The 112,407-nt window shown below is 66.7% G+C and carries 112 protein-coding genes, 3 tRNA genes, 1 other RNA gene and 1 pseudogene (2 of these 117 running past the window's edge); 42 read left to right on the plus strand and 75 right to left on the minus strand.

Annotated elements, in window-relative coordinates; all coding sequences use genetic code 11:
• Both E3O28_RS11000 and E3O28_RS11005 read left to right on the plus strand, forming a co-directional pair.
• Nucleotides 1-22, plus strand: the final stretch of a protein-coding gene (locus tag E3O28_RS11000) for a glycoside hydrolase family 38 C-terminal domain-containing protein (protein ID WP_134416002.1). 2,573 nt of this gene lie to the left of the window's left edge; 22 of the gene's 2,595 nt are visible here — the last part of the coding sequence; its start codon lies beyond the left edge, outside the window; it ends in the stop codon at nt 20-22.
• Nucleotides 23-185: 163 nt separating this feature from the next.
• Nucleotides 186-1,376, plus strand: a complete 1,191-nt coding sequence (locus E3O28_RS11005; RefSeq protein WP_134416004.1) for a glycerate kinase — start codon at nt 186-188, stop codon at nt 1,374-1,376.
• Here the strand turns inward: E3O28_RS11005 and E3O28_RS11010 are convergent.
• The 7 genes from E3O28_RS11010 to E3O28_RS11035 form a co-directional block, all read right to left on the minus strand.
• Nucleotides 1,371-2,384 (minus strand): sugar diacid recognition domain-containing protein, encoded by a 1,014-nt coding sequence (locus E3O28_RS11010; RefSeq protein WP_166784801.1) that lies wholly within the window; start codon nt 2,382-2,384, stop codon nt 1,371-1,373. The two genes, E3O28_RS11005 and E3O28_RS11010, sit on opposite strands and share 6 nt — an antisense overlap.
• Nucleotides 2,385-3,023: 639 nt before the next feature.
• Nucleotides 3,024-3,824, minus strand: coding sequence for a tyrosine-type recombinase/integrase (locus E3O28_RS11015; protein ID WP_241973106.1), 801 nt, complete (start codon nt 3,822-3,824; stop codon nt 3,024-3,026).
• A gap of 114 nt (nt 3,825-3,938) precedes the next feature.
• Nucleotides 3,939-4,229, minus strand: coding sequence for a hypothetical protein (locus tag E3O28_RS17030; protein ID WP_241973107.1), 291 nt, complete (start codon nt 4,227-4,229; stop codon nt 3,939-3,941).
• Complete coding sequence (locus E3O28_RS11020) at nt 4,222-4,491, minus strand: helix-turn-helix domain-containing protein (protein WP_347232382.1); 270 nt, start codon at nt 4,489-4,491, stop codon at nt 4,222-4,224. Before E3O28_RS11020 ends, E3O28_RS17030 begins: the two co-directional genes overlap by 8 nt.
• Nucleotides 4,492-4,612: 121 nt before the next feature.
• Nucleotides 4,613-4,684: transfer RNA gene (locus tag E3O28_RS11025), tRNA-Gln, on the minus strand.
• A gap of 136 nt (nt 4,685-4,820) precedes the next feature.
• Nucleotides 4,821-6,341 (minus strand): glutamate--tRNA ligase, encoded by a 1,521-nt coding sequence (gene gltX, locus E3O28_RS11030; RefSeq protein ID WP_104102905.1) that lies wholly within the window; start codon nt 6,339-6,341, stop codon nt 4,821-4,823.
• Nucleotides 6,342-6,352: 11 nt separating this feature from the next.
• On the minus strand, nt 6,353-7,339 hold the full coding sequence (locus tag E3O28_RS11035; RefSeq protein WP_233191521.1) for a LysR family transcriptional regulator: 987 nt from the start codon (nt 7,337-7,339) through the stop codon (nt 6,353-6,355).
• A gap of 81 nt (nt 7,340-7,420) precedes the next feature.
• On the opposite strand from E3O28_RS11035, the gene E3O28_RS11040 reads away from it, so the two are divergent.
• Complete coding sequence (locus E3O28_RS11040; protein WP_134416008.1) at nt 7,421-8,512, plus strand: aminotransferase class V-fold PLP-dependent enzyme; 1,092 nt, start codon at nt 7,421-7,423, stop codon at nt 8,510-8,512.
• Nucleotides 8,513-8,573: 61 nt separating this feature from the next.
• Here the strand turns inward: E3O28_RS11040 and E3O28_RS11045 are convergent, their stop codons facing one another.
• Nucleotides 8,574-9,281: a type 1 glutamine amidotransferase domain-containing protein gene (locus E3O28_RS11045; RefSeq protein ID WP_134416010.1), complete on the minus strand. Its 708-nt coding sequence runs from the start codon at nt 9,279-9,281 to the stop codon at nt 8,574-8,576.
• Between the two features lie 48 nt (nt 9,282-9,329).
• On the minus strand, nt 9,330-10,355 hold the full coding sequence (locus E3O28_RS11050) for an NADP-dependent oxidoreductase (RefSeq protein WP_134416012.1): 1,026 nt from the start codon (nt 10,353-10,355) through the stop codon (nt 9,330-9,332).
• Nucleotides 10,356-10,448: 93 nt separating this feature from the next.
• Between E3O28_RS11050 and E3O28_RS11055 the strand changes: the two genes are divergently transcribed.
• Nucleotides 10,449-11,066 carry a TetR/AcrR family transcriptional regulator gene (locus tag E3O28_RS11055; RefSeq protein WP_104102896.1) on the plus strand — a complete coding sequence of 206 codons (618 nt, stop codon included), beginning with the start codon at nt 10,449-10,451 and terminating at the stop codon, nt 11,064-11,066.
• 3 nt (nt 11,067-11,069) lie between these two features.
• Here E3O28_RS11055 and E3O28_RS11060 read toward each other — a convergent pair whose 3' ends face one another.
• The 3 genes from E3O28_RS11060 to E3O28_RS11070 are packed head-to-tail and all read right to left on the minus strand — an operon-like array spanning nt 11,070 to nt 14,052.
• A complete protein-coding gene (locus tag E3O28_RS11060) occupies nt 11,070-11,840 on the minus strand; it encodes a fumarylacetoacetate hydrolase family protein (protein ID WP_104102895.1) in 771 nt (256 codons plus the stop codon).
• The gene (locus E3O28_RS11065) at nt 11,837-12,982 is read right to left on the minus strand and encodes a branched-chain amino acid aminotransferase (protein ID WP_104102894.1); all 1,146 of its coding nucleotides are present in this window, start codon (nt 12,980-12,982) and stop codon (nt 11,837-11,839) included. The genes E3O28_RS11060 and E3O28_RS11065 overlap by 4 nt, the downstream gene beginning before the upstream one ends.
• Complete coding sequence (locus E3O28_RS11070; protein ID WP_134371684.1) at nt 12,979-14,052, minus strand: 3-isopropylmalate dehydrogenase; 1,074 nt, start codon at nt 14,050-14,052, stop codon at nt 12,979-12,981. The genes E3O28_RS11065 and E3O28_RS11070 overlap by 4 nt, the downstream gene beginning before the upstream one ends.
• 102 nt (nt 14,053-14,154) lie before the next feature.
• Between E3O28_RS11070 and E3O28_RS11075 the strand changes: the two genes are divergently transcribed.
• Nucleotides 14,155-14,406: a DUF6458 family protein gene (locus tag E3O28_RS11075; protein WP_104102889.1), complete on the plus strand. Its 252-nt coding sequence runs from the start codon at nt 14,155-14,157 to the stop codon at nt 14,404-14,406.
• Nucleotides 14,407-14,493: 87 nt separating this feature from the next.
• Here E3O28_RS11075 and E3O28_RS11080 read toward each other — a convergent pair whose 3' ends face one another.
• On the minus strand, nt 14,494-15,981 hold the full coding sequence (locus tag E3O28_RS11080) for an MFS transporter (RefSeq protein ID WP_241973113.1): 1,488 nt from the start codon (nt 15,979-15,981) through the stop codon (nt 14,494-14,496).
• Nucleotides 15,982-16,112: 131 nt separating this feature from the next.
• Between E3O28_RS11080 and E3O28_RS11085 the strand changes: the two genes are divergently transcribed.
• Nucleotides 16,113-16,706 carry a TetR/AcrR family transcriptional regulator gene (locus tag E3O28_RS11085; RefSeq protein WP_134416014.1) on the plus strand — a complete coding sequence of 198 codons (594 nt, stop codon included), beginning with the start codon at nt 16,113-16,115 and terminating at the stop codon, nt 16,704-16,706.
• Here the strand turns inward: E3O28_RS11085 and serA are convergent.
• Nucleotides 16,696-18,288 (minus strand): phosphoglycerate dehydrogenase, encoded by a 1,593-nt coding sequence (serA, locus tag E3O28_RS11090; RefSeq protein ID WP_104102883.1) that lies wholly within the window; start codon nt 18,286-18,288, stop codon nt 16,696-16,698. The two genes, E3O28_RS11085 and serA, sit on opposite strands and share 11 nt — an antisense overlap.
• A 97-nt stretch (nt 18,289-18,385) precedes the next feature.
• Here serA and E3O28_RS11095 point away from each other — a divergent pair, with 97 nt between their 5' ends.
• The gene (locus tag E3O28_RS11095; protein ID WP_104102881.1) at nt 18,386-18,781 is read left to right on the plus strand and encodes a DoxX family membrane protein; all 396 of its coding nucleotides are present in this window, start codon (nt 18,386-18,388) and stop codon (nt 18,779-18,781) included.
• Between the two features lie 208 nt (nt 18,782-18,989).
• Here E3O28_RS11095 and E3O28_RS11100 read toward each other — a convergent pair whose 3' ends face one another.
• The 7 genes from E3O28_RS11100 to E3O28_RS11130 form a co-directional block, all read right to left on the minus strand.
• Nucleotides 18,990-19,358, minus strand: a complete 369-nt coding sequence (locus E3O28_RS11100) for a hypothetical protein (RefSeq protein WP_104171617.1) — start codon at nt 19,356-19,358, stop codon at nt 18,990-18,992.
• Nucleotides 19,355-19,951, minus strand: a complete 597-nt coding sequence (locus E3O28_RS11105) for a DNA polymerase III subunit gamma/tau (protein WP_134371691.1) — start codon at nt 19,949-19,951, stop codon at nt 19,355-19,357. Before E3O28_RS11105 ends, E3O28_RS11100 begins: the two co-directional genes overlap by 4 nt.
• 444 nt (nt 19,952-20,395) lie before the next feature.
• Nucleotides 20,396-21,424 (minus strand): ketol-acid reductoisomerase, encoded by a 1,029-nt coding sequence (gene ilvC / locus E3O28_RS11110; protein WP_104102870.1) that lies wholly within the window; start codon nt 21,422-21,424, stop codon nt 20,396-20,398.
• Nucleotides 21,425-21,465: 41 nt separating this feature from the next.
• Nucleotides 21,466-21,975 (minus strand): acetolactate synthase small subunit, encoded by a 510-nt coding sequence (ilvN, locus tag E3O28_RS11115; RefSeq protein WP_104102867.1) that lies wholly within the window; start codon nt 21,973-21,975, stop codon nt 21,466-21,468.
• Nucleotides 21,976-21,978: 3 nt separating this feature from the next.
• Entirely contained in the window at nt 21,979-23,799 is a 1,821-nt protein-coding gene (locus E3O28_RS11120) for an acetolactate synthase large subunit (RefSeq protein ID WP_104102864.1), read from the minus strand.
• A 37-nt stretch (nt 23,800-23,836) separates the two neighbouring features.
• The gene (gene ilvD, locus E3O28_RS11125) at nt 23,837-25,531 is read right to left on the minus strand and encodes a dihydroxy-acid dehydratase (protein WP_104171612.1); all 1,695 of its coding nucleotides are present in this window, start codon (nt 25,529-25,531) and stop codon (nt 23,837-23,839) included.
• A 45-nt stretch (nt 25,532-25,576) separates the two neighbouring features.
• A complete protein-coding gene (locus E3O28_RS11130; protein ID WP_241973108.1) occupies nt 25,577-27,769 on the minus strand; it encodes a bifunctional alpha,alpha-trehalose-phosphate synthase (UDP-forming)/trehalose-phosphatase in 2,193 nt (730 codons plus the stop codon).
• Nucleotides 27,770-28,032: 263 nt separating this feature from the next.
• Here E3O28_RS11130 and E3O28_RS11135 point away from each other — a divergent pair, with 263 nt between their 5' ends.
• Together E3O28_RS11135 and E3O28_RS11140 are read left to right on the plus strand one after the other, a co-directional pair.
• Nucleotides 28,033-28,701 (plus strand): hypothetical protein, encoded by a 669-nt coding sequence (locus E3O28_RS11135; protein ID WP_134416016.1) that lies wholly within the window; start codon nt 28,033-28,035, stop codon nt 28,699-28,701.
• Nucleotides 28,698-29,474, plus strand: a complete 777-nt coding sequence (locus E3O28_RS11140) for a PspA/IM30 family protein (RefSeq protein WP_104102852.1) — start codon at nt 28,698-28,700, stop codon at nt 29,472-29,474. Before E3O28_RS11135 ends, E3O28_RS11140 begins: the two co-directional genes overlap by 4 nt.
• 446 nt (nt 29,475-29,920) lie before the next feature.
• Here the strand turns inward: E3O28_RS11140 and E3O28_RS11145 are convergent, their stop codons facing one another.
• From E3O28_RS11145 to E3O28_RS11155, 3 genes are read right to left on the minus strand one after another with little or no spacing between them, the layout of a single operon-like run.
• Nucleotides 29,921-31,837 (minus strand): YhgE/Pip family protein, encoded by a 1,917-nt coding sequence (locus E3O28_RS11145; protein ID WP_104102849.1) that lies wholly within the window; start codon nt 31,835-31,837, stop codon nt 29,921-29,923.
• Nucleotides 31,834-34,734: an MMPL family transporter gene (locus tag E3O28_RS11150; RefSeq protein WP_104102846.1), complete on the minus strand. Its 2,901-nt coding sequence runs from the start codon at nt 34,732-34,734 to the stop codon at nt 31,834-31,836. The genes E3O28_RS11145 and E3O28_RS11150 overlap by 4 nt, the downstream gene beginning before the upstream one ends.
• Nucleotides 34,735-34,739: 5 nt before the next feature.
• On the minus strand, nt 34,740-35,357 hold the full coding sequence (locus E3O28_RS11155) for a TetR/AcrR family transcriptional regulator (protein ID WP_233191519.1): 618 nt from the start codon (nt 35,355-35,357) through the stop codon (nt 34,740-34,742).
• Nucleotides 35,358-35,463: 106 nt separating this feature from the next.
• Between E3O28_RS11155 and E3O28_RS11160 the strand changes: the two genes are divergently transcribed.
• From E3O28_RS11160 to E3O28_RS17265, 8 genes are all read left to right on the plus strand, one after another.
• The gene (locus E3O28_RS11160) at nt 35,464-35,652 is read left to right on the plus strand and encodes a hypothetical protein (protein WP_104102840.1); all 189 of its coding nucleotides are present in this window, start codon (nt 35,464-35,466) and stop codon (nt 35,650-35,652) included.
• Between the two features lie 91 nt (nt 35,653-35,743).
• Nucleotides 35,744-36,136: a hypothetical protein gene (locus tag E3O28_RS11165; protein WP_104102838.1), complete on the plus strand. Its 393-nt coding sequence runs from the start codon at nt 35,744-35,746 to the stop codon at nt 36,134-36,136.
• A 140-nt stretch (nt 36,137-36,276) separates the two neighbouring features.
• Nucleotides 36,277-36,741, plus strand: coding sequence for a YdeI/OmpD-associated family protein (locus E3O28_RS11170; protein WP_104103500.1), 465 nt, complete (start codon nt 36,277-36,279; stop codon nt 36,739-36,741).
• A 45-nt stretch (nt 36,742-36,786) separates the two neighbouring features.
• The gene (locus E3O28_RS11175; protein ID WP_134416020.1) at nt 36,787-37,446 is read left to right on the plus strand and encodes a biotin transporter BioY; all 660 of its coding nucleotides are present in this window, start codon (nt 36,787-36,789) and stop codon (nt 37,444-37,446) included.
• A complete protein-coding gene (locus tag E3O28_RS11180) occupies nt 37,443-38,123 on the plus strand; it encodes an ABC transporter ATP-binding protein (protein ID WP_104102835.1) in 681 nt (226 codons plus the stop codon). Before E3O28_RS11175 ends, E3O28_RS11180 begins: the two co-directional genes overlap by 4 nt.
• Before the next feature lie 10 nt (nt 38,124-38,133).
• A complete protein-coding gene (locus E3O28_RS11185) occupies nt 38,134-38,727 on the plus strand; it encodes an energy-coupling factor transporter transmembrane protein EcfT (protein WP_104102832.1) in 594 nt (197 codons plus the stop codon).
• Nucleotides 38,728-38,827: 100 nt separating this feature from the next.
• Entirely contained in the window at nt 38,828-39,610 is a 783-nt protein-coding gene (locus E3O28_RS11190; RefSeq protein WP_233191518.1) for an alpha/beta hydrolase, read from the plus strand.
• A gap of 78 nt (nt 39,611-39,688) precedes the next feature.
• Nucleotides 39,689-39,820: a hypothetical protein gene (locus tag E3O28_RS17265; protein ID WP_255409045.1), complete on the plus strand. Its 132-nt coding sequence runs from the start codon at nt 39,689-39,691 to the stop codon at nt 39,818-39,820.
• A 65-nt stretch (nt 39,821-39,885) separates the two neighbouring features.
• Here the strand turns inward: E3O28_RS17265 and E3O28_RS11195 are convergent, their stop codons facing one another.
• The 4 genes from E3O28_RS11195 to E3O28_RS11210 all read right to left on the minus strand — a co-directional run bounded on the left by E3O28_RS11195 (nt 39,886) and on the right by E3O28_RS11210 (nt 44,776).
• Entirely contained in the window at nt 39,886-40,782 is an 897-nt protein-coding gene (locus tag E3O28_RS11195; RefSeq protein ID WP_104102829.1) for a glycine betaine ABC transporter substrate-binding protein, read from the minus strand.
• Nucleotides 40,783-40,860: 78 nt separating this feature from the next.
• On the minus strand, nt 40,861-41,748 hold the full coding sequence (locus tag E3O28_RS11200; RefSeq protein WP_134416022.1) for a proline/glycine betaine ABC transporter permease: 888 nt from the start codon (nt 41,746-41,748) through the stop codon (nt 40,861-40,863).
• Entirely contained in the window at nt 41,745-43,013 is a 1,269-nt protein-coding gene (locus tag E3O28_RS11205; protein ID WP_233191517.1) for a glycine betaine/L-proline ABC transporter ATP-binding protein, read from the minus strand. The genes E3O28_RS11200 and E3O28_RS11205 overlap by 4 nt, the downstream gene beginning before the upstream one ends.
• Before the next feature lie 383 nt (nt 43,014-43,396).
• Entirely contained in the window at nt 43,397-44,776 is a 1,380-nt protein-coding gene (locus E3O28_RS11210; protein WP_134416024.1) for a cation:dicarboxylase symporter family transporter, read from the minus strand.
• Between the two features lie 148 nt (nt 44,777-44,924).
• Here E3O28_RS11210 and E3O28_RS11215 point away from each other — a divergent pair, with 148 nt between their 5' ends.
• Both E3O28_RS11215 and E3O28_RS11220 read left to right on the plus strand, forming a co-directional pair.
• Nucleotides 44,925-46,601 carry a sensor histidine kinase gene (locus tag E3O28_RS11215; protein ID WP_134416026.1) on the plus strand — a complete coding sequence of 559 codons (1,677 nt, stop codon included), beginning with the start codon at nt 44,925-44,927 and terminating at the stop codon, nt 46,599-46,601.
• Complete coding sequence (locus E3O28_RS11220) at nt 46,594-47,298, plus strand: response regulator (RefSeq protein WP_134416028.1); 705 nt, start codon at nt 46,594-46,596, stop codon at nt 47,296-47,298. The genes E3O28_RS11215 and E3O28_RS11220 overlap by 8 nt, the downstream gene beginning before the upstream one ends.
• Nucleotides 47,299-47,348: 50 nt before the next feature.
• Here E3O28_RS11220 and E3O28_RS11225 read toward each other — a convergent pair whose 3' ends face one another.
• From E3O28_RS11225 to E3O28_RS11250, 6 genes are all read right to left on the minus strand, one after another.
• Nucleotides 47,349-47,861, minus strand: a complete 513-nt coding sequence (locus tag E3O28_RS11225) for a DinB family protein (protein ID WP_134341816.1) — start codon at nt 47,859-47,861, stop codon at nt 47,349-47,351.
• Between the two features lie 136 nt (nt 47,862-47,997).
• Nucleotides 47,998-48,465 carry a hypothetical protein gene (locus E3O28_RS11230; RefSeq protein WP_134341817.1) on the minus strand — a complete coding sequence of 156 codons (468 nt, stop codon included), beginning with the start codon at nt 48,463-48,465 and terminating at the stop codon, nt 47,998-48,000.
• A 6-nt stretch (nt 48,466-48,471) separates the two neighbouring features.
• Nucleotides 48,472-49,011, minus strand: coding sequence for a DUF222 domain-containing protein (locus E3O28_RS11235; RefSeq protein WP_134400706.1), 540 nt, complete (start codon nt 49,009-49,011; stop codon nt 48,472-48,474).
• A 57-nt stretch (nt 49,012-49,068) separates the two neighbouring features.
• Entirely contained in the window at nt 49,069-49,416 is a 348-nt protein-coding gene (locus E3O28_RS11240) for a hypothetical protein (protein ID WP_134400705.1), read from the minus strand.
• Nucleotides 49,417-49,529: 113 nt separating this feature from the next.
• Nucleotides 49,530-49,898 (minus strand): DapH/DapD/GlmU-related protein, encoded by a 369-nt coding sequence (locus E3O28_RS16365; protein ID WP_166784802.1) that lies wholly within the window; start codon nt 49,896-49,898, stop codon nt 49,530-49,532.
• A gap of 255 nt (nt 49,899-50,153) precedes the next feature.
• A tRNA-Lys gene (locus E3O28_RS11250) sits at nt 50,154-50,229 on the minus strand.
• Nucleotides 50,230-50,352: 123 nt separating this feature from the next.
• On the opposite strand from E3O28_RS11250, the gene E3O28_RS11255 reads away from it, so the two are divergent.
• The 4 genes from E3O28_RS11255 (at nt 50,353) to E3O28_RS11270 (ending at nt 53,484) form a co-directional block, all read left to right on the plus strand.
• Nucleotides 50,353-51,207, plus strand: a complete 855-nt coding sequence (locus E3O28_RS11255) for an inositol monophosphatase family protein (protein ID WP_134400704.1) — start codon at nt 50,353-50,355, stop codon at nt 51,205-51,207.
• A gap of 3 nt (nt 51,208-51,210) precedes the next feature.
• Nucleotides 51,211-51,762, plus strand: coding sequence for a septum formation family protein (locus E3O28_RS11260; RefSeq protein ID WP_104102793.1), 552 nt, complete (start codon nt 51,211-51,213; stop codon nt 51,760-51,762).
• Nucleotides 51,763-51,784: 22 nt separating this feature from the next.
• Nucleotides 51,785-52,249 (plus strand): Rrf2 family transcriptional regulator, encoded by a 465-nt coding sequence (locus tag E3O28_RS11265; RefSeq protein ID WP_104171597.1) that lies wholly within the window; start codon nt 51,785-51,787, stop codon nt 52,247-52,249.
• Between the two features lie 71 nt (nt 52,250-52,320).
• On the plus strand, nt 52,321-53,484 hold the full coding sequence (locus E3O28_RS11270) for a globin domain-containing protein (RefSeq protein ID WP_104102787.1): 1,164 nt from the start codon (nt 52,321-52,323) through the stop codon (nt 53,482-53,484).
• Between the two features lie 24 nt (nt 53,485-53,508).
• On the opposite strand, the gene E3O28_RS11275 is transcribed toward E3O28_RS11270, so the two are convergent.
• The 6 genes from E3O28_RS11275 to E3O28_RS11300 all read right to left on the minus strand — a co-directional run bounded on the left by E3O28_RS11275 (nt 53,509) and on the right by E3O28_RS11300 (nt 62,688).
• On the minus strand, nt 53,509-55,233 hold the full coding sequence (locus tag E3O28_RS11275) for a SulP family inorganic anion transporter (RefSeq protein WP_104102784.1): 1,725 nt from the start codon (nt 55,231-55,233) through the stop codon (nt 53,509-53,511).
• A 53-nt stretch (nt 55,234-55,286) separates the two neighbouring features.
• On the minus strand, nt 55,287-57,104 hold the full coding sequence (locus E3O28_RS11280) for a glycoside hydrolase family 35 protein (protein WP_174720164.1): 1,818 nt from the start codon (nt 57,102-57,104) through the stop codon (nt 55,287-55,289).
• The gene (locus E3O28_RS11285; protein ID WP_134416032.1) at nt 57,101-59,290 is read right to left on the minus strand and encodes a beta-galactosidase; all 2,190 of its coding nucleotides are present in this window, start codon (nt 59,288-59,290) and stop codon (nt 57,101-57,103) included. Before E3O28_RS11285 ends, E3O28_RS11280 begins: the two co-directional genes overlap by 4 nt.
• A 108-nt stretch (nt 59,291-59,398) precedes the next feature.
• A complete protein-coding gene (locus E3O28_RS11290) occupies nt 59,399-60,757 on the minus strand; it encodes an extracellular solute-binding protein (protein ID WP_134416034.1) in 1,359 nt (452 codons plus the stop codon).
• Nucleotides 60,758-60,800: 43 nt separating this feature from the next.
• On the minus strand, nt 60,801-61,610 hold the full coding sequence (locus E3O28_RS11295; protein ID WP_233191546.1) for a carbohydrate ABC transporter permease: 810 nt from the start codon (nt 61,608-61,610) through the stop codon (nt 60,801-60,803).
• 157 nt (nt 61,611-61,767) lie between these two features.
• Complete coding sequence (locus E3O28_RS11300; protein WP_134416038.1) at nt 61,768-62,688, minus strand: sugar ABC transporter permease; 921 nt, start codon at nt 62,686-62,688, stop codon at nt 61,768-61,770.
• A 103-nt stretch (nt 62,689-62,791) separates the two neighbouring features.
• On the opposite strand from E3O28_RS11300, the gene E3O28_RS11305 reads away from it, so the two are divergent.
• Complete coding sequence (locus E3O28_RS11305; RefSeq protein WP_241973109.1) at nt 62,792-63,841, plus strand: LacI family DNA-binding transcriptional regulator; 1,050 nt, start codon at nt 62,792-62,794, stop codon at nt 63,839-63,841.
• A 117-nt stretch (nt 63,842-63,958) separates the two neighbouring features.
• Here E3O28_RS11305 and ssrA read toward each other — a convergent pair.
• The 5 genes from ssrA to prfB all read right to left on the minus strand — a co-directional run bounded on the left by ssrA (nt 63,959) and on the right by prfB (nt 68,341).
• Nucleotides 63,959-64,333: a transfer-messenger RNA gene (gene ssrA, locus E3O28_RS11310) on the minus strand.
• Nucleotides 64,334-64,473: 140 nt separating this feature from the next.
• Nucleotides 64,474-64,950, minus strand: coding sequence for an SsrA-binding protein SmpB (gene smpB / locus E3O28_RS11315; RefSeq protein WP_104193627.1), 477 nt, complete (start codon nt 64,948-64,950; stop codon nt 64,474-64,476).
• Nucleotides 64,951-65,040: 90 nt separating this feature from the next.
• Nucleotides 65,041-65,955 carry a permease-like cell division protein FtsX gene (ftsX, locus tag E3O28_RS11320; protein WP_134341825.1) on the minus strand — a complete coding sequence of 305 codons (915 nt, stop codon included), beginning with the start codon at nt 65,953-65,955 and terminating at the stop codon, nt 65,041-65,043.
• The gene (gene ftsE / locus E3O28_RS11325) at nt 65,952-67,151 is read right to left on the minus strand and encodes a cell division ATP-binding protein FtsE (RefSeq protein ID WP_134416040.1); all 1,200 of its coding nucleotides are present in this window, start codon (nt 67,149-67,151) and stop codon (nt 65,952-65,954) included. Before ftsE ends, ftsX begins: the two co-directional genes overlap by 4 nt.
• An 80-nt stretch (nt 67,152-67,231) precedes the next feature.
• Nucleotides 67,232-68,341 (minus strand): peptide chain release factor 2, encoded by a 1,110-nt coding sequence (gene prfB / locus E3O28_RS11330; protein WP_134416042.1) that lies wholly within the window; start codon nt 68,339-68,341, stop codon nt 67,232-67,234.
• Between the two features lie 310 nt (nt 68,342-68,651).
• Here prfB and E3O28_RS11335 point away from each other — a divergent pair, with 310 nt between their 5' ends.
• The 3 genes from E3O28_RS11335 to E3O28_RS11345 all read left to right on the plus strand — a co-directional run bounded on the left by E3O28_RS11335 (nt 68,652) and on the right by E3O28_RS11345 (nt 71,151).
• Nucleotides 68,652-69,923, plus strand: coding sequence for an MFS transporter (locus E3O28_RS11335; RefSeq protein ID WP_104100202.1), 1,272 nt, complete (start codon nt 68,652-68,654; stop codon nt 69,921-69,923).
• 68 nt (nt 69,924-69,991) lie between these two features.
• The gene (locus E3O28_RS11340; protein ID WP_134342960.1) at nt 69,992-70,492 is read left to right on the plus strand and encodes a nitroreductase family deazaflavin-dependent oxidoreductase; all 501 of its coding nucleotides are present in this window, start codon (nt 69,992-69,994) and stop codon (nt 70,490-70,492) included.
• Nucleotides 70,493-70,494: 2 nt separating this feature from the next.
• Entirely contained in the window at nt 70,495-71,151 is a 657-nt protein-coding gene (locus E3O28_RS11345) for a pentapeptide repeat-containing protein (RefSeq protein ID WP_166784803.1), read from the plus strand.
• Between the two features lie 191 nt (nt 71,152-71,342).
• Here E3O28_RS11345 and E3O28_RS11350 read toward each other — a convergent pair whose 3' ends face one another.
• The 5 genes from E3O28_RS11350 to E3O28_RS11370 are packed head-to-tail and all read right to left on the minus strand — an operon-like array spanning nt 71,343 to nt 73,880.
• Nucleotides 71,343-72,227, minus strand: coding sequence for an EamA family transporter (locus E3O28_RS11350; protein ID WP_104193868.1), 885 nt, complete (start codon nt 72,225-72,227; stop codon nt 71,343-71,345).
• Between the two features lie 42 nt (nt 72,228-72,269).
• Nucleotides 72,270-72,809, minus strand: coding sequence for a pilus assembly protein TadG-related protein (locus E3O28_RS11355; protein ID WP_104171588.1), 540 nt, complete (start codon nt 72,807-72,809; stop codon nt 72,270-72,272).
• Nucleotides 72,806-73,249, minus strand: coding sequence for a hypothetical protein (locus E3O28_RS11360; RefSeq protein ID WP_104171587.1), 444 nt, complete (start codon nt 73,247-73,249; stop codon nt 72,806-72,808). Before E3O28_RS11360 ends, E3O28_RS11355 begins: the two co-directional genes overlap by 4 nt.
• Nucleotides 73,250-73,274: 25 nt before the next feature.
• The gene (locus E3O28_RS11365; protein WP_233191293.1) at nt 73,275-73,685 is read right to left on the minus strand and encodes a TadE family protein; all 411 of its coding nucleotides are present in this window, start codon (nt 73,683-73,685) and stop codon (nt 73,275-73,277) included.
• Between the two features lie 6 nt (nt 73,686-73,691).
• Nucleotides 73,692-73,880 (minus strand): hypothetical protein, encoded by a 189-nt coding sequence (locus E3O28_RS11370; RefSeq protein WP_104100207.1) that lies wholly within the window; start codon nt 73,878-73,880, stop codon nt 73,692-73,694.
• 175 nt (nt 73,881-74,055) lie between these two features.
• Here E3O28_RS11370 and E3O28_RS11375 point away from each other — a divergent pair, with 175 nt between their 5' ends.
• Nucleotides 74,056-75,432 (plus strand): recombinase family protein, encoded by a 1,377-nt coding sequence (locus tag E3O28_RS11375; protein ID WP_134416046.1) that lies wholly within the window; start codon nt 74,056-74,058, stop codon nt 75,430-75,432.
• Between the two features lie 23 nt (nt 75,433-75,455).
• Here E3O28_RS11375 and E3O28_RS11380 read toward each other — a convergent pair whose 3' ends face one another.
• Nucleotides 75,456-75,674, minus strand: a complete 219-nt coding sequence (locus tag E3O28_RS11380) for a hypothetical protein (protein WP_134416048.1) — start codon at nt 75,672-75,674, stop codon at nt 75,456-75,458.
• A 271-nt stretch (nt 75,675-75,945) separates the two neighbouring features.
• A complete protein-coding gene (locus E3O28_RS11385) occupies nt 75,946-77,328 on the minus strand; it encodes a hypothetical protein (protein ID WP_134416050.1) in 1,383 nt (460 codons plus the stop codon).
• A gap of 123 nt (nt 77,329-77,451) precedes the next feature.
• Here E3O28_RS11385 and E3O28_RS11390 point away from each other — a divergent pair, with 123 nt between their 5' ends.
• A complete protein-coding gene (locus E3O28_RS11390; RefSeq protein WP_241973110.1) occupies nt 77,452-77,778 on the plus strand; it encodes a recombinase family protein in 327 nt (108 codons plus the stop codon).
• A gap of 29 nt (nt 77,779-77,807) precedes the next feature.
• Here the strand turns inward: E3O28_RS11390 and E3O28_RS11395 are convergent, their stop codons facing one another.
• The 6 genes from E3O28_RS11395 to E3O28_RS11420 all read right to left on the minus strand — a co-directional run bounded on the left by E3O28_RS11395 (nt 77,808) and on the right by E3O28_RS11420 (nt 83,298).
• Entirely contained in the window at nt 77,808-79,274 is a 1,467-nt protein-coding gene (locus tag E3O28_RS11395; RefSeq protein WP_134416052.1) for a hypothetical protein, read from the minus strand.
• Nucleotides 79,274-79,879, minus strand: a complete 606-nt coding sequence (locus E3O28_RS11400; RefSeq protein ID WP_134416054.1) for a hypothetical protein — start codon at nt 79,877-79,879, stop codon at nt 79,274-79,276. The genes E3O28_RS11395 and E3O28_RS11400 overlap by 1 nt, the downstream gene beginning before the upstream one ends.
• A gap of 75 nt (nt 79,880-79,954) precedes the next feature.
• Nucleotides 79,955-80,956: a DUF3883 domain-containing protein gene (locus E3O28_RS11405; RefSeq protein ID WP_134416056.1), complete on the minus strand. Its 1,002-nt coding sequence runs from the start codon at nt 80,954-80,956 to the stop codon at nt 79,955-79,957.
• A 132-nt stretch (nt 80,957-81,088) separates the two neighbouring features.
• Nucleotides 81,089-81,889, minus strand: coding sequence for a hypothetical protein (locus E3O28_RS11410; protein ID WP_134416058.1), 801 nt, complete (start codon nt 81,887-81,889; stop codon nt 81,089-81,091).
• A 54-nt stretch (nt 81,890-81,943) separates the two neighbouring features.
• Nucleotides 81,944-82,333, minus strand: coding sequence for an SHOCT domain-containing protein (locus E3O28_RS16700; protein ID WP_134416060.1), 390 nt, complete (start codon nt 82,331-82,333; stop codon nt 81,944-81,946).
• A gap of 359 nt (nt 82,334-82,692) precedes the next feature.
• The gene (locus E3O28_RS11420; protein ID WP_134416062.1) at nt 82,693-83,298 is read right to left on the minus strand and encodes an HIRAN domain-containing protein; all 606 of its coding nucleotides are present in this window, start codon (nt 83,296-83,298) and stop codon (nt 82,693-82,695) included.
• 189 nt (nt 83,299-83,487) lie between these two features.
• On the opposite strand from E3O28_RS11420, the gene E3O28_RS11425 reads away from it, so the two are divergent.
• Nucleotides 83,488-84,570, plus strand: coding sequence for a TIR domain-containing protein (locus E3O28_RS11425; protein ID WP_134416064.1), 1,083 nt, complete (start codon nt 83,488-83,490; stop codon nt 84,568-84,570).
• 55 nt (nt 84,571-84,625) lie between these two features.
• Here the strand turns inward: E3O28_RS11425 and E3O28_RS11430 are convergent.
• Nucleotides 84,626-85,513, minus strand: a pseudogene (locus tag E3O28_RS11430) (ATPase, T2SS/T4P/T4SS family); the annotation flags it as partial.
• A 186-nt stretch (nt 85,514-85,699) separates the two neighbouring features.
• On the opposite strand from E3O28_RS11430, the gene E3O28_RS11435 reads away from it, so the two are divergent.
• From E3O28_RS11435 to E3O28_RS11445, 3 genes are all read left to right on the plus strand, one after another.
• Nucleotides 85,700-85,781 (plus strand) — tRNA-Leu (locus E3O28_RS11435).
• Between the two features lies 1 nt (nt 85,782).
• Entirely contained in the window at nt 85,783-86,466 is a 684-nt protein-coding gene (locus E3O28_RS11440) for a DedA family protein (protein WP_104100211.1), read from the plus strand.
• Between the two features lie 124 nt (nt 86,467-86,590).
• Nucleotides 86,591-87,355, plus strand: a complete 765-nt coding sequence (locus E3O28_RS11445) for a VTT domain-containing protein (protein WP_104100285.1) — start codon at nt 86,591-86,593, stop codon at nt 87,353-87,355.
• A gap of 51 nt (nt 87,356-87,406) precedes the next feature.
• On the opposite strand, the gene E3O28_RS11450 is transcribed toward E3O28_RS11445, so the two are convergent.
• The 4 genes from E3O28_RS11450 to murI all read right to left on the minus strand — a co-directional run bounded on the left by E3O28_RS11450 (nt 87,407) and on the right by murI (nt 90,600).
• The gene (locus E3O28_RS11450; protein ID WP_134416068.1) at nt 87,407-88,318 is read right to left on the minus strand and encodes a cation diffusion facilitator family transporter; all 912 of its coding nucleotides are present in this window, start codon (nt 88,316-88,318) and stop codon (nt 87,407-87,409) included.
• 92 nt (nt 88,319-88,410) lie between these two features.
• On the minus strand, nt 88,411-89,001 hold the full coding sequence (gene rdgB / locus E3O28_RS11455; protein ID WP_104100213.1) for an RdgB/HAM1 family non-canonical purine NTP pyrophosphatase: 591 nt from the start codon (nt 88,999-89,001) through the stop codon (nt 88,411-88,413).
• Between the two features lie 4 nt (nt 89,002-89,005).
• On the minus strand, nt 89,006-89,740 hold the full coding sequence (gene rph / locus E3O28_RS11460; protein WP_104100214.1) for a ribonuclease PH: 735 nt from the start codon (nt 89,738-89,740) through the stop codon (nt 89,006-89,008).
• Nucleotides 89,737-90,600 carry a glutamate racemase gene (gene murI / locus E3O28_RS11465; protein WP_104100215.1) on the minus strand — a complete coding sequence of 288 codons (864 nt, stop codon included), beginning with the start codon at nt 90,598-90,600 and terminating at the stop codon, nt 89,737-89,739. The genes rph and murI overlap by 4 nt, the downstream gene beginning before the upstream one ends.
• A gap of 243 nt (nt 90,601-90,843) precedes the next feature.
• On the opposite strand from murI, the gene E3O28_RS11470 reads away from it, so the two are divergent.
• Entirely contained in the window at nt 90,844-92,076 is a 1,233-nt protein-coding gene (locus E3O28_RS11470) for a beta-ketoacyl-[acyl-carrier-protein] synthase family protein (RefSeq protein WP_198411567.1), read from the plus strand.
• A 52-nt stretch (nt 92,077-92,128) separates the two neighbouring features.
• Nucleotides 92,129-93,451: a nicotinate phosphoribosyltransferase gene (locus E3O28_RS11475; RefSeq protein ID WP_104100217.1), complete on the plus strand. Its 1,323-nt coding sequence runs from the start codon at nt 92,129-92,131 to the stop codon at nt 93,449-93,451.
• A gap of 15 nt (nt 93,452-93,466) precedes the next feature.
• Here the strand turns inward: E3O28_RS11475 and E3O28_RS11480 are convergent, their stop codons facing one another.
• The 3 genes from E3O28_RS11480 to E3O28_RS11490 form a co-directional block, all read right to left on the minus strand.
• Nucleotides 93,467-93,757, minus strand: a complete 291-nt coding sequence (locus E3O28_RS11480; RefSeq protein ID WP_104100218.1) for a DUF3039 domain-containing protein — start codon at nt 93,755-93,757, stop codon at nt 93,467-93,469.
• A 177-nt stretch (nt 93,758-93,934) separates the two neighbouring features.
• Complete coding sequence (locus E3O28_RS11485; RefSeq protein WP_233191295.1) at nt 93,935-95,509, minus strand: PAM68 family protein; 1,575 nt, start codon at nt 95,507-95,509, stop codon at nt 93,935-93,937.
• A complete protein-coding gene (locus E3O28_RS11490) occupies nt 95,485-96,669 on the minus strand; it encodes an ABC transporter ATP-binding protein (RefSeq protein WP_347232383.1) in 1,185 nt (394 codons plus the stop codon). Before E3O28_RS11490 ends, E3O28_RS11485 begins: the two co-directional genes overlap by 25 nt.
• Nucleotides 96,670-97,473: 804 nt before the next feature.
• Here E3O28_RS11490 and E3O28_RS11495 point away from each other — a divergent pair.
• The 3 genes from E3O28_RS11495 to E3O28_RS11505 are packed head-to-tail and all read left to right on the plus strand — an operon-like array spanning nt 97,474 to nt 99,759.
• A complete protein-coding gene (locus E3O28_RS11495; RefSeq protein ID WP_104100219.1) occupies nt 97,474-98,166 on the plus strand; it encodes a phosphocholine cytidylyltransferase family protein in 693 nt (230 codons plus the stop codon).
• A gap of 46 nt (nt 98,167-98,212) precedes the next feature.
• The gene (locus E3O28_RS11500; protein ID WP_233191298.1) at nt 98,213-99,013 is read left to right on the plus strand and encodes an ABC transporter permease; all 801 of its coding nucleotides are present in this window, start codon (nt 98,213-98,215) and stop codon (nt 99,011-99,013) included.
• Nucleotides 99,013-99,759, plus strand: coding sequence for an ABC transporter ATP-binding protein (locus tag E3O28_RS11505; protein WP_104100221.1), 747 nt, complete (start codon nt 99,013-99,015; stop codon nt 99,757-99,759). Before E3O28_RS11500 ends, E3O28_RS11505 begins: the two co-directional genes overlap by 1 nt.
• Here E3O28_RS11505 and E3O28_RS11510 read toward each other — a convergent pair.
• Complete coding sequence (locus E3O28_RS11510) at nt 99,756-100,049, minus strand: helix-turn-helix transcriptional regulator (RefSeq protein ID WP_104100222.1); 294 nt, start codon at nt 100,047-100,049, stop codon at nt 99,756-99,758. The genes E3O28_RS11505 and E3O28_RS11510 overlap by 4 nt on opposite strands.
• Before the next feature lie 90 nt (nt 100,050-100,139).
• Between E3O28_RS11510 and E3O28_RS11515 the strand changes: the two genes are divergently transcribed.
• Nucleotides 100,140-101,027 carry a hypothetical protein gene (locus tag E3O28_RS11515; RefSeq protein WP_241973111.1) on the plus strand — a complete coding sequence of 296 codons (888 nt, stop codon included), beginning with the start codon at nt 100,140-100,142 and terminating at the stop codon, nt 101,025-101,027.
• Here E3O28_RS11515 and E3O28_RS11520 read toward each other — a convergent pair.
• From E3O28_RS11520 to E3O28_RS11550, 7 genes are all read right to left on the minus strand, one after another.
• Entirely contained in the window at nt 101,024-102,325 is a 1,302-nt protein-coding gene (locus E3O28_RS11520) for a hypothetical protein (RefSeq protein ID WP_134416070.1), read from the minus strand. The two genes, E3O28_RS11515 and E3O28_RS11520, sit on opposite strands and share 4 nt — an antisense overlap.
• Nucleotides 102,326-102,398: 73 nt before the next feature.
• The gene (locus E3O28_RS11525; protein WP_104100224.1) at nt 102,399-103,298 is read right to left on the minus strand and encodes a glycosyltransferase; all 900 of its coding nucleotides are present in this window, start codon (nt 103,296-103,298) and stop codon (nt 102,399-102,401) included.
• On the minus strand, nt 103,285-104,097 hold the full coding sequence (locus E3O28_RS11530) for a CDP-alcohol phosphatidyltransferase family protein (RefSeq protein ID WP_134371737.1): 813 nt from the start codon (nt 104,095-104,097) through the stop codon (nt 103,285-103,287). Before E3O28_RS11530 ends, E3O28_RS11525 begins: the two co-directional genes overlap by 14 nt.
• A complete protein-coding gene (locus E3O28_RS11535; RefSeq protein ID WP_233193942.1) occupies nt 104,094-105,155 on the minus strand; it encodes a glycosyltransferase family 2 protein in 1,062 nt (353 codons plus the stop codon). The genes E3O28_RS11530 and E3O28_RS11535 overlap by 4 nt, the downstream gene beginning before the upstream one ends.
• A 134-nt stretch (nt 105,156-105,289) precedes the next feature.
• Nucleotides 105,290-106,870, minus strand: coding sequence for a trypsin-like peptidase domain-containing protein (locus E3O28_RS11540; RefSeq protein WP_241973112.1), 1,581 nt, complete (start codon nt 106,868-106,870; stop codon nt 105,290-105,292).
• A 119-nt stretch (nt 106,871-106,989) separates the two neighbouring features.
• Complete coding sequence (locus tag E3O28_RS11545; protein ID WP_134416074.1) at nt 106,990-107,529, minus strand: hypothetical protein; 540 nt, start codon at nt 107,527-107,529, stop codon at nt 106,990-106,992.
• A gap of 311 nt (nt 107,530-107,840) precedes the next feature.
• On the minus strand, nt 107,841-108,422 hold the full coding sequence (locus tag E3O28_RS11550) for a hypothetical protein (RefSeq protein ID WP_134416076.1): 582 nt from the start codon (nt 108,420-108,422) through the stop codon (nt 107,841-107,843).
• A gap of 78 nt (nt 108,423-108,500) precedes the next feature.
• On the opposite strand from E3O28_RS11550, the gene E3O28_RS11555 reads away from it, so the two are divergent.
• Entirely contained in the window at nt 108,501-109,700 is a 1,200-nt protein-coding gene (locus E3O28_RS11555) for an aminotransferase class I/II-fold pyridoxal phosphate-dependent enzyme (RefSeq protein ID WP_134342951.1), read from the plus strand.
• 40 nt (nt 109,701-109,740) lie between these two features.
• On the opposite strand, the gene E3O28_RS11560 is transcribed toward E3O28_RS11555, so the two are convergent.
• Complete coding sequence (locus tag E3O28_RS11560; RefSeq protein WP_134416078.1) at nt 109,741-110,814, minus strand: alkene reductase; 1,074 nt, start codon at nt 110,812-110,814, stop codon at nt 109,741-109,743.
• Nucleotides 110,815-110,977: 163 nt separating this feature from the next.
• Between E3O28_RS11560 and E3O28_RS11565 the strand changes: the two genes are divergently transcribed.
• Complete coding sequence (locus E3O28_RS11565) at nt 110,978-112,009, plus strand: alpha/beta hydrolase (RefSeq protein WP_166784805.1); 1,032 nt, start codon at nt 110,978-110,980, stop codon at nt 112,007-112,009.
• 147 nt (nt 112,010-112,156) lie between these two features.
• Nucleotides 112,157-112,407, plus strand: the 5' portion of a protein-coding gene (locus E3O28_RS11570; RefSeq protein WP_233191304.1) for an ATP-dependent DNA ligase. 154 nt of this gene lie beyond the right edge of the window; 251 of the gene's 405 nt are visible here — the first part of the coding sequence; it begins with the start codon at nt 112,157-112,159; the stop codon falls past the right edge of the window.

The following is a 112,407-nucleotide window of genomic DNA, read 5'->3' on the forward strand; positions in this document are numbered from 1 at the left end:
CCTGGTCTACCTGCCGGAGTGAATCCCCTGGCCCCGAGCCCCACGCTCGGGGCCATACCGCTGCGGCACCGCCCGTCAGCACCATCGTCACCGGACCAGGTGAAGACGCCCATTCCTACGAGAAGAAGAGGTTCCATGTATTCCATCGTCGGCAGGCTGTCCACCGCGGCGAACGGTTCACGCACATGAGGATCGTGTGTGCGCCGGACTCGTTCAAGGAATCCATGACTTCCGTCGAGGCCGCCGAGGCGATGGCCCGGGGCATCCACCGGGTCGACCCCACCATCTCCTGCGAGCTGGTGCCGATGGCCGACGGCGGCGAGGGAACCACGGAAGCCCTCATCTCAGCGCTGCACGGCGAGTGGGTCGAAGCGCCGTGTCATGATGCCCTAGACCGGCCGACGATAGGGCGATTCGGGTTCGTGACCGGTCGTCGCCTGGCGATCATCGAGGTCGCCGAAGCCGTCGGGCTCGCCCAAATCGACCCGACAGAACGCGACATCTGGGCGGCAACGTCACGCGGCGTCGGCGAACTGATCCTCTCCGCACTTGATCGCGGTGCGACCGAGTTCATCATGGGTCTGGGAGGTTCGGCGACGAACGATGCCGGCACCGGCATGCTGGCCGCACTGGGTGCCCGGTTCCTTGACCGTGATCGCAGGCCGGTTCCGGTCGGAGCCAGAGGGTTGACCTCGCTCGTGTCCGTGGATCTGACGTCCTTGGACCCAAGATTGCGCACCGTCAAATTCCGCATCGCCTCTGACGTCTCCAACCCCCTGCTCGGTGACCGTGGCGCATCGGCGGTCTACGGCCCGCAGAAGGGCGCCGAGCCCAGTGACGTCCCCGAGCTTGACGCGGCTTTGGCCCGCTGGGCGGATGTCGTGGAGTTGGCGTTCGACCGTAGTGTCCGGAAGATCCCCGGAGCTGGCGCCGCGGGGGGCCTCGGGGCGGCCTTCGCCGCTGCTACCGAAGCGACCATGGAGAGTGGTGTCGAGGTGGTCACGGATGCGGTGGGGCTTCGAGACCGAATCGCCGGAGCCGATTGGGTCTTCACTGGCGAAGGTGGCGTCGACCGGCAAACCGCGTCGGGTAAGACGCCATGGGGTGTTGCCCAGGCGGCTCGTGCGGAAGGTGTCCCTGCGATCATCTTCGGCGGTCGGATCAGTGACGATGCCTACGAACTCATCGGTGACGCCGTGGTCGCCGTGGTTCCGATCCTGCGTCAGATGACCGACCTTCCGACCGCGCTTCTGGAGGGCAGCGCCAACCTGGAACGCGCAGCAGCGACGGTCACCCGACTGCTTGCGGCCCGGACGCGCTCAGACCGCGTCGCCGGGCAATGGACATCCGAGCTACCTGCTCGCTCGCGCCTATAGCGGGGTGGGGGCGCTGGGCGGGTGGAGGATGTACCCGACGAGAGTGATGAGCTCGAGGAGCTGGCGAGGATCGAACCCAGTAAGCTTTCGAATCCGGTTCAGCCGGTAGAGCAGCGTGTTCCGATGGATGTGTAAGCCCGCCGCAGTTGCGCTCATACTCATGTTCGCCGCTATGAAGTCGCGAAGCGTGTCTACCAGCTCTGGGTGGCTGTCTAACACTGCGAGGGCTTCCCTCCGCGGTACGTTCATCAACGCCATAAGTTCCGTCAGGTCTGCGGCGTAGTGGATCAAACCGGGGATCATGAGGCCGCGCTGGGTGACTCTGGCACAGGTGACCTCGGCGATGCAGTCCTTGGCTAGATCATGCGCCTCGCTCACGAAGAACAGCGCCAATGGAGCATGACGGATCCACCTCGCCAGAGCCTTCTCGATGTCATGAGGGTTGAGTAGGAATATCCCTCCCGGTAGCGGAAACGCCGTCGGACATATCTTCTGCAGGCCTTCGGTCTCTCCGTCGACAAGGATCGCCGTCTGTGGATGTCTGAGGTCCAGTCCCTGCATTAGAGCCAATTCAACAAGGTCGGCCGGATACGCATGGGCCTCAGTAGCCAGGGCCGCAGCCAGTACCTGGTTGCGCTGTCGAGTGAACGCAAGGTTCTGCTGCACCAGCAGCGAGACCGTCGTGCGCACCAGCCGCGCCAACGGGCGAACTTCGGTGAGAGGCCCGGTGATGCCGACCACTCCGATGAGCTCTCCATCCACGGCGAAAGGGAGGTTAATTCCGGTTTTGGTGTCGCCATCGTCCACGGCGATCTCGACTGACTCTCGGGTCTTGAGAGCGAGAAGTGCACCCTGATGGACCTGGCCCAGTCGGGCCGGGTCCCCGGACGCAATGATCACCCCATCTGCGTCAAAGATGTTGACGTTATACGCGACGTCCGTCATCGCAGCGTCAGTGACTCCCTGAGCGAGGTCCTTTGGAATACGAATCCCCAATGTGCCGAGCATGGTACTGACTGTACGTTGCCGTAGCGGTGACCGTCCCGTCCACGTGCATCTTTCATGGTGATCACTCCGAGAGCTGATCCAGCCGTTTGGGCGAGCGAAGGACCTCTTGCATCCGGCTTGCATCGGTAGGGAATGGAGGGTGAAGGCGCTCGCGGGCACACTCGACTAGTGAGGTGCGGGGGCCGTCAGACGTTTGCGGAAGACCACGAGGTCATCGGCATCCGACCAGCAGTCCCGAACTCGTGCTTCTTCGTCGTAGCCCTGTTTCGCGTAAATATTCCCGACCAGCACCGCCTCAGCGGATTCAGCGTAAGACGATCTCACGTCCGCGGAGGGTCCTGCACTCTGAACACCAGAGCAACCGGCTTGCGGCGACGTCGTGAGCGGATCGGCTCTTCGACGCGCGCGGTCATCTGTGTGGCGCAACCGACAAATCTGGGAGTCCGGGTTCGGGCGCTGTCGGCGGCTCTGACTAAGTTGGGATCTGACCAGTAAATTTGATCGACTTCGGCGGCTGGAGAGTCAAGTCGGTCCGCAACCCTTAGGGACAGATTCCGATGACCGCGCGGACTGAGTCTGCGACGGCGTTCCTGATGACGGTTCCTCCTACGAACTCATTCTTGAATCGTCTGACCTTGTTCAACCACCGAGCACAGCGTCGAGGATCTCCGCCGTCACGGGGTCGACCAGGTCGGCCGTGACAACGTAGCTGTTTCGAGTGGTCTGCTCGTTCGCATGGCCGAGCAGTCGAGATGCCAGCGTGATACCGGCGGCCCGCTCGATGAGCGTTGCCGCGGTGCGTCGGTAGATGTGCGTGGTGTACTCGTCGACATCGACTCCCAGTTTGACCAGGTTTGCGCGCTCGTCGGCAATGAACGAACGGAGCAATCGCTCGTAGTTGCTGACGCTCAGAGAACGGCCGGACTTGGTGGCGAACAGTGACGCCTCGGGGTCGGGTTCGGCGAGGGCCAGTCGGCGGCGAACGGCCGCTGCGGCCATCGATGGGAGAGCGATGCTGCGCCGTTGTCGCGAGCGCTTCGGAGAGTCTTTGCGATGGATCCCTTCTGCCTTCGTGCTGACAATGGTTCCGTTGACGACGAGGGTCGGAGGCAGGGTCGTCATGTCCACGTCACAGCGACGCAGGCCGAGGCATTCTCCGATCCGTATTGAGGTGCCCAACATGATTTCCATGCCGTCGATCAAAAGGCGATAGTTGGGTCTGGGGCCGTCCCCCTGCGTGAGTCGCCATTGCTGCATGAGTTCGCGGATGTTGTTGAGTTGCTCCGTGGTGAGCGTGGACTCCTTTTTCGGTGTTGTAGGCAACCGCTGAACGTCGCGCACTGGGTTGCTAACCATCGCGTCGTCGCGCACGGCGTAGCCACAGACCAGGCTCAACACGGCGCGGGCGTGACGTGCCTTCGAGATGGATTCCTCGTCCAAGATTTTTTGGAGGATGCGATCGCAGCGACCGACGGTGAGCCGGTCAAGCCGTACTCCGCCACACCGCGGCAAGATGACCAGGCGTGCGGTCGTCTCATACGATTCGTAAGTCGATTAGGTGAGGCTGCCGGTCTTCGCACGGGTGAGGATCTGAGGCAACCACAGCTCGACTGCATCGGCAACCGTGTTCGACGGCGCAAGGCCCCCAAACCCGCCGGTCGACAAGGCCATTGCCTGGCGGCGGACCTCGGTGCAAGCCCGTTCCTCGGTCTCCGCGGTCGCGCCGAGACGATGCAGAGCGCCGCTGTCGTCACGGGTAGAGGCACGGGCCCGGTACCGGCCACTGGGGAGGCGCCTGACGTCGATCTTGCCCAACTCACCGGCGGGGATCTGCGGCTTACCCATGCCGATGCTCCTGGACCCAGACGAGCACGTCCTGGACGTCGTAGCGTACGTGCCGACCGAGCTTCAGGTATGGCGGACCCGCATGGGTCAGACGCCAATCTTCCAGCGTGCGCTCGGGGAGTCGAAGCAACTCGGACAGTTCGTGCTGGGTGAGGAACGTCGGAGTAACCTGCGTTGTCGCGTCCATACCCAGAAGGAGTGCGGGCACGACCGTGAGCCGTCCGCGTGGATCGTGACAGACCCGTACTTGTCCGGGCCGCATGATGACCCAGTTCCCCTGACTGGGGTATCTGGTGTCGTATCTGGTAATTCGGCCCGTTTCGGGCCTCAAGGGAAGGATGGGCGATGGGTGATATCGCCGCGAAATCCTGCACCTTTTACTGCTGGGGTACCTGGACTCGAACCAAGAACAACTGAACCAGAATCAGTCGTGTTGCCAATTACACCATACCCCACTGCCTGTTCCTCAGAACGGACCGACTCGTAACTCTAACCCACTCAGAGTGCCGGGACAAACCCAGAGCCGAAATCATCGCCGGCTCGAGCCGATTGCCGGGGCAGACGCCGAGGGGCCCGACACCGCGCGGCCAGTCACTCGAGAGTGGTGGCAGCCAGACGTGCAAGACGCAGCACGGACTCCGCCTTGCCCAGGATCTCCATCGACTCGAACAGCGGCGGCGAGATGCGCCGGCCGGAGACCGCGACCCGCAGGGGGCCGAAGGCCACGCGCGGCTTGAGCGCGAGCCCGTCGATCAGCGTCTCGGTCAGGGTGGTGTGCACGCGGTCGTGCGTCCATTCCGCTTCGGGAATGTCGAGCAGCGCTGCCGTGGACGTGGCGAGGATCTCGCGCGTGTTCTGCGGGAGCGAGGCGAGGGCATCCGGCTGGTAGGCCAGCGAGTCGCCGCCGATGAACAGGAAACCGAGCATGCCGGGTGCCTCGCCGAGCAGGGCGATGCGTTCCTGCACTAGCGGTGCGGCGGCCTCGAGAATAGCCTGCTGCACCTCGCTGAGTGGTTCGGTCACGTCGCCGGCGGCCACCAGGTACGGGATGACCCGGGCGGCAAAATCGGCCGGGTCGAGCAGCCGGATGTGGTCGCCGTTGAGCGACTCGGCCTTCTTGAGGTCGAAGCGGGCCGGGTTCGGCAGCACGTCGACGACGTCGAACGCGGCGATCATCTCATCGATCGTGAACACGTCGCGGTCGCTGGAGAGGGACCAGCCGAGCAGCGACAGGTAGTTGACCAGTCCCTCGGGAACGAAGCCGCGGGCGCGGTGGTGGAACAGGTTGGACTCAGGGTCGCGCTTGGAGAGCTTTTTGTTGCCCTCGCCCATGACGTAGGGCATGTGCCCGAAACGCGGCACGAACGTGGCCAGTCCGATGTCGATCAGCGCGTGGTACAGGGCGATCTGGCGCGGCGTGGAGGAGAGCAGGTCTTCGCCGCGCAGCACGTGGGTGACGCCCATCATGGCGTCGTCGACCGGGTTCACGAACGGGTACAACGGATGCCCGTTGGGCCGCACGACGACGAAGTCGCTGAACGAGCCGGCCGGGAAGGTGATCTCGCCGCGAACCAGGTCGTCGAAGGAGATGTCCGTGTCGGGCACCTTGAGGCGGAGCGCCGGCGAGCGGCCCTCTGCACGGAAGGCCGCCTTCTTCTCATCGCTGAGGTCGCGCTCGAAGTTGTCGTATCCGGCCTTCGGGTCGCGGCCGAGGGCGACGTTTCGCACCTCGATCTCCTCGCCGGTGGCGAAGCTCTCGTAAATGTGACCGGACGCCTTGAGCTGCTCGATCACGTCACGGTAGATGTCGTAGCGCTCGGACTGGCGGTAGGGAGCGTGCGGTCCGCCGACCTCGACGCCCTCGTCCCAGTCCAGGCGCAGCCAGTGCAGCGCGTCGAGGAGCTGCACGAAGCTCTCCTCGGTATCGCGGGCCGGATCGGTGTCTTCGATCCGGAAGATGAACGTGCCGCCGGTGTGCCGGGCGTAAGCCCAGTTGAAGAGCGCCGTGCGGATCAGACCGACGTGCGGCGTTCCGGTCGGCGAGGGGCAGAACCGAACGCGAACGTCGGTGCCGGTGGCAGTGGAAAACGGGTGCGCAATTGTCTCAGACATCACCCCCGATTCTAGTTGCCTCCGGGTGAGGGCGCGGGTGGGGATACGGGTGGCGCCGCGGGTGGCGCGTCCGGTCCGGCCAGCGCGGCGAGCCGGCGCAGGGTGACGGCAATGGCCGCCACGCCCGCGGACCCAGTGACCGTGACCGTGTGCAGGGTGCGGTGGTCGCGGCCGCGGGTGGGCCGGATGGCGACGAGAGGCTGCGCGCCGACGGAGTCGAGGGCAAGCGCGGGCAGCATCGCCACCCCGATGCCGGCCGCCACGAGGCCGAGCACGGCGGCCGCGTTGTCGGTCTCGTAAGAGATGCGGGGCGTGAAACCGTTGTGACCGCAAAGCTCCAGCAGGTGGCCGCGGCACCGAGGACATCCGCCGATCCAATTCTCCTCGGCCAGGTCGCCGAGGTCGACTGCGCTGTTTTTGGCCAGGGCGTGTCCGGCCGGCAGCACGAGCATCATCTCGTCCCGGCGGAGCCGGGTCACGACGAGGCCCTCGGCGCTGTCCCGGTGAGGGTCGACCCGGTCGCCGGGGTAGCTGAACGTGATCGCCAGATCGGCCTGATTCTGGCGCACCAGAGCCACGGCTTCGGGCGGCTCGGCCTCAAGGTAGGTGACGCTGACTCCCGGATGGCGGCGCTGCAGGTCAGCGAGCAGGCGCGGCACAATGGTCGCCGAGGCGGAGGGGAACGCCGCCAGACGCACCCGGCCCGCGCGCAGGCCGCGCAGCTCGGACAATTCCCCCGCGGCGGCGTCCAGGGCCCCGCTCACGATGGCGGCGTGCCGGGCGAGCAGCCGGCCGGTCTCGGTGAGCCGCACGCCGCGGCCGATGCGTTCGATCACGGCCATCCCGATGCGCTGCTCGAGCCGTCTAAGCTGCTGGCTCACGGCGGGCTGGCTGTAGCCGAGCGCCGCCGCGGCCGCCGTGATCGAGCCGCAGTCGGCGAGCGCACCCACGACGCGCAGCATGGTGGAGTCGAGTTCGGGCTGGACGATGGCGGGCACGAAGTGATCATAACTGATGCTTATGGATTGCCTCAGCTACTGGTTATTGTCAAATGAATAGGCCGGTCGCATGCTGGAGAAATGATCCAGAGCGACTCTTCCGCGTCCCGTTCGACGCTGCCGGCCCGCATCGGCGTGCGCGAGGCGCGCGAGCGGTTCCGGGGCGGCCGCGGCTATCTGGCGGCCTGCACGCTCGGGCTGCCGACCCGGGAAACGGAAGCGGCCCTGCGCCTGGACGCCGACGCCTGGGCGCTGGGCACCGCGTCGGCGGCGGGGTACGCCGCCGTGGTCGAACGGGTCCGGCACGCGTATGCCAGACTCGTCGCTGTTCCGGTGAGCCGGGTCGCGATCGGGTCTCAGGCGTCCGTGCTGGCCGGCCTGCTCGCCGCGAGCGTTCCCGACGGCGCCGAGGTGCTCTGCGTCGATGGCGATTTCAGCTCGATGGTGTTCCCGTTCCTCAGCCAGGCGCACCGCGGGGTCACCGTGCGGCACCTGCCTCTGGCCGAGCTGGCCGTCGGGATCACCGCCGACACCTGGCTTGTGGCGTTCTCGCTCGTGCAGTCCGCCACCGGTGCCGTCGCCGACACCGCGGGGATCGTGGCCGCCGCCCGTGCTCACGGGTGCTTCACCCTCTGCGACACGACGCAGGCCGCCGGGTGGATGCCGGTGGACGCATCCGTCTTCGACGCCTCTATCTGCCACAGTTACAAGTGGCTCTGCGCCCCGCGCGGCGTGGCCTTCCTGACCGTGGCCGAGCGGCTGGCCGTACTGCTGCACCCGGTGCAGGCGGGCTGGTATGCCGGCCGGGACCCGTGGGCCTCCTGTTACGGACCGGACATGAACCTTGCGGCTGATGCGCGCCGATTCGACGTCTCCCCGGCCTGGAACTCCTGGGTGGGCGCCGAACCCGCACTGGAGCTGTTCGGGCGGCTCGACCTGTCGACGGTGCGCGACCACGCGGTGGCGCTGGGCGACGCGCTCTGCGCCGGGCTCGGGCTCGCCCCGGCCGGGCAGTCGATCGTGACCTGGCCGGATGCCGACGGCACCGACCTTGAACGCCTCACCCGGGCCGGTCTCACCGCGTCGCGCAGGGCCGGGCGGGCCCGCGTCGCCTTCCACCTGTGGAATGACGAGGACGACGTCGCCGACGCCCTGCGCGCCCTGCGTCCGTAGCCGGGTCACGACGGGCGCGACCGCAGGGCCTGCTCGGCCAGAGGGCCTCGCGGCGACTCGACTACTTCTGTGCGGTGACGGCGGTGATGATCGCGCCGGCGAGAGCAGCGGAGGAAGCCGGGTTCTGGCCGGTGTACAGGTTGCGGTCGATCTCCATGTGCTCGGCCCAGGCTGCGCCGGCGACGAAGTCGGCGCCCAGCGCGACCAGGCGGCTCTGCACGAGCCACGGCGCCTTGGGGGCGAGGCCGCCGAGAGTCTCCTCCTCATCGGTGAAGCCGGTCATGCGGTAGCCGGTGAAGGGCCAGCTGCCGTCGGCTCGCTGGGCGGCGAGCATGGCGGCCGGGGCGTGGCAGAGCACGCCGAGAATCGTTCCGGAGTCGAGGGCTTCGGTCATGATACGTCCGGAGTCGGCGTCGACGGCCAGGTCCTCCATCGGGGCGTGGCCGCCGGGGTAGAAGACGACGTCGTAGTCGGCGACCGTGATGTCACTGATCGAGCGGGGCTCATCGAGTTCACTGCCGATGGTGTCGAGGTAGGCGACGATGGCCGCGGCCCGGTCTTCCCCGCCGGCCGCATGGGGTGCCAGGCTTCCCGCGTCGATGGTGGGGGCGATGCCGCCGGGCGTCGCGATGGTGATCCGCCAGCCGGCCTCGGTGAACAGGCGGTGCGGTTCGGCGAGCTCTTCGGCCCAGTAGCCGGTGGGGTGCAGGCTGCCGTCGTTGAGGGTCCAGTGATCGGCGGCGCTGACGACAAAAAGTACGGAATTCATGGGTTCTCCAGAGTGTGTGATCGTGTGAAATGGATGCTGTCGGGAAAGTCAGACGTTCGTGCGGACGACCATCTTGCCGGTGTTCTCGCCACGCATGAGGCCGAGGAAGGCGTCGACCGCGTGGTCGATCCCGTCGATCACGGTCTCGTCGAAGACGACGTCGCCCGCGGCAAGCCAACCGGCCATGTCGGCCGAGAACGCGGGGAAATGCTGCACGTAGTTGCCCACGATGAAGCCCTTGAGGGTCAGCCCGCGACCGATCATGTTCGCCAGGTTGCGCGGGCCGCCGGTCGCCTCGGTGTTGTTGTAGACGGAGATCGCACCACAGAGGGCGGCGCGTCCGCCGTCGTTGAAGTTGGCCAGTGCCGCCTCGAGGTGCTCGCCGCCGACGTTGTCGAAGTAGACGTCGATGCCGTCCGGAGCCGCGGCGGCGAGCTGCTTGGCGATGTCGCCGTCCTTGTAGTTGAAGGCGGCGTCGAAGCCGTACTTCTCGGTCAGCAGGGCAACCTTCTCGGCCGACCCGGCGGAACCGATCACGCGCTTCGCGCCCTTGAGACGGGCGATCTGGCCGACCATGCTGCCTACGGCCCCGGCCGCGCCGGAAACGAAAACGGTGTCGCCTTCCGTGAGCTCGGCCACCTCGAGCAGGCCCACGTAGGCGGTGAGTGCGGTCATGCCCAGCACGCCGAGGTAGGCGGAGAGAGGCACGCCGGGGATTTCCGGGACGACGCGGAAGCCGGAGGCCTCCTCCTGTACCAGGTCGCGCCAGCCGAACTGGTGCACGACCACGTCGCCGACGGCAACCGCGTCAGAGGCGGATGCGACGACGCGGCCGACGGCCCCGCCCGTCATCGTCTCGTTGAGAGCGTAGGGGGCGGAGTAGGACTTGGCGTCGTTCATCCGGCCGCGCATGTAAGGGTCGACCGAGACGAACTCGTTGGCCACGCGAACCTGACCGGGGGTCAGCTCGGGCAGGTCGATGCGGATGGTGCCGAAGTCGGCATCCGTCGGCCAGCCGGTGGGGCGGGCGACAAGCTGGATCTGGGTGCTGGTGACGGTGATGGACGAGGCCATGGCGGCTCCTCTGCTTCTTTGTAACGAATGTTTTAATATATTGTGTACTGAGCGATACACAAAACCACTCACAGCGAAAACGGAGGAAACACCATGGGGCGGCTGCAGAGTTTCGAGCGCACGACCGTCGTCCAGGCGGCCAGGGACCTGTTCTGGGACAAGGGCTTCGAGGCTACCTCGCTCGCCGACCTCGAAGATGCGACCGGTCTCCGGCGATCCAGCCTCTACCATGCCTTCGGCAGCAAGCGTGGCCTGTTCGACGCCGCCGTCGAGGACTACCAGGCCTCCGTCATCCGCCCGAGATTGCGGACCCTGACCGGGCCGGGGATCGGCCGGGCCTCGCTGCTGGCCTACTTCAGCGAACTCAGGTCGGCGGTCTCCGCCCTGCCGGAGGACTCCCCGCGCCGCGGCTGCCTGCTGGTGAACTGCGCCGCAGGCCTCGCCGGGCACGACGACTTGGCCCGCCAGGTCGTGGAGGGCTACCGGTCCGAGCTGACGGACACCCTTCAGGACGCCCTCCGGGCGGCCGGGACCGCGGCCGGAGGAAGCGCGCCGGACCGCGCGCCGGAACGCGCCCGCACCCTGGCTTCGCTCGGCATGAGCGCCATGCTGCTCGCCCGGGTCAACGCGACCGAATCGGTGGCGTTGCTGGATACGGCGACGGAGCAGATCCGGTCCTGGTTTCCCGTGCACGCCGCAACCGACGCCTGACGATCAGGCGCGCCGCACCGGATTCGTCAGCACGCCGATGCCGGCGATCTCCACCTGCACGGCGTCACCATGCACGACGGAGGCGGACCGGTCTGGGGCACCCGTCAGAATGACGTCGCCCGGCAGCAGGGTGAACACGCTGGAGACGAAGGAGATCATCTCAGCAACGGTGTACTTGAGCAGCGTCGCATTGCCCTTCTGGAAGACCTCGCCGTTGATGCGGGACTCGATGGTCAACGCGGTCCAATCGTATTCGGTGTCGATGACCGGTCCGAGCGGGCAGAACGAGTCGAAGCTTTTGGCCCGTGTGAGGTCGCCGTCGCGCTCCTGCAGATCGCGGGCGGTGACATCGTTTGCTACCGTGTAGCCCCAGATGGAGTCCTCGGCGGCGTCGACGGACACGTTGCGGGTGATCTTGCCGATCACGATCGCGAGCTCGCCCTCGACGTGCACGTTGTCCGTGGACACCGGCACGGTGATCGGGTCGCCGGGGCCGACGACGCAGGTGTTCGGCTTGAGGAAAAACCTGGGCTCACCGGGCGAGCGGGCCGCGGTGGACTGCTCGGCCGCGTCGGCGAAGTAGGACCACGCCATGCCCACGATCTTCGACCGCGGGATCACCGGGGCGAGCAGCTTCACGTCGCGCAGGGCCACGCGCTCCCCGGACGGGTCATAGCCCGCGAACATCGGGTCGCCCTTTAAAACGACGATCTCGTCGTCGTCGACGATGCCGAACGAGATACGTCCCTCGTGACTGAACCGTGCGATTTTCACGCGGGTCCCACCGGGGCGTCGAGCCGGGTGAGCCAGCCGTGGCGGTCGGGCAGGCGGCCGTACTGAATGTCGGTCAGCTCCTGGCGGAGCGCCATCGTGATCTGGCCAGCCGGGCCATCCGGGTCGCCGATGGAGAGGTTCGGGCCCTTGAGCTGCGAGATCGGGGTGACGACGGCGGCCGTGCCGCAGGCGAACACCTCGGTGATGGCACCGGATGCGACACCGTCCTGCCATTCGCCGAGGGTCACGTCGCGCTCCTCCACGGTCAGGCCTCGGTCCCGGGCGAGCTGGATGATGCTGTCGCGGGTAACGCCCTCGAGGATCGCGCCGGTCAAGCGCGGGGTGACGAGCGTGTCGGTGCCGTGAACGAAGAACACGTTCATGCCGCCGAGTTCGTCGATGCGGCTGCTGGTCTCCCCGTCGAGGAAGAGCACCTGGGCGCAGCCGTTGTCATAAGCCTGCATCTGAGGCAGCAGGCTGGCGGCGTAGTTGCCGCCGCATTTGGCCGCGCCGGTGCCGCCGCGGCCGGCGCGGGAGTACTCGGTCGAGAGCCAGATCTTGATCGGGGCCACACCGTCTGCGAAGTAGGCGCCGGCCGGGCTGGCGATCACGTAGTAACCGACCTGGTGCGCGGCACGCACGCCGAGGAAGCTCTCGTTGGCGATCATGAACGGGCGCAGGTAGAGGCTGGTCTCCGCAGCGGAGGGCACCCAGTCGCCGTCTACGGCCACGAGCTGCCGGATCGATTCGATGAAGTCGGCCTCGGAGAGTTCCGGCAGTGCCAGGCGGCGTGCGGAGCGCTGCAGGCGCTCTGCATTCTTCTCCGGGCGGAAGGTCCAGATCGACCCGTCGGCGTGACGGTAGGCCTTCAGCCCCTCGAAAATCTCCTGGCCGTAGTGCAGCACCGAGGAGGCCGGGTCGAGGTGCAGCGGACCGTAGGGCATGACCCGGGCGTTGTGCCAGCCCGCGTCGAGGGTCCAGTCGATGGCGACCATGTGGTCGGTGAACTTCTTGCCGAAGCCGGGATCGACGAGGATCTCTTCGCGCTCGATCTTCGTGCGGGCCGCGGTCGACGGCGTCAGGCTGAATTTCAGCGGGAAGGTGGCGGTTCCGGATGTCGTCGGGGGCGCTGGCTGGCTCATTGGATTCCCTTGTCTGTCAGTCGAGTCACGATGGCGTCGCCCACGGCGCTGGTGCTCCGGGGTATGTCGAGAGCCGCCCGGGCCACGATGTCGGCGGTCACGGCGGCAGTCACCCGGGCCGCGGCATCCGTGAGTCCGAAGTGCTCCAGGAGTAGCGCCACCGACAGGATGGCCGCCGTGGGGTCAGCCAGTTGTTTGCCCGCGATGTCCGGTGCCGAACCGTGAACCGGCTCGAACATGCTGGGGAACCTGCCCTCAGGGTTAATGTTCCCGGAGGCCGCAAGGCCGATGCCGCCGCTGATTGCCGCCGCGAGATCGGTGAGGATGTCGCCGAAGAGGTTGTCCGTGACGATGACGTCAAATCTACTCGGATTTGAGACCAGGAAAATCGTGGCCGCGTCGACGTGCAGGTAGTCGACGGTCACCTCGGGGTATTCGGCTGCGACGGCGGTGACGATCCGCTGCCACAGGCTGCCCGCGAAGACGAGCACATTGGTCTTGTGCACGAGTGTGAGGTGGCGGCGGGGCCGACCCTGGGCCTGGGCGAAGGCGTAGCGCACCACGCGTTCGACGCCGAAGGCCGTGTTGACGGAGACCTCGTTGGCCACCTCGTGCGCGGTACCCTGGCGGATCGCTCCGCCGTTGCCCACGTAGGGACCCTCTGTGCCCTCGCGCACGACGACGAAGTCGACGGTGCCCGGAGACGCCAGCGGGCTGGGCACGCCGTGGTAGAGAACGCTCGGGCGCAGGTTCACGTAGTGGTCGAGCGAGAAGCGTAACTTGAGCAGCAGGCCGCGCTCGATATTCGCGTTGGCGAGGCGGGGGTCCCCCGGCACGCCGCCGACGGCGCCGAGCAGGATAGCGTCGTGGCCGGCGATCGCCGCGAGGTCGTCATCGGTCAGCACATCGCCGGTTTCCAGGAACCGTGCGGCGCCGAGGGAGAACCAGGTTGCGTCGAAGGTGACGTCGTCGGCAGACGTGGCCGCCTCGAGAACCTTGACCGCTTCGGCGACGACCTCGGGGCCGATCCCGTCGCCGGGAATGACAGCAAGCTTGATGAGAGGGGACATTCGACTCCGTATGTCTGAAAGTTGGCTGTAGATAAACCCTACTGCGACGCAACGAGTGTCTAAGCTGGTCAACTCCTGACAACCAATAGAAAGCAGTTTCGCATGAGTCTCGGATTGGGAATCTTCCTTCTTGTCGTCGGCGCCATCATGGTGTTCGCCCTGAACGTGACCGTCGAGTGGATGGACATCGAGCTGGTCGGCTACATCCTGATGGGCGCCGGTGCTGTCATCATGGTCATCGGCATCGTCTTGCTGACCCGCAAGCGCAGCAGCATCACCACGACCCGCAGCGCCGTCGACCAAGCGAGCGGGGAACAGGTCACGTCGCAGAAGCGTTCCGTCGACGACGTCTAGGTCGACGTCCGTCGTGCCGGGGCCCGTGTCGAGGTCGACGTCGACACGCGCCCCGGCACCGGCCTGCGCCGGCGGCGGCCCAGGTGATCAGGTCGCCTTACGCAGGGTGACCAGCGCCACCAACGCCGCCGCCAGCACCAGAATGGTACCGATCCAGGCCGTGGGCCCAATTCCGCTGGTGAAGGCATCGCGGGCCGACGAGAGCAGCACGTTTGCCAGGCCGGAGGGCAGCCCGTCGGCCACGGCCACCGCACCGCCGAGGGTCTCCGCCGCCGCCGCGCTCTGCGCCGCGGTGAGGGCCTCCGGCAACACGACCGCACTGCGGTACGACGCCGTCAGGATGGTACCGAGGGTGGTCGTGCCGAGCACGGCGCCCAGTTCATAGGCCGTCTCGCCGACAGCGGATGCCGCCCCCATCTTGGCCGCCGGGGCGTTCGCCACGATCAGTTCGTTCGAGACCGTCTCGGCCGCGCCGATCCCGATCCCGAGGGCCACGAAGACGAGCGCGATGCCGACCGCGTCGAGGTCTCCCCCGCCCAGGGCGGCGGCCGCGTAGCCGACGGCCGAGATCAGCAGTGCCACCGGAACGACGATCGACGGCCGCACGCGCCGGGCGATGGGCACGATGACGAGGCCGGACACGATCATCGCCGCCAGTCCCGGCACGAGCACCAGACCCGCCTCCAGAGGCGAGAGGGCCAGTACGAGCTGCAGGTACTGGGAGACGAAGAACAGGCCGCCGACGAGAGCCACGACGCTCAGCAGGTTGACGCCGATCGCCCCGCTGAAGGCCCCCTGGCGGAACAGCCCGAGGTCGATCATCGGGTGCGTCAGCCGGGGCTGGCGGCGCACGAAGACCACGCCTGCGGCGAGTCCGAGCACGATCGGGCCGAGCGAGAAGGGCGTGGGTCCGTGCTCCGCCAGGGCCTTGATCCCGTAGACGACCGGCAGCATGGTCGCCAGCGAGAGCGCGATGCTCGGCGCGTCGATGCGTCCGGGGTTCGGGTCGCGGGACTCCGGCACGAGCAGGGGCCCGAGAACCAGCAGCGGCAGGAGCAGCGGCACCGCGAGCAGGAAGACCGAGCCCCAGGCGAAGTGCTCCAGCAGCACGCCGCCCACCACGGGGCCGAGCGCGCTGCCTGCGGCGAAACCGCTCGCCCAGATCGCGATCGCCAGCCGCCGCTGGTTGCGGTCGGTGAAGACGGAGCGGAGCAGCGACAGCGTCGGCGGCATCAGCATGGCGCCGAAGAAGCCCAGCACGGCGCGGTCGATGATCAACCACTCGACGCTTGGGGCGAAGGCGGCCACCACGGAAACGGCGCCGAACCCGGCGGAGCCGATCAGCAGCAGCCGGCGGCGCCCGATCCGGTCACCGAGGCTGCCCATGGCCACTAGGAGGCCGGCGAGCATGAGCGGGTAGATGTCGATTACCCAGAGCAGCTGCGTGCCGGTCGGCCGCAGGTCCTCGGAAATGGCCGGCAGGGCGAGGTTGAGCACCGTGTTGTCGATCGAGACCAGGAGCACGGGCAGCATGAGCACGACGAGCGCGTACCACCGGCGGCGGGGGCTGAGCACACGGCTGACGGCGATGACGGGGGTGGTCTCTCGGACGGTATTCGACACGGGAACGACTTCTTTCGGCTCCAGGGACGAATGCTGCACCGTCCAGACGGTACAGTAAACCGTCCAGACGGTATAGTAGCACCATGAGCTCTAAAACCGCAGCCCCGGCCCGGAACGTGCCCCGCCTCTCCCCTACGCGCGATCGCATCCTGGACGCGTTCGCGCACCTCCTGATCGACCAGGGCGAGCGGGCGGCCACCCTCGAGGCGGTGGCGGTGGCGGCTGGCCTTTCCAAGGGCGGCCTGCTCTACCACTTCGGGTCGAAAGACGCGCTCGTGGAGGGACTCCTGGCCCGGCTCGACGCGCTCGTCGCCGACGATGTCGAACAAATTCGAGCGGCCTCGGCCGGAGCGGTCGACTACCTGATCCGCACGTCGATGAGCGAGGGGACGGTGCTCGACCAGTCGATCGGTGCGGCCGTCAGGCTCGCGCAGGGGGCACATCCGTTGGCCAATGCGGCCCTGGCCGCAACTCGACGCCAGTGGCTGAGCGTCATCGAGGAGGCGGTGGGAGACCCGGACGTGGCCGAGGTGATCATGCTCGTCAGTGACGGGCTGTACTACGAATCCACCCTCGCGAGCCCCGGCCAGCCTGCCGTCGATGACACATCGACGACGAGGTTGGACCGGTTGCTCACGGTGATCGGGCGGATGACCGACGGAACTGCTATTCGGTGATGGAGATTTCGATCATGGCCTCGGCCGAGATCGCGTCGCGCACCGTGGCCAGCAGGCTCGCCGGAACGGGCGAGTCGACCGTCAGTACGCTCAGGGCCTTGCCGCCAGCCACGTGGCGGGCGATCTGCATGCCCGCGATGTTGATCTGGGCGTCGCCGAACTCGCGGCCGTAGACGGCCACGATTCCCGGACGGTCCGTGTAGAGCATCACGATCAGGTGGTCGTCGAACGGAACCTCGACGTCGTAGCCGTTGATCTCGACGATCTTCTCGATTTGCTTGGTGCCGGTCAGGGTGCCGGACACCGATACCTGCGAGCCGTCCGCGAGGGCGCCACGCAGCGTGATGACGTTGCGGTACTCCGGCGACTCCTTGTCGGTGATCATGCGCACCGCGACGCCGCGCTGCTCGGCGAGCAACGGCGCGTTGACATAGGACACGGTCTCGCTGACGACATTGGTGAAAATGCCCTTGAGCGCGGCGAGCCGGAGCACGCTCACGTCATAGTCGGCGAGCTCGCCGCGCACCTCGACGTCGACGCTGGTCAGCGGGCTGTGGGCGCCGAGACCGGAGAAGACCTGGCCGAGCTTCTCCACCAGCGGGATGCCGGGGCGCACGTAGGGGTCGATAACGCCTCCGGCGACGTTGACCGCGTCGGGGACGAGCTCCCCCGACAGGGCGAGGCGAACCGACTTGGCGACGGAGACGCCGGCCTTTTCCTGGGCTTCGTCCGTGGAGGCGCCGAGGTGAGGCGTGGTGATGATGTTGTTGAGGCCGAGCAGCTTCGACCCGGTCGGCGGCTCGTTGACGAACACATCGAGGCCGGCGCCGGCGATCGTGCCGGCCGTGAGGGCGTCGTAGAGGTCGTTCTCGTTGATGAGGCCGCCGCGGGCCACGTTCACGACGAACGCGGTGGGCTTCATCAGCTTGAACTGTTCGGCGCCGATCATGCCGTTGGTTTCGGGCGTCTTGGGCATGTGGATGGTGATGAAGTCCGACTGTGCAAGGAGCTCATCGAGGCTGACCGGAACCACGCCGAGCTGCTGGGCGCGGGCGGAGGTGATGTAGGGGTCATAGGCGATGATGTTCGTGCCGAAGGCCTGCATCCGCGCCGCGATGAGGGCGCCGATGCGGCCGAGGCCGATGATGCCGATGGTCTTTTCGTAGAGCTCGACGCCGGTGTACTTGGAGCGCTTCCACTGCCCCTGCGCCAGCGCGCCGTGGGCGGCCGGGATGTGACGGGCCAGGCTGATGATGTGCCCGACGGTCAGTTCTGCGGCGGAAATAATGTTGGAGGTCGGGGCATTGACGACCATGACGCCCGCAGCCGTGGCCGCTTTAATGTCGACGTTGTCGAGGCCGACGCCCGCGCGGGCGATGACCTTCAGTAACGGTGCGGCGGCGATTGCCTCCGCGTCCACCTTCGTGGCGGAGCGCACCAGAACGGCATGCGCCGTGGCCAGTCCGGCGAGTAGCGCGACCCGGTCAGTGCCGTCTACGGAGCGGACCTCGAAGTCGGGCCCGAGGGCGTCGACGGTGGCAGGCGATAATTCTTCAGCGATTAGGACAACAGGTTTTGACACGAAAACGGATCCTCCGATTGCAGCAGAAAAGCATGGCTTGCGCCACGACCGTGGGGCGCCAGATATGAAATCACTCTATCGGCTGGAGAATAGGGCCATGAGCAGCGTTACATTCCCCGACCTCCAGTTCGCCGTGCGCATCGTGCTGGCGGTGGTCTTCATCGGCGCCGGCATCGCACATTTCGTGCCGGGTGTGGCGCGCACGATGAGGGCGATGATCCCGCCACGGCTGCGAACGACCGGGATGCTTCGCCCCGGCAACCTCGTCATCCTCACCGGAGTCTGCGAGATCGCGGGCGGGCTCGGACTGCTGTATCCACCCACGATCGTGACGGCCGGCGTCTGCCTGATCGTGTTCTTGGCGGCGATCTTCCCCGCCAACGCCTTCGCCGCGCGCTACCCGGACCGCTTCGGCGTGGCCGCGATCCCCCTCGTGCCGCGGCTGACCGGGCAGCTCGTGCTGATGGGGCTGATCGTCGTCGCGATCGCCTGAGCGCTAGGCGACGCCGTGCACCACAGGCGGAGCGCCCTGCCCGGTGTCGAACCAATTCGACGGAGATTTTGGGTCAAACACCCGTTTTTGAACCCAAGCGCGCTGTTGAGAGCAACATCTCCGTCGAATTCGTTCGGGACACCGAGCGGCAGGGCCAGGCGAGCAGGCAGGGCCAGGCGAGCAGGCAGGGCCAGGCGAGCAGGCAGGGCTAGGCGAGCAGGCTGCCCGCGCCGAGGGTGAAGATGTTGGCGGCGATCGCGGCGTTCAGACCCAGGCCGGCCAGGAACAGGGCAGCCTGCGCGGCGGGTCCGCGCGAACGCCCGATCCATGCGGCAAGCACGAAGACGAGGAGCGGGCCCAGGATGCCGACGAGGAGCACGAAAATACCGAGTCCGCTCAGCTGGGTGTCGAGGCTTTGAGCCAGGATGTTGAGGCCGACGAGGTTGCCGACGCCCTCCCAGATGTCGTAGGCATAGCAAAGGCCGAACAGGATCGCGATGCCCGTCGACAGCCAGCGCGGGGTGCGCCGCCGGGATGAGGGGACGGTCGCGGGCGTGGTCACCGGTGAATCGGTCATGCGATGACCCCCGGTCCGGAGATGAACGGCAGCGGGGCGAGCAGAACGACTCCGAGGAGTAGCCAGCCGATCCGGGCTCGGGGATGCGTTCTGGTCAGCCAGAACGTCACCGCGAACCAGACCGCTGGAGCGGCCACGGCCAGCCAGAGACCGAGGGAGAACATGAACTCGGACAACTCGTCGGCGGGCGGGGTCTGGATGCGGCCCACGCCGATGAACCAGCCCACCGTGTAGAGCAGATATATTCCGCCGAAGATTCCGAGCGAGACGAGCGCCAGGGAACTCGTGGCCGTGCGGGTCAGGGCGGCGTCGGCCGCCGCCTTCGCCGCGACAGCGGATGCCGGACCGGCCACGGTCCATCCCTCCGGCGGCGCGACGGAACCGGTCTCGGTACCGGCCGCGGTGCCGGTGTCGGTTTCGGTTTCAGAGCCGGAGCCGGAACCGTCGCCGGTCGTGACGAAAGCGCCCGAATCGGGCTCGGCGGGCCGTGCGGTCGCGCCAGACTCGTCGCCGGAGACGAGCGTGGGGTCGTCGTCGCCGGCCCAGCCCAGGGCGTCGTCCCGGTTGTCGTCACCGGAGTGTCCAGAAGTCATGAGTCCAGCGTACCGAGGCGCCGCCCGGGCGGCGCACACTTCCGGCTGATCAAGACTTTCAGTGCCTTGGTTTCCGCCGCGCGGGAGAAGGTGTCGTACGCCTCGAGGATCTGGTCCATCCGGAACCGATGCGTGGTCAACTTGTCGGCTGGGATCTTCTTCTGCGCGACGAGCCGGAAGACGGTGTCCGGGGCCGAGGCGCGCTCGAGCTTCGCGGCCGTGACCGTCTCCCCCGCCGGGCCGTCGGGGCTGCCATGAACCGGCTGCGAATGGGGTCGTGTCCTGTGCGAACCGGCAGGCCGGGTTCATCCAGGGGATCAATGGTGACCACCCGGACCGGACGTGGCAAGCACCCCCGAAGGCATCCTCGGGCAATCAGCGCCGTTGACGCCGCAGCGGGGCCAATCCAGTGGATTGGCGCCGCTGCCGATGCGAGCTCGGGTGTTAGCGCGCGGCTTCGCCGTCAGTGTAGTCGTCGTCGGCGGAGGCGTTCCAGGCGAACAGCTTGCGCAGCTCACGGCCGGTGGCTTCGATGGGGTGCTCTTCGCCCTTCTTGCGAAGAGCAAGGAACTCCGGTGCTCCGGCGTCCTGGTCCGCGATGAAGCGGGCCGCGAAGGCGCCGTTCTGGATGTCGGCGAGAACGGCCTTCATATTCTCCTTGACGTGGGCGTCGATGACGCGTGGGCCGGAGACGTAGTCGCCGTACTCGGCGGTGTCGGAGACGCTCCAACGCTGCTTGGCGATGCCCCCCTCCCACATCAGGTCGACGATGAGCTTGAGCTCGTGCAGCACCTCGAAGTAGGCGACCTGCGGCTGGTAGCCGGCCTCGGTGAGAACCTCGAAGCCGTACTGGATCAGCTGCGACGCGCCACCACAGAGCACGGCCTGCTCGCCGAACAGGTCGGTTTCGGTCTCTTCGGTGAAGGTGGTCTTGATGCCGGCGGCGCGCAGCCCACCGATCGCCTTGGCGTAGCTGAGGGTGAGCGGCCAGGCCGCGCCCGAGGCATCCTTCTCGACGGCGACGATCACGGGAACGCCGCGGCCGGCCTCATACTCGCGGCGAACGGTGTGGCCCGGTCCCTTGGGGGCGACCATGGTGACGTCGATGCCTTCGGGGGCCTTGATGTAGCCGAAACGGATGTTGAAGCCGTGTCCGAAGACAAGGGCCTTGCCCGCAGCGAGGTTCGGCAGCACGTCGTCGGCGAACAGGTGACGCTGCACTTGGTCGGGCGCCAGGATGACGATGACGTCGGCCCAGGCGGATGCCTCGGCGGTGCTGAGAACGGTGAAGCCGGCCTCTTCGGCCTTGGCCTTGGACTTCGAGCCCTCCTTGAGGCCGATGACGACCTCGACACCCGAGTCGCGCAGGTTCTGCGCGTGGGCGTGACCCTGCGAGCCATAGCCGATGACGGCTACCTTCTTGCCCTGGATGATCGACAGGTCGGCGTCTTTGTCGTAGTAAATCTCAGACACGAGTAAATGTTCTCCTTGTTGTTGTAGTCGGTGGTCGAGCTCTAGTTTTTGAAGACGCGCTCGCTGATCGATTTCGACCCGCGGCCGATGGCGAGCAGGCCGGACTGGGCGATTTCCTTGATCCCGTAGGGCTCGAGCACGCGCAGCAGCGCCTGCGTTTTGCCGGAGTCCCCGGTGACCTCGATCACGACCGCGTCGACGGACACGTCGACGACCCGAGCCCGGAACAGGGTCACGGCTTCGAGCACCATCGACCGGGTCGTGTTGTCGGCGCGCACCTTCACCAGCAGGTGTTCGCGCTGCACCGACTGGGCCGGGTCGAGTTCGACGATCTTGATGACGTTGATCAGCTTGTTCAGCTGCTTGGTCACTTGCTCCAGCGGTGCGTCTTCGACGTCGACGAGGATCGTGATGCGGGAGAGCCCGGGGATTTCGGTGTGGCCGACGGCGAGGCTCTCGATGTTGAAACCGCGGCGGGCGAAGAGGCCGGCGACCCGGGTGAGCAGGCCGGGCTTGTCCTCGACGAGGAGGCTCAGAACGTGGGTGCTCACGGGTTATTCCTCTTCCCAGGTCGGTGCGTGCTCTTTGGCATACTGCACATAGCTGTTGCTGACACCCTGCGGCACCATCGGCCAGACCATGGCGTCCCGGCTCACGATGAAGTCGATCACCACGGGCCGGTCGTTGGTCGCCAACGCCAGCTTGATGGCGTCGTCGACCTGGTCGGGGCTGGTGACCCGGATGGCGAGGGCACCGTAGGCCTCCGACAGCTTCACGAAGTCCGGCACCATGGCGGACCCGTGCCCGGTGTGCAGATCGGTGAAGGAGTGCCGTCCGTCGTAGAACAGGGTCTGCCACTGGCGCACCATGCCCAGCGAGGAGTTGTTGATGATGGCGACCTTGATCGGAATGTTGTTGATCGTGCAGGTGGCCAGTTCCTGGTTGGTCATCTGGAAGCATCCGTCGCCGTCGATCGACCAGACCACCCGGTCGGGCTCGGCCACCTTGGCACCCATCGCTGCGGGGATGGAGTAGCCCATCGTGCCGGCGCCCCCGGAGTTCAGCCAGGAATTGGGCCGCTCGTACTTGATGAACTGGGCCGCCCACATCTGGTGCTGGCCGACACCGGCCGCATAGACGGCTTCCGGCCCGGTCAGCTCGCCGATGCGCTGGATCACGAACTGCGGGCTCATGAGGCCGTCGGTCGGCTCGGAATAGCCCAGCGGGAACTCCTCCCGCAGCCCCTTGAGGTAGGTCCACCAAACGCTGACGTCGGGCGTCGTCGTGGTGATGGCGGCCGCGTAGGCGATGGTGAGTTCGGCGATGACCTCCTTGGCGTCACCGACGATGGGAACGTCGGCGGCGCGGATCTTACCGATCTCCGCGGGGTCGATGTCGACGTGCACGATCGTGGCGTGCGGCGCAAACTCGGAGACCTTGCCGGTGACCCGGTCGTCGAAGCGGGAGCCGAGCGCGATGATCAGGTCGGCCTCCTGCAGCGCGAGCACCGCGGACACGGTGCCGTGCATCCCGGGCATGCCCAGGTGCTGGTCGTGCGAGTCCGGGAACGCGCCGCGCGCCATCAACGTGGTGACGACGGGCGTCTTGCTGAGTTCGGCGAACGCGAGCAGTTCTTCCGACGCGCGGGCACGGATGACACCGCCACCCACATAGAGGACGGGCTTCTTGGCCTCGGCAAGCAGCTGGGCCGCAGCCTGCACCTGTTTGCCGTGGGCCTTGGTGACCGGCCGGTAGCCGGGCAGGTCGAGCTTGGGCGGCCAGATGAACGGGGCGCTCTTCTGCTGGGCATCCTTGGTGATGTCCACCAGGACCGGGCCGGGCCGGCCGGTGGAGGCGATCAGGTGAGCCGACGCGATAGCCGCGGGGATGTCCTCGGGACGCTTGACCAGGAAGGAGTGCTTCGTGATCGGCATGGTGATGCCGACGATGTCGGCCTCCTGGAAGGCATCCGTGCCCATCAGGGTGGAGAAGACCTGGCCGGTGATGCAAAGGATCGGCACCGAGTCCATGTACGCGTCGGCGATGGCGGTGACAAGGTTGGTGGCGCCGGGCCCGGAGGTGGCGATGGCCACCCCGACGCGGTTGCTCGCCGAGGCGTAGCCCTCCGCGGCGTGGCCGGCACCCTGCTCGTGCCGCACCAGGATGTGCCGGATCACGGTTTGGCTCATCAGCTCGTCGTAGAGCGGAATGACGGCGCCGCCCGGCAGACCGAAGACGTCGGTGACGCCCAGCAGCTCCAGCGAGCGGATGATCGCACCGGAACCGGTGAGGATTTCCGGTGCCCCCGAGTCGGGCGCCCCGGCGGCCGCGGCAGACGAGGGCGACGGTGATGGCACGGGTGTTTCCGCGGTCATGTGATCAGTTCCCTAGTTCGATGACGAATAGTGAGTTCTAGCCCGTGACGGCGCCGACGGCCGCAGACTGGACAAGCTTCGAGTACTTTGCGAGAACGCCCCGGGTGTAGCGCGGAGGCAGAGGTGCCCAGCCAACACTCCGGGCGGTCAGCTCATCAGGGTCGACCAGTAGGTCGAGCGTGCGAGCTGCGATATCGACCCGTATCAGATCACCATCGCGCACGAAGGCGATTGGACCTTCGTCCACCGCTTCGGGTGCTATATGGCCGATGCACAGTCCGGTTGTGCCGCCTGAGAATCGACCGTCCGTTAAGAGTAGTACATCGGCGCCGAGCCCGGCGCCCTTGATGGCGGCGGTGATCGAGAGCATCTCCCGCATTCCGGGCCCTCCCTTGGGTCCCTCGTAGCGGATGACGACGACGTCTCCCTTCTGGATCTCCCCCGCAGTGAGAGCGTCCATGGCGGCGCGCTCACGCTCAAACACGCGCGCGGGTCCCTCGAAGATGTCGGAGTCGAAGCCGGCGGTTTTGACGACGGCACCCTCGGGGGCGATAGAGCCCTTGAGGATGGTGATTCCGCCGCTGGCGTGAATCGGGTTGTCGAGGGTGCGCAGCACCTCGCCGTCCAGTTCGGGCGGGTCGATCTCGGCAAGGTTCTCGGCCACGGTCTTGCCGGTCACGGTGAGCGCGTCGCCGTGGATGAGGCCGGCCTCGAGCAGGGCCCGCATCACGGCCGGCACGCCGCCGTGACGGTCGACGTCGTTCATGACGTACTTGCCGAACGGCTTCAGGTCGCCGATGTGCGGCACCTTGTCGCCGATGCGGTTGAAGTCGTCGAGGGTGAGCTCGACCTCGGCCTCGTTCGCGATGGCCAGCAGGTGCAGAACCACGTTGGTGGAGCCGCCGAACGCCATCGCCACGGCGATCGCGTTCTCGAAGGCTTTGCGGGTCAGGATGTCCCTGGCCGTGATCCCCAGACGCAGCAGGTTGACGACGGCCTCGCCGGAGCGGTGCGCGTAGTAGTCGCGGCGGCGGTCGGCGGAGGCCGGGGAGGCCGATCCCGGCAGGCTCATGCCGAGAGCCTCGGCCACGCTGGCCATGGTGTTGGCGGTGTACATGCCGCCGCAGGCACCCTCGCCGGGAGCGAAGGCGCACTCGATGCGCTTGGCGTCGGCCACGGACATCCGCCCGGCCTTGACGGCGCCCACCGCCTCGAAGGAGTCGATGATGGTGATGTCTTTTTCGGTGCCGTCGGAAAGCTTGACCCAGCCGGGAGCGATCGATCCTGCGTAGAGGAAAACGCTGGCCAGGTCGAGGCGGGCCGCGGCCATCAGCATCCCGGGCAGCGACTTGTCGCAGCCCGCCAGCAGCACGGAGCCGTCGAGGCGCTCGGCCTGCATGACAACCTCGACCGAGTCGGCGATGACCTCGCGGGAGACGAGGGAGAAGTGCATGCCCTCATGGCCCATCGAGATGCCATCGGAGACGGAGATGGTGCCGAACTGCAGCGGGTAGCCGCCGCCGCCGTGCACACCTTCTTTGGCGGCCTGCGCGAGGCGATCCAGGGAGAGGTTGCAGGGCGTGATCTCGTTCCACGAACTTGCGATGCCGATCTGGGGTTTCTCCCAGTCGGCGTCGCCCATACCGACGGCCCGGAGCATCCCCCGCGAGGTGGTGGCTTCGATTCCATCGGTGACGTCCCGGCTGCGAGGCTTCATATCGATCTCAGTCATGCACTGAGTCTAAACGTCCACTGAGGGCGGAACGTCGCCCGGGGGTCATGCTCCGGCGGCGGCCTCACGCTCCGTGGCGACGGCCGCGCGGGCATCGGCGATCAGGCCCAGCACCAGCGGCACGTCTTCGGGGCCGCGCACCCGGTAGCTGGCGAGCGAGTCGCCTGCCCCGATCTTGAGGCCGACGTCGCCGGGTCGCAGCACGGCGAAGGCATCTTCGTCGGTGGTGTCGTCGCCGGCGTAGAAGACCCGGTCGGCCCCCGCGTGCCGGCGCAACCGCTCAAGGGCGTCGCCCTTGGTGCTGGCACGCACCGCGAATTCGATCACGTCCTTGCCGTCCCGCACGGTCAGGCCGGGCAGCAGCGTGCCCAGCTCCTCGCGTGCGGCCTTCAGGGCGGCCGCCGCTTTCCGAGGCGTCGCCAGCCGGGTGTGCAGGGCCAGACCGGCCGGCTTGCGTTCGATCCAGGTTCCGTCGATGCTGCCGGAGATGCGCTCAAGCACCCGGGCGAGGGCGTCGAGCTGCTCGAGTTCCTCGGTGACGAGGTCGAGTTCGATCTCGGGGGTGTCCAGCTGCACCTCGATCCCGTGCGAGCCGGCGAGGAGCACATCGGTCTGCGGCTGCGACACGTGCCGCAGGCTGACCAGGGCCCGGCCGGAGACGAACGCGACCCGCACCCCGTCGAGGTCGAGCAGGCGCTGCACGGCCTCGCGAGTGCCTGCCACTGCGCGCGCGTCTTCGGGCTTGTCGACGTGCGGGGCAAGCGTCCCGTCGAAATCGAGGGCCACGAGGATGTTGTCGGCGCGGCTGAGATCCTTCAGCGCACCGGCGAGGGTGTCGGGGATCCCGGGACGCACGGCGGCTCCTTCGGTCAAGGTTCGGAGGAAGGAAGAGGACCAAGCGTCGACGTCGTTGTCGAAGACCTTGCGGCGGAGCGCGCGCATGCGTCGCAGCCGTTCCTGGCGGGGCATCGCGACGGCCCTGAGGATGGCGGCCTTCACGCCGTCGATGTCATGCGGGTTGATCAGCACGGCCTGTTTGAGCTCGTCGGCGGCGCCGGCGAACTCGCTCAGAACGAGCACGCCGTCGCGGTCGAAGCGCACGGCCACGTATTCCTTGGCGACGAGGTTCATGCCGTCGCGGAGCGCGGTCACGAGCATCACGTCGGCCGCGAGGTAGAGCGCCACCATCTCCTCGCGCGGGTAGCCGTGATGGTGGTAACTGATGGCGGTGTGGCTGATGGTGGAAAAGTCGCCGTTGAGGCGGCCGACGGCCAGTTCGATCTCGTCGCGCAGGGCGATGTACGGGCCGACGCGTTCCCGGGAGGGGCTGGCGACCTGCACCAGGGTGACATCCTCCACGCTCAGGCTGCCGTCGGCGAGCAGCTCGCCGAACGCCTTGATGCGGTGGGCGATGCCCTTGGTGTAGTCGAGCCGGTCCACGCCCAGCATGATCGTCTGGGGGTTGCCGAGGTCTTCGCGGATCTGGCGCGCCCGCTCCTGGATCTCGGGGCGCCGCGCCAGTTCCTCGTAGGCGGCGGCGTCGATGGAGATCGGGAAGTGCTTGGCGATCACCCGGCGATGCTTGCCCTCGGGTGCGGGCACATCGATGGCGACGCCGCGGGTCGGATAGCCGTAGAGGCGGCGCACGGCTCGGGAGAAGTTACCGGCGTCGGCGAGGCGCTGGAAACCGATCAGGTCGGCGCCGAGCAGTCCGTCGAGGATCTGCTTGCGCCAGGGTAGCTGGGCGTAGATCCCGTAGGGCGGAAAAGGGATGTGGTTGAAGAACCCGATCACGAGGTCGGGCCGCGCGTCGCGCAGCATCCGTGGCACGAGCTGCAACTGGTAGTCGTGCACCCACACCGTGGCGCCGGGCGCAGCGGCGGATGCGGCGGCGTCGGCGAAGCGGCGGTTCACCCGAACGTAGGCCTCCCACCATTCGCGGTGGTAGCGCGGCGGCGCGATCACGTCGTGGTAAAGCGGCCAGATCGTGTCGTTGGAGAAGCCCTCGTAGTAATCCTCCAACTCCGACTCGCTGAGCCGCACCGGCACGATGGAGATGCCGTCGTTCTCGAACGGGTCGAACGAGCGGTCGGCGATGCCGGGCCAGCCCACCCAGGCGCCGTCGGAGCTGCGCATCATGGGCTCGAGGGCGGTGACCAGGCCGCCGGGCGAGGTGCGCCAGCCCTCGGTTCCGTCTTCGGAAACCTCGATCTCGATCGGGAGGCGGTTGGAGACCACGACCAGCGAATAGGTGGAGTCCGGGGCGGCGGATGCCGTGGGTTCGGCTGAAGAGGTAATGAGATCGTCCGTTCCGGCGGGCGCAGAGCGACGCCTTGGTGGTCTCCCAAGGCTACCAGTGGGCCGAAAGCGGTGGCCGGGCTGGCCACTCGGCCACGGTCGCCCGACATGGGGACAACTTTGAGGTAACGCGCGTACTTTAACCCGTGGATCGTGTCCGGGTGTGGCGCGACCCCGGCTGACTGTTTGAAAGAGGCGGACCCATGGACCTGAATTCACTGCTGAGCTGGGTGTCGATCTCACTCGCGACCATCAGCCTCGTTATCTTCGTCTCGTTCTTCGTTCTGGTGCGGAGGCTGTACCGGCGCATTCGCCGTAGCCGCAGGCTGACCGGCGCGGTGTTGCGTTCTCGCACCATCCTGAGTCGGGGCCCGCAACACGAGGTTCTGAAGCTGCAGTTGCGGCTGAGGGAATCTCTCGACAGTGGTCAGGCAGCCGTCGACCTGGCCCGGAGCAGCCAGGGCCCGCTCGGCGAGCTTCCGCGACTTTTCCGTCGCATTCAGGGCGAAAGCGTCACGCTGCAATCGCAGCTGCGGCTGCTGACGAGCGAGGCCGATCCTGTCGTGCTCGCCGAGGCGCTGTCGGTGGCCGGCCGCCGTGTCGACCAAGTGGCCGGGTTGGTGCGCCGGCTGCGCTCGGCCGTCGCTGCCGGTCTCGGAGAGCTCACCGATGACACCCTCACGGCCCTTCGGTCCGAGGTCGACCGCGAGGTGGCCGCGCTCCGGGCTGGGGTCGATGAGTTGCGCTCCCTCAACGGCCGCTCGCTCAACGGCTGCTCCCTCGACGGCCACTCCCATAACGGCAACGACGGGTTCTCTGATCCGCGCCGGCCCTTGCCCATGAATACTTTCAACAGAAGGACTGAATCATGAGCCTCACCTCGCGGCTGCGCGTCATCCTCCGCAGCAAGTCAAACCAGGCCCTGACCCGGATCGAAGACCCCCGCGAGGCCCTCGACGACAGCTACGAGCAGCAGGTGAAGTCGCTCCAGCAGGTGCGCCTGGGGCTGGCCGAGGTCGCAACGGCAAAGAAGCGAATTGAGTTGCAGGGGCAGGACATGGGCGGCCGCTACCAGCGGCTGGCCGACCAGGCCCAGGAGGCGCTGAACCAGGGCCGGGAAGATCTGGCCCGCACGGCGCTGGAACGCCGGTCGCTCCTCGAGGGCCAGGTGGCAGCCATCCGTGACCAGTACCTCGTTTTGGTGCAGCAGCAGGCGCAACTGCAGGACAACGAACGACGCCTCGCCGAACGGGTCGCCGCCTTCCGCCTGGAGAAGGAGACCATCAAGGCCACCTACGCTGCCTCCGAGGCTCGGGTCAAGGCCAACGAGGCCGCGTCCGGCATCGGCTCGCAACTGGGCACGGTCGGTGCCGACCTCGACCGGGCCAAGGACCGGGTCACCCAGATGCAGGCCCGCGCCGCCGCCACCGACGAGCTGCTCTCCAGCGGCGCTCTGAACGATGTCACGGCCCCGCTCGACGCGGACCTCGAGCGGCAGCTCTCGGCTGGGGCGACCAGAGCGGCTGTCGACCGCCAGCTTCAAGCGATGAAGGAGGCCCGCGCCACGAACCGAGGCCCCGGCCCGAACGCTCGCGGAGGAACCGACGCCTGGTTGAGTATCGGCCAGGGCCCGTCTCTCCCCTGATCCTGGTCGTCGACCCACTCTGAGCCAGGTCGTCGAACCAATTCGACGGAGATTTTGGCGAAAACGCTACTTTCCGGGGCATCCTGGACCTACCTTGGCAAAATCTCCGTCGAATTCGTCCGCGCTGCGGGGCAGAACAAAGCGCGAGGTGCACGCCCGAACCGCACAGGCACTTCGGCGCATCAGGCGGGAGGTGTGGCCACCTTAGGAGATCCGGCCGGGCCGAGCCGGGTATCCGCACCTGTTCCGCACTGGTCCGCGCCGACTGGAGAATTTAGGCGACGGATGTCCTGAGTCAGCCCCACACGCAAGCTCGCCTGAGCCTGAACCTGAACCTGAACCACGGTTGCTCGGGTGAGCCAAAATCTCCGGCGAATTCGTGCGGCGCACGGGGCGCAACCTCACGCGGGCGGGCACACGTTCCCTCCGGGAACAGATACCCCGCATCAGCTGCGGGCCTGCGCCAGGCCGAACGAGCGGGCGCCGCGCCGGCTGGCGACGGTCCAGTACGAGGCCAGAACGCTCACCAGTGCGAGGATCAGCAGGATGGCCGCGGGCCCGCCGGCGCTGCCGCCTCCCCCGGAAACAATGGCCTGCATGCCCCGCACCGCCCAGGTGAGCGGCAGGAACGGGCTGATCATCTGGAACGGCGCCGACACCAGCTCAATCGGGTAGAGCCCACCCACCGCGGTGAGCTGCAGCGCGAGCAGTACCAGGGAGACCACGATTCCGACCCGGCCGAACGCCGCCGTGAGGAAATGGTGCACCGCCGCGAACACGAAGGCGAGGAACACCGCGAAGGCCAGGGTCGACGGCAGGATCGACCACGAGACGCCGAGCGTGCTGTGCAGCAACAACACCACGACCACGGCCTGCGCTGCGGCGATTCCGAACGCACGGCCGAGGCTGCGGGCCACGAGGTTGCCGGTCGACGCGGTCGACGCGAGCGCGAGCGCGGACAGCGGCTTCATCACCAGGAAGATCGCCAGGGCACCGATCCACAGGCCGATCGGCACGAAGACCATGCCGATGACCGGGCCGATCGACGCGAAGGCGTTGTCGCGCTCCGCGGTGATGCCGACCGGTTCGGAGACGACCGCCGCGGTCGTCACCGGGTCGGTGTCGGTGAGAAGGGCCGCGCTGTCCGCGCCGTCCTGCAGCCCGCTGGCGAGTTCGACCGCGCCCGATTCGAGCAGGCGGGCGCCCGCCGCGGCATCCGTTGTTCCGGTGGCCAGCTGCGAGAGGCCGGTGGCGATGCCGGCAACGCCGGTGGCGAGGTCGCTGGCACCGCCGCGGAGGTCGCTGCCGCCGGCGGAGAGCAGGCTCGCACCGTTGGCGCTCTGAGACACCCCATCGAGCACGCCTTCGAGGCCCGGACCGGCCTGGCCGATGCCGGTGCTCTGCGCGGCGAGGGCGTCGAATCCGCCCTGGAGCTGCAGCAGGGCCGGCGCGTAGTCGGCGACCCGCGGGTCGCTCTGCATGGCCGCGTTCAGCTGCCTGAAACCGTCGGCGTTGGCCTGCACCCCGGCCGCGTAGGCCGGTAGGCCGGTCGCGAGCGGAGCCAGCCCGACCGCGCCCGTGCTCAGCCGGTTCAGGCCGTCGCTCAGTCCGGTGACGCCCTGGGTGTACTCGGTCACGCCGGAGGAGAAGCTGGCGGCGCCGGTCGCGGCGGACGAGGCCCCGGATGCCGCGGCGGCCGTGCCGCCGGCCAGCGAATCGAGTCCGGTGGCCACGCCGGTGACCCCGGTCGAAACCTGCGCGGCGCCATCCGCCGCCTGCGTGAGGGACTCGCCCAGCACGGCCAGGCTGGTGTAGAGCCCGTTGAGGTACTGCGAGGTGATCTCGCGGCCGAAGACGCCCGACATGGCGGTGCCCACCGACTGGGCCACCGATCCGGCCAGGAACGAGTGCGCGTCATCCGTGCGGATGCCCAGGTCGGCCTGGGTGGGAGCCGCCCCGCCCAGCGAGGTCACCGACGCCGAGAAGTCCTTCGGGATCGTGAGCACCGCGTAGGCGTCGCCGGAGGCCAGGGCCGACGCGGCATCCGCGGAGTTGGAGATGGTCCAGTCGAACCCGGTGGCCTCGGACCCCTCATCGGAAGGCTTGGTGAGTTCGGTCACGAGCAGGCGGCCGGCGAGCACCGGCTGCTCGGTGCCGTCGGGCAGGGTGGTGGTGACGATCTCGTCGTTGTTGACGACGATCGCCGGCAGCGTGTCCACGCGCTGATCGGCGGTGGCGAGGGCCCCGGCGAAGAGTCCGGCAACCGCCAGCGGCACCACGATCAGGCCCGCCAGCAGGGCCCCGAGGGCCCCTCGGCGCTGCCCGGGCGTGCGGCTGAACAGTTCCTCAAGCCTGGTGCTCATCGCTGCAGGGCCTTTCGGTCACGGGAATCGAGTTCGAGGGTCTGCAGCGGGCGGGCCCCGCGGTAGACCGCGATCGCCTCGGGGAAGGAGGCGGCACCGACGATGAGGGCGGTCGAGGCCGGGGCGAGGATCGCCAGCACCTGCACGAGGTCCCGCCCCGCCGGGTCGACGGGCAGTCCCTCGCCGAGGTCGACGATGACAACTCCCGGGGTCTCGATGAGCGCCGCGGTCACGTGCACCGCGGCACGGCCCAGGGCGGAGAGGGACGATACCGTCGTGCCGGCCACGATCGGGCCGGCGTCCCGGCCGCTCGACGGGGTGCCGAGCGCACCGTTCAGACGCGCGATCCACCCCGCGAGAAGCGAACGGCGCGACGCGGCGCGGTACCACGGATGCGCCAGGTCCAGCCGTTCGGCCAGCAACTCCCCCACGGTGAGCCCATTGTCGCGGCTGTCGCCCACGTCGGCGAGCGCCACCGCGCGGAGGGCGCGGCTGCGCTCGGACGGCAGCGGAAAGCCCATGACCTGGAGGCGGCCGAACACCGGGTCGAGCCGGCCGGCCAGGGTGGCGGCGACGACGCGGCGGTGGGTGGCGGAGCCGGTCAGTACCACCACCGCGCCGGCGTCGATGGTGAGGTCCAGCGGCCCGAAGGGGCTCTCCGGCAGCCCGAAGACGGCTCCCTCGGCCGTGATGGCGTGCGGCTTGCTGATGGCCCATTCCTTGTCGGCCAGGTGCCGGCGCAGACCCTCACCCTCGATGTCGACGTTGGGCAGAATGCGGGAGAGCCAGCGTGGCAGCCACCAGGCGGCATCGCCGGCGAGGGCCATCGCGGCCGGGACCAATGTCATCCGCACCAGGAACGCGTCGAGGAAGACTCCGACGGCGAGGGCGAACGCGATGCCCTTGATCGCCCCGGTGCCCTCGGGCACGAAGGCAAAGAAGACGAAGAACATGATCAGGGCGGCGGCCGTGACCACGCGGGCAGCGTGGGAGAACCCGTGCACGATGGATTCGCGGGCCAGGCCGGTCTTCACGAACTCCTCCCGCATGCCGGAGACGAGGAACACCTCGTAGTCCATGGCCAGACCGAAGAGCACGGCCATCAGCAGGATGGGCAGGAAGCTTAGGATCGGCCCGGGGGTTTCCACCCCGAGCAGCTCGGAGAACCAGCCCCACTGGAAGATCGCCACGGTCGCGCCGATCGATGCGGCCACCGAGAGCAGGAACCCGAGGGCCGCTTTGATCGGCACGAAGATCGACCGGAACACCATGGTCAGCAGGATGATCGAGAGCCCCACCACGATCAGGGCGAACGGCACGAGCGCGTTGCTGAGGCGGTTGGAGATGTCGATCGACACGGCGGTCGCGCCGGTCACGGCGATGGGGGTGCGCAAGTCGTCGTCGATCGATGGTGCCAGATCGCGGATGGCCTGCACGAGCGCCTTGGTCTCGGGCGCGTTCGGCGCGCTGTCCGGCATGACCTGGATGATGGCGGTGTCGACGGTCGGGTTCGGAGTGCCCTTGCCGACGAAGGCCACGCCGGGCAGGGTGCGCAGGGCCGCGCCGATGGTGTCGAGGTCACCGAAGATATCCGTCGTCTGGGTGATGTCGACGACGACGATGAGCGGACCGTTGTAGCCCGGACCGAAGCCCTCCTCGAGCATGGTGAACGCCTCTCGCTGCGTCGAACCGGCCGGCTCGGACGCCCCGTCAGGCAGGTTCAGGTCGAGGCTGAGGGCCGGGATCGCCAGCGTGCCGAGCACGCCCACCACGAGGAGCACGGCCACGACCGGCGCCCTGAGCACGAGGTTGACCCAGCGGTGGCCGAGGGTGGGCCGGCCGGTGTCTGGACGGGTGGCCCGGTGGTGCGCGCGGCTGCCTGTCTTGGGAGTGAGGCGCCCCTTGGCGAGGCCGAGAACGGCGGGGAGGAGCGTGACCGCCACGAAGATGGAGACCAGCACGGCCAAGGCGGCGCCCAGCCCCATCACGCTGAGGAAGGGGATGCCGACCACGAGCAGCCCGAGCAGGGCGATGATCACGGTGATCCCGGCGAAGACGACGGCGCTGCCGGCGGTAGCCACGGCCGAGGCGGCCGAATCGTGTGGTTCGACCCCGTTGGCGAGCTGCGTGCGATGCCGCGACAGGATGAAGAGCACGTAGTCGATGCCTACGGCGAGCCCGAGCATCAGGGCGAGCATGGGGGCCGTGCTCGAGACTGGCACGAATGCGGAAATCACGGTGATGCCGCCGATGGCGACGCCGACGCCGATCAGGGCCATCAGCAGCGGCATCCCGGCGGATACGAGCGAACCGAAGGTGATCACCAGCACCACGCCCGCGAAGATCAGGCCGAGAACCTCGGAGATGGTGATGCCGAAGGTGTTGTCCTGGAAAACCTGGCCGCCGAAGGCTACCTCGAGGCCGGCCTGCTCGGCGATATCCCGCGTCGCGGTCACGTCGTCGAGGGTTTCCGCGGTGACGTCGGTTGATAAGCCGGACAACTGAACTTGGCTGAACGCACTCTCCGAGTCGTCGGAGATCGCGCCCGACGCATATTCGTCATAGGGCGTCAGCACCGAGTCGACGCCGGGCACGTCCGCGAGTTCGGCCGCCATGTCGACGATGGCCGTGCGGTAAGGCTCGTCAGTGACGGATGCCCCGTCCGGGGCCGTGTAGACAACCTGTACCGCGGCGCCGGCCGCCTGGGGGAACACCTCGCCGAGCTTGTCGATGGTGTCCTGTGATTCCGTGCCGGGAATCGCGTACGACTCCTGGGTCTGGCCACCGAGGGCCACCCCGGAGCCGAGGATCCCGACCAGCAGGATGGCCCAGATGCCGAGCACCAGGCCCGCACGCTGGTAGGCGAAGTGACCGATTCGATAGAGCAGGGTTGCCATGGGTGCTACTTCCGGGACGGGGCGGTGCGAACGGTGACAGGGGCAAGCAACTCGGTGATGACGGTCAGGAGAGCCGGTCGGACCTCTTCCACCGGGGCTATCTCCTCCCCGAGGAACGTCATGCCGGCCACCAGGGTGTAGGCGGCGCCGCCGAGGGCGATACCGAAGCGGATGCGGTCCTCCGTACTCGCATCGCCGTGGCACAGCGTGTCGGAGAGGCGCACGATCACCACTCCTGCCCGGTCGATCACGGGGATGCCGCGCAGCGACTGAGACTGGTTGATGAAGGTGTGCAGCTCGAGGCGGAATTCAAGGATGAAGTCGATGAAGTCGTTCACGAACCGGCTCCGGGTCAGGGCGCTCTCCTCGGTGGCGAGGAACCGTTCGAGAATGGCCTCCAGCCGGTTCACCGCCGGGGTGAGCACCTCGTCGAGGAGCGCTTCCTTGGAGGCGAAGTGGTAGAGCACGCTCGATTTGGAGTACCCGGCCGCGTCGGCGATCTGCTGCAGCGAGGTGCCGGCGAACCCGACCGAGGCGAACTGCTCCAGCGCTGTCGCGCGCAGTTCTGCGCTGGTGCTCTGGCGGTTGTGTGGGGGCTGGGGCACAACGGGCTCTGGAGTCACCCGATCACGGTACCTGACCGATCGGTCAGAGCTTGTCCGATCGGTCAGATTGTCGGGAAACGTGCAGCCGGGCAACTTCCGGGTAGCGTTAGACGCGGAGGTCACCATGCGAAAGTTCATTTTCAGCAGTGCCATCATCGGCGTGCTCGCCGGCGGTTGGAACATTCTGAGCGCCACCCGCACCGGTCCGCGCGACTGGCGCCTGGCGCTGATGTGGATCGGCTGGCTGCTCAGCGCCGCCGTCGCCATCGGAACCGTCATCCAGGATGCCGACGATCGCCGAATCGAGGACTAAGTCCTCCGCTGTCGGCGTGTCAACGCGGGCCGTAGCGCGCCGCACGGCAAACTGAAGAGTTCACGGGCACGTTAGCCGAAAGGGGCTCCCGATGTTTGGTCGACGACGTCGCGTCGCACCGGTCGCACCGGTCATCCCCCCGCCCGTTCCCGAGCTCAGCGACGCTCAGATATTCGAGCTCCTGCACACCCAAATCGCTCGTCTCGTCGGCGCCCAAGGCCAGTGGACTCTGGTTCCCCGCAGCAGTGACGACACCGACGTGATCTTCCACGATCTGAAGGCGAACCAGATTGCCTCGTCCCTGGCCTCCGTGCTCCGCACAGAGACCGCCGTTCTGCGCGGCGAGGTCACCGCCGAGCCCACCGCGCTCCCCTTCATTCCCGCCCCGATCTCCGTTTGGGCCGAACCGGAGCGGGCGCCGACGGCCACCCTTCCGCGCTTCTCCGCCGCTGCTTCGACGAACAACGCCCGCCTCGTCGCCTGACCCGCGGCCCCGCTTGTTTGCTCGCTCGGCAACGCGATTATCGTCCACTCCGGGTCAACCTGCATCGGTGACCGCAGTCGGCACTGAGTTCCGGTGCGGATGATCGTCCAGTGCTTGTTGTGCAGGAGCAAAGGGTGAGCATGGCACAGCAGTACTCCGTCGGACGAGCGCATCCGTTTGCAGCTGCGGAAGAAACGCCCCGCGGCACCGGAGACCACCCATCCCAGGCGCTCGAGATCGCGTTGTGCTGCGGCTGGATCGACGGGCAAGTGAACTCTCTCGACGGTTACTTGTCGCAGGCCTTCACTCCCCGCCGAGCCCGCAGCGTGTGGTCACAGCTCAACCGGGACTCAGCCCTCACCCTCATCGTGGAGGGGTGGATGCGTCCCGCCGGGTTCTTCCCGGCGCTCACGTCCCAGAACCGTTTCGCGATCCTGTTCCGCCTCGACGGTACGAAGCAGCCCGAGGCTCGCGCCGCGAAGATTGCGACCTACATCGGCATGCTCGAATGCGGGGAACCGCTCTACCGGCAGAAACCCCGAGACACCCCTGCGTCGGGAGCTTGCCGGACGCGCCCGTATAGAGTTCCGCCGCATTCTTTGTAGGTCTTCTTCAGACTCGCGCTGCCGCGGAATTCTAGATTGAAGATCATGACTTCCAGCCCCCTCATCGCCCGCACCCCGACACCCCGCATCATGAGCGTGCGCGACCTGTCGCAGATCGCCATCTTCGCCGCCCTGATCGCCGCACTCGGACTGCCCGGCGCCCTGAGTATTGGGGCGGTGGCCGTGCCGATCACCTTCCAGACCCTCGGGGTGATGCTGGCCGGGGCGATCCTCGGGGCGCGCAAGGGCTTCTTCGCCGTGCTCCTCCTCCTCGCCCTCGCCGCAGCCGGCCTCCCGCTGCTGTCTGGCGGGCGCGGCGGCATCGTCTGGTTCACCACCTCACCCTCCGCCGGCTACCTCTACGGCTGGCTGCTCGGCGCCCTGGTCATCGGCTACTTGACCGGCCTGCTCCTCCCCCGCTACCGGCTCTGGGCGGCGCTCGGCGCCACCACCCTCGGCGGTCTCGTCGTGGTCTACCTGATCGGCGTGCCCGTCACCGCGATCAACCTGGGCCTGCCGCTCTGGGTTGCTCTTGTCGACGCCGCGAAGTTTCTGCCCGGCGACCTGATCAAGGTGGTCGTGACCGTACTGGTGGCCCGCCAGGTTCACAGGGCCTACCCGGGTCTGATCCCGCCGCGCCGCAGCGCCGCTCCCGCGCCCGAGGCCGCCGACGTCACCACCGGAGCAGTCACGCCCGCATCATGAGCAGGATCGACTTCGACAGCGTCTCGCATGCGTTCGGTGAACGGATGGTGCTGCGGGACATCCGTCTGACCCTCACCGAACAGCGCATCGGCATCGTCGGTGCGAACGGGTCGGGAAAGTCCACCCTCGTGCGCCTGATCAACGGATTGATCAAGCCCGACACCGGAATCGTAAGCGTCGGCGGCCTCGACGTGGCCCGGAACGCCAAGGCGGTGCGCCGGCAGGTCGGCTTCATCTTCACCAACCCGGACAATCAGATCGTGATGCCCACCGTGGCCGAAGACGTCGCCTTCACCCTGCGCCGCCGCGGGCTGACCCCGCTCGAGATCTCGACCCGCACGCGGGCGGCGCTCGAGCGCTTCGGGCTCGACCAGCACGCCGACCATCCGGCGCACCGGCTGTCCGGCGGCCAAAAGCAGTTGCTCGCGCTGGCGGCCGTGCTCGTGGCGGAGCCTGAGATCGTGGTCGCCGACGAGCCGACCACGCTGCTCGACGCACGCAATGCCCGGCGCATCACCGAACTTCTGCTCGGCCTGAGCCAGCAGGTCATCGTGGTCACCCACCAGCTGGACCTGCTCGCCGCCTTCGACCGCGTGATTGTGATCGAGGACGGCCGGGTGGTCGCCGACGGTGCACCGGATGCCGCGCTCGGCGCTTACCGGGAGCTGCTGGCATGATCGGGCCGGCATGATCGGGCTCTATCACCCCGGCCACTCGCTGATCCACCGCGCGCCGATGCTGCTCAAGCTCGTGCTTCTCTCGCTCGCCGTGCTGCTCGTCGGCTCGCTCGGCGAGCTCTGGCAGCTGGGCGCCTGCCTTCTCGGGGTCGCCGCACTGTTCCTGGTGGCGCGGGTGCCGCTGGGCGCGGCGTGGCAGCAGATCGGCCCGATCCTGTGGATTTTGGTGATCGCCGTTCCAGTCCAGGCGCTGTTCGCCGGCTGGACCACGGCCGGCCTGATGGCCGGGCGGCTACTGATCGCCGTGGCGCTGGCGGCGCTGTTCACCGTGACGACCACGGTCACGGCCGTGCTTGAGGGCTTTCAGAAGCTTCTACGACCGTTCCGTCGCTGGGTCGACGCCGACCGGGTCGGCCTCCTCCTCGCCCTCACCCTGCGGTGCATCCCGCTCGTCACCGAGATCGTGTCCGAGGTGATCGAGGCCCGTCGGGCGCGCGGCACCCAGGGTTCGCTGCTCGCCCTGGCCGTGCCGGTGGTCGTGCGCTCGCTCTATGCCGCGGATGCGATCGGTGAGGCTCTGGCCGCCCGCGGTCTCGACGACTGAGGCCGGAGCGGTTCGGCCCCGGCAGGTCGGTTGCGGCTAGGTTGAGACCACCAGCGGTTTCCGGTCTCACCCCGACCGGACAGGCGAGGAGCGGAGCGCGATGATCCAGCCCGGCTGCATGACCGAGGCACGTCGACGAGGACGGCTGCGGCGCGGCATCCGGGCCGGTGGCTGGTGGACCCTGACCGCGTTCGTACTCGTCGTGATCGTGTTCCTTGCCTGGGTGAACACTGTGCGCGTGGCCGATCGGGCCGCGTCGGACGAGGTCTTCGCCAACCCGAACGTGACCGTCACCGACACCCCCACGTCGGTCGTCCTCGCGCCCGCCGACGACGCCGGCGACATCGGCTTGGTCTTCGTTCCCGGTGCCCGGGTTGACCCCTATGCCTACCTCTACAAGCTGGCGGGCACGGTCGAAGACACCGGGGTGACCGTTGTGATCATCAAGCCGGTGCTCAACCTCGCCATCTTCGACCGCCGGACGTTGTCCACCTTCACCGACGCCGTCCCCGACGTCTCCACCTGGTTCGTGGGCGGCCACTCGATCGGCGGCGTGCGAGCCTGCATGCTGGCGGACGATCCCGCGGTGGCAGGGCTGGTGCTGTTCGGCAGCTACTGCGCGGCCGCGCCGGAGCGCACCGATCTGCGGGCCCTCAGCCTCAGCGGGAGCGCCGACGGCCTCAGCACCCCGGAGAAGATCGCCGACAGCGCAGATCTACTTGTGCCCGACACCCGTTTCGTCGAAATCGAAGGAGCCAACCATGCGCGGTTCGGCGACTACGGCGTCGAGAACGGCGACGGTGTTGCCACCATGTCAACGGATGCCGTTGCCGCCGAAATCACCCGCGAGCTCACTGAGTTCCTGACACAGACAACCCCGTAGTCGGCAACCTTCCCCGGTCCGCGGTTGCGATGCACTGAAGCGGCCGGCACCTGACGAACCCGATCGTTGGAGCACGGCGTGAGCACCCTGGTCATCTTCGATTCGACCTCCAAAACCAGGGCAACCATTGCCAGCGTCGCCCCGGCACCCTGCGGGGCGCGGTCGGCCGCCTTCGACACCCGGGGGCGCACATCCGTGCTGCCCCGCTGAGGTGCAAGAAAGGCCCGGGTATCCTTGACCGGGCCTCTCCTGCCGCTCTCGTGTTGTGTTCTGTGTTACGTGGTGGTCAGAGAGTCTACGTACTCCTGGTTCTCGGAGATCCACTTCGCCACGATCGGCTCGTAGTCCTTGCCGTCGTAGTCGACGAACATGGCCTTCTCAAGCGAGTACAGCTTGTCGAGGTCCATGTCGAAGCCCTTGATCCACTCGGTGGCCTGCGGAAAGTCCTCGGCGAAGTCGGACTTGGCGTAGCTGTGGAGCGACTCGGTGTTCTTCAGGGTTCCCTTGGGGTCCTCGAGAGTCTTGATCGGCAGCGAACCGTAGGCCCAGTGCGGCTCCCAGAGGGTGACGACGATGTTCTCGCCGGCCTTGGTGGCCGCGGTCAGCTCGGTGAGCATGGCTGCGGTCGATGAGGTCAGGTATTCCATGTCGTCGAGGCCGTAGGCCGGGATGACCTTCTCAGTGGTGGCCTTGGTCAGGCCGGCTCCGGGTTCGATTCCGACGATGCGGTTGCCGAACTTGTCGGCGTTCCTGGCCAGCTCGTCGAGGGAATCGATGGGGGCATCCTTGTTGACGGCGATGGTCAGGCGGGATTCCTCGTTCCATGCGCCGAGGTCGACGATGTCATCGCCGTACTCCTTCACGTAGGACGCGTGGGTCTCCGGCATCCAGACATCCATGTTGATGTCATAGTCTCCGGTGGAGAGACCCGAGTAGACGGGGGCAACGTCGGCGTATTCCAACTCCGCGTTGTAGCCCTTCTCGTCGAGGATGGCCTTCCACAGTTCGGAGACCGCGACGCCTTCATCCCAGCCGTTGAACACGGCGATGGTGATGTCTTTCTGGTCCTTGTTCCCGTCGCCGACGACGGCGGCCTCGGCCGAGGCGCAGCCGCTGAGTGCGAGGAGCCCAACGGCTCCGAGGGCGATGAGGGACAGTGATCGGTTTTTCATATTGTTTCCTTTCGTGTCGCCTGGTGGGCGACCGGGGCAGAATCAGAAATCAGGAGGTCGTGTGCGTGGCGCACTGACTCAGGCGGCCAGGGCTTGCTGGGCGCGGCGCTTGCGGGCCGACATGATTCGACCGAGCGGGGTGTCGCCGGTGCCGAGTGCGGCGGTCAGGCGGTCAAGGAAGATGGCGAGGATCACCACGGCGAGGCCGGCTTCGAAACCGAGTGCGACGTCGATGCGGTTCAGGCTGGCGACGACATCCGCTCCCAGCCCCCCGGCACCGACCATACCGGCGATGACGACCATCGACAGTGAGAGCATGATGACTTGGTTGATACCCGCCATGATCGTCGGCATCGCCAGCGGAAGCTGGATCTGCCGGAGGATGCGCCAGGGCGAGGCGCCGAAGGCCTGCCCGGCCTCAACCACTTCTCGGTCGACCCCGCGGATGCCCAGCTCGGTGAGGCGGACTCCCGGAGCCATCGCGAAGATGATGGTGGCCACGATTCCGGGCACGACGCCCACGCGGAACAGAATCAGCGCGGGAATCAGGTACACGAAGGCCGGCATGGTTTGCATGAAGTCGAGAATCGGCCGGATGATGTTGGACGCCACCGCGGACTTCGCCGCCAGGATACCGAGCGGCAGGCTGAGGGCGATCGCGAGCACACTGGCGACCAGCACCAGTGCGAGGGTGTTCATGGCGTTCTCCCACTGGTCGACGCCGACGACGACGATCAGACCGAGGACGGTACCGACCATGAATTTCCAACCGCGGGTGGCCAGGGCCAGCCCCGCCGAGAGCACGATGATCACCCAGAAGGGCGGCGCCACCAGGAGGAAGTCGACCAGTTCGTAGGCACCGTCGAAGACGGCCCGGATGAAGTCGAATAAGAACCCGAACGTGTCGGTGATCCAGTCGATGAACCCCTCCACGAGGGTACCGAGAGGAAGTCGGAAGTCGTTCACAGGTCGGCTCCTTCCAGAGCGGTGTCGCGGAGGGTTTCGGTGATCACGCTGATGGAAATCGTGGCTGCGGGCTCGATCACGGGCACGTCTCCCGTATTCGTGCTCACGTTGCCGAGCGCGGCCAGCAAGGTCACCCGCGGGATGACGCCGAGCAGACGGTTCTTCTCATCGACCACGGCGATGGCCAGATCACTGCCGACCGAGGGTTCGACCAGGTCGACCAGCGGGGTGTCCGGGTTGACGGAGATCGCATCCGTGCGCACTATCGCGCGCAGATCGGTCTCGCCGGCCTTGACCTGCCCCAGCACGTCGCGATCGCGCACCACACCGGCGAAGGTGCGGTCGCGGTTGAGCACGAAGGTGGCGGAGGTCTGCAGGTCGCGCATGGTGCGGAGCGCAGCTCGGGGACCGCCGGTGATCGTGACCACGGAGCGCACGGGCTCCATCACGCTGGCCGCGGTCAGCACCCGGGCGCGGTCGACATCCTGCACGAACTGAGCGACGTAGTCGTTCGCCGGATCGGTCAGGATCTCCTCGGGGGTGCCGATCTGAACGATGCGACCATCGCGCATGACCGCGATGCGGTCGCCGAGGAACATGGCCTCGTTGAGATCGTGGGTGATGAAGATGATGGTTTTGCCGAGCTCGGCCTGCAGCTCGATCAACTGCTCCTGCATTTCGCGGCGGATCAGCGGGTCAAGGGCCGAGAACGCCTCGTCCATCAGGAGGACGTCGGTGTCGGCGGCGAGAGCCCGGCCGAGGCCGACTCGCTGCTGCATTCCGCCGGAAAGCTCGGACGGCAGGCTGTCGGCCCAGCCGTCGAGCCCGACGAGGCGGATGATGGTGCGCGCCTTGGCGAGCCGCTCCTCGCGGCCCATGCCCTGCACCTCGAGTCCGTAGGCGACGTTGTCGATCACGGTGCGATGCGGTAGCAGGGCAAAGTGCTGGAACACCATGGAAATATTAGTGCGGCGCACCTCGCGCAGTGCGGCGGCGGAGATGCCGGTGATGGCCTGGCCGGCCACCGTCACGCTGCCAGAGGTGGCGTCCAGTAGCCCGTTGAGCATGCGGATCAGCGTGGATTTGCCCGAACCGGACAACCCCATCACCACGAAGATTTCGCCGCGGTGAACCTCGAATGAGGCGTCGATAACGGCGGCGGTGCCCAGCGAGGACACCTCATCGCGGCTGGCTCCCGCGGTCAGCTTCTTGACGAGCTCGTGCGGACGACGCCCGAACGCTTTGTACAGTCGATCTGCCTTCACGGCAATAGTTTCGGTCACGGATTCTCCCGGTGCACGCCGGGCGGGGCCGATTCACGGCCGACGGAACGGATGCACGCTGTGTCGGACGGGTAGGCCGTGACCGGCCTCGACGCGATGGAAAGCGTGGGCTGGGGCGATCATGGGGATCGCATCCGTCATGGCCTCACCATACGAAGCGCCGTACCGATGGGGCCGTGGCTGTACATTCGCGTCCTGGTGAAGGGTCGTAAGACCAGCAGCAATCCTAACACGGGGGTATTTGCGTCGCAGAAGCAGCGATTTCGACGGTTTCGGGTAGCGGGGAGAACCGGCCCTACCGCGGGCCGCGAGACAGTCGCCGCGGACCATCCGTGCCGGGTCGCGTTCGACGACCCGGAACGGACTCAGGCCTTGAGCACCGCGATCTGCGCGGACTTCTCGGTCGCGGCGGCTGTTTCGGCGGCGCTGGGCGCACCGTGGTGGGCGATCATCGTGGTCTCGTCGAACGGCTCGTGACGGTCGAGCACCCGGTCGACCTGGGCACGATCGATCTCCTTGGTCCAGGATCCGATCAGCACGGTGGCGACGGCGTTGCCGGTAAAGTTCGTGAGCGCGCGGGCCTCGGACATGAAGCGGTCGATGCCCACGATGAAGCCGACTCCTTCAAGCAGCTGCGGGGCGTGGGCCTGCAAGCCGGCGGCCAGGGTCGCGATCCCGGCACCGGACACTCCGGCGGCACCCTTGGAGGCGATGATCATGAAGGCGAGGAGCCCGATCTGCTCGCCCAGGGCGAGCGGCTGACCCATGGCCGTGGCGATGAAGAGCGACGCCATGGTCAGGTAGATCGCGGTGCCGTCGAGGTTGAAGGAGTACCCGGTGGGAACCGTGACGCCCACGACCGGCTTGGAGACGCCGAGGTGCTCCATCTTGGCGATCAGGCGCGGCAGCGCCGCCTCGGAGGAGGAGGTAGAGAAGATCAGCAGGTACTCTCGGCCGAGATAGCGCATCAGCTTGAAGATGCTGATGCCGGTGACGATCTTGAGCAACCCGCCGAGGATGACGACGATGAAGAGCACACAGGTCAGGTAGAAGGCGCCCATCAGGGTGAAGAGGCTGATAACGGCCTGGAAACCGGTGGCACCGACGACGGCGGCGATCGCACCGAAGGCGCCGATCGGCGCGAGCCACATGACCATGATCAGGATGCGAAAGACCAGGGCCTGCACGTGCGCGATGCCCTCGAGGATCGGCTTGCCGGCGGCTCCCATCTTCTGCAGCGCGAAGCCGGCGATGAGGGCCACCAGCAGGGTCTGCAGGATGTTGCCGGCGGTCAGTGCGGAGAACAGTGTGGTCGGGATGATGCCGAGGAAGAAGTCCGATTCGGCGGCTTCCGGCGGCACGAAGGTGGTCGCGGTGAGATCGAGCCCTGAGCCGGGCTTGATCACGTTGCCCACGACGAGGCCGATCGCCAGGGCGAAGGTGGACATGGTCAGGAAGTAGCCGAGGGCCAGTCCGCCGATCTTGCCGACCGTGGCGGCCTTCGCGATGGACCCGATGCCGAGGATGATCGTGCAGAAGATGATCGGCGAGATCATCATCTTGATCAGGGCGATGAAGATGTCCCCGAGCGGTTTGAGCGAGACGGCGAATCCGCCTGTACCGCCGAAGAGCAGGCCGACGATGACGCCGAGGATCACCGCGACGATGACCGCCATGTACAGGTAGTGGGACTTGTCAAACTTCTTCGCGGGCTGTGCAGCGCGGGCGCGAGGCAGTGATGCCATAAAAGACTCCTTTGTCTAGTAACTAGGCTGGGGTGAGGCGCTGGTGCGCCCGGACCATCCGTGGTGTGTTTCACACTGGACGACCGAGGCGCCCGCGTCACTGTTGCGGTCATATTGGTCACGGTCGCGCAAATGGAAGAAGGATGCGATGGGGCAAGGCTGGAGCATTGCGCGCCGCCTGTTCCTGGCGAACGCCCTGGTCATCATGGCCATAACCGTGTTCGCGGGCACCGCGGCCTTCGTGGACGCCCGCGACCGTGGTTTCGTCGCCGCCGAGGAACGGATGCTGTCCGTCGCCAGCGCCATCGCCGACAACCCGCTCGTACTGGAGGCCAGCCGCTCAGCCGATCCCAGCGCGGTGCTCCAGCCGTACGCCGAGCGGGTCACCGCCGACGCCACCCTCGACTTCATCACGATCATGGCGCCCGACCGCACCCGCTGGACCCACCCGACCGAGTTGGAGATCGGCCGCCCCTACATCGGTACCGTCACGCCCGCCCTGGCCGGGGAACCGTTCACCGAGGTGACCACGGGCACGCTCGGACCCTCGGTGCGGGCCGTCGTTCCGATCACCGACGAGCAGGGAGCCGTTCAGGGCCTGGTGGCTGCGGGGGTGAAGACGAGCAACCTCTCCATCGCGCTGAGCGCGCGGCTGCCGGCCGTGCTGGGGGTGGCCCTGATGCTGCTAGCCACGGGCACCCTCGCCGCCTGGCTGCTCGGTCGCTATCTGAGCCGGGTCACGCTCGGCTGGGGACCGGAGCAGCTCGCCCAGCTCTTCGTCTACTACGACTCGGTGCTGCATTCGGTGCGGGAGGGTCTCGTGCTCGTCACTCTCACGGGCGAGGTCGTGCTCTACAACGATCAGGCTGCCCGGCTGCTGGGCCTGCCGCCGCGCTCACCGACTGAGGGCAGAGCATCCTCCGCCGCCACGCAGAGCCTTGACCGTCTCGACCTTCCCCCAGCGCTCGCCGAGCTACTGAAGAGCGGCCGCCCCGCCACCGACGAGATCCACGTCACCGACACGCGCGTGCTGGTCGTCAGCCAGCTGCCGGCACTGAAACCGGGCAGCGGCCGCACCAAACCCGCGCCGATGGGCTGGGTTGCGACCATCCGCGACCACACCGACCTGCAATTGATGGGCAGCGAGCTCCGGTCGATGCGCACCCTCTCGGATGCCCTGCACGCCCAGACCCATGAGCACGCCAACCGGCTTCACACCATCGTGTCCCTGATGGAACTCGGGCGCGGCGCCGAGGCCCTCGATTTCGCCACCAAAGACCTGGAGCTCAGCCAGCAACTCACCGATGACATGCTCGACTCGGTGGACGAACCGGTGCTCAGCGCCCTGCTGATGGGCAAGTTCGCCCAAGCCAGCGAGCTGGGCGTGCTGCTCACGGTTGAGGCGGCCGGAACCCTCGCCGATTCCGGCCTGACGGCGCAGGACCTGGTCACGGTCGTGGGCAACCTGGTCGATAACGCACTCGACGCGGCCGCCGGCGGCGAGGCACCCCGCCGGGTGCACCTCTCGGTCGGCTCCACGCCCTCGTCGGTGGCGATCGAGGTGGCCGACACCGGGCCCGGCGTCGACCCGGACGCCGTGACCGACATCCTCCGCCGCGGTTACAGCACCAAGGAGCCCGGCAGTTTCGGCCGCGGCCTCGGACTGGCGTTGGTGCGGCAGACGGTCAACCGGCTCGGCGGCAGCCTCAGCATCACCCGCCGCGAGGGGGCCGTGTTCACGGTCACCCTCCCCCGGCAGCCGGAGGAGCCCACTGCGGGCATCGAACCCGACCTCGCGGCGACGATGGGCGGATCGTATGACTGACCGGGACATCCGGGTGCTCGTCGTCGAAGACGAAGCCATTGCGGCCGAGGCGCACGCCGCCTACCTCGGGCGTCTGACCGGTTTCGTGCACGCGGGCACCGTCGGCGACGGCCATTCCGCCCTGCGCGCCCTGGCTAAGGCCGTCACCGCGGGGCAGCCCATCGATCTGGTGCTGATGGATATGACCCTGCCCGACCTGCACGGCCTCGACGTGAGCCGACGGATGCGCGCGGCCGGCCTGACCACGGACATCATCGCCATCACGGCGGTGCGCGAACTGCACATCGTGCGCGGCGCCGTGGCCGCCGGCATTGTTCAATACCTGATCAAGCCGTTCACCTATTCGACCTTCGCGCAGAAGCTGGTGCAGTATCGGGACTTTCGGCTTCAGCTGGGCGGCCTGTCCGCGATGACCAGCCAGACCGACGTGGACCTGGCGTTCGCGAGCCTGCGCACGCCCACCGAGCTGCCGCGGCCGAAGGGTCTGTCCGAGGGCACCCTGGGCGCGGTGATCGAGTTCCTGAAGCTGCAAACCGTTCCGGTCTCCTCCAGCGAGGTCATGGAGCAGCTCGGCATTTCTCGGGTGACCGCCCGGCGCTACCTTGAGCATCTGGCCGACACCGGCTCGCTCGAGCGGTCGCCGCGCTACGGCACGCCGGGGCGGCCAGAGAACGAATACGTCTGGAAGCGGCTGTAGCGCGCACGTGCAGTCACGGCCGCGCGGTGAGCACTCCTGGCGTGGCTCTCTCAGCGGCCGGCGCGCTCCGCCAGGCCGCGCACGCAGGCGGCCTGGCCGGCGTGCTGCAGGTCGTCGGAGAGCACGCTGACCAGGCGCACCGCGAGTGTGACCGGCGGGGTCCAGCGGGTGTCGACGACCCGGGAGAAATCTGCCGTGGTGAGAGTGGGCAGCCAGGCGATGGTGCGGGCGTGCACCGCGTCGAGATAGCCGGCCAGAACGGATGCGCCGGCGCGCACCTGCCCAACCTCCTCGGCGGTTTGGCCGTAGCCGGTGGCCGCCCGCGCGAAGGGAAACGCGAACCTGTCGGCCCAGCCGGCGCTGTCCCAGAGCTGGTCCTCGTTCATCAGCTCGGCCAGGTGGTCATCCTGCACCCGGGTCAGGTGCCAGATCAACCACGCGATGCTGTTCGCCTCCGGGTCGGGCCGGAAGGTCAGCAGCTCTTCGTCGGCATCCACGAGCACGACATGCACGATGCTCCGGACACGTGCGTAGGCCTCGGCGATCAGGTAGCTCGACAGCATCGGTTCTCCTTACGCCGAGTGCCTCGTCAGTGCCTCGGTTGGTGGCCCCGATGTGTCCCGCGTCGGAGCCAGAGTAGCCCCGGCTTGCTACCTGGCGGTGGTCGAGCCTGTCGAGGCCCACCGCCCAGCAGCTGGATTACGGTTGCGCCCGTTTGCTCGGGAGTGCGATCAGGGTTTGTTCGGGGTCGACTCCGACCGGCGGCCGGAGCCAGTAGTCGTTACCGGTGCGGATGATGCTCCAGTGCTGATTATGCAACAGCAGGTGGTGCGGGTGGCAGAGCAGTACCCCGTCGGCGGGGTCGGTGTAGCCGTTGTCTTTCACCCATTCGTTAATGTGGTGGGCCTCGCTCCAGGCTGGTGATTTGTCGCAGTCGACCCAGCGGCATCCGCCGTCGCGAACGCCCATTGCGGCCCGCTGGGCTTCGGTGAAGAGGCGTTCGTCGCGGCCGACGTTGATGATGTCGCCGGATTCACTGAACTGGATGCCGCGGGTTCCGGTGTCGCAGAGGAGCCGGTCGATGGTGTCCTGCGAGATCGGGACCGGGTTTCCCTCGATCTGCCCTGCCTGACCCGCCTGACCCGTTTCGAGGGCCGTTCCGGCCACGATCACTCAAACCGACGGGCGGCGGCCACCGAACACCCGCCCCTGGTCGGCCTCACCGGCGATCTTCAGCAGCTGCACGAAGGCATCCGCGGCGATCTGATCCGTGCTGCGCGAGTCATCCTGCAGGCGTTTCGCCCACGCCGCCTTCTCCTTGTCGACGAAACGCACGCCTCCGCGGCGAGGGTCGGTGACCGAATCGAAGACGGAGAGCACGAATTCGCCGTCTTCGGGAGCGAAGAGCCCATTCAGGCGCACCTTGCCGTTTCCCAGCCGGTACACCTTCAGGAACCGGTCGTCGTAGGCCTGCTTCTCCCGAGCGGCAATGCCGGCTTCGTCGAGGCGGTCGCGCATTCGTCTCGCGAGTTTGAAGACGTGGTCCGCGTTCAGAGTTGAGGCCACGGCGAGGAGAGAATCGGGGGCCGCACGAAGCTTCTCGGCGGTGACCGCGTCGTCGATCTGGCCGAGACCGGAACGGATCGACTCGGCCGCATCGACCGAGAGCATTCCCGCGGTGACTGCCCGGGCGATCGGCGCCTGCCACGACACCTTCTCGACGAACGCCGCGACCGCGGCGGCATCCGAATCGCGCGACTTCAGGACGGCTTAGACGAGCTTCTCCGCCGCCGCGGCGTCGGCCATCATCGAGCCGACCGCGACGAGCTTGAACGCGTCGTTCTTCGTCGAGCCGGTCACCTTCTGGATCAACGCCTGAGGCGAGAGGAACCCCTGCTGCGCGGCCAGACCGGAGTGGCCCGGTTCCAGCCGCGAACGCCGGGCGATGGTCGCCGCCATCCGCGCCGAACGGGTGTCGAGGAGGCGGCGAGCAGCCGCGATCGGCCTCTGACCGGCCAGCACCTCAGCATCGGCGAGGGCCTTATTTTCGGCGAAAACGGAACCGAGGAGGGCGACGGCATCCGTTGCCTGCCTGAGGTCATCCGCGGTGGTTGTCATGTTTCGAAACTAGCAAACATGACATACAGAGTTGAGAGTCTGTCACTTATCTATGGAAGTTTCTAGAAGTCATGTTCGAGGCCTGCGCGGCCACTCCACCCTCTTCCGGTCGGCTAGCCCTCCAGCGACCTGATCAGACGAGCCAGCACGCCACCATGGACGGTGTTGGGCTCGACGTCCTTGGTCACTACACTGCCGGCAGCCACGATTGCCCCGTTGCCGATCGTGACACCGGGCAGGATTGTGGCGAAAGCACCGATCCACGCGCCGTCGCCGACATGGATCGGTTTGGTTACCAGTGGGCCGACTCGGAACTCGCTGGGTCCGATCTCATGCGTACTTGTGACGAAGCGGACGCCCTGGGCCACAGCCGCGCGCCCGATGACCACACGCTCATTGCCGTCGAAGTAGCAGCCCTCATTCACGAACGCGCCGGGTTTTAGAACGACCATTCTGGAGCCGAAGGTGACCCCCTTCAGCACTCTGGAACTTCTGACGTTCATTCCGGCGAGGTGGAGCAGCCGAGACCGATGCGCTCCATTGACGATCAGCGGTGTAGCCAGGAGCCAATTAACGATGATGTCGTGCCAAATTCGCACCGCGTGGGGTCTGTCTTTGGTGGCTCGTGCAGCTCTGATTTTTTCCGCCTGACGATGAAGGTGCTGTTGACTGGATATCAGGCTACCGGGTACAGAAAAGGCCAAGCCTCGTTTGGAACGAGCCTGGCCTTTTTCTGATGGTGCACCCCCCCGGACTTGAACCGGGAACCCACTGATTAAGAGTCAGTTGCTCTGCCAATTGAGCTAGAGGTGCGTGTTTCTCTACTCTCCGACCCAGGGTGACCCGAACCGACTCTAGATACTAACAGCACGATTACCTTCGGCGCCAATCGCGGTACAAACCGGAGAGTCGCGCCAAAATTACTAGTCTTGGTCTGTGACCCAGCCCCAGAAGTACTCCCTCGATGACGACCTCCAGCTCGCGACCGAGCTCGCCGATCTGGCCGACGCGATCTCGCGCGACCGGTTCACCGCGATGGACCTCGTCGTGACGACCAAACCCGACCGCACCCCGGTGACGGATGCCGACCAGGCCGTGGAGCGCGCGATCCGGACCGCCCTGGCCGAGCGGCGCCCGGCCGACGGCATCCTCGGTGAGGAATTCGGCACCGAGGGCACCAGCGTGCGGCAATGGATCATCGATCCGATCGACGGCACAGCCGGTTTCCTGCGCGGCATCCCGATCTGGGGCACTCTGATCGCCCTCGCCGTCGATGGCGATCCGGTGGTGGGGATGGCGAGCTCCCCAGCCCTCGGCAAGCGTTGGTGGGCGCGCACCGGCGGCGGCGCCTGGATGACCGACGAGCGCACGCCGGGCGCCGACCCCGTGCGCCTGGCCGTGTCCGGCGTGGCCAAGCTCGCCGACGCCTCGCTCAGCTACAACAGCATCCAGCAGTGGGACCAGACCGGGCACCTCGACGAGCTGATCACACTGTCCCGCCAGGTCTGGCGCACCCGCGCCTACGGCGACATGTGGTCGTACATGCTCCTCGCCGAGGGTCTGCTCGACATCGTCGCGGAATACGACCTGCAGCCCTACGATCTCGCGGCCCTGGCCCCGATCGTGCAGGAGGCCGGTGGCCGGTTCTCCTCCGCCGACGGCCGGCCCGGCCCCTGGCACGGCAGCGCTCTGGCCACCAACAGCCTGCTGCACGAGCCGGCTCTGCGGGCCCTCGGCTCAGCGACCACCACCACGGATGCACCCGCGTCCCCGAGCGCGCCGACCCGCTAACCGATGATCCCGCCGCGCACGCATCCCGGAACCCTGACCCTGCTGATCGCTGCGGCCAGCGTCCTGACCGCCAGCCTCACCGGCTGCAGCGTGATCGGCGACATGCTGCCGACGCCGGTCCGCAACGTGGCTGCCGTGCCGGCATCCGCTCTCGGAGAGGTCACCGCTGTGGCCGACCTTCTCGTCGGAGACTGCCTACGTGAGGTTTCGGAGGGACTGGACGTGAACGCATCGATCGTTCCGCGGGTTTCATGCGACGAGAGCCACGAGTTCGAGGTATTCGCCCGGTTCCCGGTGCCGGGCGACGCCTTCCCCGGCGACAACGCCGTGACCGCAGTGGCGGAAACCGGCTGCGGTTCCCTGTTCGAGGACTTCGTGCTGCTCGAGTACCGGGCATCGAGTCTGGATTTCGCCTACCTCACCCCCACGGCGCAGAGCTGGGCCGACGCCGACGTCCTGGCCAGCCCGAACGGCCCGGGCAGCCGCGACGTCTCGTGCCTGATCACCGACCCGGCCGGCGCCGTGACCGGCACCCTGGCCGGCGCATCGCGCTGACCCGCGGCCATACTGTTGACCCATGAGGATCAATGCCTTCTCGGATGTCTCCCTGCGAGCGCTCATGTTCCTGGCGACGCTCCCCGACGGCGAGCTTCAGACCTCGCGGGTCATCGCCGAGGCGGTGGCCACCCCGTACAGCCATGTCAGCAAGGCCGTCATGCGACTCCGCGAGCTGGGACTCGTGGAGTCACTGCGCGGCCGTACCGGCGGAGTGAGGATCAGCCCGGTCGGGCGAACGGCCACCGTGGGCTGGCTGCTGCGCCAACTCGACACCCGCGACGATGTCGCCGACTGTGAGACGCCCCACGGTGACTGTCCGCTCAGTGGCGGCTGTGGACTCCGCGGGGGGCTCCGACGAGCACGGGAGGCGTTCTACGCCGAACTCGACGACCTTGTGATCGCGGCTCTCCCCCATATCGGCTTCCCCGCTCCCGTTGTCCTCACGCTGGCACCCCCGCCGCCGCGCCGCGCCGATCGGGGGTAATGGGATACAACCCGATATTAAGCATTTGAAATGATACTTTTGGGTACGTCCCTCAATTGCTTGGAGTTTGCATGCTATCCACCCAGTCACTGCCCCTCATCAAAGCGACTCTGCCCCTGGTGGGCGAGCGCATGCCCGAGATCGCGAAGAACTTTTACGGCCGGATGCTGACCGCTCACCCCGACCTCTTCGACGGCCTCTTCAGCCGCTCCAACCAGAAAAACGGCTCGCAGCAGCAGGCCCTGGCCGGAAGTATCGCCGTCTTCGCGACCTACCTGGTGCAGAACCCCGACACCACGCCGGAGGCCATGCTCTCCCGCATCGCCCACAAGCACATCTCCCTCTCCATTGCGCCCGAGCAGTACGACATCGTCTACAAGTACCTCTTCGAGGCCATCGCCGAAGAACTCAGCGACGTCATCACGGCCGAGATCGCCGGCGCCTGGACCGAGGTCTACTGGCTGATGGCCCACGCCCTGATCAAGATGGAGAAGGGCCTTTACGCCGGTCTCGCCAGCGACAAGCCGCTCGCCCCCTGGGTCGTCGTGAAGAAGGAAGCGGCCGGCACCGACGCCGTCACATTCACCCTGGAGCCGGCCGACGACACTCCCGTGACGCCTGCCCTGCCGGGCCAGTACGTCAGCGTCACGGCCACCATGCCCGACGGCATCCGCCAGGTGCGCCAGTACTCGCTGTCGGCCGGCACGGCCACGACCCGCGTCTTCACCACCAAGCTCGACGCAGACGGCGAGGTCTCCCCCGTGCTGCACCGTGATGTGCAGGTCGGCGACACGCTCATCCTCTCCGTGCCGTGCGGCGACATCACCCTAGATCAGGGCACCGGCCCGCTGATCCTGGCCTCGGCCGGAATCGGCTGCACGCCCAGCGCATCGATCCTGCGCTCCCTGGTGGACACCGGCTCGAAGCGCGAGGTGCTCGTGCTGCATGCCGAGAGCAACCTCGAACGCTGGGCGCTGCGCGACCAGATGAGCGAAGACATCGCACTGCTGGAAGCAGCAGAGCTCGAACTCTGGCTGGAGATCCCGAGCGAGGGCCACCACGAGGGCTTCATGTCCCTTGAGAACGTGTCGATCCCGACGGATGCCTCGGTGTACCTGTGCGGTCCGCTCCCGTTCATGCGCAGCCTGCGCTCACAGGCGCTGGAGTCCGGTGTGCCGGCCGACCGCATCCACTACGAGATCTTCGGCCCTGACCTCTGGCTTGCCGGCGTCTGATCCGCGCGGAATTTCAGCGCAGCCTCAGTGCTCGTCGCCCCATTCGGTGCCCTCGAGGTCGCCGCGCAATGTGCCGGTGACCTCGTCGACCGCCTCGCCCACGGTGCCCGCGAACCGCTCCGGTGGGAACCGTCGACTGAGACCGTAGTCGCGCAGGTGGTCCTTCACCGGACCCTTCATCTCGGCGAAGATCAGCGTGATCCCGCGTGAGGCGAGGAAATCGTCGAGTTCCAGAAGTTCTTCCACGGCGGTCGTGTCGATCTCTGTGATCGGCTCGGCCGCCAGGATGACCGTGTGCACGTCACTCCCTGCCTCGGTGACGACGCGACGCACGAAGTCGTCGAAAATGCCGCCGTTGGCGAAGAACAGCGGCGCGTCGAAGCGCACGATGACGATGCCGGGCAACCGCTCGCCCTCCGGATGACGGGACAGGTCGTGGTACCCGCGCAGCCCACGGATGCGCCCGAGCTCAGCCCGGTAGGGTCGCCAGGCGTGGCTCACGAATGCCCCGAGGGACAGCACGATCGCCACGCCGATGCCCTCGATCACGCCCACGACCACGACACCGAGGAACGACGCGATGGACAGCGCGGCATCCACTTTGTTCATCCGCACGAGGGCGAGGAACCCCTTCACGTCGATCAGACCGGCGGCCGCGACGATCACGACGGCAGCGATGGTCGCCGAGGGCAGGTAGCCGGTGAGTCCGGGCGCCAGCAGCATGAACACCACGATGAGTGCGGCGCCGACCACGCCCGTGAGCTGGGTTCGTGCGCCCGCGCTCTCGGCAACGGGGGTGCGCGAGGACGACGCCGAAATGGGGAAGCCGCCGAGCAGACCGCCCGCGATGTTCGAGGCGCCGATCGCCGCCATCTCCTGACTCCCGTCGACACTCTCGCCGCGGCGCGCGGCGAACGTGCGCGACAGCACGGCCGTGTCGGCGAAGGCGATCAGGGCGACGCCGAGGGCGGGAAGGGCGAGCGCGGCGACATCCGCCCAGACCAGACCGCCGAGCGCCGGAGCGGGCAGTCCCTGCGGCATCGCCCCGACGACGGGTATGGTGCTGTGAAGCCCGAGTACGGCAGTCAGCAGTGTCGCCAGCACGACGGCCACTAGCACGCCGGGGATCCGAGATCTGCCCCAGGACAGACCCACGATGATGAGCAGCGACCCGAGTCCGAAGAGCAACGCGGTGAGGTTGACTTCGCCCCCGGCGATACCGGCCCCGATTGCGATCACGTCGGCAATCGGCGGACCCGAGTCGATCGAAAATCCCAGCAGCGCCGGCAGTTGGGAAATGATCACCAGGAGTCCGAGGGCATTCAGGTAGCCGACCCGGATGGGCTTGGAGAGCAGGTCGGTCACGAATCCGAGGCGGAGCAGTCCGCCCAGCAGGAGGATCAGGCCGACCATGATCGCGAGAAGTCCCGCCAGGGCCACCGCTCGGTCATCGTCGCCGAGGGCAAGCGGCAGGATCACGGCCGCGATGATCGGCGCCAGGGCCGAGTCGGGGCCGAGCACCAGCACGCGAGAGGGGCCGAACAAGGCATATGCCGCCAACGGAATGATCGTGGCGTACAGGCCGGTCTCTGGCGGCAGGCCGGCCACCTCGGCGTAGCCGATGCCCACCGGGATCAGCAAGGCGGTGAGCACAAGCCCCGCTCTCAGGTCAGGGAGCAGCCAGGCGCGCCGGTAGGTGAGCGCGGTATCGACACCCGGCACCCACTTCTTCACCCACGCAGCCGCCATACCGTTCCTCCCGGCCCTATCTTGGTGCATCCGGGCGGTCCGGCCTAGAGGGCCTATAAGTCGGTGTAGCCGAGATCGGGAGCCGGGAGAAAGCGGGCGACGGATGAGGGGGCGCCCGACAGCGCGAGGATCACCAGTTCGTTCTCCCCCGCAGTGAGCACCGGACCGGGCACGTACAGGGTAACCTGCGGCCCGCGATCCCAGAATCGGCCGAGGTTGAACCCGTTCAGCCAGGCCTGGCCCTTGCCCCAGCCGACGACGCTGAGAAAGAGGTCCACCCCGGGCTCGGCGACGAAACGCCCGCGGGCGAAGGCCGGGCCCGCCAGCGACCCACCGGGCATACCCCTCCGGAACAGGGAGGCGCCAAGTCCGGTCACGGCGTCGAGGCGCAGCGGGACCACCTGCCACGCCGGCTCCTCCGTGTCGAGGAGGGCCGGGCCGATCAGACCCTTGGCCTCGCCGATCCGGGGGCCGTAGTTGACCCTGCCCTGATCTTCGACGAGCACGTCGAGTCGCCCGGCAGCGTCACCGTCACCCACGCTCGGCAGGGTGAGCGAGCGGTCGTGGTTGTCGCGCTGGAGCACACCCACCGGCACACCGTCGAGAAACACCTGGGCGCGGTCGCGCACCTCAGCGAACGAGAGCACGCGGGCGGCACCCGGTGCCACCCGCGTGCGGTAGAGGGCGAACCCGGAATACTGGCCCACGGCATCCATGGTCGGCAACCCGGCGCCAGCAGCGGCAGGAACGACAGCCTCGACCCCCGCTGCAGCCTCGTCGGCCGGCACGCCCAGAACTTCGAGGGCATCCCACAGGCTGACCGACTCCCAGAGGGACACCTCGAAGGCCGGGGCCGCCCGCACCCGGTCCGGCAGCTCGTCCGGCACGCTCGTATATCGGGCGAGCACCTCCCGGAAGGCGTGGTACTTCTCGGTGGTCTGGCCGCTCTCCGACAGGGGCGCGTCGTAGTCATAGGACGTGATCGTGGGCTGGAACACGCCCTTGTCATTGGCGCCGTTCGTGAATCCGAAATTGGTGCCGCCGTGGAACATGTACAGATTGACGGATGCCCCAGTAGCCAGCAACTCGTCGAGCTCTCGCGCCGACTCTGCGGCCGAGGTGGTGTGGTGGTGTTCACCCCAGTGGTCGAACCATCCGTTCCAGAACTCCGCGCACATCAGCGGCCCGGTCGGCTGATGCCGCCGGAGGGTGGCCAGGCGTTCGCGGCTGCGTGCGCCGAACGACCCGGTCTTGTGCAGTTCGGGCAGGCTGCCGTCCTGCAGCATCTGGTCCGTCGGCTGGTCGATCGTGGTCAGTGGCACGGTGATGCCGTGGGCCCGGTTGAGCTCGACGAGCGCCGTGAGGTAGTCCTGATCGCGCCCGTAGGCACCGTACTCGTTCTCGATCTGCACCAGGATCACCGCTCCGCGGCGATCGATCTGCCGCTCGGCCACGATCGGCAGCACCTGCTCGAAGTACTCGGCGACGGCCGCCAGATACTGCGGCTCATTCCGGCGCACGCCCACTGTGGCGTTCTGGAACAGCCAGGCCGGCAATCCGCCGTTGTCCCATTCCGCACAGATAAACGGGCCGGGGCGCACGATCGCGTACAAACCCTCCGCAGCGACGAGGTCGAGAAAATGCGCCAGGTCGAGCGGCCCGTCGGTGCGGAACTCCCCGCGCACGGGTGCGTGCGCGTTCCAGGGCACGTAGGTCTCGATCGTGTTCAGGCCCATCAGCCGGGCCTTGTGGATGCGGTCGGCCCAGTGGTCGGGGTGCACCCGGAAGTAGTGGATGGCCCCGGCCAGCACTCGGAACGGCTGCCCATCGAGCAGGAAGTCCCGTTCCCCGATCGCGAAGCGGCCGGTCACGCGGTGCCGGCCGTCGTTGCCGCCACTGCCACTGCCGGCACAGCCTCCCGGGATCGGCGCAGCACGGCCACCCCGAACCGGGGCAGGTCCAGTTCGCCGTCGGTGAGCGTGGCCGGGCCGAGGTCGATGCCGATGAGTCCCGAGCCCGTGACGCCCGCCACCCGCACGACCTCCTCGCTGTGGTTGATGTAGAAGAGGTAGTCGTGGGTGTCGGACTGCCGGGCGGCGAGCTGCACCGATCCGTGCACGGCGGCAGGCAGCGGCGAGACGATCCCGGCCTGTGCGGCGAACCTTCCGACGAGGGTGGCCAGCGCCACGGTGTCGGGCACGGTGGCGACGAAGCAGGCCCGGCCGGCGCCGACAACCCGGCCCGTCACGGCGGGTACCCCGGGGTACGGACCGCCGACGAATCGGGCGAGCACCTCGACATCCGGCTGCACCGTGACGTCATGGGTGATCAGGATGCCTGTGCCTCCGTCGGGAAGGCTGGCGACGCCGGTCGGGCTGGTTCCCTCCAAACCCACGGTCTGACCGGGAAGCAGCGGGCCGAATTCCTCCGCGCGCACGCCGAGCAGATCGCGGAAGGCGCCCGGGTATCCCCCGGGATAGACGTGGTCGTCGCGGTCGGCCAGGCCGGAGAACGCACCGACGACGAGGTGGCCCCCGGCACGGGCATAGTCACCGAGGGCGGCGGCGAGCGGCTCCGGAACGACGTAGAGCATCGGCGCAATCACGAGGTCGTAGCCGGCCAGGCCGTTCTCGGCCAGGGCGATGGCCGCGGGCACGATGTCGGCCTGCAGCCCGTTGGCCAGTGCTGCGGTGTACCAGTTCATGGCCTCCACCTTGTAGCGCAGCTGGTCGGTGGGGTGCGAGTCGAGCTCGGAGGCCCACCAGGAGTCCCAGTCGAAGAGGATGCCGATGCGAGCCTGCACGGTTGTCGTGCCGGCCACCTCGGCGAGGGCGACGAGCTCGGCGCCGAAGTCCACGACCCGGCGGAACATCGTGCTGTCCTCACCCGCGTGCGGGAGCATCGCCGAGTGGAATTTCTCCGCTCCGGCGAGAGACTGGCGCCACTGGAAGAAGCAGATCGCGTCGGCGCCGTGGGCCAAGTGCGTGAGGCTGTCCCGGCGCAGCTGCCCGGGCGCCTTGGCCAGGTTCACCGGTTGCCAGTTCACGGCGCCGGTGGAGTGCTCCATCAGGAACCAGGGTTCGCGTCTGGCGATCTGCCCGGTGAGGTTGGCCGAGAACGAGAGCTCCTCGAAGGCGAGCGGGTAGGCGCCGAGGAAGTAGTGGTCGTTCGAGACAATGTCCACCTCGGTTGCCCAGTCCGCGTAGTCCATCCCCTTCACTTCGCCCATCACCATGAAGTTCGTGGTGATCGGCACGTCCGGGGTGATGCGGCGCAGGATGTCCCGCTCGGCCACCAGGTAGTCCTTCAGCGCGTCGCTGGAAAACCGGGCGAAATCGAGTTGTTGGGTGGGGTTCGGGTGGGTTCCGGCCAGGCGAGGTGGCAGGATCTGGGTCCAGGCCGAGTAGTTCTGCGACCAGAAAGCCGTGCCCCAGGCCCGGTTGAGATCGGCGAGCGAGCCGTAGCGGGCTTCCAGCCAGACCCGGAAGACCGCCGCCGCGTCATCCGAAAAGTCGTACACGTTGTGGCAGCCGAGCTCATTGCTCACATGCCACAGGGCGAGGGCCGGGTGGTCGGCGTAGCGCAGGGCCATCTTCTCGACCAGCGCGAGGGCGTAGCGGCGGAAGACCGGTGAGTTGGGGCGCCACTGCTGGCGTGCGCCGGGCCAGATCGTCTCGCCGACCCGGCTCTCGGGCAGCACCTCCGGGTGCAGCTCGGTCAGCCAGGGCGGCGGGCTGGCGGTGGCCGTGGCCAGGTCAACGGCGATGCCGTTGTCGTGCAGCAGATCAAGCACCCGGTCGAGCCAGGCGAAGTCCCACGAGTCGATGGTGGGCTGCAGCAGCGCCCAGGAGAAGATGCCGACGCTGACGATGTTCACGCCGGCCTCCCGCATCAGACGCACGTCGTCGGCCCAAACCGTTTCCGGCCACTGCTCCGGGTTGTAGTCGGCACCGTAGGCCAGCCGTGGTGTTTCAGCGGCCAGGCTCTGGCTGCCGTCGGCGAGAGGGTGGGCGTCGGGCCAGCGGACCCAGCGGGCCGGTGAAGTGTCGTGCGTCATGGTGTTCGTCTCATTCGTCGTGCAGGGTGACGGGTGTGCCGGGCGGGCGGGGGCCACCGGATCTGCGGTGGCCCCCGCTCGCCCGTCGAGCGGGGCGGATACGCCCGGTTACTTGCTGTTGACGGTGAAGCCCTGCTCCACTCCGTAGGCTGCGGTCTCGTCCTGCCAGCCCTGGAGGCCGGTGTTCAGGTCGGTCTTGTTCTCGTAGGACTGTCCGACCGTGTCAGCGAAGATGCTGTTCGAGTAGACCTGGAACGGCAGGTAGGACCAGCCGGGCACGACGTCCTTGGCGGCCTTCACGAGCACCTCGTTGATCTTCTGGCCACCGAAATACTCGCTCTCGTAGCCGAGGAACTCCTCCGACTCGAGGTCGGCGACGGTGGAGGGGAAGCTGCCGCCGTCGATCTGCAGCTGCACCCCGGGGCCGGCGTTCAGGTACTCGACGAATCCGGCCGCAACGAGCTTGTTCGTGCTCTGTTCGAGCACGGCCACGCTGGAGCCGCCGTTCTCGGCGCTGGCCGCTTCACCGGCTTCGTAGGTGGGTAACGGGGCAACCCGCCAGTCACCGGCCGATTCGGTGATGCCCGATTCGAAGTTGGCGGGCATCCAGGCGCCGGTCAGCAGGGTCGAGATGGTGCCGTCTCCGAGGGCCTTGTACCACTCGTCGGTCCAGCCGACGATCGGGGAGACGAGGCCGTCCTGAACCATCGGGTTCCACATTTCCGTCCACTCCTTGGCACCGGCATCCTGCAGGTCGATCGTGACGTCGGTGCCGTTTTCGGTCCTGTACGGATGTCCGCCGGCCTGCCAGATCATGCTCGTGGCGAAGCCGGCGTCGCCGGAGTCGCTCGAGATGTAGCGGGACGGGTCGGCGGCGTGGATCTTGGCCGCTGCCGCGGTGTATTCGGCCCAGGTGGTCGGCACGGCGATGCTGTATTCGTCGAACACGGCCTTGTTGTAGAACATGGCCATGGGGCCGGAGTCCTGCGGAAGGGCGTAGAGACCGCCGTCGATGCTCACGTTGCCCCAGGTCGACGCCGTGAACTCGTCCTCGAGTTCGGCGAAGCCGAAGTCGTTGAGGTCGGCGAGGGAATCCGACAGAGCGAACTGCGGCAGGGCGTAATACTCGATCTGAGCCACATCGGGGGCGCCCGATCCGGCCTTGATCGCGTTCTGCAGCTTGGTGTACTCGGCGCTGCCGGTGCCCGCGTTGACCACCTTGACGGTGACGTTGGGGTATTCCTCCTGGAAGGCATCCGCTGCGGCCTGCACCGGGGTGCCCCAGGACCAGACCGTGATGGTGGATTTCTCCTGCAGAGCCGCCGCGATGTCGTCGGCGGTGCCGGTTTTGGCTCCCCCGGCGGAACCCGGCGCACAGGCCGCGAGCGATCCGACCAGGCACAGGCCGGTCACCATGGCCGCTACGGTGCGTCCCACGCGTCGTGCGGTGCGGTGTGTTGATTTCATTGTGAACCCTTCACTTCTTTGAGAATGGAGGCTGCTTGGATAGTTAGGCTTTGACGCTTCCGGCGGCCAGACCCGACTGCCAGTACCGCTGGAGAAATAGGAACGCGACCACGATGGGGATGATCGTGATCAGGGAGCCGGTGATCACGAGGTTGTAGATCACGTCACCGCCCACCGTCTGCGCCTGCTGATTCCACTGGTTCAGGCCCACGGTGAGCGGGTACCAGGTCGGTTCGCTCAGCATGATCAGCGGCAGGAAATAGTTGTTCCAGGTCCCGACGATCGAGAAGAGGAGCACGGTGACGAGCCCGGGGGCCAGTAACCGCAGGGAGATGGTGAAGAAAGTGCGGATCTCTCCCGCGCCGTCCATCCGCGCGGCCTCGAGTACCTCGGTGGGCACGGAGTCGAGAGCGTAGGTCCAGATCAGGTATAGCCCGAACGGGCTGATCAGTGACGGCAGGATCACGGCCCAAGGGGTGTTTGTCAGGCCGAGCTGGCTGAACATGAGGAAGGTGGGAACGGCCAGGGCCGTTCCGGGGATGGCCACGGCGCCGAGCACGACGGCGAAGACGGCCTTCTTGCCGGGAAAGTTGAACTTGGCCAGCCCGTACCCGCCGAGGGCCGCGAGGAACGTGGCCCCGCCCGCTCCGATGACCACGTACAGCAGCGTGTTGCCGAGCCAGCGCACGAAGACACCGCCGTCGTAGGTGAGCGTCTGGGCGATGTTGTCGAACAGGGCGAAGTCGCCGCTGAACCACAGGCCGAAAGAGTTGAGCAGCGAGGCCTGCGTCTTCGTCGAGCCGACGAACAGCCAGAACAGCGGGAGCAGGCTGTAGATCAGGAAGACGACCATGACCACCGTCAGCAGCACCGACTTGCGCTTGTGCTGACTGCCGGCGCTGGGGCGGGCGTAGCGGGATCGGCGCGGGGATATGCTGCGGGTGTCCGCGGTTGTCTCGCGCACTGCGGTCGAGGCCGGGGTCAGGGATTCGGGCGTGGTGAGGGCCATCTCAGACCTCCTTTCGGGTGCCGGTGATCTGCACGATGTAGGCGATGGATGCGGTGAGCAGACCGACGATAATGGCGATGGTCGCCGAGTAGTTGTACTGCTGCCCCGAGAAGGAGAGGTTGTAGGCGTACATGTTCGGGGAGAAGAAGGTGCTGATGGCGTGCGGGGCAAGTGAGCGCAGGATGCTCGGCTCGTTGAAGAGCTGGAAGCTTCCGATGATCGAGAAGATCGCTCCGATCACCATGGCGGGCCGCAAAGCGGGGAACTTGATGCTGCGGATGATCCGGAAGGTTCCCGCACCGTCGAGCTCTGCCGCCTCGTACAGGTCCGCGGGGATGACCCGCAGCGCCGCGTAGAACAAGATCATGTTGTAGCCGACGAATTCCCAGGTGACGATGTTGCCGATCGACGCGAGCACCCAGGTGCCGGACAGTGGCGAGGGGATGGTGATCCCGAAGAAGTCGTTCAGGTTGCCGACGAGGCCGAACTGGGTGCCGTACATGAAGCCCCACATCAGTGTTGCGACCACGGCCGGCACGGCATAGGGCAGGAAGATCGCGATGCGGAACAGCGGGGACAGGTGCAGTCGGGCGCTGTCGATGGCCAGTGCGGCGAAGAGTGCGAGGGCGAGCATGATCGGAACCTGCACGGCGAGGAACAGGGTGACCCGACCCAGGGACTCCCACAGCTTGGGATCCGACAGGGCTTGGGCGTAGTTTGCGAACCCGACGAACGAGTTGCCGCCGACCAACTGGTCCTTGTAGAGGCTCAGGTAGACCGAGTAGATCACGGGAGCGATCAGCACGACGGCGAAGACGACCATGAACGGGCCGACGAATTGCCAGCCCGTCCAGTCTCTTTTCTGCCTGCGCTGCGTGCGGGTCGCCGACCCGGCTGCGGGGTGATGTGACAACGTTGTCATGCTTGCCTTCTCAACTCATCATGGTTGCGGTTTGCCGATCGCGGTCATGTTTACGTAAACATGATGTATCAGGACGGTAGCATGTTTACGTAAACATATGGAAATGGAAATCATGACCAACCCCCCGCAACGACGCACGGCGACATCCCGACTTCCATCGATGGCCGATGTGGCCGCCCTGGCGAAGGTTTCCTCCCAGACCGTGTCGCGGGTGGTCAACGGTCGCACCAACGTGGACGACGACACCCGGGAACGAGTTCTGGCCGCCATGGACGAGGCCGGCTACCGGCCCAACAGCGCCGCCCGCTCACTGAAGTCCGGCCAATTCCGTTCCATCGGAGTCGTGCTCTACACCCTCTCGACGTTCGGCAATATGCGCACCCTCGATGCGGTCACCGCATCCTCCACCCTCGCCGGCTACTCGGTCACTCTCCTGCCGGTCGCCCTCGACACTGAGAACGGCGTGGCCAGCGCCGTCACCCGGCTCGCCGAGCAGGCGGTCGACGGCATCGTCATCATCATGGAGGCCCAGGTTCTCGACCGGGCGTCGATCACCCTCCCGACTGGGGTTCCCGTGGTGATCGTCGACTCCGATGCCGGAAGCCAATTCACGGTCGTCGACACCGACCAGGTCGACGGTGCCCGCCAGGCCACGCAGCACCTGCTCGACCTGGGCCACACCACCGTCTGGCATGTGGCCGGGCCCGACGCGGCGTTCTCCGCCCGTCGCCGGGCAGCCTCCTGGCGAGCGACCCTCGAGGAGGCAGGCACGCCGGTGCCGCCGCCCCTGGTGGGCGACTGGAGCGGCAAATCGGGCTACCAGCACGGACTGACATTGGCCGCGCGCAAGGATGTCACGGCGATCTTCGCCGCGAACGACCAGATGGCCCTCGGCATCCTGCGGGCTCTGCACGAGTCCGGGCGCGCCGTGCCGCAGTCGGTCAGCGTGATCGGCTTCGACGACATGCCCGACGCCGATTCCTTCTACCCACCTCTGACCACCGTGCATCAGGACTTCGGCGAGGTCGGCCGCCTTTGCATGGTGAAGCTGCTCGAACTCATCGAGTCAAACCGGCCACACCCCGGCGCCACCCTTGTGCCGGCGCACCTGGTGCTCCGGTCGAGCACGGCCTCTCCCTCGCGCCGGGACTGACCCCGCCCACTCGCGGAGCGAGAAGAGGGCGGCCACGAAACTGACGACGGGTGACGAAAGGCCCGCAATCACGTGGATTGCGGGCCTTCCGGCTCAACAACGTGTGACAGCAACCGGTGGTGGAGATGGGGGGAATTGAACCCCCGTCCACTGCTGTGGTCATATGCCTTCTACGGGTGTATCCAGTGAAATCGTTCTACTCGGCTCCGGAATTTGCCGCTGGCATCTAATCCGACGAGCCCAGCCCTCGTTTGAGTCCCCCTACACCCCGCGGCTCAGAGTAGGAGCAATCTCTCTAAATGACGTCAGGGTCCGGGTAGAGAGCATTCCCGGCCTGGCGGACTTCTTAGTGCGCTCGCTTAGGCAGCGAGGGCGAAGTCAGTGCGGTTTGATTTGGCACTTATTGTTTTGCAGAGATCGTTTACGAGATAACCCTGCATCCTCGACCCGCTTCTCATAATTGCGCAGGCAATGTCGAAACCGATCATCCCCATGTGCACTCACTGCCACCATGGCGGCATTCGAGTGGGTCACTGTCACACGCTGTTGAGTTTTCAATCTGCTGAGTGTCAATCCTCACGGCCCGAATGGATCGTGCAGCCCTTTAGCTTACAATACGACGAGGTGGAAGGCTAGTCGCCGAGGTTTTTTCGGGCGGAGATGGCCCGGTCGGACTCGCGCTTGTCCTGGCGCTCGCGCAGTGTCTGGCGCTTGTCGTACTCTTTCTTGCCCTTGGCGACCGCGATCTCCACCTTGGCCTTGCCGTTCTTGAAGTAGAGCCGCAGCGGGACGAGCGTGTAGCCGCCCTCTTTGGTTTTGTGGCTGATTTTGATGATCTCCTGCTTGTGCATCAGGAGTTTGCGCTTGCGCCGCGGCGGGTGGTTGGTCCACGTGCCGGCGACGTACTCCTGGATGTGCACGGCGTCCAGCCAGATCTCGCCGTTCTCGATGAAAGCGTAGCCGTCGACGAGCGAAGCCCGACCGGCCCTGAGAGACTTGACCTCGGTGCCGCTGAGTACCATTCCGGCCTCGTAGGTCTCCTCAATGAGGTAATCGTGGCGTGCCTTGCGATTGGTCGAGACGACCTTCTCGCCTATTTCCCTGGGCACGGCATACTCCTCGACTCGGTGGATGTGTTCGGACGCGATGCCGACCAGCCCACCAGTCTAGCGCTCTGGGGGCGGGCCGAGCGGAGTAGGTCAGACCTTCAGATAGCGCGTGATGGCGAATTGAGCGGAGAAGGCCGCCAGCACCGCGCCGACCACCAACAGGATCGGAACCACCACGAGGGCGTCTTGCATGCCGACGAGGGAGAAGTTGGTCAGACGTTCGCCCAGATAGCCCTGCACGAACCAGTACACGAGACCGAGAACGGCGCCTCCCGCCAGCAGCGATCCCAGCAGAGCCGCGAAAACACCCTCCAGGATGAAGGGCGTTTGAATGAACCGATTGGATGCCCCGACCAGCCTCATGATGCCCAGCTCGCGCCGCCTGGAGAACGCGGAGAGACGGATGGTGGTGGCGATCAGCAGGGCCGCCGCCACAAGCATCAGCGCGGCGATGCCGATCGCGGTGTAACTGGCAACGTTCAGCACGGAGAAGATCTGGTCCAGGTACTTTCGTTGGTCCGCGACGTTCTCCACCCCGGCGACGCCGGACAGAGCCTCTACGAGCACATCCGATTGCGAGGGATCGCCGAGGTTGACCCAGAAGGTTTCGTTCAACTGGTCAGCGGTGACGTAGTCGACCACCGGGTTGTCGGCGAACTGCTTCTTGAAGTTCTCGAAGGCCTGGTCGTGAGTCTCGAAGTAGTACTTGTCGATGAACGGTGACAGGGTAGGGGTCTCGAGCTGCGCCTTGACCGTGTCGATCTGTTCGGGCGTGGCCTCCCCGGCCGTGCACGTCTCACCCGACGAAATGGCGGTGCACATGTAGATGCCCACCTGGGCGCGGTCGTACCAGAAGTTCTTCATCTGGCCGATCTGCATCTGCATCAGGATCGCGGCGCCCACGAAGGTCAGCGAGATGAAGGTCACGAGCACCACGGAAACGACCATGGAGGCGTTGCGGCGCAGGCCGTTGGCTGCTTCGGAGAGCACGAGTCCGAGTCTCATCGGGTGGGCCCTACATTCTGTTCGCCGGTCTGGTCCGGTTTTTCGCCCGGCGCGCGCAGCCCGAGCTTCTCGGCCAGGGTCAACTGCTCCGGTACGTCGTGCTGGGTGATCGGAAGAACCGGCCGGGTCATGGCCCGGCTCAGGTCGGTCATCGAAGCATCGGCGGCGGAATCCGCTTCTGCTTCTGCGTCCGTTTCTGCTTCTGCTTCTGCTTCCACTTCTGCGTCCTCGGACGATCCGTCGTCGAGGGGCGCCGGATCGGCCGGACTTTTCGCGGCTGAGAACGGGGCCGCGGCAGGCTCGGCGACCGGCGCCGGCACGGGAACCGGTGGAAAGGTGAGGGGAGGGTGCGACGCAGGCAGAACCTCGTCAGTGGGCACGGCGGTAGGGGCGGCGGCGGCCGGCGCGAAAATGGATGACGGTGCCGCAGCCGCAGGTGCCACACCCGACGAGCCACTGGGAACCTCTCGGGCGGAACGGCGCCCGGTGCCGGCGGTGGTGGTGGGGATGGCCGCGGTGGCGTAGCCACCCTGGCGCTCGTCGCGCACGATGCGTCCACCGACGAGTTCGATCACACGGCGCTGCATCTGGTCGACGATTCCGGCCTCGTGGGTGGCCATGATCACGGTCGTGCCGGCGGCGTTGATACGTTCGAGCAGGGCCATGATGCCGGCGCTGGTGGTGGGGTCGAGGTTTCCGGTGGGCTCGTCGGCCAGCAGGATCTGCGGCTTGTTCACGATGGCGCGGGCGATGGCAACACGCTGCTGCTCACCACCGGAGAGTTCGTGGGGCAGGCGCAGCGCCTTTTCGGCCAGTCCGACCATCTCGAGGGTGTCGGGTACGGCTTCCTGGATGAACCCGCGCGACTTGCCGATCACCTGCAGACTGAAGGCCACGTTGTCGAAAACGCTCTTATTCGGCAGCAGGCGGAAGTCTTGGAAGACGACGCCCATGTTGCGGCGGAAATAGGGCACCTTGCGGTTGGAGATCGACCGCAAGTCCTGTCCGAGCACGTGAATGCTGCCGCTGGTGGGCCGGTCTTCCTTCAGCACAAGGCGGAGGCAAGTCGATTTCCCCGAGCCGGAAGCACCGACGAGAAAGACGAACTCTCCGCGCAGCACCTCGACGCTGATGGCGTCCAGTGCCGGTCGGTTCGTTCCCGGATACTTCTTGGTGATGGTGTCAAAACGAATCATGGCCCCTTGAGCCTAGGCAGGCATCTTGATAATTCCTACTCCGACATACCTAACCGGTGACAGACCCGCAGATCAAGGCTCTAACCCTGCGGCGCCTGCTTGCGCCAACGGATGCCGGCGGCGATGAAACCGTCAAGGTCGCCGTCGAACACCTGGCCGGGATTGTTGACCTCGTAGTTGGTGCGCAGGTCCTTGACCATTTGGTACGGCGCGAGCACGTAGCTGCGCATCTGGTCGCCCCAGCTGGCCGTGATCACCCCGGCCAGCTCCTTCTTGGTGGCGGCTTCCTGCTCGCGCTGCAGCAACAGCAGCCGGGACTGCAGCACGCGCATGGCGGCGGCCCGGTTCTGGATCTGGCTCTTCTCGTTCTGGCAGCTCACCACCGTGCCCGTGGGCAGGTGGGTGATGCGCACGGCGGAGTCGGTCGTGTTCACGGACTGGCCGCCGGGTCCGCTGGAGCGGAAGACGTCGACCCGGATGTCGTTCTCGGGCACCTCGATCGACTCGGTCTGCTCGATCAGCGGAACCACCTCCACAGCGGCGAAGGAGGTCTGGCGTTTACCGGCGGAGTTGAACGGGCTCATCCGCACGAGGCGGTGCGTGCCGGCCTCGACGCTCAGCGTGCCGAAGGCGTAGGGCGTATCCACCTGGATGGTCGCGCTCTTGATGCCGGCCTCTTCGGCGTAGCCCACGTCGAGCACCTGCACGGGGTAGTTGTGCTGCTCGGCCCAGCGCAGGTACATGCGCAGCAGCATCTCGGCGAAGTCGGCCGCGTCGACGCCGCCGGCGCCGGAACGGATGGTGATGACCGCCGGACGCACGTCGAATTCGCCGTTGAGCAGCGTGTGCACCTCGAGGTCGCCGAGCACCTTCGTGATGCTCGCGAGTTCCGCGGTGGCCTCGTCAGCCGATTCCTGGTCACCCTCGGCGTTGGCGAGTTCCACCAGCACCTCAAGGTCGTCGAGGCGGGACTCGATGCTCACGATGCGGGCCAGCTCCGACTGGCGATGGCTCAGCTGGCTGGTCACCTTCTGCGCGTGGTCGGAGTCGTCCCACAGATCGGGCGCACCGGCCTGTTCATTCAGGTCGGCGATATCGGTGCGGAGTCGATCGATATCGATCACCGACCGGATGTCGTCGAACGTGGCCCGCAGTGCGGCGATCTGCTCCGAGAATTCCAGCTCAATCATGTCGAACCCCAGCCTACCGGGCCACCCGGTCACGGCATCCGCTCGTGGAGTCCGCTTTCAGCGCCGGATGCGGCTGGTCCGGACCCTGGAAAGGTCCATGCTGACCATTCCGTGTGGCCGCGGTTCGTGCACGGCGGAATGCCCTGCCCGGCGTCAACCAATTCGACGGAGATTCTCGTGTGAAAGCGCTCTTTCGGCCCGCTCAGGGCTGATTCAGGCAGAATCTCCGTCGAATTCGTTCGGGTCGAAGCTGCCGTAAGGGTGCGGACTCGAAACACCAACACCCGCCCGGGGATAACATCGACAAGCCATGAGTAACGCCGACCGCCCCTTCCAGATGCGTTCCGTCGCACTCGCCGCGTTCCTACCGACCCTCCTGTTCTCGATCGGCGAGGGCGCGATCATCCCGCTGATCCCGATCGTGGCCAACGACCTGGGTGCCACACTCGCGATCGCAGGGTTCATCGCCGCCATGATCATGGTGGGTGAACTGGCCGGGGACATCCCCAGCGGCTGGGTGGTCTCCCTCATCGGGGAGCGCAACGCCATGATCTGGGCATCCTTGCTCACGATCATCGCCGTACTGATCTGCATCGTCGCTCCCAACCCGCTCGTGCTGGGCATCGGCATCTTCCTGATCGGCCTGGCCACCGCCGTGTTCGCCCTGGCCCGCCACGCGTTCATGACCAGCTACGTGCCTCTGGCCTACCGGGCCCGGGCGCTGTCGACCCTCGGCGGCATCTTCCGCGCCGGCTGGTTCATCGGCCCGTTCATCGCCGCCGCCCTGCTCAGCCTCACCGACAGCACCGAGTCGGTGTTCTGGGTGTTCGTGGTCTGTTGCCTCGGCGCGGCCGCGATGCTGCTCCTGCTGCCCGATCCCGAGAGCACTTTCGGTGGCCCGCAACTGGTGAAGGCGCCCGACGGATCTGTCATGCCGGCCGGGCGGGAGCTCGCGGCCGAGGAATCCCAGGGGCTGTTCCGCACCATCTGGGGCCACCGAGCGGTGCTCCTGCGCCTTGGCACGGGCGCGGGCCTGATCGGGGCGATGCGCGCCTCCCGCACGGTGCTGCTCCCGCTCTGGGCGGTCAGCATCGGCATCAGCGTCCCCGACATCGCCCTGATCATCGGCATCGCCGGCGCGGTCGACTTCGCCCTCTTCTACGTCAGTGGCCAGATCATGGACCGTTTCGGCCGCCTGTGGACCGCCATCCCGTCGATGATCGGCCTAGGTGCCGGGCACCTCATTCTCGCGTTCACACACGACTTGCCCGGCAACGTGGAGTGGTTCGTCGCCGTGGCCATGATCCTGTCGCTCGCCAACGGCATCGGCAGTGGCCTCCTGATGACGCTCGGCGCCGACCTGGCCCCGAAGAACAACAGCCCGGCACCGTTCCTGGGCGCATGGCGCTTCACCGCCGACCTGGGCGGGGCCGTCGCCCCCCTGGCCGTGGCCGGCCTGACCGCGGTCGCCACCATCTCGATCGCCAGCGTCGTGATGGGAGTGTTCGGACTGTTCGGCGCCGTGATTCTGGGCCGCTACATCCCCCGCTACGCGCCTCGCCGGCCGCGCATGCGTCCCTGACGCTGCCTCGGCCCCGACGCGCTGAACCCGGGGGAATGGGAGTCCGACCGAGGGCGTTTAATGGTCGTATGCCCCTCATCGGAGAATACGAGCCCGGCACCCAGCAGTGGGTGCGCGACCAGGTCGACCTGTACGAAAGCTCCGGAGGCACGGAAGGCACCACCCTGCGCGGGATGCCCGTCATCGTGCTCACCACCCTCGGGGCCAAGTCGGGCAAGCTGCGCAAGACCCCGCTGATGCGCGTGGAGCACGAGGGTGCCTACGCCGCCATCGCCTCCCTCGGCGGCAGCCCGAAGAACCCCGTCTGGTACGGCAATGTGGTGGCCCACCCTCTCATCGAGCTGCAGGATGGCCCCAGCCGTCAGGACATGCTGGCCCGCGAGGTCACCGGCACCGAACGCGCTGCGTGGTGGGAGCGGGCTGTGGCCGCGTTCCCCGACTACGCCGACTACGAAAAAAAGACCGACCGGGTCATCCCGGTGTTCGTGCTGGAAGCGGTTCCCCCCGCCGCTCCCGCTGCCGGCGCTCCCGCCACTACGACTGCCGCCGCGGCTGCTCCCGTCTCCTGACGGTGGCACGCGCGAATACCCGCGGTCCCCGAATCGACCGAATCGTGTTGGCCGGCCTGACCGACTCCGACGGCAGCGACCTCCGCGCCGGTGACAGCCGGGAGGCCGAGCGCTTCAGCGCATGCGACCTGTCCGGCCGGGACCTGACCGGCATCGGCTTCCAGGAGTGCGAGCTGCGCGGAGTCTCCCTCAGCGACACGCAGTTGCGCGGGGCATCCGTCGCCGACTGCGTGGCCCGCGAGCTGCACGCGGCCGTCTTCTGCGCGCCCCGCTCGAGCTGGCGGGACGTCAGGGTGGAGCACTCCCGGCTCGGGGTGCTCGAGCTCTACGAGGCCACCCTGCGCTCGGTGCACATCGACGAGTCCAAGCTCGACTTCGTGAACCTGCGCGGGGCGACGCTGATCGATGTGCTGCTCTCCAACTGCATCATCGAGGAGCTCGACCTCGGCGGCGCCACCGTGCAGCGCTTCGAGATGCGCGACTGCCGCGTCGGCACCCTCGATGTGACCCGTGCCACCCTCAAGGACGCCGACCTACGCTCGAGCGACTTCAGTGCCATCCACGGGCTTGAGGGGCTGCGCAGCGCCACCATCGATGACGCCCAGCTCAGCCTGCTTGCGCCCGTTTTCGCCGCACACCTCGGCATCATCGTCACCTAGCCGAGTCAGTCCCCGAGCCGCGGGCGCTGCGCAGATAGCCTGTCCCCAACGAATTCGACGGAGATTTTGCCAAAATCAGCCCCAGACCCGCTGAAAACAGGCCTTTGAGACAATATCTCCGTCGAATTGGTTCAACGCCGGGCAGCCGGCGACGGATGCCCGCACGCGCCCGATCGGAGAATCGCGCCCGATCAGGGAATCGCGCCCGCGATGATCTCGAGTTCGGATTTCGGCGTTTCGCGCTGGCTGGCGATGGCCGCGCCGGCCGCCACGCACACCACAAGGATGGCGATCTGCTGCTGCACCAGGAAGGTCTCCCCCAGTACCAGCGCGCCGAACAGCGCCGCGATCACGGGGCCGAAGCTGGTGATGATCGCGTAGAGGCGCGGGGTGATGCGGCGCAAGATGAAGGTGTCCAGCGTGTACGGGAACGCCGACGAAAGCACGCCGATGGCGAGCAGCAGCCCGATCACGCCCCAATTGAGGCTCGGCCAGTCGACCGTGAGCAGCGCGAACGGCACCAGCAAAGTCAGGCTGACGACGCTGGCCACGGAAATGCCCTCAAGCCCGGGGAAGGTCACGGCCACCTTGCGGGTCAGCAGAATGTAGGCCGCCCATGACGCCGCCGCGGTCAGGGCGAAGAGGATGCCGAGCAGATTGAGTGCCCCGTCAGACCAGGTGAGCAGGAACACCCCACCGGCCGCCGCGGTGGCGTAGACGAAGTCGAGCAGGCGGCGCGACGAGGCCAGCGCCAGAGCAAACGGACCGAGGAACTCGATCGTGGCCGCGATGCCGAGCCCGAGCAGGTCGACAGCCTCGTAGAAGGTGAGGTTCATCACCGCGAGCACGACACCGAGCGCCAGCGCCGGCCACAGCCGACGCCAGCTGAGGCCGGCCAGTTTTGGCCGGTAAAAGGGCAGCACCGTGGCGGCCATCACCAGCTGCCGCACTGCGACGACGACGGGCGAGCCGACAAGCGGAATGGCCAGACCGGCGAGGGACGACCCGAAGTTGATGCTCACCTCGGTCACGACCTGGGCGCCGGCACCGGTCAGGCGGTCGCGCTCGGCCGTCACGGTTCTCCTCCCCTGCGCCGGGTCAGGCGCGTTTCGCTAACGCTAGCGGAACACCGAGCGCGCCACCGCCGTGACCTCCAGCGGCACCCCGGCCGGCAGCAGCACGGCCAGCACCGGCGGACGCCAATAGGCACTCAGTGAAACCGTGGCGCTTTGCCCGTCGACGGATGCCGCACCGCTCACCCTCAGTCCCTCCATCCGGCCATCCGGGGTGGCTGCGAGAAACTCTTCCACGGCCGTCCGCACTCCAGCAGACGACAGGGAGGGTCGCAACTCCGCGCCCGAGCCGTCGACCGTGACGGCCATCGCGCCCAGGTCGAACGCCTCGGCCCCGGCGAGCGCAGCGCCGTCCGCGAGGGTCAGCAGGCGTTTGCGCTCCAGGTACAGAGAGGTCGCGGCCACGACGACGAGGATCAGCAGCAGGGCGAGGAAGCCGTAGAAGATCGTGAGGATGAGCGTCGATCCCTTCTCGCCTCCGGGCCGGATCGGCAGCCGGCGCCGCCACCGCGCCGCCCGCGATCCCGATGGCGTGCCCGCGAGCGCTGCCGCGCAGGCGACCGCCGAGCCTCCGCCGCCGCTCATCCGGCCCGCCAGAAGCGGGACACCGTCTGCGTGGCCTGGGCCTCCAGGGGAACACTGGCCGAGTCGCGCAGTGAGAGGAGGTCCGGCAGCAGCGGCAAGGCCACCCGGATGCGCACGGTGACCGTGACTGTGCTCTGCCGGGTCAGGCATCCGTTCACACCGGCCTCGCAGGCCACGTTTACCTCGGCACCCGCAGGGTCGATGCCGTAGTCCGTGAGCCCGAACTGCACGGCCCGCTCGGCGCGGGCGTTCGCCGCGGCCTCATCGGGCGCCTGGACGTAGACGCGTGCGGCCTGGCGGGCTGCTCCCTCCACGGCGAGGGCGCCGCCCTGCAGCGCCGCCATCGCCAACACCAGGTAGACGAGCGGCGCCAGCAGGATCAGGCCGGCCGTGATGAACTCCAGCGAGGCCGAACCCTGCTCTCCGTTCGCCGACCACACACGCCAACGGCTGACTCGGCCCCCACTACCGCAGGGTCTCGACCGCCGCATGTCCGACCACCTCCAGCCCGCGATCGACGCCGAACAGGGCCAGCAGCGGCAGCGGCGCCACGACGCGCACCTGCACGCTCGGGAACCCGCCATAGTCCCCATAGCTGGCCTCCACATCGGTTGCATACGCGGGCCCGATCGACGTCGTGATCAGCTCGCGGGTGCGTGCCGCACCCTCACCCAGCCCGCTGTCAGCGAGCGCGGCGTACCGGGCTCCCTCGGCGGCGGCGTCAAGCACGGTGTTGCGCACGAGCAGGGTCAGCCCCAGCTGCATGACGCCGAGCGTCAGCGCGGTCAGCAGTGCGCCGACCATCACGAATTCGGCGGCCGCCGACCCCTCCTCACCACCGAGCGATCGGGTTCGGTTCCCCCGCGTGCGCGTCACGGCCGGTCACATTCCGCTGACCCGGTCGATCGCCTGTTGGAACACGCCGCTCAACGCCGGACCGGCCAGACCCCAGATGATCATGACCAGCCCGGCCGTCATCAGGGTGATGAGCACCCATCCCGGAACGTCGCCTCGTTCATCGCCCCCGGCATCGCTCCACCGGTCGCGCACACGTCGCTGCAGTGTCTTCATGATTGACTCACTTTCTCTCGTGGGGACAGTGGTTCTCTCGTGCGGCAGTGGTTCAGTGGTTCAGTGGTTCAGAATCCGCTCTGCAGGATGAACAGGCCGGGGAAGATCGCGAACAGGATCGTCATGGGCAGAATCAGGAAAACGAGCGGTACCAACATTGCAATAAGGTACCTTCATGCAAGCAGTTATCTACACCCGCGTTAGCCTCGACCGCACCGGTGAGGCGCTCGCAGTTGTCCGCCAAGAGCAGGAGTGCCGCGCGCTGGCTGAGCGCCTGGGCCTTGACGTTGTGGCGGTGTACTCCGACAACGACATCAGCGCCACCAATGGAAAGGTACGCCCCAGCTTCGAGGCCATGCTTGCCTCTCAGCCGCAGGCCATCATCGCCTGGCATCAGGACCGTCTGCTGCGACTGACCCGTGACCTGGAGCGAGTAATCACCCTGAACGTGCCTGTGTACACCGTGACGGCGGGCACTCTCGACCTGACCACACCGGCAGGGCGTGCCGTAGCCCGCACCGTCGCCGTGTGGAGCCAGTACGAGGGCGAGCAGAAGGCCACACGGCAGGTCGCCGCCAACGTGCAGCGGGCAGTCAACGGAGTCCAGTCGGGGCGCATGGGCTACGGCTTCCGGCGTGAGGGTACTGCCGTTGTGCTGCACCCAGATGAGGCCACAACGATTCGGGCGGCGGTGCGTCGCATGCTCGACGGTGAATCATTGCGGGCGATCTGCAAAGACCTGGACGCCCAGCAGACCCCGACCCCAGGCCGAGGCGCACGTTGGAACTCGACCACGCTCAAGCAGTTGCTGCTACGGCCCAGCCTGGCAGGGCTGACTATCCACAGGGGTCAGGTAGTAGGCCGTGCCCCCGCTGACTCCCCTCGTGTCATCGACGAGGACACCCACGAACGGATCAAGGCGGTGCTCACCGACCCGAGTCGACGCTCCGGCACCCCCGGCAGGGCACCCAAGTACCTGCTCGGTGGCATCGCCCGGTGTGGCCGGTGCGGTGGTGGCATGGCGCGGGCCAACGGGAGGATGACAACCACCAAGGCAGGCGGGTCCAAGCGCCAGCCACCCAGCTACGTGTGTAGCGAGTGCTACCGCGTGCGCCGCAAGCAGGATGACGTGGACGCACTGGTGGAGGGCATTGTGGTGGGCCGGTTGCAGATGCCCGACGCCGCGCAGTTGTTCGCCACGGGTGACCCGGCAGCCCTGCAAGAGGCACGCGACACGATCGAGGCGCTAGACGCCCGCCTGTCCAACGCTGCGGACATGTTCGCGACAGGTGATATCGACGCTGCGCAGTTGACGCGCATCACCGAGCGGCTGCGGGCCGACCGCGCTCAGGCCGCTGCTGCAGTGGAAGCTGCACTACCTCCAGCCGTACCCGCCGAGTTGGTGGGTGGTGCTGCCGCTGAGGTATGGGCCGCGCTCAGCATGGACAGCAAGCGGGCCCTGCTGAACACACTGGTCGCCGTCACGATCCTGCCTGCGGGGTCCGGCAAGGCGTTCAACCCGGACACGGTGCGCGTCACCTGGAATGGCTAGCGACGCCGAGGCGCTGTGAATGATCAGAATTGCTGCCGAAGCCAGTCAGGCATGGACGGGTCGTCAACGCCCCAGGATTCCGCGATCGTTTCATCCTGCTGCCAAGTGTTCTCCTTGCCATCGAAGAACTTCTGTCTGTGGCACTTGTACTTGACGACGGTGGCGCCTTCGAGCCTGTACTCGTTCCAGTAGTAGTTCTGCTTCCCGTAGCCCTGCCACTCGTTAGTGGTGTAAATCGTCATGAAAGCAGAGCATACCGAGCCGTCGCCACCAGAGGGGCGAGGACGTCCGCTACAGCCTGACTAATCCGCAATCGGGGCAGCGCCAGAACGGGCGCTCGGGACTGCCGGCGATCTGAAGACGCACGAGGCACCGAGCGCAAGACGGATCGCTCAGCGCCTCCAGATCATCCTGCATCGCGCGATCTTATCGAGAGACACTCGGGCCGCGGGCGAGTTATCCACAGTGGACGCTCCTGAGTTCTTCCGGCTGACTCACCAGATCATCTCGCCGCTAAAGAGTCACTGCAAGCTTGTTCCGAAGGTGTGCCATCTTCGAATCGATGGCCATGCTTTGCCGCGGCCCAGTGAACGCGTTCACATGCGCCATGAGGTCCTGAGCGGGGCGGCTGACCAGCTTCGGAGTCAGTATCGCAATGAGGCGATCGAGCTGCTTCCTGGGGATCTCGCCGAGGTACTTGGATGATGCATCCGCGCCGGTCGCGTAGAGCAGGGCCAGGTTCGCCTCAGCGGGAGTCATGCTGAGGAGCATCTGCTCGTAGAGGCCGTCGGCCGCGAAGGCGATGCCGCTCGAACGTGCAAGGAAGGAATCGACCAAGCCGCTCGCATACTTCGCCCGGACGCCCGGCGGAACAGGCAGCGACCCGATGTAGGTCGCAAGCTCCTTCGCGATCGGCGGCTCGTTGTAGAAGTTGTTCATGCCAAGGTGAGCACCATGGAGGCGATCGAGGAGCACGTCGATCTCAGCTGCGCGGACATCCTCGGGAAGGTATGACGAGCCATCGACTGACTGGAGGAACTCCTTCGCGAGATCAGCCTGCGCGATGTCCAGGCTCGCCTTGAAACGCGCGAAACGCGTGCCGAAGGCGAACTTCATATCCTCAGAGAGGTTGGGCCACAGGTGCGGCAGAAGTAGACGCACGTTGTCACGAATGACAGGCGCGGAGTCAAGAGACACGTAGATGCCAAACAAGCCGTTGGCCAAGGTCTCGGACTGGTCCCTGCGTAGTCCGGCGAACAGAGTCGCGAAACCGGCGGCCTCCTCCTTCGTGACGATCGCAGTCTTCACATTCGCCAGGAGCCGCCCTGTCTGTACCATTGTCGGGGACTGAGGGAGGGTGATGACCTCCTTGATGCAGGTCTCCATATACCCGAGCAGTGAGTATGGCTGCAATTCATGCTGATTGGGGTGAGCGGCACTCGCGTGATTGCGCATGTGCCGCACGAGGTCGAGCTGCTGCTGGCCCAGGGGTGAGATGAATCCGACCTTCTGCGCGGCCCGGACCAGCTCGTCGTCGGTTACCTTCAATAGGTCGTCGGGGCCCTTGAGCTCCTTGCGCTTGTCTGCGGACACCGCGTTGTCGAAGAAGTAGTCGAGGTCGTAGTCGATGATCCGCTTGCGGAGCTCGCCGATCGTCTCGTCCCACAGATAGTTCAATGCGGCGTCAAACAATCCAGCGCTCACCGCCAGCATGAACTTCGACAGGTACATTGACGTCGCGCGCTTCTCGCGTGGGAGCCCCGCCATCGCACCGTCCATGTTCGAGAGAACCTGAACGCGCTGGTGCACCTCGACAAGCACACCCGATGACGGCAAGCCCATGATCTCTGCCTGTGCCAGTAGAGCGTTTTCGAACTGTGTGATGGTCGTGGTCATGTCCACCACTCCCGCGGGCTGCGCGGGAACCATCGCCATCGGGTCTGTCACTTGATCCTGCTCTCCGTCGAGGGATTCTCGAACGAATCAGTATCTCAGGAGATCAAGCCGCATGGGGCCGTAGTGGCGATCGACCTAGGTGTGGACACCAGCACACCGACGGGCAAGCTCGTGGCCAACGTGATGATGTCGGTCGCCGAGTGGGAGCGCGAGGTCATTGGCGAGCGCACGTCTGTCGCTATGCAGGCCGCCAAGCGTCAGGGCAGGCACATGGGTCGGGTATCCGTGCTGCCGCACAGCACCGGCGACCGCCTGCTGACCCTCCGAGCCACGCACACCCTGGCCGGGACCGCTGTACAGCTCAACGCCGAAGGGCTCACCACAGCGACCGGAACAGCTTGGTCGGCCAATACGGTGGCCAAGGTGCAGAAGCGCCTGCTTATCGCCTGAACATGCCCCGGCTAGTCGCCGTTTGATAGCTACCAGCTACTGAAGGGATCCGAAATGTCAGAGACCGCGTCGTCCTCGACTTCCGCGAGCGCCGTCATGTCCAACGGTATCTGCCCATTGTCGACCTCGTAAGCGAGAAAGGCTGAAAGTGCCTCGCGGTGCTCCGTTGACAGATCGCTGACGAGCGGAACCGTGGCTGCGAGCAGGTCGGCCATGAGGATGTTGCTCCGCGTTACACCTGTGCCAGTACGGTTCGCGAGGTCGACGTTCACTCGACCCGACCGTGTGGAAACGATGGACTGCGCTACCTCACCGGCACCTTCGAACGTCGCCGACAGGCCACGCAGACGATCCGTGCTGATCGCGCCCTCATCAATTTTCGCGCTGATATGTTCCGGGCCAGAGTGAACGCTGACCTCCACCAACTCAAACCCCTCAGATCGTTCAATGAACCGCTCGACCGAAACTGCCTGAGGCGTGTCCTTATCCAGGTGGTCCAGATCCTTTTTCGTGCCGCCGAGGATTGCGAAGAGGTGAGGTGCCTCGAAGCTAATATGACGACCACGCCGAGCCCAGCGAAACAACTCACCCACGGCTGCGGAGTCGACCCCAAGAGGGTCGCTCTTGACCACAGCCGCGCGCGCCGCCAAGACGTCAAGGTTGGCGCGAATCAGTCTCTGGATGTTGTCGTCGTCAGCATCGAAGTCGAGCGTGTCTAGGTCAGAAAGTTGCAGGCCGCGGCCTACGCGCTTCCAGAATCCATCATCCTCCGTGCGCATGTACTTCACGAGGTACCGCAAAGACTCCGGGTTGAGGCGACCGGACGTGTCCGCGCCGCCGGGGAACTGGCTAAGTGAGCCTTCGCTTCCCTCCCACACCGCTTGCAGCACACGATTCATGCGCCACGCCTGCGGCCCCCCGAGACGGTCGTCGATGGCATTCACGGCCATGGCTGTGGGTTCGAACTCAACCTGCGCAGCCGCACCGAACCCCCGCGCCACCACGTCAGCCAGATCTACAGCCTCATTGGCCACGAACGTGCCGCGCCCGCCCTGGACCAGCGCATTGCTCAGCATGTTGGCGGTCGAGTCGGTTTTCTTCCGGTCGATCAAACGTTCCAGAGCGCTTGGCTCCGTGAACATCGCGTCTGTGTCGGATATGACCGCATCAACGGCTTTCTGGGCCTGTTCCGATTCTTCACTCGTAAGTCCGAAAATAAGCGGATCGCGCGTGTCGATTAGCGCCACGTCGTCCACCAGTGCATCAAGGTCGTACGCCAGGCGCAGGTACACCCGCCGACTGCTCGCATCCGGCCACGTCATAACGAAGTCAGGTGCAAACGTGTGATTGAAGTAATTAGTGGACTTGATGTCCGCGGTGGAGTCGAGTGCTTCCAACTCTTTGGCTACCGCGTCCTTAACGCGGAAGATTGATTCGTTTGGTGAGGGGTCGAACAACCCATCGTGGATGAGTGCAGCGAAGCCTGACACAGCCATCAGTAGCCCTTCTCGGCCTCGTACTGCTCGATGACGCCTCGGTGGACGTTGGAGATCACCAGGGTCTCCTGCTTCTCGGAGAGGATGATGAACCAGAGTCTGCTCGCAACGGCCGACACTGCGTCGGGGTCGATGCTGGCCTCAGCCTTCGCAGCATCCGTCTCACCAAACACCCGCTCACGGTTCGCAAGCACATGCTTCTTCACGTAGTCAGCTGTCGTGAGCTCAGGCCACTTCGTGATGTCATGAGGGCTCCACGCGATCCACATGAAGTGGTCACAGAACCCAGGCTTGTCTAGGTAGGCGACATAGCATTGCGCCAAAAACTTTGAGTAGTGCTCACCAAGATCGTGCGGCTTGGCGTAGTTCTTCGACTCGGCAAAGAACATCTGGCCGTCGAAGTCGCCGTACTTGAGCGTGCCACCGAGGTCGAATGAAAATGTCTGCCCTCCATATGGCCACGAGAAGGTTAATTTCTCGATAGCAGGCGGGTTGGGGTTGACCCAATGAGCGTTGACGCGCGTAGTCGATTCAAGCCAACGCTTCGCTCGCTTCGCGCCATCCGCACCCTTAGCTTGCGCCGCCTCGCCTTTGATCCCCGCCATGATCCGAACATTAGCGCAGTCTCAGCGCGTGCTCGCGCACACCGATACGGAACCACCGCGTGGACGCGCCTCCCGCTAGGACGCCGGGAGCGTGTAGCGCAGGTGGGTCGGACGAAGGGCGCTGTCACTCGGAACCCATTCCGACCAGATGCGCACTATCCCCCCAGAAGTGACGATGGAACCGTCAGCGCCCCGGGAAGCACTTATCCCGTCGACAACAAACAGGTCTGTCGGCTGATAGTTCCGGGCATGGTCAACCTCACCTTGCGTGAGCTGCACACTATCTACCTCGTCACCGACCGAGCCCTTGACCTCGACATGACGCTCTATCCCGTCCAACGTCACGCGCAGGTCGTAAGGCTTGCCCAGCTCCTCAATCTGGGCCGCGCCACCGGCCAGGTAGTGCTCAATAGCCATACGGACGGCGTGCTGTTCGAGAGCAGTGCGCTTCTCCGCATCCGCCATATACCCCTGACCGCGCCCAGCACGTGCTGTCGTCCGGCGACCGCTCGCCGTTGCGGCCACATCGACATCCGGACGGTCGAAAAGGAGCGCCACGAGGGCGGCGGGGAACTTGGTGAGGTAACCCTGTTGAGCGCGCAGTTCACGACCGCCGTAGTTCTGGAAGGGCGCATAGATCGGCTTACCGTGGGCGCGGGTGAGGCCGGCGATCACCTCCAACACCTCGGCACGACGAGCGTTCAGGGCTGACCGTGTGACAGGACGCTCCAGCTCTGTATAGCCGGTCAGTGGCATGTTCCACGTCGGCCCGACCGTGGGCACTCCACGCTCCCGCCCCCTGGTACCGCGCGCCTGCCAAGACCAGGTGATTGTCTCCAACGGGCCAGCGGCTTCCGACCACCCGAGGATGCCAGGCTCGCCGGAAGGAGTCTTGTGCCAATGGAACACTCGATCGCCCGGTCGCACATACGAGGTGAGCTGGTAGGACCACGAGGGGTTACCATCGATGGCTGCTTTCGGAGCGCGCAGATAATCCCCCAATCCAACTGGCTCTTGCCTGATCTCCAGCCAATAGATCTCCTCGGGGTCCGCATCCCACCAGTTGTGAATAGCCATAAGTCGACTCTGGCAGACCCTGACTTGCCTGAAGGGCCCCTTCCAGCCCCGACACTCGGGTAGTGCGATGTGAAGGGCTACCTAAACGTCCCGGCCGCGGTACTGCCACGACTGTGGTTCGCCGCCCCTCACCTACGGGGAGCTAGGAGACGCCGCGCCCAGTAGGGGCTCAATAGCAGCGTACGCATCGACCCCGTGGAGTAGGAGATCTCCTGGCATCGCGATAAGAGCACCGATCACCAGAACCTTCTTCCCGAGGTCGACGATCTTGTCCATCACTGATGGGACTTGAACGATCGCGACCCGCACCTGGGGCCGAAGCAAGATCCCCCCAGCGAAGCGATCAAACTCCCGAACGATGCCTTCCGGTCCGGATATTTTGAACAAGTCGACCGCGCGAACAATAGACTCCGCGTTTTCCCAAAGGAGGTTGCTCACTTCCTCAGGAAGGGCGGAATCCGACTTCGTCGCTTCCACCATGATCTCGGATGCGAGGCGACGAATGGCATCCAGCGTCGATTCGTCTTCGGAGGATTCGGCCGTTTGCGGATTCGACAGGCCGTGGCTAAGAATATCGCTGCAGGTTTCCAGATCCGAGAGCGTGCCTTTATCGAAGTGACTCTTGAGGATCTGGATTGTGGTCGACGTCGTCGACGGCGCGTAGGACATGACAATCTCGGCCCCGTCGACCCCTCTGACGAGTCGAGGCTTTGCGATCGGAGGCTTTGTTAGCTGCTCAACTTGCAGCCTGACCTGATCGGGCAGCACAAGCATGGTCGCGACCGCGGAAAAGAACTTCGCGGGCTCGTTCGTGAGATCCGCTTCGAAGTAACCTCCCCACACTGCGGAAACTGTTGCGCCGTCCGGGCTATCCCAGATCATCGTAAGAAACTCAAAGAGGCGACCGGCAGGATTCAGGTAGTGCGGATTCATGACTCCTCGTCTGGCTCTGCGCTGCGCATACTTGTCACGAACATGGAGCCGCCTCTACAGCCGAGCCAGCAACTCGGACTTCTTTTGGCTGAACTCCTCGTCCGTGAGGACTCCTGCGGACTTCAGCTCTCCCAGCTTGGCAAGCCGAGCCATCACGTCTTCCTCGGGCACCGAAAGAACAGGTTCGGGAGCGACAGACGTCGGCGCCGCAGACGGAACCTGCTGGGACGGGTGGGTTCCGAGTATTAGCTGCGTGAGCACGCTCTTGACGTGGGCAGCGTCCGAGTGTGACACCCGGAAGTCGACGGTGTTGCCTGAGGTAATCACCGAAACCTTAGTGTTCAAGATCCCGTCTCGGGACGTCGTGACGCTCGACATGCTCTTGACGGGGATCATCTCTGTCCCGCTCTTCCCGTTCTTGAAGCCCGTCGCGAGAAGCGACATTCCGCCAGTCAACAAGCCAGCAGTGAGTTTCCCACCCGACACTCCCCGAGGTCTGATCCACTCGATCCGATCCCGGAAGACGGAGACGGTAGCGTTCTTGCCATCAATGTGAGACGTGAAAGTGAAAAATGGTCTTGCGTCCATGGCTGGACCCCCCGTTGCGCGATACCAATGATTCTTGAAATGTATCAGCCGACGAGGGGGCGCCGCGCCTAAGGCGAGCAGAGCGTGTGGGGTGCCGTTTCATCCTCGGGGCTTTGCGGCTGCAGAGTTGCTTCTGCGGCCGGATCGGCACGAGTCAGGGACCGAATCCACCGGCTCAAAGAACTCCCTGATAGGCCGCGGCGCCCGCCGCCCCGCTACGCTCCCCCGCCAGCCTTCACAAACGCCCTGAGCGCCGGGACGCTGGGAACGTCCACCCACAGCCGGATCGATCCACCCAGCACAGAAGTCCCGCCTACCCGGAAGGCGTCGAAGCTGAGTCCATCCAGAATCGGCGCGATGGACGCCGCCTTCACCGAGGAGACGTACCCCACCTTTCTGCCCTTGCCGTAGACGGCTACGGCGTTGGGATCAACCTTGCTACGGGGCTCCCGTTTCAGAAGGTACTCAGTGCCGCCGTGTGCGGCGCGGCCGGTGTCCGTCACCCAGAAGGACGAACCGACAATACGCATGCGCGTCGACGGCACGCTCCGAAGATCAAGCACGACGATAGAATCCTCATCCAGAACCACCTTCTTCACTCCGGGCGCATGTACCTCCGGCGTGCGCTTAGCTTCCATTTCGGCGACCCAATCGTCGAAAGTGCTGTTCGACGGCTCGACTGTTTGGGTCTCCACGCTGCCGTCTGGGCGTTTCACCGTGAACGTCCGGGCAGCCGGATGGATTACCGGCGCTGGTGGTGTCGCAGGCGCTGTCGGAGGAGTCTTCGAGTTGCGGCCCAAGAGGCGGTCGATCAGTCCCATAACCGGAGCCTAGCGGCTGGCCCTCGGGCCAGCGGGAGGGAGCTCCATCGCTCCTGAGCCGTGGCAGGGCCAGTTGCATCGACTGGGACGACCCGTCCTGCCCCGCTCGTGGCCGCGAGTTCACGCCGGAGGCGATCGCCTTGGCGTCCGGGTCCCGGCGTCGTCGACGTCTGCTCACATCACGGGGTCGTGAGCATGGACGCACTTCGCTTCGATGAACGAGGCTCCGGCCCGCAACAGTCGCGGCCGATCCTCCACCCGGTCCCGATCGACGACCGTTATGTTGATATGACGTCGGCTTCGAGAACGGAAACAATCATGCGCGTATTCATCAGCTGGTCTGGCCCTAAAACCCAACTCCTCGGGCAAGCCTTGAAGGATTGGCTCCCGCACGTGACGATGGGTCACGTGACGGCCTTCTTGTCAAGCAAGGACATCAAGAAAGGCTCACGCGGGCTGACGGTAATCGCTGAGGAACTTGAGGGCATCGATTTCGGTCTCGTTCTTCTTACGAAGGAGAATCAGCATGAATCCTGGATCCAATACGAATCAGGAGCCCTAGGCCGCAGTTTGCAGGAAGGGCGAGTCACACCGCTCCTGGTCGACCTCACTGAGAAAGACGTAACCGGCCCGCTCACACAGTTTCAAATGACGCTCCTCGCCAACAAGGAGGACGTCTTCACTCTCGTCACCGAACTGAGTGCCGCACTCGACGTCCCTCTGCCAACAGAAGAGGCCCGGGTGCTGTTCGATCACTACTGGCCAGATCTCGAGCGAGCCGTTGCGATCGCAGCCAAGGGCTCACCGGTCCCCGAGGCGACACGGTCACAAGAATCGATGCTAGAAGAAATACTTCTAGGTATGCGCCGGTTGCAACGGGACAAGCCACGACCAGCCGTGTGGGCGTTAAGTAGTGAGGCAGACGATGACTCTGTGGTGGATGAACTGCGATCCTTGCTGCCGGAGGCGAATCGCATCCGCATCGTGCAGCACAGTTTCACCGGCCAACGAGTCTGTCTGGTGGACACATCTGATCGATCAGGAATCCCGGAAGGACGGAGCCAGGAATGTGGCACGGACCTCGCTGCGCTGGCTCTTTCTTTTGGTGGCGAAATACGGATTCGCAACGACGACGGACAGAGCACGACTTACTTCCCAGATTTCCGGAGTCCGCGTCGTCGCATGATCGGGCCGAAGCCAAAAGAGCCCATCGATTTCAGGGACTCCGAGGGGGGCGCCTATGAGAGTGCCGAAGAAGCAGAGTCGGCATAACTAGAGAACTGAGGGGTGAAGCACCCCGCTGGCACATGTGTCAATAGTGGTCAATCGGAAGCCCGCTGTTCAGGGCGATGAGCAGGTCGAGACTCTCGGCTTCGCGCACCTCGCCGACGATCAGCCGGTCGGGGCGCATCCGCAGCCACTCCTTGATCAGGCTGCGCAGGGTGATCTCCCCGGTTCCCTCGAGGCTCGGCTGGCGGCACTGCATCGCCACGACGTCGCGCGCGGCCAGGTCGAGTTCGAACGTCTCCTCCACCGTCACGATGCGCTCGTTCTTGCGCGTGGCCGAGAGCAGGGCGTTGAGCATGGTGGTCTTGCCGGTCTGGGTGCCACCGGAGACGAGGATGTTCTGCCCGGCCAGCACGCACATGCGCAGAAACTCGGACGATTGCTGCGTAAGCGACCCGAGCCCGACCAGCTGGTTCAGGTCGCGGATGCGCCGGGTGAACTTGCGAATATTGACCGCCCAGTGCTGGCGCGTGATATCCGGGATGACCACGTGTAACCGCGACCCGTCGGGCAGAGAGGCATCGACGAACGGGGAGGAGAGGTCGACGCGGCGGCCGGAGGCCTGCAGCATCCGCTCGACCAGGTCGCGCACCTCCCGCGCGGTGAGCACCATGGTGGTCAGCTCGGGCACCCCGTCGCGGGCCACGAACACCCGGCTGGGCGCGTTGATCCAGATTTCCTCGATGCCGGGATCGTCGAGGAACGGTTGCAGCGCCCCGAACCCGGTCAGTGAGGCCACGACCTCGCGCGCCGCCTGGCGCTCGTCGGCGATCAGCGGCAGGGAGTTGCCGAGCGCCCGCTCGGCGTAGCGCTGCACCTCGTCGCGCACGTACTGCTCGGCGAGCCCGGAGTTCGACGCCAGGTCGACGCCGTCGCGACGCACCCGAGTGCGAACCTGCTCGGTGATGATGCGCACGGCTTCGCTCATTCCTGCATGATCGCCCATCACTCGCCGACCACGCCCGACTTATCCACAGCCACGCGCCCGGAGACGTGCCGATCTGGCCGACCCGTGCGGCGATGCGGCAGTGCGGTGGCCCCGGTGCCCGGTCCACAGAGGTGGCCAACGCTCACGGGCGGGGCTCTCCCGCGAAGTACACTGGAAGCGCACTTCGCGGGAGTGGTGAAATTGGCAGACACGCAGGATTTAGGTTCCTGTGCTTTCGAGCGTGGGGGTTCAAGTCCCCTCTCCCGCACATGAGTCACATCTCGGCCCTGGACGGCCAATTGAACGAACTGCTGGAGAGTACCAGCGTCGTGCTGTTCTACCTGCTCGTTTGGGCCCTTGTCTTCGCCGGAACGGCGGTGTTCCTCGGGGTCTTCATCCCGTTCATCACCGGCGACTCCCTGCTTTTCGGCTCCGGCCTGGTGGCTGCATCCACACCGAGCCTGAGCATCGCCGTTCTGGCCGTCGGAACCGGCATCGCCGCGTTCCTGGGTGACCAGGTCGGTTTCCTGCTCGGGCGCCACTTCGGCCGCTCCTACCTGGACCGCCACGGCGGCCGCCACACCCGCACGGCCATCGCCAAGACGGAGACCTTCTACCGCAAGTACGGCTGGTGGTCGGTGGTCATCGCCCGGTTCATGCCATGGGGCCGCGTCTTCGTGCCCGTGATCGCCGGCGTCGGCCGCATGAACTACTACACGTTCCTGACCAGCAATCTGGTCGGAGCCCTGGCCTGGGGCGTGGGTCTTACCCTGACCGGCTACTACGCGGCCGCCATCCCCGGCGTGAAGAGCACCGCCTATGTCATCGCCGGGGTCTTCATCACCGCCTCAATCGTCTTCGGCATGCGCACCCTGCTGATGGATCGCGCCCAGAACCGGCTGGATGCCCGCAGCGCGCTCCTCGACGACCCGACAGTGGTCCAGGCCCCCTGACCCACTGCGAGCCCACGGCGCACTGTCGGAAAACCGCGTTAGCCTGTATCAGAGCACACAGTGATCCCGCCGCCCGGCCGATCTGACCGACGCCCACAGGAGTTTCTTAGTGATTCATACAGCCCTGCTTCCCACGGCAGTCATCCCCTGGCTCGACCCGGAAGTCCTGATCAACGGGTTCGGGCCCTGGGCCCTCCTGGGCGTCTGTGCAATCGTCTTCGCCGAGACCGGCCTGCTGGTGGGGTTTTTGCTTCCCGGCGACACCCTGCTGGTCATCACCGGCCTGCTGACCTTTGCCGGGGTCATCCAGATCGACATCTGGTGGGTGGCCCTGGCCATCGGATTCTCGGCCTTTTTCGGCGGAGAAGTCGGCTATCTGATCGGGCACAAGTTCGGGCCCAGGGTCTTCGAGCGCAAAGAATCCGGTCTGTTCAGCATCAAGAACGTCGAGCGCACGAACGCGTTCTTCGTTCGCTTCGGCGGCGTGGCCGTCATCGTGGCCCGCTTCGTGCCGATCGTGCGCACCTTCGCCCCGGTCGCGGCCGGCGTCGGCCACATGGACTACCGCAAATACTCGCTGTACAACCTGATCGGCGCCCTCCTCTGGGGCACCGGCCTCACCTACTTCGGCTTCTTCCTGGGCTACATCCCGCCAGTCGCAGATTTCGTTCAGAACTACATCGACATCATTTTGCTGGCCGCGGTCTTCATCACGCTCATCCCCACCGTTTTCCACTACCTACAGTCCGCGTCCAGAGCCCGCCGGGACGCACGCACCGGACGGACCATCCAAACCGGAAGCCTCGTCCTCGACGCCGACGCCTTCGAGGACATCCACAAGCACACGCACGACGAGCACACGCACGACGAGCACAAGCACGACCTCTGAGCTCAACACAGTCGGGCTCAACACAGTCCGGGCTGCTCCCGGCGGGTCACGCTACCGGTGCGGGTTCTCCTCGTGCGCCGCGTGCTCGGCCGGCTCAAGCTGGAACGTCGAGTGGTCCACATCGAAATGGTCGGCCAGACACACGGAAAGCTCATCGAGAAGTGCGCCGGAGCCACCCGAGCCGAGCACCACAGGTTCGACCACGACGTGGGCACTGAAGACGTGGGCTCCGGAGGTGATCATCCACACGTGCACATCGTGCACCGCCACCACGCCGTTCGTTTCCAGCAGGTGCCGTCGGATCTCTGCGACATCCGTTGCGGCCGGCACCGATTCGCTCAGCACCCGCACCACGTCGCGCAGCAGCACGAGTGCTCGGGGCGCGATCATGCCGGCGATGACCAGCGACGCGATCGCATCGGCCTGTACAAAGCCCGTCACCAGGATGACCCCGGCCGCGGCGATGACCGCCACTGAGCCCAGGGTGTCCCCGAGCACCTCGAGGTAAGCGCCGCGCATATTGATCGACGACTCGGCCGCCGGGCGCAGCAGGAGCAGGGCCGCAACGTTGGCCAAGAGGCCGATCACGGCCACGACCAGCATGGGAGTTGCCCGCACCTCGCTGCCGCCGGCGTCGACCAGTCGGCCGACGGCGCCGATCACGACGGCGATGGCAACCCCCACCAGGATGAGCCCGTTCAGCAGGGCACCGAACACCTCGGCCCGTTGGTAACCGAACGTCTGCCGGTCGGTAGCCGGCCGCGCGGCCACCACGGTGGCCGTCAGAGCGATGATCAGACCCGCGAGGTCGGAGAACATGTGGCCGGCATCCGCCAGCAGGGCCAGGGAACCGGTCAGCCAGGCGCCGACGACCTCCACCACGAGCACCGCGGCGACAATCCCGATCGCCACCGACAGACGCGCACGGTTCGTCTGCGAGGTGTGCGCGTGATCATGGCCCATGCCTCCACGCTAGGGCCGCGGGCACCCGGCCGCCAGTTCAGCCGTCAGTTCGGAATGAGTGCCGTTCTCAGCAGTCGAGACGGATGCGCCAGTCAGGCTTCCAGCAGCGTCTCCAGCACCGGAATCAGCTTGCCGAAGGCCCTCGCCCGGTGGCTGTGCTCGTTCTTCACGTTCGGGGTCAGCTCGGCGGCGGAGATCGCATAGCCGTCGGGCAGGAAGATCGGGTCATAGCCGAAGCCGCCGGCGCCGCTCGGCTCGGTCAGGATCTGCCCGAGCCATTCCCCGGTCACGTGCCACTCCGTGCCGTCGGGCATGGCCAGCGCGGCGACGCAGGTGAAGTGTCCGCCGCGGTGCTCGGCGGCCACATCGCCCAACTGCCAGAGCAGCAGCTGCAGGTTCTGGTCGGAGTCCCGGGCGGGCCCGGCCCAGCGTGCCGAGAAGATGCCGGGCGAACCGCCGAGGACGTTCACGCAGATGCCGGAGTCGTCGGCGATGGCCGGCAGACCGGTGTGCGCGGCGGCGGCGCGCGCCTTGATCAGAGCGTTCTCGGCGAAGGTGACGCCGTCTTCGACCGGCTCGGGGCCGTCGTAGGCCAGCACGTCGAGGTCGGGGAGCCGGGGGGCGAGGATGCGCCGCAGCTCCTCGACCTTGTGCTGGTTGTGGGTGGCGAGAACGACCTGCATGGCCCTAGCGCCCCAGCGCCGTCGTCTGGAACTCGGTCAGGGAGATCGTCCCGGCCAGCGCCAGGTCGAGCAGAGAATTAAGTTCGGTGCGGTCGAACGGCGCGGCCTCGGCCGTGCCCTGCACCTCCACGAAAAGGCCGCGGCCGGTTACGACCACGTTCATGTCGGTCTCGGCCCGGGAGTCTTCGGTGTAGGCAAGGTCGAGCATGGACTCACCGCCCACGATGCCCACGGAGATGGCCGCGACGCTGTCGATCAGAGGCTGGGCCTTCTGGCTGAGGAACTTCTTCTCCCTGCCCCACTCGAGGGCGTCGGCCAGAGCCACGTAGGCTCCCGTGATAGCCGCGGTGCGGGTGCCGCCATCGGCCTGGAGCACGTCGCAGTCCAGCACAATGGTGTTCTCGCCGAGTGCTTTCATGTCGACCACGGCGCGCAGGCTGCGTCCGACCAGGCGGCTGATCTCGTGGGTGCGCCCGCCGATGCGGCCCCTGACCGATTCGCGGTCCATTCGAGAGTCGGTGGAGCGCGGCAGCATGGAGTACTCGGCCGTGACCCAGCCCTTGCCCTTGCCGGCCATCCAGCGGGGTACGCCGTTGGTGAACGAGGCCGTGCAGAGCACCTTGGTGCGCCCGAACGAGATCAGGGCCGACCCTTCGGCCTGGTCGCTCCAACCGCGCTCGATCGTGACAGGGCGCAGCTGGTCGTTCGTTCGTCCGTCTACGCGCACGGTGTCGGTCACGGGGTCTCCTTGGGGTTGGGATGCGATGCGGCGAACTCGGCAAGCTCGCTCAAACTGAAGGACCCGGTCTCGACCAGGTCGACACGACCGATTTCCGGCCCGATCAGCCGGTGAGCCAGGTGCAGAAAATCGTCGGCGCTGTCGCCGGTGGCCTCGTACCGGTAGCTGGGCGGCGCCTGCTCGGTGCGTTCCAGGCCCTGGCTCACCAGCAGCCGGTACACGTCGTTGGCCGTCTCAGTGTCGCTGGAGACGAGGGTCACGGTGTCCCCCATCACGTAGGAGATGGCACCGCGCAGGAAGGGGTAGTGCGTGCATCCGAGAACGAGCGTGTCGACTTCCGCGGCCCGCAGCGGGGCGAGATAGCCTTCGGCGACCGACAGTAGTTCGTCGCCCGTGGTGATTCCCGCCTCGACGAATTCGACGAACCGTGGGCAGGCCTGCGTCAGGAGCTGGATGTCGGTGGCCGCGGCGAACGCGTCGTCGTAGGCGCGCGATTTGACTGTGCCCAGTGTTCCGATCACGCCGACCCGGTTGTTGCGGGTGGTGCGCACGGCACGGCGCACAGCCGGTTGGATGACCTCGACCACGGGAACGCTGTAGCGCTCACGGGCATCCCGGAGCATCGCGGCCGAAGCGGTATTGCAGGCGATGACCAGCATCTTCACATCTTGGGCAATCAGGTCGTCGAGAACGTCAAGGGCGAAACCGCGCACATCCGCGATCCTCTTCGGGCCATACGGAGAATGCGCAGTGTCTCCGATATAGAGGATCGATTCATTCGGCAGTTGATCCTTGATTGCCCGGGCGACAGTCAGGCCGCCCACTCCGGAATCAAAGATTCCAATCGGTGCATCCGTCACGAGAGTTGAGCCTAGTCGGAATCCCTGACCCCCACCCGTGTACGCGCGGCACCCGGTCCGGCGCGGCCGGAGATCACCTCTCGGACAGGAAGATTGACGGCATGTTCCCAGTCTCGCCCCGGTAGCGTCAGCACGTTCCATTCGGGGAATATGGCCGTAACTACACTCGGAATATGGCTCCCGCCAACCGACGGACGCCGCAACAGAATGACGTCACATTCGTTGTTTGAGGAGATGATCGCCGTGAATGATCGAGTCGTAATCACCGGGCTGGGCGCCTTGACGCCCCTGGGCAACAATTGGCGCGACACGTGGTCGGGTCTCACCGGCGGCCGCAGCGGCGTAGCCCGGATCACCCAATTCGATCCCGCCGGTCTGCCGACGCAGATCGCCGGCGAGGTGAAGAACTTCATTCCGGCCGAGCGGATGACCGTGAAGCAGGTCAAGCGCGCATCCCGAGCCTCGCAGCTCGCGATCGCCGCAGCCCGCGAGGCGGTGGCTGACGCCGGTTTCGGCGCCTCCATGGAAGGCATCGACACGGCGGTCGTCGTCAACAGCGCCGTGAGCGGCTTCGCGGAGATCCAGGAAGCCACCGAGCTCGTCAACTCCGGCGACTCCCGGCGCATCCCGCCGCGCTTCGTGCCCTCCGCCCTGTTGAACATGGCCGCCTGCGAGATCGCGATCGACCTCGGCGTCCACGGACCGGTCAACGCGAGTGCCCTTGCCTGCGCCAGCGGAGCCTACGCACTCCTCGAGGCACGCACCATGCTCGTCATGGGTGACGCCGACGTCGTCATCGCCGGCGGGGTCGAGGCTGCGATCACGCCCGTCATGTTCGCGGGCCTGAACGCCATGCACGCGGCCTCCAAGAACAACGATTCCCCGGCCGAGGCCTCTCGGCCGTTCGACGCCGACCGCAACGGACTCGTCTTCGGTGAGGGAGCGGTCATCTTCGTGATGGAGCTGCTCTCCCACGCCCGAGCCCGCGGCGCCCAGATCTACGCGGAGGTGCTGGGCGGCGCCCTCACCAGCGACGGCCACAGCATCGTCGCGCCCGAACCCACCGGCAAGTTCGCGAGCCTGGCCATGACCCGCGCACTCATCAAGTCGAAGTTGAACCCGAGCGACATCGACATGATCTGCGCCCACGGCACGTCCACCCAAGCCAACGACCGGGCCGAGACCTCGGCGATACGCCAGGCACTCGGGTACGCTGCCGATTCCATCGCCGTCACCGCCCCCAAGTCGATGACCGGCCACATGATCGGCGCCGCGGGTGCCCTCTCCGGCCTGCTCTGCGCCCTGTCGGTCCGAACCGGCATCATCCCGCCCACCATCAACTACACGACCCCGGACCCGGATTGCACGCTCGACTACGTGCCGCGGGTCGCCCGGGAGAAGCCGGTGAAGTTCGCCCTGGCGAATGCGTTCGGCTTCGGCGGGCAGAACTGCATCGTCGCCTTCGGGGCGCTGTAGGCCTTCTGCTCCGACAAGAACACGTATCGGGCCGGGCGGATAAGCTTTCCGGGTGACCGAAACCTCAGCATTCCGCACCGACCGGTACGAACTCACCATGGTGGACGCCGCGATCCAAAGTGGAACCGCCGCACGAGAGTGCCAATTCGAGGCCTTCGCCCGGCACCTCCCCTCCGGCCGCCGCTACGGCATCGTGGCCGGCACCGGGCGGCTGCTCGATCTCATCCGGGCCTTCCGGTTCACGGATGCCGAACTCACCTGGCTGAGAGACAACCGTGTGGTGCGCGAGCCCACCATCGCCTGGCTCGCCGACTACGCCTTCCGCGGCACCATCTGGGGCTACCGGGAAGGCGAGGCCTACTTCCCGGGCTCGCCCCTGATCACGGTGGACGGCACCTTCGCCGAATGCGTCATCCTCGAAACCCTGATTCTCAGCGTGCTCAACTACGACAGCTCCGTCGCCAGCGCGGCCGCACGGATGGTCTCGGTCAGCCTGGGCCGCCCCCTCGCCGAAATGGGTTCGCGCCGCACTGGCGAGTACTCCGGGGTCGCCGCCGCCCGGGCCGCCTACATAGCCGGTTTCGCCTCGACCAGCAACCTGGAGGCCGGCCGCAGCTGGGGCGTGCCCACCATGGGCACCGCCGCCCACTCCTTCACTCTCCTGCACGACAGCGAGGAAGACGCCTTCCGTGCCCAGATCGCGGCCTTCGGACCGGCCACCACTCTGCTCGTGGACACCTTCGACGTCGCCGCGGGCATCGAACTGGCCGTCAGGGTGGCCGGACCGGCGCTCGGGTCGATCCGGATCGACTCCGGCGACCTGCCGACCAGGGTGGCGGAGGCCCGCAGCCAACTGGACTCGCTCGGTGCCGTCAACACGCACATCACCGTCACCAGCGACCTCGACGAGTTCTCCATCGCCGCCCTGTCCGCGTCGCCCGTGGACGCCTTCGGCGTGGGGACATCGGTGGTGACCGGTTCGGGCTCCCCCGCCGCCGGGATGGTCTACAAACTCGTCGCGCACCGCGACGACGCCGGAGACTGGGTGCCCGTCGCCAAGACCTCACCCGCGAAGAGCTCGGTCGGCGGCCGAAAGCGGGCCGTGCGCCGGCTCGACTCCGCCGGGATCGCGCGCGCCGAGGTCGTCCTGATCGGCGAGGATCCGGCCGACTCCACTCCGCCCGCAGAGCCTTCGGGCCGGGACCGCGTGCTGCTGGTGCCTCTGATCACCGACGGCGTGATCGACGAAAGTTACCTCGGGGCGGCCGGCACGACCCGCGCCCGCGCGCACCACGCAGCCGTCATGCAGGAATTGCCGATCGAGGCCTTCCGCCTCGGGCGCGGCGACCCCGTCATCCCGACCCTGTACCGGTAGCGCTCAACCGGCAGGTCAGGCCTTCATCTTCTCGTAGATGGCCTTGCAGGCCGGGCAGACCGGGAACTTCTCCGGGTCGCGTCCGGGCAGCCACTTCTTGCCGCAGAGGGCGCGCACCGGCTTGCCGGAAATAGCCGATTCGAGAATCTTGTCTTTGGGCACGTAATGCGAAAAACGCTCGTGGTCGCCCGGCTCGATGTGCTCCTGGTTGAGGAGTTGCTCGAGCTCACGGTCGAGCGTCGAGGTGCCGCCGCCGCTGCCGGGGTTTCCGGGTTCTGCGATGCTCGCGCGAAAGTGATCAGTCATGCACTCAGTCTAAACAACCCGCGGGCACACCGGCAGGCCTGCCGATCCTGCCCGCGAGCCGGAGCCCGGAGGATACCGCGAGCGAGTCGCGCGGGAGCTGCGCCCCTCCGCGCGTGGCGTGCCGGCGGCGCAGCGGCGCAGCGGCGCAGCACGCGCGCCACGCGAACGTCAGGACGCCTAGGCCCGCACGGCGGAGGCGATCATCTCCGGCCCGCGCCGTTCGAACGCGAGCGAACCCAGAAAGACCCCGCCCACGAGCGTGATCAGTCCGCTGGCGACGCCCAGCACGAGCGCCGGAATGTTCCAGACCGGGTCGACGAAGACGCCGAGCAGCGCGCAGGCGAGAGCCGGGAGCGAAAGCAGGATCGACCCCGCAAAGGTGAACGACTGGATCAGCGCGGCCGCCGTGTCCGACGCCTGAGGCTGAGCGAAAGGGCTGTCTCCCGGCTTGGTCGCCGGATAGGGGAAGCGCGCCGATGAATAACTCGAGAGCCCGAGCCCGGTCAGCAGGATGCTGGTGCTCACCCCCAGGATGGACGGCATCACCGCCCAGTCGCCGTAGACCGACACGCTGATCGCCGACCCCGCCGCGATCATCGGGATCCCCACGAAGAGTGCGGGAACCAACCGGCCCATCCGGTCCTCGAATCCGCGGGTGCCGGAGGCCACGTGCAGCCAGACCGCGGTATGGTCCAGGGCGACGTCGTTGTGCAGGGTCCAGCCCAGGAACACACTCATCAACGGCACCGCCAGAAGAGCGAGGTAGGAGATCGGCAACCCCGCGAACGACAGCGGCAAGATGACGATCAGAGGAATGACCGGGATGACGATCACCGACATCCAGTACCGGGAGTCGCGGCGCCAGTAGGTGAGGCTACGGGCCGCAATCGCACCCATCGGAGTGTGCGGCATGCTGTCGAACCACCCGAGCCCGCCGTACTGGCGGGCCTGAGCCTCGCGGCCGGGCGTGACGAGCATCCGTGCCACCAGTCCCTGCCAGGCCAGCCACAGCAGGTACGTCGTTGCCGCGGCCATCGAGAGCTTGAGCACGGCCGCACCCCAGAGCCCGGTGGAGGCATCCCCGGGAACGGCCCAGGCCGCACCGAGGGGCGTCCAGCCGAGGATGCCCGCCAGCCCGCCGATCAGGTCGAGGCCGTAGCGACCCCAATCGAAGTTGAGCGCCAGAAGCACGACGGGGGCGATCATCACCAGAAGAAGCACCCCGATGATTCCGGTGAATTCCCGGGATCGACGCGTTGCCAGCAGGAACGCCCCCAGCGACGTGCTCACCCGGGACACGAGCATGCAGGTGGCCAGCAGCAGGGTGGCGGAGGCGAGGGCGAGCACCGTCACTAAGAGGCCGCGGGACCAGGTCACGACCGTGCCGAGCAGCACGACCGAGAGCACGAACGCGGGCACCCCGACCAGAGAGGACAGCGCCAGACCGAGCGAAAGCCTCCGGCTAGGGATGCCCATGGTCGCGAATTTGCGCGGGTCCATGGTGTCGTCGATCCCGAAGACCAGCGGGAACAGCAGGAAGCCGAGCACGACGAGTGATCCAGCGACGACCAGGCCGTCGCGAATGGCGACGGGATCTCCCGTGAAGCGCAGCCCGACGAGCACTACGAAGAGGCCGACGGCCAGGGCGAGGCCGTAGAGCAGGCCGATCACGATGCCGGCGACCTGCCAGGGGCTGCGCCGGAACAGATTGGCGAGCAGGCGGACTTTCAGTCCGAGAAACTGTGCAACCACTCCATGCCCTCCGCCACCTTGCGTCCACCGGCCAGCTCGATGAACCGTTCCTCGAGCGTTTTCTCGCCGCGAACCTCGTCGATGGTGCCGGAGGCCAGCACCGCACCCTCCACGATGATGGCGACACGATCGCAGACGCGCTGGATCAGATCCATTCCGTGGCTCGACAGCACGACCGTTCCACCGCTGGCGACGTATTTCTGCAGGATCTCCGTGACGTTGACGGCGGAGACCGGGTCGACGGACTCGAACGGCTCATCGAGCACGAGCAGTCGCGGCGAATGGATCATCGCGCAGGCGAGTGCGATCTTTTTCGTCATGCCGGCCGAGTAGTCGGCGACGAGGCGATTAAGCGCGTCTTCGAGGCCGAAGGCGGTTGCCAGGTCGGCCGCGCGCTGCCGCACGGTGACGTCGTCGAGACCCCGGAGCACCCCGGAATAATAGAGCAGCTGGGCTCCGGTCAGGCGGTCGAACAGGCGCAGTCGATCAGGCAGAACGCCGATGATGCGCTTGGCGGCCATCGGGCTCCCCCAGACGTCGATGCCGTTCACCGTGACGGTGCCCGCATCCGGCCGGAGCAGCCCGGTGACCATGGAGAGCGTCGTGGTCTTGCCGGCGCCGTTGGGCCCGACGATCCCGAAGAACGACCCCGCGCGAACCTCGAGGTCTATGCCCGATACCGCCACGGTCCGGCCGAAGCTCTTGTGCAGACCGCTGACCGCGAGCACAACCGGCGGGGCGAGATCGAGCGCAGTCGGCGCAATCACCGGGGCGCGCTTGCGGGAGGCCCGTTTCACGACGGGCGGTTCCGCGGCAGCGGGGGCGGCGGCACGCAGCAGCTCCGTTTCGGCGGACCCAGGCAGCTGCACCGGTACGGGCACCAGTTCGATGCCTGCCGACACGGATGCGTCGGCACCGGATGCGTCGGCAGCGGATGCGTCGGCAGCGGATGCGTCGGCAGCGAATGGCCGGGGCACGGACAGCGCGGTGACCAGGACCGGCTCGGCCTCCTCGCCCGGCGACGGGATGAACTCCGGCAGAACCTGCGTGGCAGGCTCCGCGTCAGGTTCGACACTCTCAGAGTCAGTGGTGAGAGGCTCAGAGACAGGTTCGACTGACCTCGCGTCAGGTTCGGCGACGGCGGCCGCGGCCGCAGCCAAGGTCGCCGCCCGGATGGCCGCAGCCCGCGCTGCGCTGGCCTTGGCCGCACTGGACCGGGCCGCGCCGGTTTTCGCGACGGACTCAGATTTCGCCGCTGCCGTGCGCGCGGCCGTGGCCCGTACTGACGTCGTGCGAGCCGACGTCGTGCGAGCCGCGGTGATGGGAGGAGAGGCGAATGTCGGGGCGTCGGCCGTCGGCGACGTGCCTTCAGAGTCAGACTCCGGCGCTGCGACGGGCCTTTTCGGAGCCGGTCTCGGTGCGGGCTTTGGGCTGGCCCTGGCCGCGGGTTTCTTCGGAAGGGGCGCCCCGGGGGTGCCCTCCCTCGCCTCTGCAGCCGCTTTTGCGCGGGCCGTACTCGGTCGCCCGGCGGCCACACGGGGGGTAGCCTTCGTGCGCGGCGGCGCCTTGGGGACAGGGGCCTTGCGCACCGGGACGGTGCGCACAACAGCCGGCGTCGTGGCCTGTGTTTCAGCAGAATCTAGCGCAGAAGAGGGCACCTTCTGCTCGTCGGGCTCGGATGTCGGGGGCGCTGGAGTCACCTCGCTAACCTACCAAGGACCGTCTGACATCGCAGGCTTCGGGGGTCACCCGGAAGCACAGTCAGGCGCTGCCCAGCCACGGGCGCCCGGGTCACGAAAGCAACACGGAAAGGAGTCCGCTCTTCCCCCCAACCGAGGGCGTAGGGTACTCTCGAGTTGGCATAACGGTGTGTCTATACGTGAACGTACAAGTGAACCCTAGACAAACTCGATCTGAATCTGAGGGAGTCTCGGTCACTCGAATTCTTTTTTGAGGAGACAATCGTGACCACCCAGGTAGTCATTTTGGCAGCAGGTATGGGCAGCAGACTCGGACGTTCGCTTCCGAAGCCGCTCACCGAACTCAACGACGGTCGAACAATCATGCAGCAGCAGTTCGACAACATCGCGCACGCCTTCGGCAAGAAGGCGAAAGTTACCATCGTGGTCGGTTACAAGCTCGAGCACATCATCGAGGCCTTCCCGCAGGCATCCTTCGTTTACAACGAAGAGTATGACCAGACCAACACCTCGAAGAGCCTTCTGCGCGCTCTCCAGGCGTCCACCACCGGCGGTGTGCTCTGGATGAACGGTGACGTCGTCTTCGACCCGGCCATTCTCGACCGCGCTGCCGCGATGGTCGCTCGCGACCAGTCCTTCGTCACCGTCAACACCTCCAAGGTGTCCGACGAGGAGGTCAAGTACACGACCAGCGCCGAGGGCTACATCAAAGAACTCTCCAAGACTGTCAAGGGCGGGTTGGGCGAGGCAGTGGGCATCAACTACATTTCCAGCGCGTACAAGGCTGTACTGGTCCACCACCTGACGAAGGTCGCCGACCAGGACTACTTCGAGCGCGGCATCGAACTCGCGATCGAGAAGAACAACCTGTTGGTCGAGCCTCTCGACATCTCCGATTTCTACGCGGTCGAGGTCGACTTCGCCGAGGATCTCGAACGGGCGAACCTCTTCGTCTAGCGGCGCCTTTCGCGGGGGCGCGCGCCGCGCCCCTACGATAGAGCGCGTGAGTAGATATGCGGAAGTGCGCCCTGAGCAGCGCACGTCTTTCGCCAGGTACCGTCATTCCCTCTGGTTGCTCACGCAGCGGGATCTGCGGGTGCGCTACTCGACGTCGCTGCTCGGTTACTTCTGGTCGATTCTCGACCCTCTGGTCATGGCCGGTATCTACTGGTTCGTCTTCACCCAGGTTTTCCAGCGCACGGTGGGCAACGAACCGTATATCGTCTTCCTGCTGTCGGCGCTGCTGCCGTGGATGTGGTTCAACGGCACCGTGTCCGACTGCACGCGCGCGTTCCTGCGCGAAGCGAAGCTGATTCGGTCCACCCGAATACCCCGCACGATCTGGGTGAACCGGCTCGTGCTGTCCAAGGGCATCGAGTTTGTGGCGTCCATCCCGGTGCTTCTGCTGTTCGCACTCATCTCCGGGGCTGAACTCAGCGCGGGTGCGGCCCTCTTCGCCCTCGCGATCCTGCTTCAGACGATCCTGACCGCAGGGATCGGGCTGATCGTCGCTCCCCTCGTGGTCTTCTTCCGCGACCTTGAGCGGGCCGTGAAGCTCATCCTCCGCTTCCTGTTCTACGCATCGCCGATCATCTATGGCACCGCGGACCTGCCCACGGAACTGCAGTTCTGGGCCGGCTTCAATCCGCTCAGCGGCCTGTTCAGCCTGTACCGGGCCGCGTTCTTCCCCGAGCAGCTCGATTGGAATCTCGTGCTGATCAGCGCGCTGATGTCGGTCCTCTTTCTTGTCGCCGGCCTGGTTGTCTTCACGCGCACCGAGCGCGCCGTCCTGAAGGAGATCTAGTGTCGGCACCGGTGATCACCCTCACGGGTGTCGGCATCCGTTTCCGCCGCAATCGACGCGGTCGGCGCTCGTTCAAGGACCTGTTCGCCGCCCGGAGGCGGCGCATCCGCCCGAACGAATTCTGGGCGCTGCGGAACGTTGCGTTCACGGTGCAGCGCGGCGAGGCGATCGGCGTGGTCGGTCGCAACGGGCAGGGCAAGTCGACCCTGTTGAAGCTGGTCACCGGCGTCGTGCTGCCCGACGAGGGCTCGGTGCGCGTGACCGAGGGTGTGGCCCCGCTGATCGAGATCACGGGTGGCTTCGTGGACGACCTCACTGTGCGCGAGAACGTCTACCTGACCGCGGGCCTGCACGGGATGACGAAGAAGCAGATCGCGGCGCGCTTCGACGAGATCATCGCCTTCGCGGAGATCGCCGACTTCGTCGACACGCCCTACAAGCACCTGTCCAGTGGTATGAAGGTGCGCATCGCGTTCGCCGTGATTTCCCGGCTCGAGGAGCCCATCCTGCTCGTGGACGAGGTGCTCGCCGTCGGCGACAAGGCGTTCCGGGAGAAGTGCTACCGGCGGATCGAGGAACTGCTCGCCGGTGGGCGAACTCTGTTCTTCGTGTCCCACAACGAGCGGGACCTCAAGCGCTTCTGCACCCGAGGCCTCTACCTTGACAAGGGTGCGCTGGTTCTGGATGCCCCCATCACCGAGGTGCTGGCGCTCTACAACTCGCAATACGGGATCAAGCCGGCCTAACGGGCCGAGGCCATCACGGCATCCGGATCTTCCAGGCCGTCCCGGGAGGGCGGCAGTTGAGCGGAATTGAACCCGGTCATCAGATCGCCCGGCTCAATGCCGAGCACTGTGGCAAGCCGGATCAGGGTATGGAAAGTGGGGTTGCCAAGTCCCCGGTCGATCCGCGCGTAGTTGGACACGTTGAGGCCGGCCAGGTGGGCGACGGCCTCCTGATTGAGGGACAGCTGGCGCCGCCGACGACGCAGGCGAACACCGAGGATTCGGGATGCTTCTGACTTCGGCTCAGGCATTCTCCTTGTATAGGCGCGCACCGAGTTTTCCGCCAGTGGCACCCAGCCGGGGCACGTAAACTCATCGGGACACTGACGGAGGGCACTCTGATGGCCAAAAAAACCAAGCCGATTATTTCCGAGACGGGTGGCCTGCCGAAAGGCGGCCAGCTCCCCACCGGGATCGTCACGGGCTTCGACCGCGTGATGGCGATCCACCGTCCTGCCGTGCTCGCGCACATCCGTTCCGTGCGCCGCCGTTCCCCACAGGCGTCGCCCGTGGAGATCATCCGGATCCTGGAGCGGCGCTACCTCGCCGCCGTCACCACCGGGGGTGCCGCGGTCGGCGCGACGGCGGTCATCCCGGGGGTCGGCACCGCCGTCACCCTGGCCATCTCCGGCGTGGAGACGGCCGGGTTCCTCGAGGCCACCGCCCTGTTCACGCAGTCGGTGAGCGAGGTGCACGGCATCACGGTCGAGGACCCCGAGCGGGCACGCGCTCTGGTGATGACGATGATGCTCGGCCGCGAAGGCTCAGACCTGGTGCGCCAGCTGGCCGGCCAGGTCTCCGGCTCCGGCGTCCCGCGCGCCGCTTACTGGGGCGAACTCATCACGACCAGCATTCCCCGGGCCATCATGGGACCGCTGACCGATCGGCTGAAGAGCAGCTTCATCCGGCAGTTCGCCGCCAGGGGCGGCGCCAGCTTCATCGGCAAGGCCCTGCCGTTCGGTGTGGGCGCCATCATCGGGGGTGCGGGCAACCACATCCTGGGCTCGCGGGTCGTTCACTCGTCGCGGCTCGCGTTCGGCCAGCCGCCGGTCGGTTTCCGCCAGGAACTGGACCCCCGGGTGCGGATCGTCGTTCGGGAATCGCCGGCCCGCCGCATCCCGGGGATCACCCGGCTGTCCCTGACCGGCCTGTCCGGCCGGCTGTCCCCCCGGCGACGGATGCCCGGAGCACCGCACCCGACAACGCCGACACCGCCCCGTGCAGACTAGAGCTTCTCGACGTCGCTGACTTCGTCCGTCGGAGCGTCGATGGCTGGTTCGACCACTTCCAGGCTCACGGCCTGCGGGTGGGATGTGTCGAAGCGCTCCCACTCGTCCATCAGGTGCGCCACAGCGGCGTGGAAACGCTCCGTGGCGACTCCGGGACCGGTGTCGCCGAAGTAACGCTCGACCCAGATCTTGAGCCGGTCATGGGCCTCGCTGTCATGGGTGAGATCGTCGAGCACGCCGAGGATACTTCCCGCATCGTCGGCGTTCAGCCACTCGCAGTCGGAGAGATAGCCTCCTGAGTCGATCTGAGCGGCCGGGTCGACCGGGCGGGTCACCATCAGGGCCTTGCCTGAGGCCAGACGGTCGTAGACCATCGCCGAGATGTCGACGATGGCGACATCCGCTGCCGACAACTGCCAGCCCAGGTCGGGGCTCGCGTCGTAGATGTGCCGGGCCGAGGCATCGCGCGCATTCGCCGTCGCGATGGCCGCGATGATGGTCTTGTTCGCCGCGCCGTACTCGCTGCTCACCACGCCGCTGCGGGGGTGCGGGCGGTAGATCACGCGGTGCCGGCCCGAGGCCAGCAGTGACGTCACCAGGGCAACGCCGTGGGACGCGATCGAGCCGTAGGCGGCGGCTGGCCGGTCGCCTTCCCAGGTCGGAGCGTAGAGGATGACCTGGCGCTCGTCCGGGGCGAACGGCGTCGCGCCGGAGTAGAAGTCGGCCTGGGGGCGGCCGATCTTCAGGGCGCGCTTGTCGAAGTCGTAGTCCCAAAGCACCTTGTCGAGACGGGCGATCGCGGCATCGCCGGCGACGAAGGCGTAGTCGTAGGCCTTGATCTGGTTCGTGACCATGTACATTTTGTCGCTCTCACCGTGGTTGATGAAAACGTGCCAGCGGCCCGCGTAGCGCATCATTTGGAAGTTGCGGGTGTTCTGGTTCACGTAGAACACGATCCGGATGTCCTGCTGGGCCAGCACCTGCTCGAGGTCGACGACCCGGCGAACGTAGGCAACCGGGAGCGGGGACTCATCGATCAGCGGCAGGGCACCTGCCCCACTGCGGCTCAGCACCAGGACGGGCCAGGTCTCGGCGAGCTTCGCGAGCGGCTTGTACCACTGCCGCATCTGGTACAGATTGACGTCGCCGTCGGCGAAGTAGACCGCGATCTTGAAGTGATTCCGGGGCAGCGGCTCACGCGTGGACAGCCGCCCGTTCAGCAGCCGCTGTGCCTTGCGGGACGCCGTGACGTCCCTGACCAGCTTGAGCCCAAGCCTGACGTCTCGTTGAATACCCACCCATCAAGAGTACCGACGATGCCACTCGACCGAGCGCCTCTGGCCCCCCGAAGGGGACGTGACGACGGAATCGTTAGACGATGGGCGGCCGTCCGGCCAGCGTCATCCGCCACACCGTGCGCGCCCTGAGGGGACGCCGCTCCCCCGGGTCGGTGGTCCACCCCTCGCGGAAACCGGTGAGCCAGGCGCGCAGCGCGCCCGGATTTCGAGCCCAGCGCAGTACCTGGATCAGAAGCCAGGACCCGGCGTAGACGGGCACGAGCAGGACCGGAAGGTTGCGGCGGGCCAGCCAGACCCGGTTGCGGGCGTTCAATCGGTAGTAGTCGGCGTGCCGGGTGGGCGCGATCACGGGATGATTCGCTTCCAGCTCGCCGGCGTACCAGGCGCGCAGGCCCAGGTCCCAAACACGCCAGGCCAGCTCGATGCCCTCATGGGCGTAGAAGAACGGCTCGGCCCAGCCCCCGGTGGCGTCGAAGGCGGCCCGGGGTAGCAGCACGGCACCCTCCCAGACCGAGAAGACGTTGCTGGAGTGGGTGGCTTCGCCCTTGCGGATGCGCGGAATCCAGCGTCTCGGCGACACGATCCCGGCCGGGTCGACCACTCGGGGCTGCAGAAGGCCGATGGTCGAATCCGCCCGAAGCACGCCGATGGCATCTCGCAGAAAGTGCGGGTCCGGGATGCTGGCGTCGTCGTCGAGGAAGAAGAGAAACTCTCCCGCGACGCGGGAGACCCCGCGGTTGCGGCCGGCCGGAATGCCCAAGTTCTCGGGCAGGCCGAGCGTCTTCACCTGGTCCGGCAGCCCGGTCGGCTGCCAGCCATTGCCCACGCACACGATGTCCAGGAGAACTCCCTGCTGGGCCAGCAGACTGCGGATGCCGCGGGCAAGGTCGTCGGGACGGGTGCCCTGGGTGAGCAGCACGACCCCCACTGTCGGCAGGGCGGGCCCGACCGGTGAAGCGCTAGGACCGGACACGCTTGGACGCCATGATGGCCACGAAGTGGCCCACCAGTGAGAGGAAGGCCAGCGGGACGAGCACGATCAGCACGAACCGGTCGACCGCCGGCTCGCCGAGGAAGCTGCCGACGACCGCGGCGACGAAGATCAGCATGGTCAGTTCGACCGAGTGGTACAGCCGGTGGAACGGGAGGAACCGGGCCAGGCGGCGGGCGCGGGCGATGAAGCTCGACGTCGGGGTCTGCTCGTGCTTGCGATCGGCGAGTTTGGTCAGGCCGGCGTTCGCGCGGGCCACGTGCACCATGTCGTTGAGGGCCTTGTTCAGCACGATGACGAGGGCGAGCAGCAGTGCGAGCGTGGTCCACAGGAAGTCGGCGGGGGCCTCGAACGGGTAGAAGGCGCACCGGATCCCGAACGCGATCGGGATGAGGGCCTCTGTCGTGTAGTGCCCAACCTTGTCGAGGAACACGCCGGCCGGGGAGGACTGCCGGCGCCAGCGGGCGACCTCGCCGTCGGAGCAGTCGACCAACATCTGCAGCTGCCCGAGCAGGAGGGCGAGCATCGCGCCCCAGATGCCGGGAATGAGCAGCGCGGCCGCCGTGGACCAGCCGACCAGGATCATCAGGCCGGTGACGCCGTTCGCCGAGATTGAGGTCTTCAGAAGTATCCAGGTCAGATACGGGGAGATGTCGCGCAGGTAGAGCGACGCCGTCCAGTGCTCGGCGTTCGCCCGCAGCCGAACTTCCGGCGGCTGGGCCACGTGGCGCAGCTCGGCGATTGAGGAGGGTCGAGTCGCCGCGGGATTCGCTGACGTCATTGGTGCCTTCCGGTATGGGCCGTGATGTTGGTGGTGAATTTCAGAAACCCGAGCAGGAAGCCGATCCCCCAGCAGAAGTGAATGCAGGGCAAGACTACGAGAAACCACAGCCCGGCACGAAACCCGTCCGGCCGGGTCACCAGGGCCGTGGCCACGGCGACGAGCCCCAGGTAGGCGGCGGGAATCAGAAAACCGAGCAGCAACCACGGGTTCGCCCCGGTGAGGAGCTGAACCAGGCCGGCCAGCCCGGCCAGAGTGCCGACAGTGACACCCAGGACCATTACGGGCGGGGCGAAGTAACGGATGCCGTTGTCCTCGGGATATCGGCGGGCGAGTTCCCCTCGCCAGAGGCCGGTGGACACCATCTGCCGGGCCAGCCGGGCCAGACTCGGCCGGGGCCGATAGACGACCCGGAGCCGAGGTGTGAACCAGACGATGCCGCCCTGGTCGCGCAGACGGCGGTTGAGTTCCCAGTCCTGGCCGCGCTTGATGCCCTCGTCGAAGAGGCCGACGCGCACGATGCTGTCCATCCGAAAACAGCCCAGGTAGACGGTTTCCGCGGGGCCCTCCGGGCCGCCGATGTGCAGGGGAGTGCCGCCGAGGCCGATCTTCGTGCCGTAAGCGCGCGCGACGGCTTTCTGGAACGGGCTTTCCCCCTGGGCGTCCATGACGCCGCCGACATTGTCGGCGCCGGTGCGCTCAAGGGTCTCCACGGCGATGCGGGCGTAGTCCGGCGGCAGCACCGAATGGGCGTCGACGCGAATGACGAACGCGTACTGCGAGGCACGGATAGCAGTGTTGAGGCCTGCCGGAGTGGAGCCGATCTCGTTCGCCACGATGCGGATGCGCGGATCAACCGCGGCCATCTCCTCAACCAGTTCGGTTGTGCCGTCGATGCTCGGGCCGAGGGCCAGGGTGACCTCGAAAGGCCCCGAGTAATCCTGGCGGAGCAGACTGGTCACGGCGGCGCGCACATGGGTGACGTCATTCAGCACCGGCATCACATAGGAAACCCCGAGCAGGGATGCGGCTCCGGAAGAGGGATCCTGGCTGGTCATAGTTCCATTCTTCTGGCGGGAGGTAAGAGCCTACCAGCCGGGTGTTTCCTGCCTGCATCGGGGCCACAAACGACAGCTGCGCCGCCGGTGGATCACCGGCGGCGCAGCTGTTGTTCTCTGGAAGGAGCGAGTGGTCAGCTGGAGAGTGCGCCGACCGTGACGGATACCGTGGCCGACTTTCCATCGCGCACAAAGGTGAGGTCGGCCGTCTCGCCGGCCGCGAGAGCGCGCACCTGGGCGGTGAGGTCGTTCGCGTCAGTGATGGGTAGATCGTTAAGGTTGGTGACGATGTCGCCCTTTCGCAGTCCGGCCTTCTCCGCTGCACCGCCCGCCGAGACCTCGCTGATCAGGGCGCCGACGGTGGCGCTCTCCGGGCTGCCGGCGGCGCTGGTGACACTGGCGCCGAGCAGACCGTGGCTGGCCGTGCCGGTGGCGATCAGTTCGTCGGAGATACGCTTGGCCAGGTTCGACGGGATGGAGAAGCCCACGCCGATGCTGCCGGCGGCCGCCGAGTCGCCGCCCGCGCTGGCGATGGCGACGTTGATGCCGATCAGCTCGCCCTTGGCGTTGAGCAGGGCTCCGCCGGAGTTGCCGGGGTTGATCGCGGCATCCGTCTGGATGACCGAGAGTGAGATGCTGCCGGTGGAGGGAGCCTGGGCCGCGCCGCCATTCTGGTCGGGAAGGTCGAAAAAGAACGGGCTCTGCTCTTCGTCGGGTGCGGAGTTCTCGGGTGTCGACGGGGCAGCCGAGGAGGCGATGGAGATGCTGCGGTTCAGTGCGCTGACAATGCCGTCGGTGACGCTGCCGGAGAGGCCGAGCGGTGCGCCGATCGCGATGGCGCTGTCGCCGACGTTGAGCTTGCCGGAATCGGCCCATTTGATCGGCGTCAGGCCGCTCGCGCCGTCCAGCTTGATCACGGCGAGGTCGGAAACCGGGTCGGTGCCGACAATGGTGGCGGCGTAGAGCTTGCCGTCACTGGCGGTGACCTGAATGCTGGCGTCGGCGGCGGCGCCGTCGAGGGTGACGACGTGCGTGTTCGTGAGAATGTAGCCGTCTTCGGACAGGATGACGCCGGAACCGGTTCCGCCGGAGCTGCCGTCGGAGGCGGCGATGGTGACGACACTGGGCGTGGCCTTGGCGGCGACCGCCGTGATCTGGTTGACGCTGTCGGTGTTGTTGACCACGACCGTGCTGGGGCCGTCGGCCTGGCTGGTCGGGATTCCGACGGTCTGGTTGGTGACCACGAAGGCCGTGACGCCGGCGCCGGATGCCCCTCCGACGAGAGCGCCGATGGCGAGGGCCGCGATCAGGGCGATATTACCCGAGCGGCGGGGCTGCGTGCGCGGGCCGCCGGGCTGGTCGGCGGCGTACCCGTTCTGACGGGCGTAGGACTGCGGCTGGGTATTCGGCGCGTAGGGATTCGAGGTGGTGCTTTCCGCGACCGGGCGACCGAAGGAATCCGTGCCGTACGCGCGCGCAGGCGCGGCCGAGGCGGAGGTGGGCTGGGCCGCGGCGGGCTGGGCCGGCGACTGCTCAGAGGCGGAAACTGTGTCGGGGATGACCTCGGTCGGCTTCTCGTCGCCGGGGGTGCCGCCGGAGGAGTGATCCGCAGAGGGCTGGGCCGTGGCGGAAGCCTCGCCGGCCGCATTGACTTCGAATGGGACTGCGTCGTCGGGATCGGGAGTGGTGCCGGGTGCCTGCGGATTGTCGGTCATGGTGTGCTCCTTCCAAGCATTTCCACCTTGACTCCTGAACCTGAACGAATGATCTGTGCAGCCTGGGAGCATTCAATGACGACGCCGTGACTTGCGCGGTGCCGGGTCGATCAACACAGTTAGCAACCCGGACCAGCCGGGTTTGTCGTGCACTCGCGGTTGACGAGCACCGTCTGGGCATTCCCCACGATCACGCCGAGCGGGCTGGCCGAGGTCGACAGCGTACCCTGCACCGGCCGCCAGGCAAGGCCCGCGAAGCGATACTCGGCCGAGTACACCACCGCGACGACCACGGCATAGCTTCCCGGACTGGCGAACGCGTGGCTGGTGGCGGTGTCGGAGAATTCCGGGAGGCCCAGTGCCGCCCAGGTCGCGCCGCCCGAGTTCGTGCTTGCCTCGGCACCGTCGCCGTAGGACCAGCGGTAGCCGACCGGGGTGAAATGAACCTCCGCCGGATATCCCAGCAAGGCGCCGGTACGGGAGTGCTCGGATGCCGACGCGATGAAGTTCGCGGGCAAACCCGCCACGCTCCAGCCGCGCGGTTCCATCGTCTGGGACGGCGCCGCGGGCTGGAAGTTGACCAGATCACTAACCCTCACCACGAGGTTCGGGTCGCACGGTGACCCCGGAATGCAGTTCACCGTGAAGTCGTCGCGCACGAACGCCAGCGGATCGACGACGGGTGCTGCACCGACTTGGCCGCCACCGGCGTTGCCGCTGCCGCTGCCGGAACCGGACCCGCCCGCCCCGGATCCCGCTCCGCCACCGGCTTCGTTCCCGGACCCCTGTCCCCCGCCGGTCTCGTACCCCGCAGAAAGGTCCACCCCGCCGTTGTTGATGTGTCCGGATACTTCTGGTGGCGAACAAAGGCCGGCCCGCAGCTCACCTTGCGTGCATTGACTAGTAGCCGCGCTGGCTAGTTTATCTTCGGAGACAAGAAACAGGGCGAGTAGGGCAGTCGCCGCGACCCCTAGCAGTAGTTTTTGCCGGACCATGACTCACTCGATGTGATCGTTAGATCATTTGATGCAGCACTCGAATTTTGAAAGGTGATCGTGAGGGGGAATCTGTCGACGCGATCATTGGGGACAACGGAGGCACCTGTACTGTCAACAACGTCCACTCGGGTGACATCAGAGCAAAGGTACGCAGTCACAGCGGTGTGACCGCGGCCATCATCTTTGATGGACTGCAGTTGAACGGAATCAAAGGCTGTCGACCCGACCGATCTATAGCCATTGTCCGTATACAGGTTTGCAGAATCAGTTTCAGCCCTTAGGGCTTCTTCAGCAGTTACGTCCACCAGCTGACTGGTATCTTTTCCTCCATCCGCGAGCACCATATCGATGACAACCAGATACGCCGCATAGGCTTCGGTGGCCGCAGCCAGAGCTTCCTCATCGGACGCGAAGACGGGGGCATCCGTCGGCGCGGTCGTCTCGGACGCCTGGGGCGCTCGGGGCACCGGTTCGGGCGTGCAACCGGTCAGCGCGAGTGTGCCGAGCAGCAGCAGCGGGCCCAGAACGAGGAGGTCGCGCTGCACGGTCCGCATGCGGCCAACCTAGGGCATCCGGCGCAGCCCCGCTCGAACTTTCCACATGTCGTAGTTTGGAGCCATGCAGGTGACATCATGACAATCTCCGGGGCCTGGCGACGCACGGCCCGTGGGGCCGGCCTGCTCGCCGCGGACGGCACCGTCGCCGCGAGCATTTTCGCGGAGATGAGTGCCCTTGCCCTGCGCACCGGCGCCATCAACCTCGGCCAGGGATTCCCCGACGAGGACGGCCCTGCCGAGGTTCTCGAAGCCGCACGCCAGGCGATCTCCGACGGTGCGAACCAGTACCCGCCGGGGCGCGGCTTGCCCGTGCTGCGAGGCGCCATCGCTCGGCATCAGCACCGGTTCTACGGCCTGTCCGTCGATCCGGATACCGAGGTCCTGGTGACGGCGGGTGCCACCGAGGCGCTGGCGGCAACCGTTCTCGCACTGCTCGACCCCGGCGACGAGGTTGTCACGCTGGAGCCGTTCTACGACGCCTACGGCGGCCTGATCGCGCTGGGCGGGGGCATCCATCGCACGGTGCGCCTGCGGGCGCCCGATTTCCAGCCGGACCCCGACGAACTGCGCGCCGCCATCACGGACCGCACCCGACTGATTATCGTGAACAATCCGCACAACCCCACCGGGGCCGTGCTGCCGCGCGAGACCCTGGAACTCATCGTGTCCCTCGCACACCGTCACGACGCGCTCATCGTGACCGACGAGGTCTACGAGCACCTCACCTTCGGTGTCGCCCACGTGCCCGTCGCGACGATTCCGGGCGCGAGCGAGCGCACCATCACGATCTCCTCCGGTGGGAAGACGTTCAACACCACCGGCTGGAAGATCGGCTGGCTCACCGCCCCGTCCGCTCTTGTCACCGCAATCCTGGCCGTGAAGCAGTTCCTCACCTATGTGAACGGCGCGCCGTTCCAGCCGGCGATCGCGCGAGGCCTCGACCTGCCGGACACCTTCTACACTGGTGTCGCCGCCGACCTGCAGGCCAAGCGCGATGTTCTCGAGAGCGGCCTGATCGAAGCGGGGTTCACGGTCAGTCGACCTCAGGGGTCGTATTTCATCGTGGCGGATGCCGCGCCGCTCGGCTACCCTGATGGCGCCGAGTTCTGCCGGGTGCTGCCCGATCTCGCCGGGGTGGTCGCGGTTCCGATCGGCGCGTTCTGCTCCGCCCGGCACCGGTCCGAGTATGCCTCGCTGGTGCGATTCGCCTACTGTAAAAAGGTGGACGTGCTTGAGCGCGCCGCCGCCCAGCTGGCCGGCATCATCGCCCGTTAGCAGCCCGGCAGCCGCCGCTTTGGAGGTGCCGACAGGGGTTCTAGTGCGCCAGTGCCGGGTAGTCCGTGTAGCCCTCGGCTCCGGCACCGTAGAAGGTAAGCGGGTCGGGAGCGTTCAGCGGCAGGTCCTTGAGCCAGCGCGACACGAGGTCGGGGTTGGCGATCACGGCACGGCCCACGACGACCGCATCCGCCAGTTCGTCGGCGATGATGGCCATCGCCTCGTCCCGGTCGGTGACCTCGCCGAAGCCGCTGTTCACCAAGAGCGGCCCAGCGAAACGGGCACGCAGCTGCTGCACCAGTTCGCCGGCCGGCTCGCGGTGCAGGATGCTCAGGTACGCAAGGCCCAGCGGAGCGAGTGCGTCGGCGAGCGCGCCGTAGGTGGCCATAAGGTCGGCGGCATCCGTTTCGAGGGCATCCTGAATGTTGTGCTCCGGCGAGACCCGGATGCCGACGCGGCCGGCGCCGATCGCCTCGGCCACCGCGGTGACGACCTCGACGACGAAACGGGCCCGGTTCTGCGGGGAGCCGCCGTAGATGTCGTCGCGCTGGTTGGAGGCCGGCGAGAGGAACTCGTGCAGGAGGTAACCGTTCGCGGAGTGAATCTCGACGCCGTCGAGTCCCGCGGCGATGGCGTTACGGGAGGCCTGCACGAAGTCCGCGATCACGCCGGGGAGTTCGTCGAGTGTGAGGGCGTGCGGTACCGGGTAGGCAGCCTTTCCCGCGTAGGTGTGGGTTTCGCCCTGGATGGCGATGGCGCTGGGAGCCACGACCTCGCGGCCGCCGTTGGTGCCCTCGTGGGTGACGCGGCCCGCGTGCATTACCTGGGCGACCAGGCGCCCGCCGGCGGAGTGCACGGCGTCGGCGACGTTGGTCCAGCCGGCGATCTGCTCGGGGGTGACCAGCCCCGGCTGGCCGGGGAAGCCCTGACCGGCGTGGCTGGGGTAGGTGCCCTCGGTCACGATCAAGCCGAGCGAAGCACGCTGCCTATAATGCTCGACGACGAGGGGGCCGGGAACGCCCTCGATTCCGGACCGAACCCGGGTCAGCGGCGCCATGACGAGCCGGTTGGGCAGTTCCAGGTCACCGAGGGACAACGGGGAGAAAAGATTCACGAATAGCTCTTTCTGTGGGTCAGGGTGTCGCCGGACGGAGCGTGCGCCGTCTCGGACAGGGGAAGCAGCTTCCCCCTGGTGCCAACGGCCCTGCTCTCCCGCGCATTCCCCTCACCCGTCACGGTCGGGCAATCCACAGGAGTCGACGCACCGAACCAGCATCATGAGCACCATCGCCGAGACCCGGCCGACGACGTCGGCACGGAGTTTCCCGACCCCGGATGCACCGACCCGGGAGGATCCGGACCGCACCGGATACTGCCCGTTCCCTCTGTCGTCCGACGCCCGGGCCTTCGGACTGACCACGAGCTCCATGCGGCTGCGCCAGGCAACGGTTTCGGTGCGGCACGGCCGCCGTACCGGGAGCGAAACCGCGACCATCCTGCTGCACGGCGCCGCGGGATCCTGGACGACCTGGACGCCGCTGCTGGCCGCGGCCGACGCCTCCGGTCTCGGCCTGACCGACCTGATCATCCCCGACCTGCCCGGCTGGGGGGACTCGCCGCTTCCGGCGGCGGGACCCTCTCGTTCCATCGAGGCAACCGCTGCGGTGGTGGCCGAGATCGCCTGGGCGCTCGGCTACCGCTCCTGGACCGTGATCGGCCACTCCCTCGGCGGCTTCGTGGCACTCGAACTTGCCGCAAGCGAGACCCGGTCGACCGCGTTCGTCGGCCTCGTCTCGGCCACGACGTTCTCGGTGATCGACACCGTGCGGCACCCGGTCGCCCGGTTCGCCGCGCTGCCGGGGTACAGCGCCCTGCTGCCGGTACTGCGGGCCGTCGCCCGGGCCGGGCGCGCCGGCCACGGTCTGATCCGTCTGCTCCACCGCACCGGGCTGTTGCGCACGCTGGCGGCGCCGCTGTTCCGCCGACCGGAGCTGCTGCACGAGAGCGTCATCGGGGCCCTTGCGACCGAGCTGCGCCCGCAGGCGTTCGCCGTGGCATCCGACCTCGCCGGAACCTACGACGCCAACCGCTGGGCCCGGATCGAGTGCGCCGTGCACGCAACCCAGGGTGACGCCGACATTTTCGTGGCGGCGACGGATGCGGCCAGGCTCCGCGCGGTCATCCGCGGTTTCGATCTGGTCACGGTGCCGGGTACCGGGCATTTCGCGCACGTGGAGAAACCGTATGAGACGCTGCTTCACCTGTTGCCGAACGGATGCCTGCCCCGGTCAGGCGTGTTCCCGCAGTAGTAGTCGCTGTGTCCTGGACGATCCCGCGGCACGGCTGTTTCCCTTGTCAAGCGGGTTCATAGCGACCAAACTGAGGAGCAGTCCTGAGATCTGGTCACCCTGTGCGGCCGGCCTCTGAACAGCCCCACCGATTGAAAGCGGCTCCCCATGGGTTCGTTGACGTATGACAGGGTCACGGTCGAATTCGACGACCGGATATTGGCGCATCTCCAGATCGTGATCGTACAGAAACTCCGCCGGGGCGAAAGCTTCCTGCTCTCGTGGCGAAACGCCGCCGAAGCCGGAAACGGTCGCAGTTCCGCGTGGCTGCACCCGGCCATTCCCCTGTATTTCAAGTTCTCCGGCGGTCAGCCGCCGAGCATCAACCCGCTATGGCTCGCCCAGCTCACCCGTTCCGC

This window comes from Cryobacterium sp. TMT2-14, from assembly GCF_004402465.1.
In the GTDB taxonomy this organism is placed as follows: domain Bacteria; phylum Actinomycetota; class Actinomycetes; order Actinomycetales; family Microbacteriaceae; genus Cryobacterium; species Cryobacterium sandaracinum.

Excerpts from the sequence above, each read along its gene's own strand:
- E3O28_RS11005 (WP_134416004.1), top strand. The coding sequence starts at position 186 with ATGAGGATCGTGTGTGCGCCGGACTCGTTCAAGGAATCCATGACTTCC.
- E3O28_RS11010 (WP_166784801.1), bottom strand. The coding sequence starts at position 2,384 with ATGCTCGGCACATTGGGGATTCGTATTCCAAAGGACCTCGCTCAGGGA.
- E3O28_RS17030 (WP_241973107.1), bottom strand. The coding sequence starts at position 4,229 with ATGGGTAAGCCGCAGATCCCCGCCGGTGAGTTGGGCAAGATCGACGTC.
- E3O28_RS11020 (WP_347232382.1), bottom strand. The coding sequence starts at position 4,491 with ATGCGGCCCGGACAAGTACGGGTCTGTCACGATCCACGCGGACGGCTC.
- gltX (WP_104102905.1), bottom strand. The coding sequence starts at position 6,341 with ATGTCTGAGACAATTGCGCACCCGTTTTCCACTGCCACCGGCACCGAC.
- E3O28_RS11040 (WP_134416008.1), top strand. The coding sequence starts at position 7,421 with ATGATCCAGAGCGACTCTTCCGCGTCCCGTTCGACGCTGCCGGCCCGC.
- E3O28_RS11045 (WP_134416010.1), bottom strand. The coding sequence starts at position 9,281 with ATGAATTCCGTACTTTTTGTCGTCAGCGCCGCCGATCACTGGACCCTC.
- E3O28_RS11050 (WP_134416012.1), bottom strand. The coding sequence starts at position 10,355 with ATGGCCTCGTCCATCACCGTCACCAGCACCCAGATCCAGCTTGTCGCC.
- E3O28_RS11055 (WP_104102896.1), top strand. The coding sequence starts at position 10,449 with ATGGGGCGGCTGCAGAGTTTCGAGCGCACGACCGTCGTCCAGGCGGCC.
- E3O28_RS11065 (WP_104102894.1), bottom strand. The coding sequence starts at position 12,982 with ATGAGCCAGCCAGCGCCCCCGACGACATCCGGAACCGCCACCTTCCCG.
- E3O28_RS11070 (WP_134371684.1), bottom strand. The coding sequence starts at position 14,052 with ATGTCCCCTCTCATCAAGCTTGCTGTCATTCCCGGCGACGGGATCGGC.
- E3O28_RS11075 (WP_104102889.1), top strand. The coding sequence starts at position 14,155 with ATGAGTCTCGGATTGGGAATCTTCCTTCTTGTCGTCGGCGCCATCATG.
- E3O28_RS11085 (WP_134416014.1), top strand. The coding sequence starts at position 16,113 with ATGAGCTCTAAAACCGCAGCCCCGGCCCGGAACGTGCCCCGCCTCTCC.
- E3O28_RS11095 (WP_104102881.1), top strand. The coding sequence starts at position 18,386 with ATGAGCAGCGTTACATTCCCCGACCTCCAGTTCGCCGTGCGCATCGTG.
- E3O28_RS11100 (WP_104171617.1), bottom strand. The coding sequence starts at position 19,358 with ATGACCGATTCACCGGTGACCACGCCCGCGACCGTCCCCTCATCCCGG.
- E3O28_RS11105 (WP_134371691.1), bottom strand. The coding sequence starts at position 19,951 with ATGACTTCTGGACACTCCGGTGACGACAACCGGGACGACGCCCTGGGC.
- E3O28_RS11120 (WP_104102864.1), bottom strand. The coding sequence starts at position 23,799 with ATGACCGCGGAAACACCCGTGCCATCACCGTCGCCCTCGTCTGCCGCG.
- ilvD (WP_104171612.1), bottom strand. The coding sequence starts at position 25,531 with ATGACTGAGATCGATATGAAGCCTCGCAGCCGGGACGTCACCGATGGA.
- E3O28_RS11135 (WP_134416016.1), top strand. The coding sequence starts at position 28,033 with ATGGACCTGAATTCACTGCTGAGCTGGGTGTCGATCTCACTCGCGACC.
- E3O28_RS11140 (WP_104102852.1), top strand. The coding sequence starts at position 28,698 with ATGAGCCTCACCTCGCGGCTGCGCGTCATCCTCCGCAGCAAGTCAAAC.
- E3O28_RS11145 (WP_104102849.1), bottom strand. The coding sequence starts at position 31,837 with ATGAGCACCAGGCTTGAGGAACTGTTCAGCCGCACGCCCGGGCAGCGC.
- E3O28_RS11150 (WP_104102846.1), bottom strand. The coding sequence starts at position 34,734 with ATGGCAACCCTGCTCTATCGAATCGGTCACTTCGCCTACCAGCGTGCG.
- E3O28_RS11160 (WP_104102840.1), top strand. The coding sequence starts at position 35,464 with ATGCGAAAGTTCATTTTCAGCAGTGCCATCATCGGCGTGCTCGCCGGC.
- E3O28_RS11165 (WP_104102838.1), top strand. The coding sequence starts at position 35,744 with ATGTTTGGTCGACGACGTCGCGTCGCACCGGTCGCACCGGTCATCCCC.
- E3O28_RS11170 (WP_104103500.1), top strand. The coding sequence starts at position 36,277 with ATGGCACAGCAGTACTCCGTCGGACGAGCGCATCCGTTTGCAGCTGCG.
- E3O28_RS11175 (WP_134416020.1), top strand. The coding sequence starts at position 36,787 with ATGACTTCCAGCCCCCTCATCGCCCGCACCCCGACACCCCGCATCATG.
- E3O28_RS11180 (WP_104102835.1), top strand. The coding sequence starts at position 37,443 with ATGAGCAGGATCGACTTCGACAGCGTCTCGCATGCGTTCGGTGAACGG.
- E3O28_RS11185 (WP_104102832.1), top strand. The coding sequence starts at position 38,134 with ATGATCGGGCTCTATCACCCCGGCCACTCGCTGATCCACCGCGCGCCG.
- E3O28_RS11190 (WP_233191518.1), top strand. The coding sequence starts at position 38,828 with ATGATCCAGCCCGGCTGCATGACCGAGGCACGTCGACGAGGACGGCTG.
- E3O28_RS11195 (WP_104102829.1), bottom strand. The coding sequence starts at position 40,782 with ATGAAAAACCGATCACTGTCCCTCATCGCCCTCGGAGCCGTTGGGCTC.
- E3O28_RS11210 (WP_134416024.1), bottom strand. The coding sequence starts at position 44,776 with ATGGCATCACTGCCTCGCGCCCGCGCTGCACAGCCCGCGAAGAAGTTT.
- E3O28_RS11215 (WP_134416026.1), top strand. The coding sequence starts at position 44,925 with ATGGGGCAAGGCTGGAGCATTGCGCGCCGCCTGTTCCTGGCGAACGCC.
- E3O28_RS11220 (WP_134416028.1), top strand. The coding sequence starts at position 46,594 with ATGACTGACCGGGACATCCGGGTGCTCGTCGTCGAAGACGAAGCCATT.
- E3O28_RS11225 (WP_134341816.1), bottom strand. The coding sequence starts at position 47,861 with ATGCTGTCGAGCTACCTGATCGCCGAGGCCTACGCACGTGTCCGGAGC.
- E3O28_RS11240 (WP_134400705.1), bottom strand. The coding sequence starts at position 49,416 with ATGACAACCACCGCGGATGACCTCAGGCAGGCAACGGATGCCGTCGCC.
- E3O28_RS11260 (WP_104102793.1), top strand. The coding sequence starts at position 51,211 with ATGATCCCGCCGCGCACGCATCCCGGAACCCTGACCCTGCTGATCGCT.
- E3O28_RS11265 (WP_104171597.1), top strand. The coding sequence starts at position 51,785 with ATGAGGATCAATGCCTTCTCGGATGTCTCCCTGCGAGCGCTCATGTTC.
- E3O28_RS11270 (WP_104102787.1), top strand. The coding sequence starts at position 52,321 with ATGCTATCCACCCAGTCACTGCCCCTCATCAAAGCGACTCTGCCCCTG.
- E3O28_RS11275 (WP_104102784.1), bottom strand. The coding sequence starts at position 55,233 with ATGGCGGCTGCGTGGGTGAAGAAGTGGGTGCCGGGTGTCGATACCGCG.
- E3O28_RS11285 (WP_134416032.1), bottom strand. The coding sequence starts at position 59,290 with ATGACGCACGACACTTCACCGGCCCGCTGGGTCCGCTGGCCCGACGCC.
- E3O28_RS11290 (WP_134416034.1), bottom strand. The coding sequence starts at position 60,757 with ATGAAATCAACACACCGCACCGCACGACGCGTGGGACGCACCGTAGCG.
- E3O28_RS11295 (WP_233191546.1), bottom strand. The coding sequence starts at position 61,610 with ATGGTCGTCTTCCTGATCTACAGCCTGCTCCCGCTGTTCTGGCTGTTC.
- E3O28_RS11300 (WP_134416038.1), bottom strand. The coding sequence starts at position 62,688 with ATGACAACGTTGTCACATCACCCCGCAGCCGGGTCGGCGACCCGCACG.
- E3O28_RS11305 (WP_241973109.1), top strand. The coding sequence starts at position 62,792 with ATGGAAATCATGACCAACCCCCCGCAACGACGCACGGCGACATCCCGA.
- ftsX (WP_134341825.1), bottom strand. The coding sequence starts at position 65,955 with ATGAGACTCGGACTCGTGCTCTCCGAAGCAGCCAACGGCCTGCGCCGC.
- ftsE (WP_134416040.1), bottom strand. The coding sequence starts at position 67,151 with ATGATTCGTTTTGACACCATCACCAAGAAGTATCCGGGAACGAACCGA.
- prfB (WP_134416042.1), bottom strand. The coding sequence starts at position 68,341 with ATGATTGAGCTGGAATTCTCGGAGCAGATCGCCGCACTGCGGGCCACG.
- E3O28_RS11335 (WP_104100202.1), top strand. The coding sequence starts at position 68,652 with ATGAGTAACGCCGACCGCCCCTTCCAGATGCGTTCCGTCGCACTCGCC.
- E3O28_RS11340 (WP_134342960.1), top strand. The coding sequence starts at position 69,992 with ATGCCCCTCATCGGAGAATACGAGCCCGGCACCCAGCAGTGGGTGCGC.
- E3O28_RS11355 (WP_104171588.1), bottom strand. The coding sequence starts at position 72,809 with ATGAGCGGCGGCGGAGGCTCGGCGGTCGCCTGCGCGGCAGCGCTCGCG.
- E3O28_RS11370 (WP_104100207.1), bottom strand. The coding sequence starts at position 73,880 with ATGAAGACACTGCAGCGACGTGTGCGCGACCGGTGGAGCGATGCCGGG.
- E3O28_RS11375 (WP_134416046.1), top strand. The coding sequence starts at position 74,056 with ATGCAAGCAGTTATCTACACCCGCGTTAGCCTCGACCGCACCGGTGAG.
- E3O28_RS11380 (WP_134416048.1), bottom strand. The coding sequence starts at position 75,674 with ATGACGATTTACACCACTAACGAGTGGCAGGGCTACGGGAAGCAGAAC.
- E3O28_RS11385 (WP_134416050.1), bottom strand. The coding sequence starts at position 77,328 with ATGACCACGACCATCACACAGTTCGAAAACGCTCTACTGGCACAGGCA.
- E3O28_RS11395 (WP_134416052.1), bottom strand. The coding sequence starts at position 79,274 with ATGGCTGTGTCAGGCTTCGCTGCACTCATCCACGATGGGTTGTTCGAC.
- E3O28_RS11400 (WP_134416054.1), bottom strand. The coding sequence starts at position 79,879 with ATGGCGGGGATCAAAGGCGAGGCGGCGCAAGCTAAGGGTGCGGATGGC.
- E3O28_RS11405 (WP_134416056.1), bottom strand. The coding sequence starts at position 80,956 with ATGGCTATTCACAACTGGTGGGATGCGGACCCCGAGGAGATCTATTGG.
- E3O28_RS11410 (WP_134416058.1), bottom strand. The coding sequence starts at position 81,889 with ATGAATCCGCACTACCTGAATCCTGCCGGTCGCCTCTTTGAGTTTCTT.
- E3O28_RS16700 (WP_134416060.1), bottom strand. The coding sequence starts at position 82,333 with ATGTCGCTTCTCGCGACGGGCTTCAAGAACGGGAAGAGCGGGACAGAG.
- E3O28_RS11420 (WP_134416062.1), bottom strand. The coding sequence starts at position 83,298 with ATGGGACTGATCGACCGCCTCTTGGGCCGCAACTCGAAGACTCCTCCG.
- E3O28_RS11440 (WP_104100211.1), top strand. The coding sequence starts at position 85,783 with ATGAGTCACATCTCGGCCCTGGACGGCCAATTGAACGAACTGCTGGAG.
- E3O28_RS11450 (WP_134416068.1), bottom strand. The coding sequence starts at position 88,318 with ATGGGCCATGATCACGCGCACACCTCGCAGACGAACCGTGCGCGTCTG.
- rdgB (WP_104100213.1), bottom strand. The coding sequence starts at position 89,001 with ATGCAGGTCGTTCTCGCCACCCACAACCAGCACAAGGTCGAGGAGCTG.
- E3O28_RS11480 (WP_104100218.1), bottom strand. The coding sequence starts at position 93,757 with ATGACTGATCACTTTCGCGCGAGCATCGCAGAACCCGGAAACCCCGGC.
- E3O28_RS11510 (WP_104100222.1), bottom strand. The coding sequence starts at position 100,049 with ATGCCTGAGCCGAAGTCAGAAGCATCCCGAATCCTCGGTGTTCGCCTG.
- E3O28_RS11515 (WP_241973111.1), top strand. The coding sequence starts at position 100,140 with ATGGCCAAAAAAACCAAGCCGATTATTTCCGAGACGGGTGGCCTGCCG.
- E3O28_RS11530 (WP_134371737.1), bottom strand. The coding sequence starts at position 104,097 with ATGACGTCAGCGAATCCCGCGGCGACTCGACCCTCCTCAATCGCCGAG.
- E3O28_RS11535 (WP_233193942.1), bottom strand. The coding sequence starts at position 105,155 with ATGACCAGCCAGGATCCCTCTTCCGGAGCCGCATCCCTGCTCGGGGTT.
- E3O28_RS11540 (WP_241973112.1), bottom strand. The coding sequence starts at position 106,870 with ATGACCGACAATCCGCAGGCACCCGGCACCACTCCCGATCCCGACGAC.
- E3O28_RS11550 (WP_134416076.1), bottom strand. The coding sequence starts at position 108,422 with ATGCGGACCGTGCAGCGCGACCTCCTCGTTCTGGGCCCGCTGCTGCTG.
- E3O28_RS11555 (WP_134342951.1), top strand. The coding sequence starts at position 108,501 with ATGACAATCTCCGGGGCCTGGCGACGCACGGCCCGTGGGGCCGGCCTG.
- E3O28_RS11565 (WP_166784805.1), top strand. The coding sequence starts at position 110,978 with ATGAGCACCATCGCCGAGACCCGGCCGACGACGTCGGCACGGAGTTTC.